Origin of the sequence: Streptomyces sioyaensis (assembly GCF_004122735.1) — a bacterium.
Taxonomy (GTDB): Bacteria; Actinomycetota; Actinomycetes; order Streptomycetales; family Streptomycetaceae; genus Streptomyces; species Streptomyces sioyaensis.
In genome coordinates this window covers 1-113,772 of record NZ_SDIF01000002.1, presented here as the reverse complement: position 1 = coordinate 113,772, position 113,772 = coordinate 1, and the positions used below count along the sequence as shown (strand labels likewise).

At 71.8% G+C, this 113,772-nt stretch carries 102 protein-coding genes and 2 pseudogenes (1 of these 104 only partly in view); 47 read left to right on the top strand and 57 right to left on the bottom strand.

What is annotated here, in order from left to right:
* From EST54_RS01315 to EST54_RS01300, 5 genes and pseudogenes are all read left to right on the top strand, one after another.
* Positions 1-311 carry the 3' portion of a RidA family protein gene (locus EST54_RS01315; RefSeq protein WP_129243967.1) on the top strand. 127 nt of this gene lie to the left of the window's left edge, so only the last 311 of its 438 coding nucleotides appear in the window; the start codon falls outside the window, past its left edge; its stop codon occupies positions 309-311.
* A 36-nt stretch (positions 312-347) separates the two neighbouring features.
* Positions 348-1,107 (top strand): annotated as a pseudogene (locus tag EST54_RS35175) (4-hydroxyphenylacetate 3-hydroxylase N-terminal domain-containing protein); the annotation flags it as partial.
* Positions 1,108-1,224: 117 nt separating this feature from the next.
* Positions 1,225-1,863 carry a 4-hydroxyphenylacetate 3-hydroxylase C-terminal domain-containing protein gene (locus EST54_RS34935; RefSeq protein WP_239013574.1) on the top strand — a complete coding sequence of 213 codons (639 nt, stop codon included), beginning with the start codon at positions 1,225-1,227 and terminating at the stop codon, positions 1,861-1,863.
* Positions 1,853-2,410 carry a flavin reductase family protein gene (locus EST54_RS01305; protein WP_203525491.1) on the top strand — a complete coding sequence of 186 codons (558 nt, stop codon included), beginning with the start codon at positions 1,853-1,855 and terminating at the stop codon, positions 2,408-2,410. Before EST54_RS34935 ends, EST54_RS01305 begins: the two co-directional genes overlap by 11 nt.
* A gap of 37 nt (positions 2,411-2,447) precedes the next feature.
* On the top strand, positions 2,448-5,612 hold the full coding sequence (locus EST54_RS01300; protein ID WP_161989237.1) for a BTAD domain-containing putative transcriptional regulator: 3,165 nt from the start codon (positions 2,448-2,450) through the stop codon (positions 5,610-5,612).
* Here the strand turns inward: EST54_RS01300 and EST54_RS01295 are convergent.
* Both EST54_RS01295 and EST54_RS01290 read right to left on the bottom strand, forming a co-directional pair.
* On the bottom strand, positions 5,593-6,384 hold the full coding sequence (locus tag EST54_RS01295; RefSeq protein WP_129243958.1) for a 2-keto-4-pentenoate hydratase: 792 nt from the start codon (positions 6,382-6,384) through the stop codon (positions 5,593-5,595). The two genes, EST54_RS01300 and EST54_RS01295, sit on opposite strands and share 20 nt — an antisense overlap.
* An 89-nt stretch (positions 6,385-6,473) precedes the next feature.
* On the bottom strand, positions 6,474-7,283 hold the full coding sequence (locus tag EST54_RS01290; RefSeq protein ID WP_129243955.1) for a 2-keto-4-pentenoate hydratase: 810 nt from the start codon (positions 7,281-7,283) through the stop codon (positions 6,474-6,476).
* A gap of 178 nt (positions 7,284-7,461) precedes the next feature.
* Here EST54_RS01290 and EST54_RS01285 point away from each other — a divergent pair, with 178 nt between their 5' ends.
* The 3 genes from EST54_RS01285 to EST54_RS01275 all read left to right on the top strand — a co-directional run bounded on the left by EST54_RS01285 (position 7,462) and on the right by EST54_RS01275 (position 10,957).
* Positions 7,462-8,541: a pseudouridine-5'-phosphate glycosidase gene (locus tag EST54_RS01285; protein ID WP_129243953.1), complete on the top strand. Its 1,080-nt coding sequence runs from the start codon at positions 7,462-7,464 to the stop codon at positions 8,539-8,541.
* A complete protein-coding gene (locus tag EST54_RS01280) occupies positions 8,541-10,157 on the top strand; it encodes an MFS transporter (RefSeq protein ID WP_129243950.1) in 1,617 nt (538 codons plus the stop codon). Before EST54_RS01285 ends, EST54_RS01280 begins: the two co-directional genes overlap by 1 nt.
* Before the next feature lie 167 nt (positions 10,158-10,324).
* Positions 10,325-10,957, top strand: coding sequence for a chloramphenicol phosphotransferase CPT family protein (locus tag EST54_RS01275; protein ID WP_129243947.1), 633 nt, complete (start codon positions 10,325-10,327; stop codon positions 10,955-10,957).
* Between the two features lie 127 nt (positions 10,958-11,084).
* On the opposite strand, the gene EST54_RS01270 is transcribed toward EST54_RS01275, so the two are convergent.
* Complete coding sequence (locus EST54_RS01270; RefSeq protein ID WP_239013575.1) at positions 11,085-11,459, bottom strand: hypothetical protein; 375 nt, start codon at positions 11,457-11,459, stop codon at positions 11,085-11,087.
* Between the two features lie 471 nt (positions 11,460-11,930).
* On the opposite strand from EST54_RS01270, the gene EST54_RS01265 reads away from it, so the two are divergent.
* Entirely contained in the window at positions 11,931-12,233 is a 303-nt protein-coding gene (locus EST54_RS01265) for a hypothetical protein (RefSeq protein WP_129243944.1), read from the top strand.
* A gap of 50 nt (positions 12,234-12,283) precedes the next feature.
* Here the strand turns inward: EST54_RS01265 and EST54_RS01260 are convergent, their stop codons facing one another.
* Together EST54_RS01260 and EST54_RS01255 are read right to left on the bottom strand one after the other, a co-directional pair.
* On the bottom strand, positions 12,284-12,907 hold the full coding sequence (locus EST54_RS01260; RefSeq protein WP_129243941.1) for a sigma-70 family RNA polymerase sigma factor: 624 nt from the start codon (positions 12,905-12,907) through the stop codon (positions 12,284-12,286).
* 365 nt (positions 12,908-13,272) lie between these two features.
* The gene (locus tag EST54_RS01255; RefSeq protein WP_129243938.1) at positions 13,273-14,100 is read right to left on the bottom strand and encodes a hypothetical protein; all 828 of its coding nucleotides are present in this window, start codon (positions 14,098-14,100) and stop codon (positions 13,273-13,275) included.
* A 358-nt stretch (positions 14,101-14,458) separates the two neighbouring features.
* Between EST54_RS01255 and EST54_RS01250 the strand changes: the two genes are divergently transcribed.
* Entirely contained in the window at positions 14,459-15,703 is a 1,245-nt protein-coding gene (locus EST54_RS01250; protein WP_244942420.1) for an MFS transporter, read from the top strand.
* Positions 15,703-16,830, top strand: a complete 1,128-nt coding sequence (locus EST54_RS01245) for a sugar ABC transporter permease (protein ID WP_129243932.1) — start codon at positions 15,703-15,705, stop codon at positions 16,828-16,830. The genes EST54_RS01250 and EST54_RS01245 overlap by 1 nt, the downstream gene beginning before the upstream one ends.
* On the opposite strand, the gene EST54_RS01240 is transcribed toward EST54_RS01245, so the two are convergent.
* Positions 16,820-18,076: an acyl-CoA dehydrogenase family protein gene (locus EST54_RS01240; protein ID WP_129244104.1), complete on the bottom strand. Its 1,257-nt coding sequence runs from the start codon at positions 18,074-18,076 to the stop codon at positions 16,820-16,822. The two genes, EST54_RS01245 and EST54_RS01240, sit on opposite strands and share 11 nt — an antisense overlap.
* A gap of 260 nt (positions 18,077-18,336) precedes the next feature.
* On the opposite strand from EST54_RS01240, the gene EST54_RS01235 reads away from it, so the two are divergent.
* Entirely contained in the window at positions 18,337-20,121 is a 1,785-nt protein-coding gene (locus EST54_RS01235) for a CoA transferase (RefSeq protein ID WP_167511459.1), read from the top strand.
* A complete protein-coding gene (locus tag EST54_RS01230; RefSeq protein ID WP_129243929.1) occupies positions 20,118-21,791 on the top strand; it encodes a class I adenylate-forming enzyme family protein in 1,674 nt (557 codons plus the stop codon). The genes EST54_RS01235 and EST54_RS01230 overlap by 4 nt, the downstream gene beginning before the upstream one ends.
* A gap of 295 nt (positions 21,792-22,086) precedes the next feature.
* On the opposite strand, the gene EST54_RS01225 is transcribed toward EST54_RS01230, so the two are convergent.
* From EST54_RS01225 to EST54_RS01205, 5 genes are all read right to left on the bottom strand, one after another.
* The gene (locus tag EST54_RS01225) at positions 22,087-22,644 is read right to left on the bottom strand and encodes a DUF3291 domain-containing protein (protein ID WP_129243927.1); all 558 of its coding nucleotides are present in this window, start codon (positions 22,642-22,644) and stop codon (positions 22,087-22,089) included.
* Positions 22,645-23,116: 472 nt separating this feature from the next.
* Positions 23,117-23,995 carry an alpha/beta fold hydrolase gene (locus tag EST54_RS01220; protein ID WP_129243922.1) on the bottom strand — a complete coding sequence of 293 codons (879 nt, stop codon included), beginning with the start codon at positions 23,993-23,995 and terminating at the stop codon, positions 23,117-23,119.
* Positions 23,996-24,143: 148 nt separating this feature from the next.
* Positions 24,144-24,944, bottom strand: a complete 801-nt coding sequence (locus EST54_RS01215) for a TroA family protein (RefSeq protein ID WP_129243918.1) — start codon at positions 24,942-24,944, stop codon at positions 24,144-24,146.
* Entirely contained in the window at positions 24,902-25,765 is an 864-nt protein-coding gene (locus tag EST54_RS01210; RefSeq protein WP_129243915.1) for a metal ABC transporter permease, read from the bottom strand. The genes EST54_RS01215 and EST54_RS01210 overlap by 43 nt, the downstream gene beginning before the upstream one ends.
* On the bottom strand, positions 25,762-26,382 hold the full coding sequence (locus tag EST54_RS01205) for an ATP-binding cassette domain-containing protein (RefSeq protein ID WP_244942419.1): 621 nt from the start codon (positions 26,380-26,382) through the stop codon (positions 25,762-25,764). The genes EST54_RS01210 and EST54_RS01205 overlap by 4 nt, the downstream gene beginning before the upstream one ends.
* 518 nt (positions 26,383-26,900) lie before the next feature.
* Between EST54_RS01205 and EST54_RS01200 the strand changes: the two genes are divergently transcribed.
* Positions 26,901-27,662, top strand: coding sequence for a GNAT family N-acetyltransferase (locus tag EST54_RS01200; RefSeq protein ID WP_129243913.1), 762 nt, complete (start codon positions 26,901-26,903; stop codon positions 27,660-27,662).
* Positions 27,663-27,825: 163 nt separating this feature from the next.
* On the top strand, positions 27,826-29,352 hold the full coding sequence (locus EST54_RS01195; RefSeq protein WP_129243911.1) for a GMC family oxidoreductase: 1,527 nt from the start codon (positions 27,826-27,828) through the stop codon (positions 29,350-29,352).
* Between the two features lie 125 nt (positions 29,353-29,477).
* Here EST54_RS01195 and EST54_RS01190 read toward each other — a convergent pair whose 3' ends face one another.
* The 4 genes from EST54_RS01190 to EST54_RS01175 form a co-directional block, all read right to left on the bottom strand.
* On the bottom strand, positions 29,478-29,753 hold the full coding sequence (locus EST54_RS01190) for a hypothetical protein (protein WP_129243908.1): 276 nt from the start codon (positions 29,751-29,753) through the stop codon (positions 29,478-29,480).
* Positions 29,754-29,892: 139 nt separating this feature from the next.
* On the bottom strand, positions 29,893-31,716 hold the full coding sequence (locus tag EST54_RS01185) for a beta strand repeat-containing protein (RefSeq protein ID WP_244942418.1): 1,824 nt from the start codon (positions 31,714-31,716) through the stop codon (positions 29,893-29,895).
* Between the two features lie 167 nt (positions 31,717-31,883).
* Complete coding sequence (locus tag EST54_RS01180; RefSeq protein ID WP_129243903.1) at positions 31,884-32,630, bottom strand: IPT/TIG domain-containing protein; 747 nt, start codon at positions 32,628-32,630, stop codon at positions 31,884-31,886.
* A 121-nt stretch (positions 32,631-32,751) separates the two neighbouring features.
* Positions 32,752-33,312, bottom strand: coding sequence for a hypothetical protein (locus tag EST54_RS01175; RefSeq protein WP_167511457.1), 561 nt, complete (start codon positions 33,310-33,312; stop codon positions 32,752-32,754).
* A gap of 794 nt (positions 33,313-34,106) precedes the next feature.
* On the opposite strand from EST54_RS01175, the gene EST54_RS01170 reads away from it, so the two are divergent.
* The 3 genes from EST54_RS01170 (at position 34,107) to EST54_RS01160 (ending at position 37,743) form a co-directional block, all read left to right on the top strand.
* A complete protein-coding gene (locus tag EST54_RS01170) occupies positions 34,107-35,183 on the top strand; it encodes an acyltransferase family protein (RefSeq protein ID WP_239013576.1) in 1,077 nt (358 codons plus the stop codon).
* 135 nt (positions 35,184-35,318) lie between these two features.
* On the top strand, positions 35,319-36,377 hold the full coding sequence (locus EST54_RS01165; RefSeq protein ID WP_129243900.1) for a class I SAM-dependent methyltransferase: 1,059 nt from the start codon (positions 35,319-35,321) through the stop codon (positions 36,375-36,377).
* Between the two features lie 103 nt (positions 36,378-36,480).
* Positions 36,481-37,743, top strand: a complete 1,263-nt coding sequence (locus EST54_RS01160) for a glycosyltransferase (RefSeq protein WP_129243897.1) — start codon at positions 36,481-36,483, stop codon at positions 37,741-37,743.
* Positions 37,744-37,769: 26 nt separating this feature from the next.
* On the opposite strand, the gene EST54_RS01155 is transcribed toward EST54_RS01160, so the two are convergent.
* Positions 37,770-38,351, bottom strand: coding sequence for a GNAT family N-acetyltransferase (locus tag EST54_RS01155; RefSeq protein ID WP_129243895.1), 582 nt, complete (start codon positions 38,349-38,351; stop codon positions 37,770-37,772).
* Positions 38,352-38,544: 193 nt separating this feature from the next.
* Here EST54_RS01155 and EST54_RS33980 point away from each other — a divergent pair, with 193 nt between their 5' ends.
* Positions 38,545-38,703, top strand: coding sequence for a hypothetical protein (locus tag EST54_RS33980; protein WP_154074004.1), 159 nt, complete (start codon positions 38,545-38,547; stop codon positions 38,701-38,703).
* A gap of 46 nt (positions 38,704-38,749) precedes the next feature.
* Here EST54_RS33980 and EST54_RS01150 read toward each other — a convergent pair whose 3' ends face one another.
* Entirely contained in the window at positions 38,750-39,808 is a 1,059-nt protein-coding gene (locus EST54_RS01150) for an AI-2E family transporter (protein WP_239013577.1), read from the bottom strand.
* Between the two features lie 494 nt (positions 39,809-40,302).
* Here EST54_RS01150 and EST54_RS01145 point away from each other — a divergent pair, with 494 nt between their 5' ends.
* Both EST54_RS01145 and EST54_RS01140 read left to right on the top strand, forming a co-directional pair.
* The gene (locus EST54_RS01145; protein WP_129243890.1) at positions 40,303-40,656 is read left to right on the top strand and encodes a YciI family protein; all 354 of its coding nucleotides are present in this window, start codon (positions 40,303-40,305) and stop codon (positions 40,654-40,656) included.
* Between the two features lie 8 nt (positions 40,657-40,664).
* Positions 40,665-41,897 carry an RNA polymerase sigma factor gene (locus tag EST54_RS01140; protein ID WP_129243887.1) on the top strand — a complete coding sequence of 411 codons (1,233 nt, stop codon included), beginning with the start codon at positions 40,665-40,667 and terminating at the stop codon, positions 41,895-41,897.
* A gap of 70 nt (positions 41,898-41,967) precedes the next feature.
* Here EST54_RS01140 and EST54_RS01135 read toward each other — a convergent pair whose 3' ends face one another.
* Positions 41,968-43,320, bottom strand: a complete 1,353-nt coding sequence (locus tag EST54_RS01135) for an MFS transporter (RefSeq protein ID WP_129243884.1) — start codon at positions 43,318-43,320, stop codon at positions 41,968-41,970.
* Positions 43,321-43,508: 188 nt separating this feature from the next.
* Between EST54_RS01135 and EST54_RS01130 the strand changes: the two genes are divergently transcribed.
* Together EST54_RS01130 and EST54_RS01125 are read left to right on the top strand one after the other, a co-directional pair.
* Positions 43,509-44,333, top strand: coding sequence for an alpha/beta fold hydrolase (locus tag EST54_RS01130; RefSeq protein WP_129243881.1), 825 nt, complete (start codon positions 43,509-43,511; stop codon positions 44,331-44,333).
* Positions 44,330-45,619 carry a cytochrome P450 gene (locus EST54_RS01125; RefSeq protein WP_129243877.1) on the top strand — a complete coding sequence of 430 codons (1,290 nt, stop codon included), beginning with the start codon at positions 44,330-44,332 and terminating at the stop codon, positions 45,617-45,619. The genes EST54_RS01130 and EST54_RS01125 overlap by 4 nt, the downstream gene beginning before the upstream one ends.
* A 24-nt stretch (positions 45,620-45,643) precedes the next feature.
* On the opposite strand, the gene EST54_RS01120 is transcribed toward EST54_RS01125, so the two are convergent.
* From EST54_RS01120 to EST54_RS01075, 10 genes are read right to left on the bottom strand one after another with little or no spacing between them, the layout of a single operon-like run.
* Positions 45,644-47,227, bottom strand: a complete 1,584-nt coding sequence (locus tag EST54_RS01120; protein ID WP_167511456.1) for an ABC transporter ATP-binding protein — start codon at positions 47,225-47,227, stop codon at positions 45,644-45,646.
* Complete coding sequence (locus EST54_RS01115; protein ID WP_129243871.1) at positions 47,206-48,099, bottom strand: ABC transporter permease; 894 nt, start codon at positions 48,097-48,099, stop codon at positions 47,206-47,208. Before EST54_RS01115 ends, EST54_RS01120 begins: the two co-directional genes overlap by 22 nt.
* Complete coding sequence (locus EST54_RS01110; RefSeq protein WP_129243869.1) at positions 48,096-49,049, bottom strand: ABC transporter permease; 954 nt, start codon at positions 49,047-49,049, stop codon at positions 48,096-48,098. The genes EST54_RS01115 and EST54_RS01110 overlap by 4 nt, the downstream gene beginning before the upstream one ends.
* Positions 49,046-50,629 (bottom strand): ABC transporter substrate-binding protein, encoded by a 1,584-nt coding sequence (locus tag EST54_RS01105; RefSeq protein WP_129243866.1) that lies wholly within the window; start codon positions 50,627-50,629, stop codon positions 49,046-49,048. Before EST54_RS01105 ends, EST54_RS01110 begins: the two co-directional genes overlap by 4 nt.
* A gap of 54 nt (positions 50,630-50,683) precedes the next feature.
* Positions 50,684-51,475, bottom strand: coding sequence for a class I SAM-dependent DNA methyltransferase (locus tag EST54_RS01100; protein WP_129243864.1), 792 nt, complete (start codon positions 51,473-51,475; stop codon positions 50,684-50,686).
* A 2-nt stretch (positions 51,476-51,477) separates the two neighbouring features.
* On the bottom strand, positions 51,478-52,848 hold the full coding sequence (locus tag EST54_RS01095) for an MFS transporter (protein WP_244942417.1): 1,371 nt from the start codon (positions 52,846-52,848) through the stop codon (positions 51,478-51,480).
* Positions 52,845-53,933 carry a dipeptide epimerase gene (locus EST54_RS01090; RefSeq protein ID WP_129243861.1) on the bottom strand — a complete coding sequence of 363 codons (1,089 nt, stop codon included), beginning with the start codon at positions 53,931-53,933 and terminating at the stop codon, positions 52,845-52,847. Before EST54_RS01090 ends, EST54_RS01095 begins: the two co-directional genes overlap by 4 nt.
* Positions 53,930-55,099: a PLP-dependent cysteine synthase family protein gene (locus tag EST54_RS01085; protein WP_129243859.1), complete on the bottom strand. Its 1,170-nt coding sequence runs from the start codon at positions 55,097-55,099 to the stop codon at positions 53,930-53,932. The genes EST54_RS01090 and EST54_RS01085 overlap by 4 nt, the downstream gene beginning before the upstream one ends.
* The gene (locus EST54_RS01080) at positions 55,096-55,962 is read right to left on the bottom strand and encodes a Rossmann-like domain-containing protein (RefSeq protein WP_129243856.1); all 867 of its coding nucleotides are present in this window, start codon (positions 55,960-55,962) and stop codon (positions 55,096-55,098) included. The genes EST54_RS01085 and EST54_RS01080 overlap by 4 nt, the downstream gene beginning before the upstream one ends.
* Entirely contained in the window at positions 55,959-57,215 is a 1,257-nt protein-coding gene (locus tag EST54_RS01075) for an ATP-grasp domain-containing protein (RefSeq protein ID WP_129243853.1), read from the bottom strand. Before EST54_RS01075 ends, EST54_RS01080 begins: the two co-directional genes overlap by 4 nt.
* Positions 57,216-57,403: 188 nt before the next feature.
* Between EST54_RS01075 and EST54_RS01070 the strand changes: the two genes are divergently transcribed.
* Positions 57,404-58,888, top strand: a complete 1,485-nt coding sequence (locus tag EST54_RS01070) for an alpha/beta hydrolase (protein WP_129243851.1) — start codon at positions 57,404-57,406, stop codon at positions 58,886-58,888.
* Between the two features lie 44 nt (positions 58,889-58,932).
* Here the strand turns inward: EST54_RS01070 and EST54_RS01065 are convergent, their stop codons facing one another.
* Genes EST54_RS01065 through EST54_RS01055 form a run of 3 tightly spaced genes read right to left on the bottom strand, consistent with a single transcriptional unit; the run spans position 58,933 to position 61,754 of the window.
* Positions 58,933-60,150: a cytochrome P450 gene (locus EST54_RS01065; RefSeq protein WP_129243848.1), complete on the bottom strand. Its 1,218-nt coding sequence runs from the start codon at positions 60,148-60,150 to the stop codon at positions 58,933-58,935.
* Positions 60,151-60,190: 40 nt separating this feature from the next.
* Positions 60,191-61,555, bottom strand: coding sequence for an NAD(P)/FAD-dependent oxidoreductase (locus tag EST54_RS01060; RefSeq protein ID WP_129243845.1), 1,365 nt, complete (start codon positions 61,553-61,555; stop codon positions 60,191-60,193).
* Positions 61,545-61,754 carry a ferredoxin gene (locus EST54_RS01055; protein ID WP_129243842.1) on the bottom strand — a complete coding sequence of 70 codons (210 nt, stop codon included), beginning with the start codon at positions 61,752-61,754 and terminating at the stop codon, positions 61,545-61,547. Before EST54_RS01055 ends, EST54_RS01060 begins: the two co-directional genes overlap by 11 nt.
* Before the next feature lie 600 nt (positions 61,755-62,354).
* Here EST54_RS01055 and EST54_RS34385 point away from each other — a divergent pair.
* Together EST54_RS34385 and gntA are read left to right on the top strand one after the other, a co-directional pair.
* Positions 62,355-63,008: a hypothetical protein gene (locus EST54_RS34385; protein WP_129243838.1), complete on the top strand. Its 654-nt coding sequence runs from the start codon at positions 62,355-62,357 to the stop codon at positions 63,006-63,008.
* A 354-nt stretch (positions 63,009-63,362) separates the two neighbouring features.
* Entirely contained in the window at positions 63,363-64,040 is a 678-nt protein-coding gene (gene gntA / locus EST54_RS01045; RefSeq protein ID WP_129243835.1) for a guanitoxin biosynthesis heme-dependent pre-guanitoxin N-hydroxylase GntA, read from the top strand.
* A gap of 124 nt (positions 64,041-64,164) precedes the next feature.
* Here gntA and EST54_RS01040 read toward each other — a convergent pair whose 3' ends face one another.
* Together EST54_RS01040 and EST54_RS01035 are read right to left on the bottom strand one after the other, a co-directional pair.
* On the bottom strand, positions 64,165-64,818 hold the full coding sequence (locus EST54_RS01040) for a DUF2238 domain-containing protein (protein WP_129243832.1): 654 nt from the start codon (positions 64,816-64,818) through the stop codon (positions 64,165-64,167).
* A gap of 359 nt (positions 64,819-65,177) precedes the next feature.
* On the bottom strand, positions 65,178-65,564 hold the full coding sequence (locus EST54_RS01035; RefSeq protein WP_129243829.1) for a DUF7144 family membrane protein: 387 nt from the start codon (positions 65,562-65,564) through the stop codon (positions 65,178-65,180).
* Between the two features lie 414 nt (positions 65,565-65,978).
* Here EST54_RS01035 and EST54_RS01030 point away from each other — a divergent pair, with 414 nt between their 5' ends.
* Together EST54_RS01030 and EST54_RS01025 are read left to right on the top strand one after the other, a co-directional pair.
* Positions 65,979-66,167, top strand: coding sequence for an SHOCT domain-containing protein (locus EST54_RS01030; protein WP_244942416.1), 189 nt, complete (start codon positions 65,979-65,981; stop codon positions 66,165-66,167).
* A gap of 178 nt (positions 66,168-66,345) precedes the next feature.
* Complete coding sequence (locus tag EST54_RS01025; RefSeq protein ID WP_239013580.1) at positions 66,346-66,987, top strand: HAD family hydrolase; 642 nt, start codon at positions 66,346-66,348, stop codon at positions 66,985-66,987.
* 48 nt (positions 66,988-67,035) lie between these two features.
* Here EST54_RS01025 and EST54_RS01020 read toward each other — a convergent pair whose 3' ends face one another.
* From EST54_RS01020 to EST54_RS01010, 3 genes are all read right to left on the bottom strand, one after another.
* Positions 67,036-67,764 carry an alpha/beta fold hydrolase gene (locus EST54_RS01020; protein WP_129243826.1) on the bottom strand — a complete coding sequence of 243 codons (729 nt, stop codon included), beginning with the start codon at positions 67,762-67,764 and terminating at the stop codon, positions 67,036-67,038.
* Positions 67,765-67,801: 37 nt separating this feature from the next.
* Entirely contained in the window at positions 67,802-68,005 is a 204-nt protein-coding gene (locus EST54_RS01015; protein WP_129243824.1) for a DUF2180 family protein, read from the bottom strand.
* A gap of 285 nt (positions 68,006-68,290) precedes the next feature.
* Entirely contained in the window at positions 68,291-68,533 is a 243-nt protein-coding gene (locus EST54_RS01010) for a hypothetical protein (protein ID WP_129243821.1), read from the bottom strand.
* Positions 68,534-68,818: 285 nt separating this feature from the next.
* Between EST54_RS01010 and EST54_RS01005 the strand changes: the two genes are divergently transcribed.
* Together EST54_RS01005 and EST54_RS01000 are read left to right on the top strand one after the other, a co-directional pair.
* Positions 68,819-70,432, top strand: coding sequence for a phospholipase D-like domain-containing protein (locus EST54_RS01005; protein ID WP_239013581.1), 1,614 nt, complete (start codon positions 68,819-68,821; stop codon positions 70,430-70,432).
* A gap of 570 nt (positions 70,433-71,002) precedes the next feature.
* A complete protein-coding gene (locus EST54_RS01000) occupies positions 71,003-71,653 on the top strand; it encodes a CAP domain-containing protein (RefSeq protein ID WP_129243818.1) in 651 nt (216 codons plus the stop codon).
* A 198-nt stretch (positions 71,654-71,851) separates the two neighbouring features.
* Here the strand turns inward: EST54_RS01000 and EST54_RS00995 are convergent, their stop codons facing one another.
* The 3 genes from EST54_RS00995 to EST54_RS00985 are packed head-to-tail and all read right to left on the bottom strand — an operon-like array spanning position 71,852 to position 75,461.
* Positions 71,852-74,191 carry an FtsX-like permease family protein gene (locus EST54_RS00995; protein WP_129243815.1) on the bottom strand — a complete coding sequence of 780 codons (2,340 nt, stop codon included), beginning with the start codon at positions 74,189-74,191 and terminating at the stop codon, positions 71,852-71,854.
* Positions 74,192-74,196: 5 nt separating this feature from the next.
* A complete protein-coding gene (locus EST54_RS00990; RefSeq protein WP_129243812.1) occupies positions 74,197-74,958 on the bottom strand; it encodes an ABC transporter ATP-binding protein in 762 nt (253 codons plus the stop codon).
* A complete protein-coding gene (locus EST54_RS00985) occupies positions 74,955-75,461 on the bottom strand; it encodes a PadR family transcriptional regulator (protein WP_129243809.1) in 507 nt (168 codons plus the stop codon). The genes EST54_RS00990 and EST54_RS00985 overlap by 4 nt, the downstream gene beginning before the upstream one ends.
* A gap of 170 nt (positions 75,462-75,631) precedes the next feature.
* Between EST54_RS00985 and EST54_RS00980 the strand changes: the two genes are divergently transcribed.
* The 6 genes from EST54_RS00980 (at position 75,632) to EST54_RS00955 (ending at position 83,251) form a co-directional block, all read left to right on the top strand.
* The gene (locus EST54_RS00980; RefSeq protein ID WP_129243806.1) at positions 75,632-76,903 is read left to right on the top strand and encodes an ABC transporter substrate-binding protein; all 1,272 of its coding nucleotides are present in this window, start codon (positions 75,632-75,634) and stop codon (positions 76,901-76,903) included.
* Positions 76,904-77,101: 198 nt separating this feature from the next.
* Entirely contained in the window at positions 77,102-78,871 is a 1,770-nt protein-coding gene (locus EST54_RS00975; protein WP_129243803.1) for a glycoside hydrolase family 13 protein, read from the top strand.
* Between the two features lie 47 nt (positions 78,872-78,918).
* On the top strand, positions 78,919-80,253 hold the full coding sequence (locus EST54_RS00970; RefSeq protein ID WP_129243800.1) for an ABC transporter substrate-binding protein: 1,335 nt from the start codon (positions 78,919-78,921) through the stop codon (positions 80,251-80,253).
* 17 nt (positions 80,254-80,270) lie between these two features.
* Entirely contained in the window at positions 80,271-81,677 is a 1,407-nt protein-coding gene (locus tag EST54_RS00965) for an ABC transporter permease (RefSeq protein WP_129243797.1), read from the top strand.
* A gap of 74 nt (positions 81,678-81,751) precedes the next feature.
* Positions 81,752-82,555 carry a carbohydrate ABC transporter permease gene (locus EST54_RS00960; protein WP_129244080.1) on the top strand — a complete coding sequence of 268 codons (804 nt, stop codon included), beginning with the start codon at positions 81,752-81,754 and terminating at the stop codon, positions 82,553-82,555.
* 123 nt (positions 82,556-82,678) lie between these two features.
* On the top strand, positions 82,679-83,251 hold the full coding sequence (locus tag EST54_RS00955; protein ID WP_129243794.1) for a GNAT family N-acetyltransferase: 573 nt from the start codon (positions 82,679-82,681) through the stop codon (positions 83,249-83,251).
* A gap of 46 nt (positions 83,252-83,297) precedes the next feature.
* On the opposite strand, the gene EST54_RS00950 is transcribed toward EST54_RS00955, so the two are convergent.
* From EST54_RS00950 to EST54_RS00940, 3 genes are all read right to left on the bottom strand, one after another.
* Positions 83,298-85,517 (bottom strand): HelD family protein, encoded by a 2,220-nt coding sequence (locus EST54_RS00950; RefSeq protein ID WP_239013606.1) that lies wholly within the window; start codon positions 85,515-85,517, stop codon positions 83,298-83,300.
* Between the two features lie 298 nt (positions 85,518-85,815).
* Positions 85,816-86,391: an AMIN-like domain-containing (lipo)protein gene (locus EST54_RS00945; protein WP_174857367.1), complete on the bottom strand. Its 576-nt coding sequence runs from the start codon at positions 86,389-86,391 to the stop codon at positions 85,816-85,818.
* A gap of 187 nt (positions 86,392-86,578) precedes the next feature.
* Complete coding sequence (locus EST54_RS00940; RefSeq protein WP_129243790.1) at positions 86,579-87,973, bottom strand: tetratricopeptide repeat protein; 1,395 nt, start codon at positions 87,971-87,973, stop codon at positions 86,579-86,581.
* Positions 87,974-88,291: 318 nt separating this feature from the next.
* On the opposite strand from EST54_RS00940, the gene EST54_RS00935 reads away from it, so the two are divergent.
* From EST54_RS00935 to EST54_RS00925, 3 genes are all read left to right on the top strand, one after another.
* Complete coding sequence (locus tag EST54_RS00935; RefSeq protein ID WP_239013582.1) at positions 88,292-89,962, top strand: purine-cytosine permease family protein; 1,671 nt, start codon at positions 88,292-88,294, stop codon at positions 89,960-89,962.
* A gap of 264 nt (positions 89,963-90,226) precedes the next feature.
* Positions 90,227-90,466: a chaplin gene (locus tag EST54_RS00930; RefSeq protein ID WP_129243788.1), complete on the top strand. Its 240-nt coding sequence runs from the start codon at positions 90,227-90,229 to the stop codon at positions 90,464-90,466.
* A 186-nt stretch (positions 90,467-90,652) separates the two neighbouring features.
* Positions 90,653-91,384 carry a class I SAM-dependent methyltransferase gene (locus tag EST54_RS00925; protein WP_129243785.1) on the top strand — a complete coding sequence of 244 codons (732 nt, stop codon included), beginning with the start codon at positions 90,653-90,655 and terminating at the stop codon, positions 91,382-91,384.
* Between the two features lie 49 nt (positions 91,385-91,433).
* On the opposite strand, the gene EST54_RS00920 is transcribed toward EST54_RS00925, so the two are convergent.
* From EST54_RS00920 to EST54_RS00910, 3 genes are all read right to left on the bottom strand, one after another.
* Positions 91,434-92,348: an MBL fold metallo-hydrolase gene (locus EST54_RS00920; RefSeq protein WP_129243782.1), complete on the bottom strand. Its 915-nt coding sequence runs from the start codon at positions 92,346-92,348 to the stop codon at positions 91,434-91,436.
* A gap of 280 nt (positions 92,349-92,628) precedes the next feature.
* Positions 92,629-93,099, bottom strand: a complete 471-nt coding sequence (locus EST54_RS00915) for an SRPBCC family protein (protein ID WP_129243780.1) — start codon at positions 93,097-93,099, stop codon at positions 92,629-92,631.
* A complete protein-coding gene (locus tag EST54_RS00910) occupies positions 93,096-93,851 on the bottom strand; it encodes an alpha/beta fold hydrolase (protein WP_239013583.1) in 756 nt (251 codons plus the stop codon). The genes EST54_RS00915 and EST54_RS00910 overlap by 4 nt, the downstream gene beginning before the upstream one ends.
* Before the next feature lie 63 nt (positions 93,852-93,914).
* Here EST54_RS00910 and EST54_RS00905 point away from each other — a divergent pair, with 63 nt between their 5' ends.
* Both EST54_RS00905 and EST54_RS00900 read left to right on the top strand, forming a co-directional pair.
* A complete protein-coding gene (locus EST54_RS00905) occupies positions 93,915-94,505 on the top strand; it encodes a TetR/AcrR family transcriptional regulator (protein WP_129243777.1) in 591 nt (196 codons plus the stop codon).
* 222 nt (positions 94,506-94,727) lie between these two features.
* Positions 94,728-95,390, top strand: a complete 663-nt coding sequence (locus tag EST54_RS00900; protein ID WP_244942415.1) for a hypothetical protein — start codon at positions 94,728-94,730, stop codon at positions 95,388-95,390.
* Positions 95,391-95,613: 223 nt separating this feature from the next.
* Here the strand turns inward: EST54_RS00900 and EST54_RS00895 are convergent, their stop codons facing one another.
* A complete protein-coding gene (locus EST54_RS00895) occupies positions 95,614-96,042 on the bottom strand; it encodes a MarR family winged helix-turn-helix transcriptional regulator (RefSeq protein ID WP_129243771.1) in 429 nt (142 codons plus the stop codon).
* A 144-nt stretch (positions 96,043-96,186) separates the two neighbouring features.
* Here EST54_RS00895 and EST54_RS00890 point away from each other — a divergent pair, with 144 nt between their 5' ends.
* Positions 96,187-97,656: a UbiD family decarboxylase gene (locus EST54_RS00890; RefSeq protein WP_129243768.1), complete on the top strand. Its 1,470-nt coding sequence runs from the start codon at positions 96,187-96,189 to the stop codon at positions 97,654-97,656.
* A 141-nt stretch (positions 97,657-97,797) separates the two neighbouring features.
* Positions 97,798-98,415: a UbiX family flavin prenyltransferase gene (locus tag EST54_RS00885; protein ID WP_129243765.1), complete on the top strand. Its 618-nt coding sequence runs from the start codon at positions 97,798-97,800 to the stop codon at positions 98,413-98,415.
* A 23-nt stretch (positions 98,416-98,438) separates the two neighbouring features.
* Here the strand turns inward: EST54_RS00885 and EST54_RS00880 are convergent, their stop codons facing one another.
* From EST54_RS00880 to EST54_RS33975, 9 genes are all read right to left on the bottom strand, one after another.
* Entirely contained in the window at positions 98,439-99,491 is a 1,053-nt protein-coding gene (locus tag EST54_RS00880) for a LacI family DNA-binding transcriptional regulator (protein ID WP_129243762.1), read from the bottom strand.
* 283 nt (positions 99,492-99,774) lie between these two features.
* Positions 99,775-100,485, bottom strand: coding sequence for a sulfite exporter TauE/SafE family protein (locus EST54_RS00875; RefSeq protein WP_129243759.1), 711 nt, complete (start codon positions 100,483-100,485; stop codon positions 99,775-99,777).
* On the bottom strand, positions 100,482-101,939 hold the full coding sequence (locus EST54_RS00870) for an amidohydrolase family protein (RefSeq protein WP_129243756.1): 1,458 nt from the start codon (positions 101,937-101,939) through the stop codon (positions 100,482-100,484). The genes EST54_RS00875 and EST54_RS00870 overlap by 4 nt, the downstream gene beginning before the upstream one ends.
* 117 nt (positions 101,940-102,056) lie before the next feature.
* On the bottom strand, positions 102,057-103,460 hold the full coding sequence (locus EST54_RS00865) for a uracil-xanthine permease family protein (protein ID WP_244942414.1): 1,404 nt from the start codon (positions 103,458-103,460) through the stop codon (positions 102,057-102,059).
* 377 nt (positions 103,461-103,837) lie between these two features.
* Positions 103,838-104,311, bottom strand: coding sequence for a nuclear transport factor 2 family protein (locus EST54_RS00860; RefSeq protein WP_129243753.1), 474 nt, complete (start codon positions 104,309-104,311; stop codon positions 103,838-103,840).
* A 316-nt stretch (positions 104,312-104,627) separates the two neighbouring features.
* Positions 104,628-105,680 (bottom strand): cytochrome d ubiquinol oxidase subunit II, encoded by a 1,053-nt coding sequence (locus EST54_RS00855; protein WP_129243750.1) that lies wholly within the window; start codon positions 105,678-105,680, stop codon positions 104,628-104,630.
* Positions 105,677-107,185, bottom strand: a complete 1,509-nt coding sequence (locus EST54_RS00850) for a cytochrome ubiquinol oxidase subunit I (protein ID WP_129243747.1) — start codon at positions 107,183-107,185, stop codon at positions 105,677-105,679. Before EST54_RS00850 ends, EST54_RS00855 begins: the two co-directional genes overlap by 4 nt.
* A 434-nt stretch (positions 107,186-107,619) precedes the next feature.
* Positions 107,620-107,967, bottom strand: coding sequence for a hypothetical protein (locus tag EST54_RS00845; protein WP_174857366.1), 348 nt, complete (start codon positions 107,965-107,967; stop codon positions 107,620-107,622).
* Positions 107,968-108,260: 293 nt separating this feature from the next.
* The gene (locus EST54_RS33975; RefSeq protein ID WP_154074003.1) at positions 108,261-108,425 is read right to left on the bottom strand and encodes a hypothetical protein; all 165 of its coding nucleotides are present in this window, start codon (positions 108,423-108,425) and stop codon (positions 108,261-108,263) included.
* A 331-nt stretch (positions 108,426-108,756) separates the two neighbouring features.
* On the opposite strand from EST54_RS33975, the gene EST54_RS00840 reads away from it, so the two are divergent.
* From EST54_RS00840 to EST54_RS00830, 3 genes are all read left to right on the top strand, one after another.
* Positions 108,757-109,641, top strand: coding sequence for an AraC family transcriptional regulator (locus EST54_RS00840; RefSeq protein ID WP_129243744.1), 885 nt, complete (start codon positions 108,757-108,759; stop codon positions 109,639-109,641).
* Positions 109,642-109,855: 214 nt separating this feature from the next.
* Positions 109,856-111,187, top strand: a complete 1,332-nt coding sequence (locus EST54_RS00835; RefSeq protein ID WP_129243741.1) for a M64 family metallopeptidase — start codon at positions 109,856-109,858, stop codon at positions 111,185-111,187.
* A gap of 317 nt (positions 111,188-111,504) precedes the next feature.
* Complete coding sequence (locus EST54_RS00830; RefSeq protein ID WP_244942413.1) at positions 111,505-111,948, top strand: hypothetical protein; 444 nt, start codon at positions 111,505-111,507, stop codon at positions 111,946-111,948.
* A gap of 22 nt (positions 111,949-111,970) precedes the next feature.
* Here EST54_RS00830 and EST54_RS00825 read toward each other — a convergent pair whose 3' ends face one another.
* Complete coding sequence (locus tag EST54_RS00825; protein WP_129243738.1) at positions 111,971-112,978, bottom strand: NADP-dependent oxidoreductase; 1,008 nt, start codon at positions 112,976-112,978, stop codon at positions 111,971-111,973.
* A 230-nt stretch (positions 112,979-113,208) separates the two neighbouring features.
* On the opposite strand from EST54_RS00825, the pseudogene EST54_RS00820 reads away from it, so the two are divergent.
* Positions 113,209-113,301 (top strand): annotated as a pseudogene (locus tag EST54_RS00820) (mycothiol transferase); the annotation flags it as partial.
* Positions 113,302-113,344: 43 nt separating this feature from the next.
* Here the strand turns inward: EST54_RS00820 and EST54_RS00815 are convergent.
* The coding region (locus tag EST54_RS00815; protein ID WP_135796886.1) for a CAP domain-containing protein at positions 113,345-113,772 on the bottom strand (428 nt) is incomplete at its 5' end.

Genomic DNA, 113,772 nt, shown 5'->3' with positions numbered 1-113,772 from the left:
ACACTCATATCGGCGCGGAGGCCGATGAGTTCGGCACGGTGCGGCTGGATATCCGCGCACAGACCCGCGCAGTGATCGAGAACATCGAACGGATACTGGCCACCACCGGCGCGGGTCTCACCGACATCGTCGATGTCACCAGTTTCCTGGTCAGCATGAATGACTTCGCCGGATACAACGAGACCTATGCGGAGTTCTTCACCTTCGACGGCCCCACGCGTACCACCGTGGCCGTCCATCAACTTCCGCACCCGCACCTCCTGATCGAGATGAAGGTCATCGCCTTCAGCCCGGCCGAGGGCTCGCGGTAGCACAACTGGCTCATCAACCGAAGGAGGATCGACCACATGGGTGCGCGCACTGCACAGGAGTACCTTGCGGGCCTCAACGACGGCAGAGAGGTCTGGATCGGCGGGGAATCCGTACAAGACGTCACTTCCCATCCTGCCCTGCGCCGCGGAGCGAGTTCGATCGGCGCCTGGCTCGACCGGCAGCACGAAGCGGAGCTGCGGGACGTTCTCACCTTTCCCTCACCCGAGTCCGGTGATCGCGTCGCAACGTCCTTTCTGCGCCCCGTGACCCAGGAAGACCTGGGCAAGCGTTCCGCCGCCTTTCTGGAAGCCGCACGCTGGAGCGGGGGAATGCTGGGGCGTACCCCCGACTATCTCAACTCCTCGTTCATGGCGCTGGCTTCCGCCTCGGAGTTCTTCACCGCGGTCAACCCCGAGTTCGGCCGGAATATCCAGGCGTACTTCCGCCACCTGCGGGAGAACGACGTCGTGCTCACCCACACCCTGGTCAATCCGTCGGTCAACCGACGGCTCACCGATCAGGGAATCCCCAGCGCACAGGTGGCCTTGCAGATCGTCCGGCACACCGACCGCGGCATCGTGGTGCGTGGGGCGCGGCTCCTTGCCACGCTCGGTCCGCTGGCCGACGAGCTGGTGGTGTTCCCCTCCACCTCGCTCAAGGACGACCCGTCGTCGACCCGTTACGCCTTCGCCTTCGCCGTGCCCTGTGCCACCAGCGGCCTGCGCTTTCTGTGCCGGGACAGCTACGACACGGGCCGGTCGGTCCTTCGACGCCCCGCTCTCCGCCCGGTTCGAGGAGATGGACGCCGTCGTCGTATTCGACGATGTCGAGGTTCCCTGGGAGCGGATTTTCCTGCTGGAGGACCCGTCCTCGTGCAACTCGGTGCATTCGGCGACGAATTCACTGATCCACATGATGCACCAGGTCGTCTGCAAGAACATCGCGAAAGCCGAGTTCATGGTCGGGCTGCTGTGCGCGATGACCGGCGCCAACCAGCGTGACCGCGCCCCGCAGACACAGGCGCAGATCGCCGAGGCGATGTGTGTGGTGGAAATGATGAAAGCCTGCCTGACCACGAGCGAGGTCAACGCCAGGGCCGACCAGTGGGGCACGATGACGCCCGACCGGATGCCGCTGGACGCCGCCCGCAACGTCTTCCCGCAGCAGTACCAGCGGTTGGTCGAACTGGTCCAGCTCCTCGGCTCCAGTTCGCTGATGGCCACCCCCGCCGAGGCCGACCTGACCTCGGCGATCGCCGGTGACATCGACACCTACTTCGCGTTGGAGAACCTCGAATCACCGCAGCGCATCGGGCTGTTCCGGCTTGCCCAGGATGCCGCCGTATCGGGCTTCGGCGCACGACAGGCTCTCTACGAGCGCTTCTTCTTCGGCGCACCGGAACGGGTGGCGGGCATGCTGTTCCAGGCGTACGACAAGGAACCCCTCACCAAGAGGATCTTCGACTTCCTCGGCCGTCCGGACGGCCTCGCCGGCCGCACCGACGGTTCGGGGCAGCGGGGCACGGCATCGGAGGCCGATGATGGACGCTGACTCCTTCCGCCGGGCGCTGGGCAGCTTCCCCAGCGGCGTGACGATCGTGACCACCTCCGATGCGGACGGCGAGGCGTGGGGCATCACGGTCAGCGCCTTCTGTTCCGTGTCCCTGTCGCCGCCGCTGGTGCTGTTCTGCCCGGCGGTGTCCGCACGCTCCCACGAGGTGTTGCGGCGGGCCGAGCGGTACGCGATCAACGTACTGCGGCCCGAGCACCGCACGCTCGCCCTGCGGTGTGCGAAGGCCGGCGCCGACAAGTTCGCCCGGGCCGGATTCCGTACCGAGGGCGGAGTTCCCGTCCTGCCCAGCGCGCTGGCCAGCCTGGTCTGCCGGGCATCCGCCCGGTACGACGCCGGTGACCACAGCATCCTCGTCGGCGAGGTCGAGAGCGTCCAGGTGAACGACGGGCCGCCCCTGGTGTACTTCGACCGCGAGTTCCGCGAGCTGTCACCCGCGCCGCTCCTCGCGCCACCCGGCCTGGTGGACCGCTACCGCGACCGGCCACTGTGCGAGGCGGACGGCGCCGACGGAAGCCATGCCGCGTGACAAAGTGGCCGCTGACCGGGGGTGTTACCCTTCTCACATGCGAGTTCAGCTGCTCGGACGGCTGGAAGTCCGCGAGGCGGAACAGCTGGTTCCTCTTGAGGGGCCCCGGCAGCGGACCTTGCTGGCCCTGCTCGCACTGCACAGCGGAATGGTGGTTTCCACCGACCGCATCCTCGCCGAGGTCTGGGGTGAGGACGTGCCCGCACACCCGGCGAACACGATCCAGGCTCAGATCTCGCGGCTCCGGGCGTTGCTGGGCAGCAAGCGGATCGCCACCGCAAGCGGCGGCTACACGCTGGACGTGGACCGCGAAGACGTCGACGTCTACCGGTTCGAGGCCCTGGTGGCGGCCGGACGCACGGCGCAGAGGGCCGGTGAGCCGGAGGCCGCTGCCGCCACCCTGTCCGAGGCGCTCGCCCTGTGGCGCGGGCCCGCCCTCGCCGATGTCCTGGACATGGACTTCGCCCGGACCGAAGCCGGTCGCCTCGACGAGTTGCGTCTCATCGCCCTGGAGAGCCGCATCGAGGCAGACCTCGCCGTGGGCCGCCATGCCGAGGTCGTCCCGGAGCTGTCCGCACTCACCGAGGCACACCCGCTCCGGGAGCACTTCTTCGCCCTGCTCATGACCAGCCTGTACCGCGCCGGCCGCCAGGCCGAAGCCCTGCGGGTGTTCCACAAGGCCCGCGCCCAGCTCGTCGACGAGCTGGGGGTCGAACCGAGTGAGGAGCTGCAGCGGCTGGAGCAGCGGATCCTGATCCACGACGCGGGCCTGCTCGGACCCGCTTCCGCACCGGTCCCCCAGGCAGCGCCCGCGGCCTCGCGCGCCACGGGCAATCTGCGCACCCCCTTGACCAGCTTCGTCGGACGTCATGACCTGCTCGGCCAGGTGCGGCAGTTCGTCCGTTCATGGCGGCTGGTCACGTTGACCGGGGCCGGCGGGACCGGGAAGACCCGCCTTGCCCTGGAGGCGGCCGGCGCCGCCGACCTGCCGCTGCCCGACGGCGTATGGGTGGTGGAACTGGCGCCGGTCTCCGAACCGGACCGGGTCGCCGGCGCGGTCCTGCAGGCTCTCGACGTCAGGTCGCCACCGTCTCCCTCCATGCAGGCGGCGCCCGCTCCGGGTACCGTACGGCCCGCCGTCGAGCGGCTGCGGCAGTACCTCCAGGAAAAGCAGCTGCTGCTGGTGCTGGACAACTGCGAACACCTAGTCGAGGCCGTCGCCGAGCTGGCGGAAGCGCTGCTGCGGGACTGCGGGCGGCTGCGCATCGTCACCACCAGCAGGGAGCCGCTGGGGGTGCCCGGAGAGATGCAGCTGCCCGTACCGCCCATGCGCTACCCGGGTGCCGCCGAACAGGACCCCGAGGCCATCGCCGGCCACGAAGCGGTACAGCTCTTCGTGGAGCGCGCCCGTGCCGTCAGTCCCGGCTTCTGTCTGTCCGAAGGGAACGCCGTACAGGCCGGGGAGATCTGCCGTCGGCTGGACGGTATTCCGCTGGCCATCGAACTCGCGGCAGCCCGCACCAAGTCGATGTCGCCCACGGAGATCACCCGCGGCCTGACCGACCGCTTCAGTCTGCTGACGGGAGGCTCCCGCACCGCGACAGCGCGCCACCGTACCCTGGCGGCGATGGTCGACTGGAGCTATGAGCTGCTGTCCGCGGCGGAGCGAGCGGTCTTCGACCGGCTGTCGGTGTTCTCCGGCGGTTTCTCCGTGGACGCGGCAGCGGCCGTCTGCGCCGACCTGCCGGAGATGGACGCGGCGGCCGTGCGGGACTGCCTCGACCGCCTGGTCAACAAGTCCCTGGTCACCGTCGAGGTGGGAACGGGCGACCGCGCGCGTTACGAGATGCTGGAGACGATCCGGGAGTACGGCACCGCACGGCTGCACGCCACCGACGACTACGGAAAGGTACGCGACCGGCACGCCGCGTACTTCCTCGCGGTCGGTGAAGAGGGCGGCAGACAGGTACGAGGGCCCGACCAGCCCGTATGGCTGGCCACCCTGCAACAGGAGACGGGCAATCTCGATACCGCCCTGGACTGGCTGCTCGGACGAGGGGAAGCCGAGCCGGCGCAGCGGATGGCAGGCGCGCTCGCCTGGTACTGGTGGATCCGCGCCGAGCACCAGAGCGGCACCCGGCGACTCCTCGCCGCGCTGGAACTGGACGGCCGCGAAACCTCGCCCACCGTCCATGCGCTCGCGCTCGCCTGGGCGTCCCACCTCGCGCAGAACGCACACGACCTCGACGCCGCCGTACGTCTCGGCCGCAAGGCGCTGGACGTCGGGACCGCCGCCGGCAGCTCCGACTCCGATCTCGCCCTCGCCTCGGCCTTTCTGGCGCACGCGCTGATGCGCCAAGGGGAGCACGCCGAAGCCGCCCCTCATATCGCCCGTGCCTTCGACGGGCTGGACGAGGCCACCGACCATTGGGTACTGGCGAGTTCCTACCTCGTTGCCGGACTCGGTGCTTTCTGGCAGGGCGATGTCGAACGCGCCACCGATCTGTTCACCCACGCCCTGACGCATTACCGCCGCAGCGGCGACCAGTGGGGAGTCCTGCGCGCTCTGTTCCGCCTCGGTGCGGTCAGCGAATGCCGCGGCCGCTACCGCGAGGCGACGGCGCTCGCCGACGAGGGGCTCGGCCTGGCCCGGCGGCTCGGGCTGGCCGAGATGGTCGCGGCACGGCTGGCCGACCTTGGGCGGCTGGCCATCCTCCGCGGCGATCGGGACACCGCCCGTGACCTGTTGCACGAGTCGTTGAACACCGCTGCCTGGATCGGCGCCGAAGAGCCCGCTGCCGGTGCCCGCAACAGTCTTGGCATCCTCGTGCGTGCCGACAAGGACCTGGAACGGGCCAGTGCCCTGCACACCAGCGCGCTGGAGTCCTATGAACGCATGGCCCTGTCCAGGGAAGCGGGGATGTCCCGTGTCTGCCTGGGCCTGGTGCTGGTCGACCTCGGCAAGACGGCGGAGGCACGGGAGTGCTTCGAGCGCGCCCTCGCCGCCGGCGAGTCGGTGCACGACCCCTGGATGCTGGCCATGGGCCTCGAAGCCCTGGCCCGGGCGGTCTGCCGGACCGACCGGCAGCGCGCCGCCGGACTGCTGGCCCGGGCACGGCAGATCCGCGACGAGACGGGAATGCCCACTCCGACCTGGCTGGCCGACGACGTGGACCGCACCGCTAAGGCCGTGCAGAGTTAGCCGCTACCGTCACCGACGCCGAACCGAGTGACTCGATCACCGCACGCACCTGCGCTCCCGGGCGCAGCGGAACCGCCGCGGTGGCACCGCCGGCGAGTACCACCCACCCCGCCCGCAGCGGCATCCCGGCCCGCCCGGTCAGCCGTGCCGCGGCCGCCAGCGAACGCCACGGGTCCCCGAGGATCGACGCGGTGGCCCCGACCTCGGCGGTCCGGCCGTCCACCTCCAGGAGCACGCCGAGGCAGTCCAGCGACGGCGGCACGGCCCGCCAGGCGCCGAGGACGAATCCGGCGGCGGACGCGTTGTCGGCCACCACATCCGCCAGGGTGAAGCGGAAGTCCGCATAGCGGGAGTCGATGATCTCCAAGGCGGGGGCGACCGCGGTCACCGCCGACGTGATCGTCTCCGGCGGTGCGCCAGGAGGTATGTCCCGTCCGATCAGGAACGCGAGCTCGGGTTCGATCCGCGGATGGATGTAGTGGTCCGGTGCGATCCGGTCGCCCTCCGGGACCAGCATGGCGCTGGTCAGGCGGCCCCAGATGACCTCGTCCACGCCCATCTGCGCCATCTTCTGGCGACTGGTGAAGCCCATCTTCACGCCCACCAGACGTTCGCCGCGGTCCAGCCGCCGGGCGATGGCCAGTTCCTGTACCGCGTAGGCGTCCGCGACGCTCAGCGGAGCTGCTTGTGAGGGCTGCGAGGTGACCTCACCCCGCCGGGCCGCCTCGTCGAGCCGCGCGGCCAGCCTTTCCTCGGGAGTCAATCCACTCATGGCGACCTCTCACGCGTCGAACTGCCGGAGCATCTTGAACATCAGGTCGGTGCCGATATTTCCGGGCCCGAGAACGGCGACCGGTACGGTCATGAGTGATTTCCCTTCGCGCACACCGCTCGTACCGAACCGAGCCCGGAGACACGCGCTTCGTAGACGGTTCCGGGCGCAACGCGGACCATGGGGCCGAGGGCACCGGAGAGGACCACATCGCCGGCGGCGAGCGGGTGGTCGGTCGTGGCCAGTCGGCGGGCGAGCCAGGTCACCGCGTTCACCGGGTGTCCCAGGCACGCCGCGCCGGCTCCGACAGACAGGGGTTCGCCGCCGGCCAGCAGGACCGCTCCGCTCTCCCGCAGATCCAGTCCGTCCAGGCGCCGTGGGGTCCCGCCGAGAAAAAACAGGCCACTGGAGGCGTTGTCGGCGACCGTGTCGACGATATCGATGTCCCAGGCGGCAATCCGTGAGTCGACCACTTCGATCGCCGTCACCACGTAGGCGGTCGCACGCATCACGTCGGCCGTCGTCGTCCATGCATCGGCGAGGCCGGTTTCCAGGACGAAGGCGACCTCCACCTCGATGCGCGGGTCGATCAGCCTCGTGAGATCGATTTCCTCGGCGTCGCCCACCGCCATATCGCCGAACAGCACCCCGAAATCCGGCTGATCGACACCGAGCTGCTGCTGCACTGCCGGTGAGGTCAGTCCGATCTTGCGCCCGACGAGTCGTCGTCCCTCGGACAGTGCGCGTCGCGTGTTCACTTCCTGAACCTCATACGCGGCCCCGACATCTCCAGCGTCCAGCAAGGTGCGGACCGGTGCACAGGGGAGATTGCTCCTGCGCGCATTCCAGAGCCGTTGCGCCGCTTCCGCGATGCCGTCGCTTTCCGTACTCGGAAGCATGCTGAGGGCTCCTTTCGGCATTTCCTTGGCTTGCCCGGATTCACGGTTCGGACGCCGGACAGCCACACCCTGCTCCCCGGTTCTGCTGCCGGCCTGACACGGCGCTGATGCAGCGGCCCGACCGCCCGCCCGGCGGCGTCAGCCCACCGTCAGGTGCACCTCAGCCAGGGGCCCGAGCATGGTCGCCACTCTCGACGCGCACAAAGGCCACGGACGGATTCCGACAACTGGTCGCGGGGCCTCGCGTCAAGAAGGAGGAAAGGTGCACCAGTTGCTACGCCTGAGTGATGAGGTCGAACAGGCCCTGCGGGAAGGGCGGCCGGTGGTGGCATGCGAGACCACCGTCATCAACCACGGGCCACCGTACCCGGGAAATCTTGAATTGGCGTGCGCCATCGACCAGGCGGTGCGCGACGGGGGCGCCGTACCCGCCACGATCGGAATTGCCGACGGGCACTTCGTCGTCGGGATGAGCGACGGCGAACTTGACCGGTTCGCCGGCACCAAGCACATTCCCAAGGCCAGTACACGGGACGTCGGAATGATCCTGGCCTCCGGCGGCCTCGGGGCCACCACCGTGGCCTCTTCCTTGTTCATCGCCGACCACGCCGGTATTCCGGTGCTCTCGACCGGAGGCATCGGAGGAGTGCACCGCAACACCTCGGTCACCTTTGACATCTCCGCCGATCTCATGGAATTGACACGTCGTCAGGTCGCCGTGGTGTGTTCGGGTGCCAAGAGCATTCTCGACGTGGGACTCACGCTGGAATATCTGGAGACGCTGGGGGTGCCGGTCATCGGCTATCGGTGTGCGGACTTCCCGGCGTATTACTGCACCTCCAGCGGGTTCCCCAATCCGCAGCGGACCGATGAGCTCGCGACGTTGGCCGCGGCCATCGACGTGCACTGGAAGGCCGGGGCGACCGGATCGGTGGTCGTCACCTCGCCCATCGAAGCCGAGGACGCGCTGGACAGCGACCGCGTCGAGCAGGCGGTCCAAGGCGCCGTGCAGGAAGCCGAACGCGACGGTGTGCACGGCGCAGCGATCACCCCGTACCTGCTGAAGGCCGTATCCGCGGCGACCGAGGGACGGAGTGCGGCGGCAAGCCGCGCGGTGCTGATCAGCACGGCGAAGCTGGCCGGACAGGTGGCCCGCGCCCTTGCGGACCGCCAGGAAGCCGAGCGCGGCCTGGGCCGTGCTCTTGGACCGGGACGGCAGGCCGGCCAGGCCGCCGACGTGTGGAAGCGAGTGACATGATGACCAGCTCCAGAACCAAGGCCGTTGGGGACCGGCGCGGGTACGCCCCCGCCTCCCGTACGGCAACGCTGCTCACGAGCTGCCTGGCGGTGTGTCTCGCCCAGATCGCGCTGGCCATGCCCGCGACCCTGAACGGGCTTTTCCAGGGGAGCCTGCATCCGGTCGGCTCCCAACTCACCTGGATCTCCGACGCGTTCTTGTTGCCCGTGACGGTACTGGAGCTGACCTTCGGCGTACTGGGCGACCTCTTCGGCCGCAAGCGGCTGCTGGTCGGCGGCGCGGGACTGCTGGCCGTCGGCGAGGTGGTGGCGGCTACGGCCGTGGGTGTCCCCCAGTTGTGGGCAGGCCAGCTCCTCGGCGGCCTCGGCGCCGCGGCGTTGTTCCCCACCACGCTCGCCATGGTGGCGGCCGGCACCCACACGCCGCGCGACCGGGCGCGGGGCATCGCGGTCTGGACCGCCTCGCTCTCCACCGGCGGGTTCATCGCCCCCGTTCTCGGCGGCATCTCCGGGACGTACGGTTCATGGAAGCTTTCCTTTGTGATCGTCGCCGCACTGGCCTTGGTCACCGCGCTGGTCTGCTGGCTGGTCGCCGAAGACTCCAGCTCGCCGGAGGGCCGCTCACTGGACTGGGGCGGCCAGATCACCATCCTCATCGGCCTGTTCGCCCTGCTCTACGCGGTGATCCAGGGGCCGACCGACGGCTGGGGTTCCCGTCCGGTGATCGGTGCCTTCGTCGTTGCCGCGGTGTTCCTCGTACTGTTCGTCTTCGCGGAGCACCGGGCCCGCACGCCTCTGTTGCGCCTTGACCTGTTCCGCAACCGCGCCTTCACCATCGTCTCGATCATCACCGTCGTCGGGATGTTCAGCTTCCTCGGCACCGCCTATGCGACCAGCATCCGCATCGGGGTGATCCAGCACCAGAGCCCGCTGCGGACCTCGGTGGCCTTTGTCCTGCTCGGCGGGTTCTCGCTGGTACTCACTCCGCTCATCTCACGGCTGCTGGAGCGGGCAAACCCCCGCTGGCTGCTCTCCGGCGGCCTGCTGCTGATGGCCGCGGGCGACTTCTGGATGGCGAGCCTGCACGTACGGGAGACCTCGCTCGGCGCATACCTCGCCCCCCTGGGCCTGGCGGGCATCGGCTATGCGTTCAGCATCGCGTCGCTCACCGCAGTCGCCGTGAACACGGTGCCGATCCGCTACGCCGGTATGGCCAGCGCATCGACCAGCCTGCTCCGGGACTTCGGTTTCACCCTCGGCCCGGCGCTCATCGGTGCGGTCGCCCTCGGCCATGCCGCCTCGGCGTTCCGGTCCCACCTGTCCGCCTCCTCGCTCGACCCGGCGGTGAAATCCACTGCCACAGAGGTGGCCCGGGCCGGCGGCCCCCTGGCGGTGAACTCGGTTCCGCCGGACTCTGCACCAGGTCAGGCGATAGCCCTTGCCCGGGACGCGCTCGGCCGGGGCTACTCGCTCGGGTACGTGGTCTGCGGGACGGCGGCGTTGGTGTCGTGCCTGCTGGCCGTGTCGGCCTTGCGGGGTGGCTGGAAAGACACCCCGCACACCGGGGAATCCCTGGCAGCGGGCACCCCAGCGGCTGCGGCCCCGGAACCGCGGTAGCAGGTCGACCGGGCGCACCGACAAGGTACGTCCGCTCCACCGCAACCTGCCCTACCCGGCAGGGAGTTGAGGACTTCGGCCCCGTACGCTGGTGCCGTCGAAGCTCAAGTGACCTCTCAAATGATCTCTCAAGTGATCTGGAGTCCGCGCATGATGCGAGAGCAGTCATGAGGGAAAGAACCGCGGCCGGTGTGGTGGAGGGCTCTGCCGGTCCGGAGGTGGTGCCCGGGCCGCCGGCCGGCGGCCTCATCATCTTCTTGAACGGCACGTCGAGTTCCGGCAAGTCCAGCATCGCAAAGGAACTTCTCGCGGTGCTCGGTGAGCCGTACTTTCACCTGCCCGTGGACGCCTTCCATGCCATGCGATCAGGACCGGAGCTTCCCCCGGACGACCTTGCCCTCGTACTCAAACGCACCTGGATGGGGTTCCATCGTGCGGTCGCCGGCATGGCTGCGGCGGGCAACAACGTCGTCGTGGACCACCTCTTCAGTGAGCCGTGGCGCCTTCACGACTGCCTCGGTCTGTTCTCCCCCCAGGACGTCGTCCTCGTCGGAGTCCGCTGCCCACTGCCGGAGCTGGAACGACGGGAGCTGGCCCGCGGCGACCGTCCGCCGGGGCTGGCCGCCCGCCAATTCGACCGGGTCCATGCCCATGGCGTCTACGACATCGAGTGCGACACCGGCAGTACGAGTGCGCGTGACTGCGCTCGGCAGATCAAGGAGTTCCTCGGCCGGCGGCCGACCCCCACCGCATTTGAACAGATGAGAGCGAGGCTTCCCGAGCTGCCTGCGGAGGGGTGAGACCAGCGTGGTGCAGGTCCGCTGACCCCCAACTTCAGGCAGGAAAACCGGGATCGACCGCAGGCAGCCGCAACCCGGACGGCTCTCCACTTCCCGGGGCGCACTCCCGGCTCCCCGCCCGCTTCCCCTACAACAGGCCGGCGATGCTGGGCGGTGCGAAGACGTGGCGCGCGCGGTGTTCCAGCACGAGGACGACCGGCATCTGCCGCGTCATGTCGGACTTGCACCTGTCGCAGCCCTGGTCCATGGCCGGGACTTCCGATGTGTGATGGGTGGCGATGTGCCGGGCGAGGTGGATCTGCGAGGACACGATGGTGTCGAAGGGGTCACAGTCCACCCCCGGTTCGCTCGCCGCCCGCGCGGCATCCACCACTTCGGGAGCCTGTTTCATCGCCTTGTAGAGATCGGTGCACTCTTGGCAGCTCCACATCCACGACGGAGGCAGTGGCCACTTCTCAGCGGGGTCAGTGGGGTCCGCGGGGTCCGAGTCCCTGGCATCCATGCGAAGCAGCGTAGCGACACCCGGGCGGTGCCGACAGGAGACCGGTCGAATCCCTCCCGGCATCAGCGTTCTTGTGACTGTCATTCCTGGGCGCGGGGCCGTCAGGTGGTGCCGAATCCGAGTCCGAGTCCCCTGAACCAGCTTTCCTTTCCACCGTCCTTTCACCACCTTCCACCGTTCCGGACGATGCGCTCTGGCTCGTCGTCCGCTCGTCGTCCGCATGTTCCGCGGGCCGTCATTCACTCCAGCGCCTGCGTCAGATCGGCCTCCGCCGGCAACCGGCCCGGGTGGGCGGGACGGTTGTCGCCGGCGGAGGCCGATGGCGTGTGGTGGAGCCCCCATGGTTCGTGGGTGCCCTGACCACCGGTTCGTCGCCCTCTACAATCCCTGAGGCGACCTGCCGCGGCTCCGGGAAAAGGCCCGGCTCACACCGGTCCGCCCCACCCCACCCGCGAAGGAACACACCCCACTGTGAAGAAGAGTGCGATAGCCGGCGGCTCCCTCCTCGGCCTCCTCGTCGTCGCCGGCGCCTATCAGGGGTTCGCCGTCAGCAGTGACCCGTTGACGCTCGCCGAATACCGGATGATCAAGGCCGGCAGCAGCGAGAAACTCCTCCGCAATTACGCCAATACCTGCCAGCAGGACAGCGAATCCGAACCGGGCGGTCGCTACCCCGTCACCTGGACGTGCTACGGCGCCGACGGGAGCAGCAATGCGGTGTTCTTCTACTCCGAGGGAGTGCTGTTCAGCAAGGCGGAGACCGGGCTCACCTAGGGTCGGTGGGGTGGGTGGCCGCCCTCGGTGTGCCTGCGTGGCCGGCGCATTCATCGCGCCATCGCCGGGCGCGGGACTCGTGCGCACGTCTCGGCGGACCTGAGCCATCCGGCGAGGTCGGCGCGGGCCCGGGACACCCGGGAGCGCACGGTGCCGATCGGGCAGCCGACGACGGCCGCGGCGTCCGCGTAGGGCAGGCCGACCAGCTGGGTGAGGACGAAGGCCTCGCGGCGCTCGCGGTCGAGGGTGTCGAGGAGTTCGCCCAGGGCCAGGCCGTCGTCGAATCCGGGTAGTCCGCTCGGCTGGCGGTGTTCGGCCACCGCCTGCCAGTCGTTGATGTCGGCGATCCGCGGACGGGCCGCGGCGGAGCGGTAGCGGTCGACCACCACCCGGCGGGCGATGGACAACAGCCAGGTACGTGCGCAGGAACGGCCGGCGAACTTCGGCAGACCGGTGAGGGCACGCAGAAAGGTCTCCTGAGCCAGATCGTCGGCCGCGTTCGTGTCCCCGCTCAAGTGGGCCACGAAGCGCCATATGTCCCGGTGGGTGGCGTGGACGAAGCGCTCGACGGCGTCGGGGTCTCCGTCCCTGGCAGCCAGGGCCAGGCCGGTCACCTGCTCATCGTGCGCGGCGGTCCGCTTGTAGGGGGACGGCCCGGTCGGAGCAGCAATCATGCGAGAACATCCTTCGGAGGCAGCGGGACCGCACCAGGGCATGGCAGAGCAGCGCCCGGGGTCCCGGTCGGGAGTGCGGAGCCCTCCGGTTTCGCGCGAGGTCTACGGCGACGAGCGAAGCGCTGAGGGCGAGGCGCGAGGCGCGAGGGTCGATGCGGTTGGGGTCGCGTCGTCCACGAGCACGCCCTTGGGCGGGCCGGAGGGCTTAAGGACAGCGGCCGGCATGTCGCGAGCGGGTGACAGGCCGGGAAAGCCTGCCGTGCGGGTATGCCGGCGCTTCGTACGTCACCTGGTCAACGCAGCCGATAGTCAGGAGAGTTGGGGGATTCGGGAGGGCGGCGGCGCTGGGGTTCGGTGGCGTACGGTCAGCAGCAGACCGGGAGCCCCGGTGGGCCTCTGCGGGAGACGACGTGGTGCAGGAGCGCGCCGCGCGGGCGCACGGCGGGCGTGTCGGCCCGTACCCGGCGCGCGGGCAGCCGCAGGCCGGTCGGGTCCAGCGTCCGCAGGACCAGCAGCAGGGGTGCGAACAGCGCCGCCGCGAAGCTGCGGGCGAGCTGGAACGCGGCTGCCTCGCCGCGCCAGAGCCACAGGCCGCAGAGGACCGCGGCCAGCGTATGGGCGAGCAGCATGCCGAGTGACCCATGGGCGGATGGCGTCAGGTCCAGGTGGCCCGGGTGGGCCATGGCGCCGGCGGTGGCACTGGGGTGCCCCGTGCCGGGCATCGTGGTCGTCTTTGCCATGTCGGCCATCCCGCGCATGGCATCCATCGGGGTGGGCAGCGGCGGGCGGGTGGCCGTGGGGCCGAGATCGGTGTGGGGCAGGAGGCGAAGTGCCGAGGCCGGTGCGGGGACGGGTGGGCCGGGTGCCGTGGCGTGGTGGAACAGCCCTGCCGCCCACTGCCGTTCGGGCATGTCACCGGCAGCCTTGACGGCGCCGGCGCAGGAAGGCGAGAGGTCGAACAGTGTGTGCAGCCCGAGCTGGGCGAGGACCGTGGCGCCGGTGATGGTCAGGCCGCCCCGTTCCCGTCCGGTCAGCCACCATCCGGCCGGGCCCGTCGCGGCGAATGCGGCGAGCACGGCCCACCACGGCAGCGGCTCCGCGGCCATCAGCGCATGCCCGAGGGCCGTTGTCGTCACGCAGACGGCCGCGAAAGCCGCGGCGCGTACGGCGCGTGAGACCGGCCCGGTTGTCATGGCGGCCATGCTGCCATTCCGGCCTGTTGTGCGGGCAGGGTTGCTCATGTGTGAACAAGATCTTTCGCCACCGGTCGACAGGTTGGCTATGGGTCCTGTTATCGGTCCTGACCTGCGCCGCGGTGCGCGGGGTGAGCAGCGCGTCCGATAACTGCCGGATTCGTTCGCCGCACCCTGGGGCTTGTTGGGGGGGAGGCTGCTGGGGTCGTGGGTGGGGCACCGGTGTGCGGGTGAGGCCTTCGTTCCGCAGGGTGGGGAGGGACGAGCGAGGGCAGTGGGCGTCGGGAACTGACCACCGGGCCCGTACGACTGACTGGATCGGGTCCCGCGGCGGGGCCGGAGGGTCAGGAGGCGTGTGGTGCGGGTGCGGCGGGACAGCGAAGCGGAGGACGCCGGGGCGGAGGGCGCCGGGCCGGAAGGGGGCATACCCCGGCGGCCCCGGCCGCGGGGCGCGGGCACGGGGGTGACGGTGTTGCTGACGTCCGCCATGGCGTTCTCGATGATGCAGCTCTTTCTGATCGGTGCGCTCGGGCCGCGCCTGGTCGGCGAGTTGGGGCTCTCCCGTACGGTGCTGGGCCTGACCACGACGGCGGGGTTCGGCGCGGCGGCGCTGCTGTCGCCGGTGGCGGGGCGTCTGGTGGACCGGGTCGGGCCTCGGCGGTGTCTGGTCGCGCTGTTGCTGCTCGCCGCGGGATCGCTGGCGCTGATCGGGGCCGCGCCAGGGGCAGTTGTGCTGCTGTCGGCCGTCGCGCTGGGCGGTCTGGCGCAGGCGCTGGCCAACCCGGCGACCAACAAGGTGATCCTTGCGGGGTTTCCGGCCGAACGGCGCGGGGCGGTCACCGGGCTCAAGCAGTCCGGCGTCCAGGTCGGTGCCTTCGTGGCGGGGCTGCCGCTGTCGGTGCTGGCCGCGGGGGTGGGCTGGCGTGGTGCGGTGTGGACGGCGGCCGGTGCGGCGGCGCTGGCCGCGGGGTGGGCGGCCCGCGTCCTGCCGCCCGACCCGCCGCGGGTCGCCGCCGGTCCGCGCTCCGCGTCGCTCACCCGGGGTGCGGTCGGGCGGTTGGCGGGGTTCTCGATGCTGCTCGGGTGCGGCATCGCCTCCGTCAACACCTATCTGGCGCTGTTCGGTGCACAGCGGCTGGGCCTCCCGCCGGTAGCGGCCGCCGCGTTGGTGGCCGTCCTCGGAGTGGCGGGCATCGGCGGGCGGGTGGGGTGGTCGCGGGCCGCCGGGCGGCCGGGGCGGGCGCGGGCGCTGCCCGGTCTGCTGGCCGCCGGGGCGGTGGGCGCGGCGCTGCTGCTGGCGCTCGCGCTGGTGCTGCCGTTGCTGGTGTGGCCGGCCGCGGTCGCGGTCGGGTCGTTCGCGGTGTCGGCGAATGCGGTGTCGATGGTGCTGGTGTTGCAGAGCGCCGCACCGGGACGCGCGGGAGCGGATTCTGCGCTGGTGTCGGCGGGCTTCTTCGCCGGCTTCGCGGTGGGTCCGCCGCTGTTCGGCGCGCTGGTGTCGGCGTGCGGGTACGGGCCGGGCTGGCTGCTGGTGGCGGTGGAGTTCGCGGCGGCCGCGGTGGTGGCCGTACCGCTGAGGTCGCGTGAGATCGGGGAGGCGTGATGGGGAAGGCGGACGACCAGGTGCAGGTGGCGGCAGGCACGGCGAGCGGAGCGGGCGACTGGGCCGGGCGGGCGCTGGCGGCCGTGCTGGAGCGGGTCGCGCGGACGGCGGACGAGGTCGGGGCTCGGTTCCCCCTGCATGCGGATCCGGAGACCGGTGCGTGGACGACCACCGGGCGGGGTTCGTGGACGGGAGGCTGCTGGGCCGGGCTGCTGTGGTTGCGTGCGCTGTCCTCGGGCGCCCCGGAGGACCGGGCGGCGGCGGCCCGCTGCACCGAGCGGCTCGGGTACTGGACCGCTCAGGACACCGCCACCCGGGGTCTGGTGCTCTGGTACGGCACCGCCCTTGCCGCCGGGCCGGGCGGTGACGAGGCGGCGGCCGCGCTGCGGGACCGGGCGGCCCGGGCCTGTCTGGCCGCGTACGAGCCGGAGTGGGGCGTGGTGCCGTGGGGTGGCGCGTTCGGCGGTCCGCGGCTGCTGGCGCGCGCGGACGGCGTTCCGGGGCTGGTGCCGCTGCTGGCCGGTGCACCGGGCGGCGGACGGGCCGCCGCCTACGGGCATCTGACCCGGCATCTGGCGTTGTGCCTGGCCGAGGATCCGCCGCGGCCGGCCTGGCAGGCCCGGCCGGACGGCACCTGGGCGGCGTACACCGAGCCGGCGCCCGGCTGGAGCCGTACGGCGGGATGGCTGTTGCTGGGGGTCGCGGACGGGCTCTGGCACCTCCGGGAGAGCGAGCTGTGGGAGGCGGCCGGACAACTGGTGGCGCTGCGTACGGCGCCCGGAGCGGCGCTCGTCCCGCCGGCTCAGGACGGTCCGGGGGGCGCGGGGCAGCCGCCGGGCCCGCCGGACACCTCCGCCGCCGCGATCGAGGCGGTGGCCGCGCTGAAGCTGGCCGCCCTCGCGCGGGCCGCGGGCCGCGGGTCCGAGGGCGACCGTCTGACGCGCTGGGGGCAGCGGATTCTGCACCGGCTGAGCGTGGCGCATCTGTCCCCCTCGGGCGCGCTGCGCGACGGCTGCTACGACGCCGCCCGCGGCCTCGCCTCCCGCCATGAACTGGTCTGGGGGGACTTCTTCTTCGCGTGGGGGCTGGCGCTCCGCACCGGGCTGGTGGAGCCGTTCACGATGTGACGCCGACGCCGGGTGCCCCGGGGTGATCGCGCAGCACCCGGCGGGCCACCGACGCGATGTGCAGCTCGTCGGGCCCGTCGAGCAGCCGCGCCGCACGGCCCGTGCGGAACAGGCCGGGCAGTGCGGTGTCCGGCCCGAGGCCGGCCGCGCCGTGCACCTGGATCGCGGCATCGGCGACCTGCTGCAGCATCCGGGCCGCGGCGACCTTGGCGAGCCCCGTCTCCAGCCGGGCGGAGCGGCCCGCGGCCAGTTCGGCCACCGCCTCGTGGACCAGTGGCCGGGTGGTACGGATGGCCAGCAGGGAGTCGAACACCAGCTGTTGGACGAGCTGACGGTCGGCCAGCGGGCCGGAGCGCTGGGTGCGCGTGCGGGCCCGGGCACACATCAGGTCGAAGGCCCGCTCGGCCTGTCCGAGCCAGCGCAGACAGCGCAGGGTGCGGCCCAGCCCCAGTCGTTCCCCGGCGATCCGCAGCGCCTGGCCGCGCGCGCCGAGCAGATGGTCCGGGGGCACGGTGACGCCGTCGAGGGCGATCTCCCACTGGCCGCCCGCGCCGAGGACCGGCAGTTCGCGCAGCACCCGGAACCCGGGGGCGGTGGTGGGCACCAGCAGCAGGGACAGCTCCTCGTCGCCGTCCGTACCGCCGGTGCGGGCCAGCACGGTGACCAGGTCGGCCTCGCCCGCGCCCGAGATGAACCACTTCCGGCCGTGCAGGGTCCAGGTTCCGTCGGGACCGGCCACGGCGCGGGTCGCGCTCTGTGCCGGGTCGGTGCCGGGGGTTTCGGGTTCGGTCATGGCGTAGCAGGTGCGCAGCTCGCCGGCCACGATGCGCGGCACAAGTCGCTCCCGGACCGGGGCACTTGCGTGCCGGCCGAGCATCAACACGTCCAGCAGGGGCGCCGAGCCGAGGGCCGCGGGGCCGTGGCCGCTGGCTCCCTCGGCCTCGGCCAGGTGCGCGTAGTGGGCCAACGGCAGTCCCTGGCCCCCGAATTCGACGGGCAGCGGCAGTGCCCAGAGTCCGGCGGCCTTCGCCTCGTCCTGGAGGGTGCGCAGCGCGGCGGCGGCGTCCGGGCCGCCGGCGTCGAGGACCTGCTCGCGGGGCATCACCCGTTCCCGTACGAACCGGTCGACCCGGTCGCGGAGTTCGAGCACCCCGGGCGGGCAGTCCGGCCGCCCGGACGCGGGGCTCCCGGGACGGTCCGCTCGCGCGGGGGCCGGTGCGCACGACGTGCCCTGCTCGGAATTCATGGGGTTCACGGCTTTCCTCCGCATTCACCGGGAACTCGGTGAACCGACAGTCCGACTTACTGGCCGTGGAGTTGGTCGGCCCCAGGAGTCGTCCGGTTCCCGCCAGTCCATACCGCCCACATCCGTCCGTCCACATCCATCCGTCCACATCCGTCAGCCCACATCCGTCCATCCACGTCCGTTCAGGTCCGTACGAGACGTGCGGCGCGCTGCCGCCGCCGGAGAGGAATGCCGTGGGACACCCCACTGTCATCGGTGCGATGCGACCACTGGAGGAGGTGGACATTCAGGTCTCGGGACCGGCCGCGCTCACCGCACCGTCGCTGGGCACGCTGCGGGCACTCGGTGCGCGCATCGACGCGACACCGGCCGGTGCCTCCCCGGCCGCGCCGTCGGGCCCCGCACGATTCGCGGCCACCGGACGCCTGCTGGGCGAGGTCACCGCGTACACCGCCTGGGCCGACGTGCTGCCGGACGCGGACGCCGCCGACGAGGCGACCGTCCAGGCCGCCACCGGAATGATGCATGTGCACGGCAGACGCGACGGGGCCCCGCGGGGGCTCGCCGTCGACTACGCCGCCACCTGTGCGTCGGTGCTCTCGGTACAGGGCCTGCTCGCCGGACTGCTGGGCCGGGCCCGCGGCGTCAGCGACGCCGTGCAGCTGGGTACCGGGGCCGACCGGGCCGCGCTGCTGACGCTGTCCCAGTACCTCGCCGCGGCGAACGCGCCGGAGGCGGAGGCCGTGCCGTCCGCCCCCGGCGGCCCGCCGTTCACCGCCTCCTGCGGCACGGCCTTCGAACTGGAGGCACTGGAGCCCGGCCCCTGGGCTCGGTTCTGGCGCGCACTCGGTGCACCCGAGGACGCGATACGCGCCGGATGGCGTCCGTTCCAGTTCCGGTACGCCACCGCCTGCGCGCCGCTGCCCGAGCCACTGCACGAGACGGCGCGCGCCGTGTCCTGGGCGCGGGTCCGGCAGGCCGCCGCGTCCTCGGGGGCCGAGGTGTGTGCCGTGTATCCGCTGACGGGGCACCCGGAGGCGGGTTCCGGCGGGCCGTGGACCGTGACCCCGCGGGACGAGCCGGTGAGCGCGCCGGCCGACCGCGGCACTCCCCCGGCGGCGCTCCCCCTCGCCGGTCTGACCGTGCTGGAAGCGGGCCGCCGGGTCCAGGCGCCGCTCGCCGCCCATCTGCTCGGCCTGCTCGGCGCGGACGTACTGCGGATCGAACCGCCGGGCGGGGACCCGCTGCGCGGCATGCCGCCCTGCTGTACGGATGTCTCCGCCCGCTGGCTCGCCCTCAACCGGGGCAAGCGTGCCGTCGAGATCGACATCAAGTCCCGTGCCGGGCAGGGCGAGTTGCGGGAGCTGGCCGCCGGCGCGTCGGTCTTCCTGCACAACTGGGCGCCGGGCAAGGCGGAACGGTTCGGGCTGGACGCCGATCGCCTCGCGTCGGTCAACCCGGGCCTGGTGTACGCGTACACCAGCGGCTGGGCGGACCGCCCGCTCCCCGATGCCCCGATGGGCACCGACTTCATGGTGCAGGCCCGTACCGGCGTCGGCGAAGCGGCCCGCCCCGTCGACGAGCCGCCCGCCCCTTCCCTGATGACCCTGCTCGATGTGCTCGGCGGACTGCTCGGCGCCGGAGCGGTACTGGCCGGTCTGCTGCTGCGCGAGCGCGCCGGCCGCGGGGTGCGGGTGGAGTCCTCGCTGCTGGGCGCCGCGGAGCTGCTCACCGCGCCCGCCGTGCACCGGGCCGCGGGCGGCCGGGCGCGGCGCCGCCCGGCCGGGTTCCGCCATCCGCTGCCGACCGCCGACGGCTGGCTGGCCCCGTCCGATGCCGCTTCCCGTACGGCGGCCGCCGCCTTCCCGCCGCTGCGGGACCTGCCCACGGATCAGGCGGTTGCCGCCCTGCGGGCGCGGGGCCACTGCGCCACCGCCGTCACCACCGACCTTGCCGCGCTGCCGGCCGACCCGCGGGTGGGCGCGGCCCTGACCCGCGACACCCACGGCTCCCTGGTCGTCCCCTCGCCCTGGAGGTTCCTGTGACACCCCGCTTCCACGACCTCGTCCCGGCCACCCTGCGCCGCACCTGGGCCGCCGAAGGACACTGCCCCGACCTGGATCTGTACAGCCTGTTCCGCGCCCAGCGGGTCGCCCGCCCCCACGACACCGCCGTGATCGACGCACAGGGCGCGATCAGTTACGCGGACCTGGACCGCCGGGCCCGATGTCTGGCCGCGGGACTTGCCCGGACGGGCATCGGCTCGGGCGATACGGTGGGCGTCCAACTCCCCAACAACAGAGAGGCGGTGGCGGCCGACCTGGCCCTTGCCGCGCTGGGGGCCGTCGCCCTGCCGTTTCCCGTCGGGCGCGGCGGGCGGGAGGCGCTGTCCCTGCTCGGCCGCTCCGGTGCGCGGGCCGTGCTCACGGCCACCGCGTACCGTGGCCTCGCGCCCGCACGGGAGCCGGCCGAACCGATCCGCCCCGCCGGAGCCGGCGGCGAACTCCCCGCGCTGCACACGGTGATCGCGGCCGGCCCCGGCCCGACCCCCGAGGGCTGTCTGTCGCTGGACGCGCTGCTGGAGACCGAGGCGGCCGACTTCCGGCCCGCGCGTCCCGACCCCGATGCGGCCGCCCGCATCCTGGTGTCCTCCGGCTCGGAGGCCGAGCCCAAGATGGTGGCGTACTCCCACAACGCGCTCGCCGGCGGCCGCGGCAACTCGCTCGCGTCACTGCTGCGGGACGGCACACCACCACGCTGTCTGTTCCTGGTGCCGCTGGCCTCGGCCTTCGGCAGCAGCGGCACGGCGGTGACCCTCGCCCGGCACGGCGGCTGCCTCGTCCTGCTCGACCGGTTCACGCCGGACGCCGCCCTGGAGGCGATCCGCGCCCACCGGCCCACCCATGTCATGGCCGTGCCCACCATGGTGCGCATGATGCTCGACCGGCCCGCGACGGAGCACGAACGGCCCGCCGCCCCCACCGCGTTGGTGCTCGGCGGTTCCGCGCTGGACGCGGCCACCCGCGAAGAGGCCCACCGGGTCTTCGGCTGCGCCGTCGTCAACCTCTACGGTTCCGCCGACGGCGTCCACTGCCACGGCGGTCTGACCGGGCCGGCCGGACCGGAGACCGGGCCGGGGATCGTGGTGGGCCGGCCCGACCCCGGTGTCTGCGAGATCCGCATCGCCCCCCTCCAGGGCGGCGCTTCCGGTGACGCGGGAGAGATCCTCGCCCGCGGTCCGATGACCCCGTTGTGCTACGTCGGCGCGCCCGAGCTGAACATGCGCTACCGCACGGCGGACGGCTGGGTCCGTACCGGTGATCTCGGCCGGTTCACCGACGACGGGGCCCTGCGCGTGGTCGGCCGCCTCAAGGACATCGTGATCCGCGGCGGCGCCAACGTCAGCCCCGCCGAGGTCGAAGGAGAGCTCTCGTCCCATCCGGACATACGGGACGTGCTGTGCGTCGGCGTCCCCGATCCGCTGATGGGGGAACGCCTCGCGGCCTGCGTCGTCCCCAGGCCCGGCCGGCAACCGACGCTGGAGAGCCTGTGCGCCCACCTGGACCGGCTCGGACTGGAACGCCGTAAGCACCCCGAGCACCTGCTGCTGATCACCGACGACCTGCCACTCACCCCGGCCGGCAAGCCCGACCGCGCGGCCCTGCGGGCCCGGGCCGCCGACGCGTTTCCCGCGGACCGGACACGGGCCGGCTGACAGTCGAAGAGCAAGGGCGGGGGAAGGGCCGGACCTGCCGGCTCTTCCCCCTCCGTGGTGCGGGGTCAGATGCTGGGGCCGGTGAGGTAGCGGCCGCAGGCGCAGTCGAGGGCATCTTCGTGGGTGCCGGCGAAGCCGCTGGTGGGCAGGATGGCGTCTTGGTACTTCATCGGTGCTCGCGAGGTAGAGGGCTAAGCCCCAGGTACTGGCGGATCCGCCGTAGCGCAGACGCATCCGTTCGCCGTCATTCAATCGAGGCGTTCTGACAGCGAACCCAGTCGTTCAGGCTTCCCTGTCAGCGAACCTGGTCGCTCTTCGGCCCGATGCCTTTGATCCTGGTCGGAGTTCCGTCCGGGGCGAACGAGTGGTGGAAGGTGAAGGCGTGCGGCGCGGAGCCGTGGTCGTGGAGGTGTGTCAGCCTCGAAACCCCGTCCTCCCAGGTGGGTATCACGTCGTCGGAGACCCACCAGAACACGTAACTCGGGTGTTCTGCCCTCTCGAACCAGTCGTAACGCCTGTTCAGCGCCTCACGGTGCAGGCCGGTGTAGATGGCGTCGAAGGCGGGGCGCAGGCCGGTCCAGAGCGAGAGGGTCGCGGCCAGGGCGGTGGTTTCCACCGTACGGCCCTTGCCGTACCAGGTCGGTACGGCGAACTCTCCCCATGCACCCCAGTCCGCCTCGAAGTGTGAGCCCCGGTCACCGTCTGCCGCTTCAGCATGAGCGAGGTATCCGGGGTGCTGGCCGATCTTCCGGTAGATGGCCTCACCAATGTCGTAGAACTCGTTCGTGAGAGGTGCGGGATCGGCGAGAGGTGACTTCAGAACGCCGAATGTGTACAGAGCAAGATGAGGCATGTGTCTCTCCCTGGTTGGGGTACCTGGTGTGGACCCTTTTCGGTGGCTGACGCATGGGGGCGAGGATCCGTAGGGCGTGACCAACTCATCCCGTCGCGGGTGGCTCAGCCTGAAGGAACTCCTGTGCGACCGTGGGCGATCGCCGAAGACCAGGTGAAGGTAGCTGCCTCTGCGGGCCTTGTCGAAGTTGCGTTTTCCCTGTCCAAGTGGCCTCTTGCACCGGTCATTGCGGGGCTGGGACGGGGACGGGCGGGGCAGGCTGCGGGGTACCAGTGATCCACGTCGGCCGATCGGTTCGCCCGCCGTGCCCGACCGCACCCCCTGTCCGATGGCCCCGAGTGCCGCCGAACGCGTGCGGTTGAAGAAGATGGCCTACGGCCACAAGACCGAGCACCGGTCGAAGACCGCTACAACGCCACGGCACAGCCGTTCCAGTGGAGGTTCACCACCTCCGACCTGGACGATCTGCTGTTCAGGCTCGACCCGTCCCTATCAGAGCTGCCACCATCGTGACGATCGTCTCCGGGTGTTCCTCGACCACGAGGTGCCCCGCATCGGGGACGGTGTCGACCACGACGCCGAGGTGGCGGGAAGCGGGCGAAGTCAGCCGGGACGGTGGCAGGAAGACATCGTGCTCGCCGGTCGCCACCACGTTCGTCACCCGCCGGGACCGGGCGAGTATCACGTCAGGGAGGGGTGCGGGCGCCAGACTGGAGCGGCAGGATCGGGCGAGGAGGTTCATCCAGGTAACGAGTTCGGCGGACGGTTGCCGGTCGGGCCCGTGCATCTGGCGCAGCAGTGTCGCGCTGCGGGCCTCGGTTGGGCGGGCGAGCCAGGGGAGTGTGGCCGCCAGGACCCGGCCAGTGACCTTGAGTCGGGTCAATCCGGCGGGAGAGGCAAGTACGCGCCCGATGAGCTGCGGGACGTCGCAGGCCAGCGCTATGCCGCCACCAAGTGAATGGCCCACTACGACGGTTGGCCCCGGGCTGATCTCGTCCAGTACTTCTTGAAGCCACTGCCCGTACCGGACCAGCCGGTGTTGCCCGGGACGCTCGGCGGAGCTGAGTCCTGGCTGTCCGGGCACATCTACGGCATAGGTGGGCCAGCGTGCCGCCAGCGCAGTGACCAGCGGAAGGCTGGCGGCAGCGTTGAAGTTGGTGCCGGGAACCACCACCACACGGGGTGTGAGCTGCTGCGGACCGGCTTCCTCTCCCGCGGCGACGACATGGGTTCGGCCGGCGCATGTGGTCAGTGCCATGGTCCGGTGGGACACCGGCCATCGTGCGAGCCGATCGGTGCACCACCTTTCGACATCCCGATGAGCAGCAGCACTCCTGTAGATGGCGGTCATGCCGGCACTGTCCCACGCGACATGCCGTCCCCAGCAGCGTCCCTTGACTTCCGGACCCCACGAGTGGCGGCATTGCGCGGACTTCGCGTGGCCCCACGAACGACTATGAAGCCGTGTCCGATGACGATTCGCGATCGAGAGCAGGTACTCAACCGCGCGAGAACGCCCTCTCCATCTGTGTGGCGGCCTTGGCGTACACGGCCAGCAAGTCGAGGTCCTTGCCCGGGTAGTTGACGATGTTCAGCTGCTCGGCGCCCGAGCCGGGCAGTACGGTTCCGGTCGACATGTTCTCGTTCTCCAGGACGAACGCGGGCTTCTTCGCCGTCAGCGCCGACAGCCGGCCGGGGGTGACCGCCTCCGGTCCGTACGTGCCGACCACCCGCGCGCCCGCCAGATCGGCCGCCCAGGTCGTGAACTTCTGCGCCGCGACCGTGGGAGCCTTGCCGCCGGGCCAACTGGCCTTCACCTGGCGGCCGAGGGATTGCCAGCGGGCGGTGAAGGTGGAGTTCCACCTGGCGGCGGCCGGTTCGGTGCCGAACTTCTTGCCCAGCTTGGTGACCTGGGCCTTCGTCGTCGCGGGCGCGTTGTCCAGGGTGACCTCGACCAACTTCGCGTGGGAGCCCGCCGCCTCCTTGATCCGTCCCGCGAAGGGCTCGAAGGAGGCGTACAGGACGTAGTCGGCTCCGGAGACCGTGGCCAGGTCGGACGGCTTGAGGTCGTAGTCGGGCGCATGCCGGACCGACGCGGGGACGAGGGACTTGACGTTCTTGGCCCCGGCCGCCTTGGCCAGCGCCGCCTCCCAACTGGAGGTCGCGACGACGACCGGGCCGGACGACCCCTTTGCGGCGTCCTTGTCGGTCCCGGCTCCACAGCCGGTCAGGCCGGTCAGCAGGAGCAGCCCCGCACTCAGTGCGGTGACGGGGCGGAAGATGCGGCGGGCAGGCGCCATGAGCGAGTTCTCCGTTCGGGGATGAGATGCGCGACGAGGGCGACGGCCCCCGCGGCGAGGACGAGTACCGGGCCGGGCGGCAGGTCCCAGGCCAGCGACAGCAGAAATCCGGCGACGTTCACGACGACGCCGATGCCGACCGCCCACGCCGTGATCGACACCAGGGAGCGGCCGAGGCGACGGGCGGCGAGGGCCGGGAGCAGGGTCAGGGCGTCCACCAGCAGCGCGCCCGTCAGCCGGATGGCGCCTGCCACCGCGACCGCCACCAGGACCAGCAGCAGCACGGTCAGCCGCTGCACCGCCACCCCGGAGCACTGCGCCAGCTCCCGGTCGTGCAGCAGCAGCGCCAGGTCGCGGCGGCGCCAGACGAAGAGCGCGGGGACCGCCAGCGCCAGTGCCCCGAGCACGGCCAGGTCGGCCGGGCGCACCGCCAGGATCGAGCCCCACAGCAGCGCGAAGGCGCCGTTGGCGTTGACCCCGGAGAGCGCCAGCAGCAACAGCGCGGCGGCGATGGCCAGGCTCATCAGCAGCCCCATCGCCCCCGACAGGCCGTCCGCGGTCCGCGCCAGCGGCGCCACCCCCGCGCCGGCCAGCGCACACGCCACCAGCGCACACAGCACCGGGTCGAGACCCACCAGTTGCCCCACGGCGATCCCCAGCAGCGCGACGTGCATCATGGCGAAGCGCACCGGCATGATGTCGAGACCGACGATCACCACCCCGACGATCGGCAGTCCGAAGGCGGCGAGCAGCAGCCCGCCACCGGCCCGCTGCACCGGCACCAGTTGCCACAGCTCACCGATCTGCCCGAGCGCGCTCATGACACCTCCCGCAGACGCCCGGCGGCCATCTCCCACGTCCGGTCGCAGCGCGCGGCCATCGCCCGGTCGTGGGTGACCACGAGCAGCGTCACCGACAGGGTGGTGAGGAGTTCGGCGGCCTCCTCCTGCCCCGCGAAGTCCAGCGCCGCGGTCGGCTCGTCCGCGAGCAGCACCCCGGCGCCGGCCGCGACACAGCCCACCGCGCGCGCCAGGTGCATCCGCTGCAACTGGCCGCCCGACAGACTGCTCAGCGGCCGGTCCGCCATCATGCCGACGCCCAGCCGCCCGGCCGCCTCCGCCGCCTCGGCCGGGGATCCGCTGCTCGCCAGCAGCTCACCGGCGAGCAGCGGGAACCGCCCGGCGGCCGGACGCTGCGGAATCCATGCGCAGGCCCGCCGCCGCCATGCCCACTCGGCGGCGGTGCGCGTGCCCCGCCCGCCGACCAGGATCTCCCCGTCGACCCGCCGGTGCAGGCCGAGCACCGCGCGCAACAGGGTCGTCTTCCCCGAACCGTTGGTCCCGGTCAGCGCGATCCGCTCACCGGGCGCCACATCGAGATCGACCCCCTGCACGGCCTCCAGCCGGCCGTGCCGGCACACCACGTCCCGAAGCCGCACCGCCAGGCCGGCCCCACCACTTCCGTGCCGCGCCTCAGCGGGCCGCGGCCTCTTCGTGCTCCATTCCACAGCCCACCAGTCGGCCCACGGGGCTGCCTGGTTCCCGCCGTCGGAAGGTGTTTCCGGAGACGTGAGGCGCCTCCGCACCACGGGGCCGCCCCGCGAGCCGGTGCCCGGGCCGCGCACCGCGGCCGGGCCCGGTGCGCCGCCTCGGCGCTCGGAAAGCCCGTGACGTGCCCTGCGGCCCGGCGGTCCGGCCCCTGGCCGGCCTGGGGATGTGCGCCCTGGCCCGGCCCCGCGGGCCGTCTCCGTCCCGGACCGCCACCCCGTGTTCACTTCCGGGTCGCGCCGGGATTTGCCCCGGGCCAGGGGCAGTGTGCGACAGTGGGCCGTCCCGGTCGGCCGGGCGCGCGCGTGCGCAGCCGCTGGCGGGATCCCCACACTCAGACAGATGGTTCCGGCCGCGTCCTGCGCGCGTCCGGGCCGAGCCCCTCCCCTACGGCCTTCCCCAGAGAGCGATGCAGGCAACGACTCTTGTTCCCCGGACCGCGGACCTGTTCAACCAGGGCCTGGAGCTCAAGACAGGTGCTGCCCTGCTGCGCTTCGGCGCCGCGCGGCAGCACCCGTCCGACCGGATCAGCTGGACCGGCCACGGCGCCGTCGCCTGGCTCGACGGTTCCCGTGGACACATGTGGAGCGTCGGCGAACCGGATGCCGCCGCCGGACTCGTCCTGCGCGCCGCGCTGGGCCGTCCCGACCAGGTGCGGGAGTTCACCGGTCCGCGCGGCACCGAGGCCCTGACCGGCCGCCTGCTGCCGGTGACCGATGTCGTCGAGTGGGTCTTCCGCTGGACGCTGGAGGAGCCGCCGGTCCAGCGGGCGGAGGAGCGGGTCGTGGTACTCGACGAGTCCCACCACGAGGAGCTGCTCGCCTTCCTCAACATCCACAGCCCGGCCCACTCGACCGGGCCCGGTTCCGCCGACGTCAGCCTGTGGGCCGGCATCCGCGACCCCGACGGGCGGCTGGTGGCCTGCGGTGCCCTGAGCAGTCTGCGGGACAGCGGCGCTCCGCTGATGGCGTCCGTCGCGACCGACGCCTCCCAGCGCGGCCAGGGCCTCGGCGCGGCGCTGACCTCGTGGCTGACCCGGTATGCCGTACGCCGGTACGGGTTCTGCACGCTGTGGCAGCTCGCCGACAACGCCCCCGCCGAGCGGCTCTACACCCGCCTCGGTTTCCGCAACGAGGACCCCTGCGTGTCCGCCCGGTTCGTCGCACCCTGACCGGCGGGCCGGAGGAGCCCGCAACCCACTCCTCCGCCGCCACATCCTCCGCCATTTCCCCTGCGTACGGCGGGAATTGACGGCCGCCTCCGGCATCGCCGGCGGTACGATCCGACCCTCAGGAGGGCCGTCAGCGCGGCCTGCCGACGAAGGGGAGGACACAGTGGTGTCGGAGGAGTTCGACTACATCGTTGTCGGGGCGGGGTCGGCGGGCTGTGTGCTGGCCGCGCGGCTGTCCGAGGACGCGGACAGAACGGTGCTGCTGCTGGAGGCCGGGCCTGCGGACACCCGGGCGGAGATCGCCGTACCGCCGGCGTGGCCCACGTTATTCGGCACCGAGGTCGACCACGCCTACACCACGGTGCCGCAGGAGGGCACCGGCGGACTGGCCCATCCGTACCCGAGGGGCAGAACGCTGGGCGGGTGCAGCGCGATCAACGCGATGGTCTTCCTCCGCGGACACCGCAACGACTTCGACCGCTGGGCCGCCGCCGGGTGCGCGGGATGGGATTTCGAGGCGCTCCTCCCCTACTTCCGGCGGATGGAGACGGTCACCGGGAAGGATCCGAAGTTCCGGGGCGACAGCGGCCCGATGCGCCCCGCGCCGGCCCGCCCGGAGGACGCCAACCCGGTCTCCCAGGCCTTCGTCGACGCCGCGGTCGCGGCGGGCCACCCGGCCACCGACGACTTCAACGGCGCCGGCCAGGAGGGCGCCGGCTGGCACGACCTGAGCATTGCCGACGGCAGACGCCAGAGCACCGCGGAGGCCTATCTGCACCCGGTCCGCACCCGACGGCCGAACCTGACCGTCTCGACCGGGTCCCGCGCACACCGCCTGCTCCTCGACGGCGACCGGTGCACGGGGGTGGAGTTCCGCCGGGGCGCGGAGACGGTCACCGCGTATGCGCACGCCGAGGTGATCGTCAGCTCCGGCGCCATCGATTCCCCGCGCCTGCTGCTGCTCTCGGGCATCGGCCCCGCCGAGGAACTGCGGCGGACCGGGGTCGAGGTGCACCACGATCTGCCCGGTGTGGGACGCAACCTGCACGACCACCCGCTGTGCCCGCTCGTCCACGAGGCGAGGCGTCCGATCCCCGCGGGGCGCACCAACCTGGCGGAGACGTCGTTGCTGTGGCGCAGCGATCCGTCGCTGCCGGGCCCTGACATGCAGCTGATGTTCGCTCATATCCCTTACCACCCGCCGACGATGCAGGCACCGGCGAACAGCTTCGCCCTCAGGGTGATGACCGTGCCGCAGAGCCGGGGCTCGGTGCGCCTGGCCACCGCCGACCCGGACACCCCGCCGCTGATCGACCCGAACTTCCTCGGTACGGAGTCGGACGTGCGGCGCATGCTGTACGGCATCGAGGTGGCGCGGGAGGTCACGGCGGCGGGTCCGCTCCGCCGGTGGCGCGCACGAGAGGTGCTTCCCGGCGACCACGTCACCGGAGAGGCGGAGCTGCGCGCCTTCCTGGCGCGGGCCACCGGCACGTACTTCCACCCCGTGGGCAGCTGCGCGATGGGGACGGGCGCGGACGCGGTGGTCGCGCCGGATCTGACCGTGCACGGGCTGACGGGCCTGCGGGTGGCGGACGCGTCGGTGATGCCCACGATCGTCTCGGTCAACACGAACCCCGCGACGATCATGATCGCGGAGAAGGCCGCCGATCTCATCCGCCGCACGGCATAGACCGGCTGTACGGCCGTCCGTCCTCCCCGCGACCGGTCGAGGGACAGGGGCGGGGAGGACGGAGGGAGGACGACGGGAGGGCAGAGAGCCGGGCTCAGTGGGGCCGTTCGGGCCTCGCGCGCAGGTCAGCCGTCCGAAATCTCGGAGAGCCGGAAGGGTCCCGCGGCACCGGGGCCGAACATGACGGGCAGGTTGCGCCCCAGCGGCACCACGACGACCGGCTCCTCACGGTACTCCCGGAGAAACTTCTCCAAGGGCTCCCAGATGAGGCTCCGGTATCCGGACTCGCTCCTTTGGCGTTCGAAGGAGAGGGTCAGCGCAGACTCCATGACGGAGACGCTCACGGCATCCACTTCCAGCCACTCTCCGCCGATCCAGGCTTCGAGTCTCACGTGCGACATGACGCAAGGGTGCCTTGTCCGACACGTCGCTGGCAATCAGCGACGGCGCACCCCGGCGTCCGCGCGGACTCGCCTCCCGCACTCCGCACCGTGCGAGGGTGTCCGGTCCCCGCAAGCCGGACCGCCGCCGGCCGCCGCGTCAGATGCCGGGTGCGGACACCCGGGTGTAGCTCTGCGGGGCACTGGTGCCGCCGGGGCCGACCACGGTGACGTTCACCGGCCCGGCGGCTCCCGCCGGGGCGTCGGCGACGATGTGGCTGTCGGAGACGATGAGGAAGGCCACGGGGACGGTGCCGACGAGCACCGTGGTCGCTCGGGAGAAGTGGGTGCCGGTGAGGGTGAGGGTGTTTCCGCCGGAGGTGGGCCCCTGGGTCGGGGCCAGCGTCGTGACGACGGGAGCCGCGACGTAGGTGTAGGTCACCGGGTTGCTGGTGCCGCCGGCGGTGGTGACGGTGAGGTCCACGGCGCCGGCGACCCCCGGGGGAACCACGGCGGTGATCTGGGAATCCGAGACCACGGTGAACGAGGTGGCGGCGGCGTTCGCGAAGCGGACCGCCGTGGCCTCGACGAGGTGGGCGCCGAGCAGGGTGACGGTGTTGCCGCCCGCGAGCGGGCCCGAGAGCGGTGCGACGGCGGTGAGAACCGGGGCGTTGACGAAGAAGTAGGAACTCTGGAGGGTGCCGGTCCCGCCCGGAGTCCTCACCGTGATGTCGACGGCCCCCGCAACCGCCGCCGGCGCGACGGCGGTGATCTGGGTCGGCGAGAGGACCGTGAAGGACGTCGCCGGGGTGGCACCGAAGTCGACCTCGGTGGTTCCGGTGAGGTTGGTGCCGGTCAGGGTGACGGTGTTCCCGCCCGAGGTGGGCCCCTGATTCGGGCTCACGGCGGTCAGGGTGGGGGTCACGGAGTAGGTGTAGGAGACCCCGTTGCTGGTGCCGCCCGGGGTGGTGACGGTGACCTGCACGGTGCCGTTCCCGGGAGGGGCGACGGCGGTGAGGACGGTGTTGGAGACGACGGTGAAGGAGGTCGCCGGCGTGGCGCCGAAACGTACCCCGCTGGTGGCGGCCAGGCCTGTGCCGGTGAGGGTGACCGTCGTCCCGCCGGCCGCGGAGCCCGCGTTCGGACTCACCGACGACAGCACGGGAACGGAAGCCGAGGTGTACGTGAACGCCACCCCGTTGCTCGTCCCTCCAGGGGCCGTCACCGTCACCTGGACGGTGCCGGAGCCCGCCGGCGCCGTGGCGGTGATCTGCGTCGCGGAAACCACCGTGAACGACGCCGAGGCAGTACCGAACTGCACCGCGGTGGCACCGGTGAATCCCGACCCCGACAACGTCACCGACGTCCCACCGGCCGCCGGGCCCGCACTCGGACTCAGCGACGACAGCACCGGAACCGACGCCGAAGTGTACGTATACGCCAGCCCGTTGCTCGTCCCCCCTGCGGTCGTCACCGTCACCTGGACGGTGCCGGAGCCCGCCGGCGCCGTCGCTGCGATCTGGGTGGAGGACACCACCGTGAACGACGCCTGGACCGCACCGAACCGCACCGCTGTCGCGCCCGTGAACCCCGCCCCCGACAGCGTCACCACCGTCCCGCCGGCCGCCGGACCCGCGCTCGGACTCAGCGCGGAGAGCACGGGTGCGGAGGTGGTGGCGTAGCCGTAGGTAACGAACTGGTTGCTGGTGCCGGCCGAGGTCGTGACGGTGACCTGCACCGTTCCGGTGCCCGGCGGGGTGACGGCGGTGATCTGGGTGTCGGAGTCGGCGGTGAACGAGGTTGCCTGTGTGGCGCCGAAGCGCACGGCGGTGGCGCCGGTGAATCCGGTGCCGGTCACCGTCACACTGGTTCCGCCCGCGGTGGAGCCCGAGGTGGGTGAGACGGACGTGACCGTGGGCGGGGCGGCGGCCAGCGGCCGCGGGGCGGAAGCGGACGGCGGATTTTCAGAGGGATGCACGGCCATGGTCCTTCGCGGGCGGGCGCCCGGGCCGGCACCGGCGAAGAGGTACCAGGCCAAGGCTCGTCAAGGGAGAAGAGCGGGGCCCGGGCAGGGCAGGACGCACCCTGTCCGGGCAGGCTGTCCGGGCGCCTGGGAGCGAACCCGAGGCGGTCGGCGGACCGGGCGGGAGGTCAGATACCGGGTCCGGCCACGTAGGTGAATGCGCCGGTCGCGCTGCCACCGTTGGTGGTCACGGTGACGGTGGCGGGTCCGGGCTGGCCGTCCGGGGTCGGCGGGCTGACGACTGACAGGCTGGTGTCGTTGAGGACGGTGAACGCTGCGGACACCGCACCGAAGGTGACGGACTGGGTGGTGCTGAGGTTGGTGCCGGTGACGGTCACCACCGTTCCGCCGGTCGGCGGACCGGAGTTGGGGTTGAGCGTGTCGACGGTGGGCGCGTCGACGTAGGTGTAGGTCAGGCCGTTGTTGGTGCCGCCGGCGGTGGTGACGCTGACACTCACCGGCCCGGCCGCCGCGCCCTGCGGCACGGTGACGGTCAGCTGGCCGTCATTGACCACGGTCGGGACCGCGGTGGCGCTCCCGAAGTGCACCGCGGTGGCGGTGGACAGCCCGGTGCCGTTGATGGTGACGGTGTTGCCGCCCGCCGTGACGCCGGTGAGGGGGCTGAGGCTGGATTTGAAGGGCGGCCCGATGTAGAAGAACGACAGCGGGTTGCTGGTGCCGCCGGGGGTGGTCACGGTCACCGGTACCGTCCCGGTGCCGGACGGGGACGTGACGGTGACCGAGGTGGCGGTGTTGGCGGTGATGGTGGCTGTCTTGGAGCCGAAGTGCACGGCGGTGGCGCCGGCGAGGTTGGTCCCGGTGATGGTGACCGTGGTTCCGCCTCCGGTCGAGCCCTGGTTGGGGGAGATGGGCATGGCATGGCCTCCTTGATCGAGGTGTGTGAAGGGGGTGGAAACGCGGCCGGCAGGCTGCGTTCGCCGCCGGCTGTGGTGTGAACTGCCTGGTGGAGCATTCGGCCGAGGGCTCGGCCGGCCGTCATGAGCAGCCGGGGACGCTGCCTGACGGAGCACAGTTGTCCGGGGTGTTGCCGCTTACCTGGGTGCCCGACAGCAACACGCCGCCGGAGTTGACGTAGATCCCCCCGCCTCCGAAGGCGGCGGTGTTACCGGTGACGGAACTGGAGTTCAGCGTGATGACACCGTTGTCGTTGTAGAGGCCGCCCCCGGCGACGGCGTTGTTGCCGGTGACGGAACTGAGGCTCAGGGAGACCGTGCCACCCAGGTTCGAGATGCCGCCTCCCGGATAGGGGAACACGGCGCTGCCGCCACGGACGGTGATCCCGACCGCGTCCAACTGCCCATGAGTTCCGGGCACGTTGGCGGATCCCTCGACCTGGAGGATGCGGAACGGCGGTGCGCCCGGACCCCGTTCGATGATGTTGCCCAGTCCCGTCATCCGGATCGGAGTAGTGAGGGGCGGCAGCCCCACGGGTCCCATGGGACTGGTGCCGTGCGCACCGGTGATCCGGTACGTGCAGAACGGAAACAGCGCCAAGGTGTCGCCGCCGGCTGCGTTCGCCGCCGTGATCGCGTTCACCAGGGCGGATTCGCTGCACAGCACAGCGGTCTGGGCGTTCGCCGGGGCCGGTACCACCGCAAGCCCTACGGCAAGGACACCGACACCGAGAAGCGATCGCAGAGTGCGGACGGTTGGCATGACGCCCCCGGAGAGAGATGGCGTGAGCCGCCGGGCCCCGATGCCACGCACCGCACGGGTTGGTGCGTGCAAGCCGTCCCCGCGGGAGCGCGCAGCACCACGGCGCCAGGGCTGCACCGATTCCCTGCACGCTCAAGTGCTCAGTGACGGCAGGCCAGTTGCCGCTCCACGAGAGGGACGGGCGGGCCCACCGGACTGGAACGAAGCCAGTAATCCATCTGTGTGGGCGTACCAGCAAGAACCTTGACGCCACGTCACCCGATCGGCAGAGCGTGCATCGGCTCGATTACCGCACATCAGCGGTGCCTCCGGGACCTTCCCGGGGGCACCGGAAGAAGCTGGGCCGTACGAGTGAAATCGGCCCTCTCCCCTATTGCCGGGGCGTCCGGTAATGGGTCAATCGTGCCAGCCGCGCGACGGGCCGCCCACTCCTTTGCACGGGCCAGGATCAGCCATGCCATCCGATCCCAGGCGGGCCCCGCCCCATGCACCTCCCTCCCTGTACGTGGTGGTCATGGGCTTGGGCGTGCTCTCGCAGGAGGCCTCTTATGCGCCATCTCTCCAGGCTGTCATTCCGCCCCGCGGCCAAGGCGGGCAGCGCCCCGGCCGGCCGTACGGATGCGGAGCCGCCAACGGGAGACGGCGGGAGTTCCAGCCGTGGACGGTTGCCCTCGTTGACCGGTCTGCGTTTTGCCGCCGCGGGCGGTGTCGTCTACACGCACTGCGCCTTGCTGCTCAACCCTCACCTCGCCAGGACGCTCGGGCCCGAGGTGTGGGTGGGCGCGAGTTCGGTATCGCTCTTCTTCATCCTCAGCGGATATGTCCTCACCCATTCCGCCCGTCCGACGGACACCGCGCGCTCCTTCTGGCGGCGGCGGGCCGCCAAAATTCTGCCCAATCACGTGCTGACCTGGGGCGTGGTCGTGACCGCCCTCGCCTTCGCGGATACGGCGGCCACCACGAGCGGTTCGGGAATAGTGGCCCACCTCAGCAGTCTCTTCCTGGTGAACACCTGGGTACCCAGCCAGCGCTTTCTCTCCGCGGGTAACCCCGTTTCCTGGTCCCTGGCCGCCGAGATGTTCTTCTATCTTGTCTTCCCGGTGCTGCTGCCATGGATCAAGCGGCTGTCACGGCGCGGACTGCTGATCGGCGCGGTGTCGGCCATTGCCCTCGTCTGGGTCTGGCCGCTGTTCTGCGCGCTGGTCCTCAACCCCGAGGGGCACTTCTTTCCCGGGTACTGGTTCTTGTACATGCTCCCGGTCACCCGGCTGCCCGAGTTCGTGCTCGGCATGATCGTGGCTCGTATCTCCGCCGCGGGAATCCGGCTTCCCCGCATCGGCGTGCTGCCGGCCGCGTTCGGGGTCATCAGCGCCATCATCGTGAACGCGTCCCTTCTGCCGCACACCTTCCTGTACGCGGCCTCGACCGTGGGCTCGCTCGCCGTGCTGGTCCATGCCACCGCGGAACTGGATCTGCGCGGCAGAGCGTCGCTGCTGCGCACCGCGCCCCTGGTGTTCCTCGGTGAGATCTCCTACGCCATGTATCTGGTGCACCTGCCGGTGCTGGGGCTGATGTACCTGGGTCTGACGCACCGGGGCTGGAGCGCGCTCGCCGCGATCCTGGCCGCACTCCCCGTGATCCTTCTGCTCTCGTGGCTGGTGTACGCGGGAGTGGAGCGCCCGTGCATGCGGCGCTTCTCCTCGCCCCGCGCCCGTCGTCGTGGGCGTCCTCGGCTGGCGGCGGCGCCGTGAGGCTCCTGTCGGCCGGCGGAACCGATCCGGCCCGATGACGAGACAGCCACGGAACAGCCGACCTCGCGTGTCGCCCGCGCCTCCCCCACCCGCAGCACCGCTCCCCCGCAGGACGACAGCTGAAAGAGGCTCCTGATGAAGACGCGAAGCGAGCAAGTCGCCGCCCACCGGCCCCACTACCAGGACGAACTGGCACACGGGCTGGCGAGGTTCTTCGAGCCGCCGCGCAGTACGTGCCCCTGGTGCACCTCCCCCCGACTGCGCGAGCGCCTGCGCACCACCAATCACCCCCAGCGCAAACCGGGCAGCTTCGTGCTCGACACGTGCCACAACTGCGGCCACGTCTTCCAGAACCCCCGACTGAGCTCGGAGGGCCTGGACTTCTACTACCGCGACTGTTACGACGGCCTCGGTGAAGCCACGATGGCGCGGATGGCCTCCTCGCCCCTCGCCGTCAAGCTCTACCGCAACCGCGCCCGCGCGATGCTCCCCTTCGGCCGCCCGGCCCGTTGGCTGGATGTGGGCACCGGCCACGGCCACTTCTGCGCCGAGGCCCGGCGCCTTCACCCGAGCACCGAATTCCACGGGCTGGACTGGGGCGAAGGCGTCGAGATCGCCGCCCGTACGGGCCGCATCTCCCGGGCCTACCGCGGTTCCTTCACGGGCCTGGCGGGGCAGCTCGCCGGCCACTACGACGTGGTGAGCATGTATCACTACCTGGAGCACACCCTGGCGCCACGGCATGAACTGACCGCCGCCCGGACGGTGCTCCGGCCCGGTGGCCACCTCCTGGTCGAAGTCCCCGACCCGCAGTCCACCGCCGCCCGGTTGCTCGGCCGGTGGTGGAGCCCGTGGCTCCAGCCCCAGCACCTGCACCTCATTCCGCTGGACAACCTCCGCGGCGCACTGACCGAGCAGGGCTTCACCATCGTGGCCACCGACCGGAAGGAGCCGCACATCCCCACCGATCTGACGTCCGCGGCGGTGAATGTGCTCAACTCCGTCCTGCCGGGCGAAGACCTGCCGTGGCTGCCGAAGAAGCCGAGCCCGCTCGGCCGGGGCATCCGTGCGCTGTCCCTGCTCGCCGCCGCGCCCGCGCTGCTCGTGCTGATCGGGCTCGACCTGCTGCTGGCGCCCCTCACCCGGCGCACCCGGCTGTCCAACGCGTACCGGGTGGTCGCCCGACGAGACTGACCACGGGGCGCGAAGGAGCGCGGGGTTGCGCGGATTAGTCCGCCCGGGTGACGCGGTGCGCACTCGCCCTCTTCGTCCCCCGGGAGACGGGACACTGCCGACCATGCACATCCTGATCGCCACCGCAGGTTCACACGGAGACGTGGCTCCCTACACCGGCCTCGGGAGCCGGCTCCAAGCAGCCGGCCACACGGTGGTGATGGCCACCCACACCCGCTCGGCCGCACACGTCCGCCGCAGCGGGCTGGGCTTCCACCCGCTTCCGCTCGACCCGTACGCCACCTCGGGAGCCGGGCACGAGAAGCCCGGCTGGCCCGGCGGCAAGGGCCCCGGTTACCGGCTTTCCAAGGTCCAACAGGTCCGGCTGGCAAGGGACTTGGCCCCCAAGATGGCCGACGCGCTGATCGAGGCCGGTACGTCCGGCGTCGATGTCCTGCTGTTCTCCAGCAGCGTGGCCCCCTTGGGGGTGGTGGCCGCGGCGGGTCTGCAACTGCCCAGCGCCGGCGTGTTCTTGCAGCCCCTCGCCCCCACCCGGGAGTTCCCGCCCGTCATCGCCGACCTGCCGTCGCTGGGACCGCTCGGCAACCGGGCCGCGGGACGCTGCGCCCAGTCTCTGCTGGACCTGGCGTTCGCTTCCGGGGTCAAGCACCTCAAGCGGCAGTTGAGTGTGACGGCCGGCGCACTCGCCCGACACCGGGAGACCTGGCCGGTGCAGCACGGTTTCAGCCCCGTGGTGGTGCCGCGGCCCACGGACTGGCGGCCGGGAATGGAGGTGGCGGGCTACTGGTGGCCGTGGGAGGCGGCTGACTGGACACCGGATCCCCGGCTGGCGGACTTCCTGCAAGCCGGCCCGCCGCCGGTCTATGTGGGCTTCGGCAGCATGCCCCTCGACGAACCCGAGCGCTTCGGGCGCCTCGTGGGCCGGGCCCTGCGGCTCGCCGGGGTGCGCGGAGTGGTGCAGACGGCGTGGGCCGGTCTGTCGGTCGACGGCGATGACGTACTGACCGTCGGCGAGGTCCCGCACGCCCGGCTGTTTCCGCGGATGGCGGCCGTCGTTCATCACGCCGGCGCGGGCACCACGGCGGCCGGCATGCGCGCGGGGGTGCCGGCGGTCCCGGTGCCGATGATGCTCGACCAGTCGTTCTGGGCGTCGCGCCTCACCGCGCTCGGGGTCAGTCCGGGACGGGTGCCGTTCCGGCAGCTCTCCGCGGAGCGTCTCGCGGCGGCCATCCGTAAGGCCGTGGAGGAACCCCGCTACCGTCACCGCGCCCGGCAGCTCGCGGCGTTGCTCGACGCCGAGGACGGTGCCGGCCGGGTGCTGACCGCGGTGGAACGGCTGGCGGAGCGGGGCCGGCCGGGAGGCTGAGCGGCACGCGGGTGGCCGCGGGCCGGCTACTGCTGAGCCCGGGGCGGCCGGCCGGATGCGCGCAGTTCGCGCCACTGCGGGGCCAGGACCGACCAGATCTCCATGTCGTGGCGGACGCCTCGGTACGGATTGCTTTCGCGCAGCACGCCGTCCCGGACCATGCCGAGCCGCTTGGCGACGTTGATGCTCGCGGTGTTGGAGGCGGCCGCGATCCACTCCACGCGGTGGATGCCGCGCTCGTCCACCGCCCAGTCGATGAGCAACCGGATCGCGCGGGTGATCAGCCCACGGCCGGCCGCCGCCCCCTCCAGCCAGCAGCCGACCTCGCAGGTACCCGACGCGGCGTCGAAGGTCCGGAACAGCACGCCCCCGACGAGCACACCGTCCTGCCAGATGCCGTAGAGACGACCGCTGTCGGCTGCCGCCTTGTCCGCGTAGGACTGCAGGAACGCCGTGGCGGAGGCGAGATCGGTGGCGCGCTCGGCCAGCGCGATGTACTGGCCGATGTACTCACGGCCCCGGTCGATGTGCGCGAGGTACTCCTCGGCGTGCCAGGGCTCCAGCGGCCGCAGCTCGGCACCGTCCGCACCCAGCGATATCGCAAACACCTGATTCCCCCCGCAGTACACCCGTAGGTCGACGTTCCTGCCGCACGGTGCGGATGCCGCCCCTGCGCGGCACCCGGAATCGTCCCACAGGGGTGGTCCCGGGCGTCCCGCGGCTGCCCGTTCGCGACGTTGCGCCGGGGATTCAAGTGCGGCTGTGGTCGTGCCGATGGTGTCGACGACGAAAGGGACTGCCATGAAGAGATCGATGCGCACGGCGATGGTGTGCTGCGTTCTGCTGCCGCTCTCCGCCGCGCTGGCCGGTACCGCGGTGGCCGACCCGGGAATCCGGGGCGGCGTGGGCGCGCTGGGCAAGGGAAGCCTGCTGTCGCTGCTGACCACGGTGGGCCTCTGAAACGGCGGCGGAGGGGGACGGCCGGACGCGCTCAGCTGCCCTGGTGCTACGGCCTGTTCGATGGGTCGGGGTCGGAAAGGCCCTGGGCGGGGCTGGGTGGGCGCAGGACGCCGTAGACCGACCAGACCACCGAGACCAGCGGGACGGCGACAACCGCTCCGGCCACTCCCGCGGCGACACTGCCGCAGATGACGGAGAGCGCCACCACCATCGGATGCAGCCGGACGGCCCGGCTCATCACGAGCGGGTGCAGCACATGGCCTTCGAGCTGCCCGATGAGCACGATCAGCAGCACCACGACCGCGGCGACCAGCGGTCCTCTGGTGGCCAGCGCCACCACGGCGGCCACGGCCAGCGCGATGGGCGAACCCACCAGCGGGACGAAGGCGGCGAAGAACTCCAGGACGGCCAGCGGGACGGCGAGGGGCACCCGCAGCACGAACAGCGCCACTCCGACGAGCACCGCGTTGGTGGCGGCAACCACCACGATGCCGCGGGTGTATCCGGTGAAGGTGGCCCACGCCGCGCGCCCCGCGAGACGCACGGGATGGCGGCCGCGCACCGGCAGCTGGCCGCCGAACCAGGCCCACATCCGGTCGCCCGAGTACAGGAAGAAGACCGAGCAGAACAGCGCCAGCACCCCCACCGTCAGCACCGCCACCAGCCGGCCCACCCCGCTGAGTGCCGTGTTGATCAGCGCGGCCCGATGGCGCGCCACGAACTGCGACACCTGCGCCTGCACATCGGAGAGGGTCCCCGGCCGCAGGTGGAAGGGCGGCCCTTCGAGCCACCGCCCGATCCTGGCCACACCGCCGTCGAACTCCCGGCGCAGCCCCTCCCACTCGCCGGCGACATTCGCCCCGATCAGGCTCAGGACGGCGAAGAGGACCAGGATGGCCAGCAGCAGACCGACCACGACGGCCGCCGACCGCGGCATCCAGCGGTGGAGCACACTGACCAGCGGCTCCAGCAGCGCCGTCATCACCAGGGCCAGGAACACCGCCAGCGTCACCAGGTGGAACCGTCCCAGCGCCGCGAAGATCAGGTAGACGGCCACCCCCACGACGATCAGTCGCCAGGCGTACGCGGCCGCCAGCCGGAGCATCGGAGAGATCTCCGTGGCCTCCCAGGAGCTCCGGTCCGGGGCACCGCCGAGCGGCCGGCGCGCGCCTGCCTCCCACGCGCCGCGGGCGGTACGCGCACCGGCCCTCCCCGCCCTGCCCCCACGGGCGGCGGAGGAGCGCGCACGCTGCCTGCCGGATGGGTTGTGCACCTGGCCGCCACCGCCTCCCACCCCCCTGCCCAGGGCCGGACGGGGGACGACTGCCCGCGAGAGACAGGCTTCCGCCTCCGCGCGTACCCAGACGGGTATCACCCCGGGGTGGTCTTCGAACGTGGGCGGTCGTGCATTCCCCCGAAGGCATGCGGCAGCGGGAGGACCGCGGGCGGCCGGTCGGGACGGCCGCGCCGGGCCGCGCTCGGGCGGCGGAAAATTTTCCGGCCGGTCGCGTCACCGTGTCGATCCGGGACGGGGCCGTTCGTATAGAGGGTGAGAGGCCGGCGAGACGCCGGCGCAGCGATCGGCCGAGGAGGCACACCATGACGCATTACCTGCTCAGCATCTACCAGCCGGACGGGCCCCCGCCGTCGGCGGAGTTCCTGGAGCCGATCATGCGGGACGTGGAGGCCGTGAACGCCGAGCTCAGGGCCGCCGGCGCCTGGGTCTTCTCCGGGGGGCTGCACCCGCCGAGCACGGCCACCGTGGTGCGGCAGAAGGACGACGAGATGCTGATGACGGACGGGCCGTACGTCGAGGGCAAGGAGCACATCGGCGGATTCACCGTCATCCAGGCACCCGACCTCGACGCCGCCCTCGAATGGGGCCGCAAGCTCGCCCGCGCCACCACCCTCCCCATCGAGGTCAGGCCGTTGCAGCACGGATCCTGCGGGTGACATCCGGCATGGCGAAGGCGACCGCGTGGGACGTGGAGCGGGTGTTCCGCGAGGAGTACGGCCGTGCGGTCGCGGTCCTGGTCCGCGTCTTCGGTGACATCGACGTCGCCGAGGAGGCGGTCCAGGACGCCTTCACCACGGCGATCGAACGGTGGCCGTCCGCGGGGCTGCCCCCGAGCCCGGCGGGATGGATCATCACCACGGCCCGCCGTCGGGCCCTCGACCGCCTGCGCCGGGAGCGGTCCCGCGAGGACCGGCAGGCGCAGGCCGCGCTGCTGCACGCCGCCGGGGAACCGGCCGAGGAGGGGCCCGTGCGCGACGACCGGCTACGCCTGATGTTCACCTGCTGCCATCCTTCGCTCGCGCCCGCCGCCCGGGTCGCCCTGACGCTTCGGCTGCTGGGCGGGCTGACCACCGCGGAGATCGCCCGGGCCTTCCTGGTGGCCGAGCCGACCATGGCGCAGCGGCTGGTCCGGGCCAAGGGCAAGATCCGCGATGCGCGGATTCCGTATCGGGTGCCGACCGATGCCGACCTGCCGGACCGTCTGCGGGCCGTCCTGGCCGTGGTCTACCTCATCTTCAACGAGGGCTATGCGGCCGGTTCGGGTGCGGCGCTGGTCCGCGCGGACCTCTGCCGGGAGGCGATCCGCCTCGGTCGACTGCTGGCCGAGCTCATGCCCGACGAGCCCGAGGTGCTGGGCCTGCTGGCGCTCATGCTGCTGACCGAGTCGCGGCGGACCACCCGCACCGGACCGCAGGGCGACCTGGTGCTGCTGGCCGACCAGGACCGCAGCCGCTGGGACCGCGCCCTCATCGACGAGGGCCAGGCCCTGGTCCGGCGGTGCCTGCGCCGCAACCGGCCCGGCCCGTATCAGATCCAGGCGGCGATCAACGCCGTCCACAGTGACGCGCCGACCGCGGCGGCCACCGACTGGGCGCAGATCCTGCAGCTCTACGACCAGTTGCTCGCGCTCGCCCCCAGCCCGGTCGTGGCCCTCCACCGTGCGGTCGCGGTGGCGGAGGTCGAGGGACCACAGGCGGCGCTCGCGCTCGTCGACGGCCTCGCCCTCGACCGCTATCACCTCTTCCACGCCGTCCGCGCCGATCTGCTCCGGCGGCTGGGCCGCACCGCCGAGGCGGCCGCGGCGTACGAGCGGGCGATCGACCGCACCGACAATGCGGCCGAACGCCGCTTCCTGCAGCGCCGCCGTCAGGCGCTGCCTCCGGTGCACGAGGAATGACCTGCGCGGGCACGGAGGCAGCGGGCCGGATCCGCGACTGCCTTGGTCGGCTGTCCCGGCGGCGAGCCGCTCAGGTCAGCTCTCGTGCGCGGGTCTCCGGCAGCGCCAGGACGCACAGCAGCGAGAGGACCGCCATCGCGCTGAGGTACCAGCCGACCGACGCGGAACCGAACGCCGACTGGAGCCGGGTGGCGACCAGCGGAGCGACCGCGCCGCCCAGGACACCGCCCAGGTTGTAGGCGAGCGAGGCGCCCGAGTAGCGCACCCGCGTGCTGAACAGCTCCGGCAGGTATGCCCCCATCGGGCCGTACACCACGCCCATGCAGAACAGCGCGCCCCCGACGCCGAGGGCGATCAGCACCGGCTGTGCGGTGTCCAGCAGGGGGAAGAGCACCAGTCCCCAGCCGGCCGCGAGGACACTGCCGGCGAGGATCAGCCTACGGCGGCCCGCCGCGTCGGAGCGGGTGGCGGCGAGCCAGGTCCCGGCTGCCAGGAAGAGGCAGGCGACGAGGGAGAGGCCGAGCATGGTGCTGCGGGCGATGCCGAGGGTGCCGGTGGCGTAGGCGAGACAGTAGGTCGTCGCGGTGTAGAAGAGGCCGTAAGCAACGATCATGCCGCCAGCGGCCAGCAGCAGTTCGCGCGGGTGGGTGCGCAGCACGTCGACGACGGGCACCCTGGCGGCTTCCTGGGCGTCCCGGACCTTGGTGAACACCGGTGTCTCACTGATCTTCAGACGGACGAACAGGCCGACGCCGACCAGCAGGAACGACACCAGGAACGGCACCCGCCAGCCCCACGAGCGGAACGCCGCGTCGTCGAGTACCGACGACAGCAGCCAGAACACCCCGGTGGCCGCGAAGAACCCCACGGACGGGCCGAGTTGCGGGAAGGCGGCGTACAGCCCGCGCCGGGAGCGCGGCGCATGCTCGACCGCGAGCAGCGCGGCGCCGCCCCATTCGCCGCCGAGCCCGATGCCCTGGAGGAAGCGCAGCAGGGTCAGCACCACCGGTGCCCAGATCCCCCAGGTGCCGTAGCCCGGGAGCAGTCCGACGCAGGCGGTCGACAGACCCATCAGCAGGAGGGAGACCACCAGGACGGATTTACGGCCCACCCGGTCGCCGAAGTGGCCGAAGAGCACCGAGCCGAGTGGCCGTGCGGCGAAGGCCACGGCGTAGGTCGAGAACGACGCGAGGGTGGCGTTGACCGGGTCGAGCGTCGGGAAGAACGCCTGGTTGAGCACGAGCGCGGCGGCCGTGCCGTAGCAGTAGAAGTCGTAGAACTCGATCGCCGTCCCGATGAACGAGGCCACGGCCACCCGCCGCAGGCTCTCCCCACCATCCCCACCCGTCTTCGCAGATCTCTCTGCTGGTCCCTCTGCTGACGTCTCTGCCGACGTCTCTGCTGATGTTGCCTCACTGGTCATCAGCGCACTGTCACGCTGGGTGCAGGGGCCGGTCAAGAGGAACCGGGGCCTGTCCCGGCTGCTGAGACGGCGTCAGGCCCACGGCAGGGGACGGGCCGTGGCGCTCTTGCAGGGCGGGGAGGTGATGGTCACTGTGGACGGACGTGGCCCTCGGCCGTCGGCACGTACGCACCAAGTCTGGAGTGAGCGTGGCTTCTTTCGTTCTGCCTCATGCCCTGCACGGCACCGGGCCGCACAAGGTCATCGCCGTGCACGGGTGGTTCAGCGACAGGTCGGCCTTCGACCCGGTCCTGCCGGATCTCGACCGGGACGCGTTCCAGTACGCGGTGGTCGACCTGCGGGGCTACGGCGAGGCACAGGGCGCGGCCGGCGCGTACACCACCGGCGAGGGGGCGGGCGATGTGCTGGCGCTCGCCGACCGGCTGGGCTGGGACCGGTTCTCGGTGGTCGGACACTCGATGGGCGCCGGCGTCGCCCAACGGGTGCTGGCCGCGGCACCGCGGCGGGTGCGACGGCTGGTCGGCATCTCCCCGGTCCCGGCGTCCGGGCTGCCCCTGCCGCCGGAACAGTGGGAGCTGTTCTCCTCCGCCGCCCATGCCCCGGAGAACCGCAGGGCCATCATCGACCTCACCTCCGGCGGGTGCCGCCCGGATGCCTGGCTGGACCGGATGGTGCGGCATTCGGTGGAGCGCAGCGATCCCACGGCGGTCCGGGCCTGGCTGGATTCCTGGTCCGGGGAGGGGTTCGAGGCCGAGGTCGACGGCTCGGCGGTGCCGGCGCTGGCGGTGACCGGAACCCTGGATCCGGCGCTGACCGCCGAACTGACGCGCCGGACCTGGATGCGCTGGTACGCCAACAGTGAGCTGATCGAGCTGGTATCGGCAGGTCACTATGCGATGGACGAAACACCTCTGGAGCTGATCCGGGTCGTGGAGGACTTCCTGCGTGCCGACGGAGACGACGACGGCGGCGGTGAGGGCGACGGCGAGGGCGACGGGCCGGGCGCGGGATGACGGGGCCCGCGGCCGGCGCCGGGGAGCCGCGGCTGCCGGACGTATTCGACCCGCGCGGTTATGTGGACGGTCTGCCGCACACGGCGTACCGGCTGCTGCGCGACCGGCATCCGGTGGCCTGGCAGGAGGAGCACGAGGTGCTCGGCTGGCCCGCCGGTCCCGGCTTCTGGGCGGTCACCCGCCATGCGGACGTCGTACGGGTCCTGAAGGATGCCCGCACCTTCTCCTCCTGCCTGGGCGCCACCCAGATCCGGGACCCCGACCCGGCCGATCTGCCGTTCATCCGCCGCATGATGCTCAACCAGGACCCACCGGACCACGGCCGGCTGCGGCGTGCGGTCAGCCGTGCGTTCACCCGCGGCCGGATCGACCGTTTCGGCGCGGTGGTGCGGCAACGGGCGCGCGGGCTGCTGGCCGCGGCGGTCGATACGGCACTCCGGGAGAACGGGGTGTGCGACCTCGTCGGCGCCGTCACCGACGAATTCGCCCTGCTCAACCTCACCGATCTGCTGGGCGTGCCGCCCGGTGAACGCGGGCTGCTGCTGGACTGGACCCGGCGCGTCATCGGCTACCAGGACCCGGACGAGGCGGCCCCGGTCCAAGCGGGCCCGGACGGGCGGCCCGCCGACCCCCGCTCCCCCGCGATGCTCCAGGACATGTTCGCCTTCGCGCGGGAGCTGGCCGCCCACAAGCGGCGGCATCCGGGCGATGACGTCATGACCACGCTCGCCTCGGATGCGGAACTGGCCGTGCCCGAGCTGGAGATGTTCTTCTTCCTGCTGACCATCGCCGGCAACGACACCGTCCGCAGCGCGGCCCCCGGCGGGCTGCTGGCCCTGGCCCGGCACCCGGAGGCGTACCGCGGGCTGCGCACCGGAGCCCTGGGGATGCCGGCAGCGGTGGAGGAGTTGCTGCGCTGGCATCCGCCGGTGCTCAGCTTCCGGCGGACCGCGGCGTACGACACCGAGTTGGCCGGGCGTTCGGTGCGCGCCGGGGACAAGGTGGTCGTCTTTCACGGTGCGGCGAATTACGACGAGCGGGTCTTCGCCGCCCCGCACCGGCTGGACCTGACCCGCGCTCCCAATCCGCATGTCTCGTTCGGCGACGGCCCGCATGTCTGCCTGGGCGCACACCTCGCCCGGCTGCAATTGCGGGTGCTGTACGAGGAGACCTGCCGTCTGCTGCCCGCTCTGGAGGTTGCCGCACCACCACGGCGGCTGGTGTCGAACTTCATCCATGGGCTGAAGTCACTGCCGCTGCGGCTGGTGGACGTGGCGTCTTCGTAGCCCCCGGCGCCCGGAATCCGTGCGCTACCGGTGCGGTACGGGGCCGTCCGGGAGTGACCGCGGGTCGGGTGCCGTCTGCAACAGGGCGGCGGTGAGGGCGTGTCGGGGAGCGGTGCGCAGCCGGTCGGCCGGGCCCTGCTCGACGAGCCGGCCCGCGTCGAGCACGGCGAGGTCGGTGGCGAGGGCCGCGGTGTCGCGGCCATGGGTGATGAGGACCAGGGACAGGTCCGGATCGGCTCGCAGCAGGCCATCCAGGTGGGTGAGCAGGCTCCGCCGCGTGACGGTGTCCAGGCCGGAGGTGATTTCGTCGCAGATCAGGACCCGGGGGCGGGCCAGCAGGGCGCGGGCGAGCGCGGCGCGTTGCAGTTCGCCGCCGGAGAGCTCGGCCGGGGTGCGGCGTACGAGGTCACCGGCGAGGCCGAGGGAGCGCAGGGTCCGCTCGGCGTCGGCCGTGGCCTGGGGCCGGGGGCGGTGGCGCAGCCGGATGGCGCTGCGGGCCACCTGGTCGAGGACCGGGCGGTGGGCGTCGAAGGCGGCCCGGGCGTCCTGGAAGACGTACTGGACCGCGGCCAGTTGCTCGCGGGTCCGGTCGCGGAGGCTGCGGGGCAGGACGGCGCCGTCGAGCAGGACCTGTCCGTCGTAGGTCCGGTGGAGTCCGGCCAGGCATCGGGCCAGGGTGGTCTTGCCGCTGCCGGAGCGGCCCATGACGGCGGAGCAGCCGGGCGGGAGCCGGAGTTCGGGGACGTGCAGGACGGGGGACGTGCCGTGGCGGGCGGTGAGACCGCGCACCTGGAGAACGGTGTCCCGGGGCGGGGCGGCGATCCCGGCAGGCTCGGCGGGCTCGGCGGGCTCGGTCCGGGTGAGGAGTGCGCGGGTCCAGGAGTGCCGCGGGGAGCGCCAGAGCTGTTCCGGCGGGCCGGATTCCACGATGCGGCCGGCGCACAGGACATGGACCTCGTCGGCCAGTGACCGTACGACCTCCAGGTCGTGGCTCAGCAGCAGGACCGCGATGCCCTGCCGGGCCACGGCGGCCAGTTGGCGGGCGATCTGCTGCTTCGTCAGGGCGTCCTGGCCGGTGGTCGGTTCGTCCGCGACAAGGGTCCCGGCGCCGGTCAGCAGGGCCTGGGCGAGGACCATCCGCTGCTGCTGGCCGCCGGAGAGCTGGTGGGGGTAGCGGTGCAGCAGGGTGTCGCCGTCGGGTATCCGGGCCCGGGCGAGCGCGCGCAGCACCCGCTCCCGGACGGCGGGGCGGCGGGCGCGGCGCGGCAGGTGACGTACCTGGGTGCGGGCGATGTCCTGGAGGAGGGCGGCGACCGGCCGGGCGGGGTTGAGGACGGTGGCGGGGTCCTGGGGGACATAGCCGACGAGGGCGTCGGGGACCCGCACCTCGCCGGTCACCGTGGCGCCGGGCGGGTACTCGTGGAGCAGGGCGCGTCCGGTGGTGGTCTTGCCGCTGCCGGAGGCGCCGATGAGCGCGGTGATCCGGCCGGGTGCCAGCCGCAGGCTCACCCCGTCGACGAGGGCGCGGCCGCCGACTTCGACCCGCAGGTCCTGGATCCGGGCGGTCTCGTTCTCGGTGTTCGCTGTCACGGCGTGGGCTTCTCCCATCGGCTCGGCCCGGGGTACGGATCGTCGGCAGGGGGGTGGTCGGGCCGCGGTTCCCGTGCCGCTCGCGCACCGCGGGCACGTCCGGTGAGGGCGGCGTCGAAGAGCAGGTTGGTGCCCATGGTCAGCGCCACGATCAGCAGGGCGGGCAGCGCGACGGCCCAGGGCTGGACGAACATGCCCGTGCGGTTGCGGTCGACCATCACCGCCCAGTCGGCGGCGTCCGGTGCGGCGCCGACGCCGAGGAAGGCGGCCGTGGCCACCAGGTACAGCACGCCGGTCAGCCGCACCCCGGCGTCGGCCGCCAGGGTGCGCAGCGCCGAACGGGCCACATGGCCCAGGGCCGTCCGCGCCCAGGACTCGCCCTGCATGCGCAGCGCCTCGACCACGGGACGCGAGGCCGCCTCGGCGGCGGCGGCCCGGACGGCCCGGGCGGCGTCCGGGATGTTGACCAGGGCCACCAGCAGCGCGATCCCCGCGGCGCCGGGCCGTATGACCGCCGCCACCAGCAGGATGAGCAGCAGCGACGGCACCGCGAGCAGGACGTCCAGCGGCCGCATCAACAGCTCGTCCAGCCACCGGCGGTGGGTCAGCGCGCTGAACAGGCCCAGCGGCAGTGCCACCGCGTAGGCCAGCGCCGTCGCGGCGAGCGCGGCCACGACCACCGGGCGGCCGCCGAGCAGCACCTGCCGCCAGACGTCCCGGCCGACGAAGTCGGTGCCGGCCAGGTGCCCGCCGCCGGCGGTGAAGGAGGCGGCGTGCGGTCCGGGCTCGCCCGCGAACAGCGGGCCGAACAGGGCGAGAAGCAGCGGTACGGCGAGGATGGCCAGGGCGCAGGCCCAGCGTCCGGCGCGGCCGGGCCCCCGGCGCGTCACGCCACCACCCCGGCTCGGGGCGTACAGCGGAACACGACCGTGTCCGCGGCGAGGTTGAGGACGACGGCGGTGCCGGCGAAGACGACGGCCAGGCCCTGGAGGACGGGGACATCGCGTTCCGCCACGGCGTTCATCAGGACCGTGCCGAGTCCGGGAATCACGAAGAGGGCCTCCACGACGATGACTCCGCACAGCAGCCAGTCGACCGTGCGGGCGAGCTGCTGGGCGGCGGGTGCCAGGGCATTGGGCAGGGCATGGGCGTAGCGGATGCGGACACCGGGGATGCCGTAGCGGCGGGCGTGCGCGATGTAGGGCGCGGCCAGGGCGTCGATCATGCCGGCCCGGACCAGCCGCGCCAGCGAGCACACCGGCCGGGACAGCAGCACCAGCACGGGCAGCACCAGCACCGCGGGGTGGGCGAGCAGCTCGCCGCCGTAGCCGACGGCGGTCGGCGGCAGCCACCCCAGGTGCAGCGCGACGACGGTGACCAGCAGCACCCCGAAGGCGAACTCCGGTACCGCGTACACGGCGAGGGTCACGGCGCTGATGAGCCGGTCCACGAGCCGTCCTTCGTACCGGGCGGCCAGGACACCGAGGCCGCCGGCGAGCGGGACGAGCAGCAGCAGGGTGAGCGCGGCGAGCAGCAGGGTCGGGCCGAAGCCGTCGGCGAGGTAGGAGCTGACCGGCCGGCCGGAGACCAGTGAGCTGCCGAGGTCGCCGTGCAGCAGCCCGGCCGCCCACGCGCCGAAGCGTTCGGCGGCGGGCCGGTCCAGGTGCATGGCCTCGCGGAGGGCCGCGATCCGTGCGGGGTCGGGCTGATCGCCGGCGAGGGCCACCGCGGCGTCGCCGGGCAGCGCCTCGGTGAGGGCGAAGACGAGCAGCACGACGGCGGCGGTCTGCCCGGCGCCGAGCAGCAGCCGGCGGAGCAGCCAGGACCGCAGACCGGTCACGCGAGCCACACCTTGTCGAAGCGGGCCCAGTCGAGCGTGTTGGCGGGGGCCCGGCGGTCCACCCCGTGGACGGTGCGGGCGGTGCCCAGGATCCAGTCGGCGAAGCCCCAGACCAGGAAGCCGCCCTCGGCGTACAGCCGGCGCTGCATGCGGGCGTACACGGCGGCCCGGTCCTTGGTGTTCCGGGTGGACTGGGCCTGCTGGTAGAGCGCGTCGAAGTCCTTGTGCCGCCATTGGGTGGCATTGGTGGTGGAGGCGGTGAGCAGCCGCTGGGAGACGTGCGATTCGAGGGGCATCGCGCCGGAGCGGTAGCAGCACAGGGTCCCGGAGTCGAGGGTGTCCTGCCAGTAGCTGTCCTTGCTGCCCATCGCCACCTTCACCCGCACTCCGGCCTTGGCGGCCTGGTCGCGGAAGATGGCGGCGGACTCGGTGAATCCGGCGGCGACGGCCGAGGTGTCCAGGGTGACCCGGAGCCCGTCGGCGCCGGCCTGCTTCAGCAGATGGCGGGCCCGGTCGAGGTCGGGTGTGCGTTGCGGCAGGTCGTCCGCGTAGAACTGGTATCCCTTCCCGAACAGGTCGTTGCCGATCTCGCCGGCTCCGGAGAGCGCGCCCTGGACGAGTTCCTTGCGGTCGGCGAGGAGGAAGAACGCCTCGCGCACCCGCCGGTCGTCGAACGGCGGCCGGTCGGTCTTCATCGCGAACGCCTGCATGGCGCTGTTGCGCAGCCTGATGATCTCGATCTGCCCCTTGCCCTCGTGTGTGCGGGCGGTGGTCGGGGTGAGCTCATGGGCGTATTCGACCTGGCCGCCCAGGAGGGCGTTGAGCCGCGCGGACTCCTCGTTGGCGACCAGGAATTCCAGGTGCTCCAGGTGGGGCGGGCCGTCCCAGTAGTCGTCGTGGCGCCGGAAGACGGCGGACCGTCCGGGTGCGAAGGACACGAAGCGGAAGGGGCCGCTGCCGACCGGTGCGGTGAAGTCCTTGGTGCCGTCGGGGACGATGTAGGCGCCGAACGCGGCGAGCAGATTCGGGAATTCGGCGGTGGGCCGCTTCAGGACGAATGCGACGGTGCGCTCGTCGACGGCCCGGCTGGCGGTGAGGTCGAGGGGCTCCAGCGAGGCCTTGGCGCGGAAGGCCTTTTCGGGGTCGGCGATGCGCCGGTAGCTGTAGAGGACGTCCCGGGCGGTGACCGGCTTGCCGTTATGGAAGGACGCCTTGCGCAGGCGCACCGTCCAGCGGTCGAGGCCGGCGTTCGGCTCCCAGGACGCGGCGAGCCGGGGCCGGGCGGAGAGGTCGGCGCCGAAGTCGGCGAGCTTGTCGAACAGCGCCTTGGCGCGGGCGACATCGGCGAAGAGGTTGGCCTGGTGCGGGTCGAGGGTCTCATTGGCGCCGCCGCCGGCGAACGCGGCGCGCAGCCTGCCACCGCGCCGGGGCCGGCCGCCGGCCGCGGCGTCACCGGAGGCGGCGGGGCCGGTGCATCCGGTGAGGGCGAGTGCGCCGAGGCCGGCGGCGCCACCGGCGGCGAGGAAGCCGCGGCGGCGCAGGCCGGGGAAGCGGGAGTGGGGAACGGGACCGTCGTACATGGCGGTTTCCTTGGTGTGGGCGGGCGGAGGAGAGGTCACGGCGGAGGCGGGGCGTCAGATGCTTTCGGTCAGCCGGGCGACGAGGTGGAGCCGGTCCCCGTCGGCGGACGTTCCCGGCGCGGCGCCCTCCTGCCAGGCGGGCACCGTCCGCGGCCCCGGCCCGTCGTGCAGTTCGAGGACGTGGAAGCCGTGCGCGGCGAGCACCCGGTGCAGTTCCTGCGGGAAGAGCAACCGCCATGCGGAGCGCTGCTCGTGCGGCGGGGAGCCGTCGTCGGCGGTCCAGACGCGGGTGCGGCGCAGGAGTTGGGCCGTGCGGTCGACGGACAGTGTGGTGGTGGAGGTGTAGGCGGTGCCCTGCCAGGTGAAGTCGTGTACGCCCGGGGCGTCGAGCAGCTCCGTCCGGCCGAGGAAGAAGGCGCCGTTGCGCATTTCGGCGACGAGCAGTCCGCCGGGCACCAGACCGCGCCGGCAGGAGGCGAGGAAGCCGTCGAGGTCGGCGTTGGTGTGGCAGTAGAGCAGGGCGCTGTCCAGGCAGACGACCGCGTCGAAGGGGCCGGCCGGGAGGTCGAACCCACGCAGGTCGGCCCGTATGTACGTGGGCCCCGGGTGGTGGGTGCGGGCGTACGCCAGCATCGCGGCGGAGAGGTCGGCGCCGACCACGCGGCGGCCGGCCCGGTGCAGCTGCGCGGCGTCGCGGCCGGTGCCGCAGCCGAGGTCCAGGACGCGTCGGCCCGCACGGTGCCGTCGCAGACAGTCCTCGGCCCAGCGGCCGGCCAGCCGATCGGCGTCGGGGAAGCGTGCCTCGTACAGCTCCGGGTTGTCGGTGAGCAGGTTGGCGCTGGTCATGGTCACCCTCTCTCCGTCGCCCGGGCCGGCCCGGCCGTCGTCGCCTCGGCCGTCGTCGCTTCGGCCGTCGTCGTCCCGTCCGGCGCGGTCGCGGCGGGCACTTCCGCCGGCGCGGGCCGGTCCGTCTCCTCCCCCGTCGTCCGCCCCGGCAGCCCCCGCAGCCGGTGCAGCCAGGTGACTCCGGCCGCGGAGAGCAGTCCGAAGGCCAGGCAGCACGCCCACGGCAGCCAGGGCGTCCGCATCCGCGACCCGGTGTCCATCGCCCAGCCGACAACGGTGTTGCCGACCGCGGCGGCGACGCCGGAGACGACGTAGAACAATCCGAAGTAGGTGCCGGTGAGTTCGGCGCGGCCGAAGGCGGGGATCAGCTCCATCACGAACGGCTGGGCGATCATGACGCCCAGATAGAGCAACAGCGCCCCGGCCAGTACCGGAAGGGCCCGCAGCACGGCTTCGCCGGGGCCGCCGGGCGGCGCGTCCAGGCCCGCGACGACCATCGGCGGGACGAAGGCCAGGCCCATCAGGACCAGCCCGGCGCCGATCCACCGTGCCCGCTCCCCGCGTTCCTTGAGCGCCCGCGTGAGGCGCATCTGGAGCGCGAGGTTGGCGAGGGTGCCGACGAGGAAGACCAGGCCGGCCGCGCCGTCCCAGCCGGTGGCCCGCCGCGCGCCGTCGGGCAGCAGCAGGTACAGCTGGTTCTGCAGGGTGAACATGCCGACCATGGCCAGTGCGAAGGCCAGGAAGACGCGGTTGCCGAGCACCTCGCGCCAGTCGGCGAGGACCCCGCCCGCCGCCGGGGCGACCTCGCAGGCGGGCAGCACCAGGGCCTGGGCAACGGTGAGCACGGCGAAGAGCGCGGCGGCGGTGAGTGCGGCGACCCGGAAGTCGACGAGCAGCAGGGCGCTGCCGAGCAGCGGCCCGACCAGGGCACCCGTGGTGGCGAAGACGTTGAAGAGGGCGAACGCCTCGGCCTGCCGGCTGCCCGCCTGCTGCGCGAGGAAGGCGCGCACGGCGGGGTTGAACAGCGCACCGGCCAGCCCGCTGAGGACGGACGCGGCGAGCAGGACGGCCAGGCCGTCGCCGAGCGCGAACAGCCCGAAGCCGAGGGTCCGCAGCGCGCAGCCGGCGATGATGACGCCGCGGGCGCCCAGCCGGTCGGACGCCGAGCCGCCGATGAGGAACAGCCCCTGCTGGCTCAGATTGCGCACGCCGAGCACGATGCCGACGACCGCCGCGGACATCCCCAGGTCTTCCCCCAGGTGCACCGCGAGGTAGGGAATGAGCAGATAGAAGCCGGTGTTGACGCCGAACTGGTTGACCAGCAGCAGGCGGATGGCGAGCGGGAAGCCGCGCAGCTCGTGCCAGGTCTTCACTGGGGGGTCTCCTGTCCGTGGGCCGGTGTGCCCGTCGTCCGGTGCCGGCGGGCCGGGCGGACGCCGAGGCCCGGGCCCCGGCCGGCGCGTACGGTGCCGTCCGTGCCGCCGATGCCGGTCCAGGGGTCGTGGGCGAGCAGCAGATGGCCGTCGAGGTCGGTCCAGCGGGCGCGGTCGGCGAGGTGGACGGCCGGCGCGAGGCCGAGCGTGCTGGCGGTCAGGCAGCCGAGCATCAGCTCGGTGCCGGTGCCGGCGAGCAGGTCGGCGATGCGCAGCGCGGCGGTGACCCCGCCGCATTTGGCGAGCTTGACGTTGATGCCGTGCACCCGGCCGGCCAGCCGCCGGGCGTCCTCCTCGCCGACCGCGTCCTCGTCGGCGATGACCGGCAGCGGTGACCGTTCGGCGAGCCCGGCCAGCGCCTCGGGGTCTCCGGGGGCGAGCGGCTGCTCGACGGCCTCGACCCCGAGTGCGGCGTAACGGGGCAGCAGGACATCGGCCAGGGCCGGGGTCCAGGCGCCGTTGGGGTCGAGCAGCAGCCGGGCGTGCGGGGCGGCGTTGCGGACCGCCAGGACGCGGTCGAGGTCGTCGTCGGGGTCCGGGACACCGGCCTTGATCTTGAGGACGGAGAAGCCCTGCCGGGCCAGCCGGGCAGCCTGCTCGGCGGCCGCGCGGGGCGAGGTGATGCCAAGGGTGCGGGCGGTGGCGGCACTTGGCGCCTCGGGGGTGCCGAGCAGCCGGTGCACCGGGCGGCCGGCGCGCTTGCCGACGAGGTCGAGCAGCGCGGACTCCACCGCCGCGGTCACCGCCGGCGGCGTACCGGGCGCGGGCAGTTCGCCCGCCCGCAGCGCGTCGAGCGCGGTCTCGGGGGTGGCGCATCGGGCGAGGTCCGACGCGACGTCCCGCAGCCACCGTTCGATGGTGGCGGCGTCCAAGCCGTAGTACGTACTGGTGACGGCCTCTCCGTAGCCGCGGTGCCCCTGGTGCTCGACGGCGAGCCAGACGGCGTCGCGGGCGGCCATCGTGGAGCGGGAGATCCGCAGTGGTTCGGCCAGTTGAAGTCGTACGGTGCGGTGGCGGATCTTCACGGTGTCTCTTCCCGGGTGGTGCGGCGGTCGGGGCGCGGCGCCGCGGTGGCGGAGGGCGCGCGGGGCGGGCGCCGGCCGGTGGGGTCGGGCGAGCCGTCGTCAGCGGGGGTGAGCGGGTCGGCGACGGTCCGGCACCGGGTCCACCCCGTCGCCTCGGCGGCCCGTGGGTGCGGGATCTCGACGGGGCGGGTGGCGGCACGGGTCAGGTCCAGGCCGTGGGCGGCGGCGAAGTCGTCGTCGTAGACGCTGTGGAGGTAGCGCTGCGGCCCGTCGGGGAAGACCGTGGCGACCACGGCTCCGGGGTGGACGCGCGCGGCCCATGCGGCGACGAGGGCGGCCGCGCCGGTGCTCCAGCCGCCGCTGACGAAGTTGCCGGTGGCCAGCCGGCGGCAGGCGTCCGCGGATTCGGCGGGGCCCACCCAGTGCACCTCGTCGAAGGCGTCGTAGGCGACGTTGCGCGGGTGGATGCTGCTGCCCAGGCCCCGCATGAGCCGGGTCCTGGCGGGCTGGCCGAAGATGGTCGAGCCGGTGGCGTCCACGCCGATCAGCCGCAGGTGCGGCCAGTGCCGGCGCAGCGGGCCGATGACGCCCGCGCTGTGGCCCCCGGTGCCGACGCTGCACACCAGGATGTCGAGGTGGTCCAGTGCGGCGGCCAGCTCGGCGGCGAGCGAGGCGTAACCGGCCACGTTGTCGGGGTTGTTGTACTGGTCGGGCCAGTACGCGCCGGGCAGCTCGGCGCGCAGCCGGCGCAGCCGGGCCAGTCGGGCCGCCTGCCAGCCGCCCTCGGCCGCCGGCCGGTCGACCAGTTCGAGGCGGACGCCGTAGGTCCGCAGCAGGCGGCGCATCGACGGCTCCAGCTCGGTGTCGCCGACCAGCACGACCGGATGGCCCAGCGCCTGACCGGCGAAGGCCAGTCCGATGCCGAGGGTGCCGGAGGTGGACTCCACCACGGGGGCGCCGGGCGGCAGTTCGCCGCGTTCCCGGGCGCCGAGCAGCATGGACACCGCTGCGCGTGCCTTCATGCCGCCCGCGCCGAGCCCTTCGAGCTTGGCCCAGAAACCGGGGTGCGGGCAGGGCAGGTCGGTGGTGACCCGGGCGAGCGGGGTGCGGCCGAGCAGGCCGAGCAGCTCCCGGTTGCCGGTGGGGCGAAGGAGGGCCGTGGTCACCGGGCGGCTCCGGGTGCCCGGTCGCGGTAGCGGTGGATGGTGCCGGGCCCGCCGTCGAGCCAGAAGAACGGGTAGGGCTCGGCACATACCGCGCTCACCCCGGAGCCGAGGAAGCGCGGCAGCACCGCACTCCCGGTCTGCGCAAACATCACCAGGGGCGTGCCGTGCCGCAGTGCGTGGTCCCGTAGGGGCTCGAAGCTGCCGTTGCCCAGGGTCATCCCGGAGGCGAGCACCGCGTCGCAGCGCTCCAGTTCGGCGAGCGCGTCGGTGCGTACGGTCTCGCCCCACTCGGTCGTGCCGCCCTTGAGGTCGCAGGGCACGTACGACATGCCGCGGGCACGCAGCGCCGCCAGCAGCGAGTTGACCACTCCGACCACCAGCACCCGCGCGCCGGGCGGGGCATCGAGCAGCCCGGTGACGGCCCGGGCCCTGGCCCGCGACTTCCGCAGGGACGATCCGGCCGGCAGGGACCAGGGCCGCGCCCCGTGCGCCGGGGTGTGCGGCAGCACCTGCATCAGGTACGCGTCCAGCGCGGCCACCCGCACCGGGCGCAGCGGGTGTGCCAAGAGGCGGGCGACGTCGGCGCCCACACAGTCCTCGACCGCGGCGTCCGGCAGCGCGCCGGGCTCCACGGCGCAGGAGCCGACCGCCGCGTCCAGCCGCAGGCTCAGCACTTCGTTGCGGTAGCCACCGCTGCGGCCCTCGTGGCGTACGGCCTGCCGGGTGCTGAAGGCCACGGTGATCCGCCGGGTACGCGGGTCGGGCCCGAACTCGCCGTCGAGGACCCGGGTCACCAGGTCGTCGTACGAGGCGGCCGGCGCCGGGGTGGTCACGACGGGGGTGCGGGTGAGTGCCGTGTTCATCGGTTCACCACCCGCGGGCGCAGCCCGGACAGCAACGTCTCGACCCGGCGGCGGGCGGCCGGGCCGTCGGCATCGCCGGCCATGACGTGTCCCAGGTATGCGTTGTTGCTGCCGGTCTCGTTGACGGCCCGGCCGGGCTCGGCGAGGTGGAGTTCGAGCACGTCCGGCGCCTGGCGCACGAGGTCGCCGCCGTCGATCTCCGCCAGCACACCCGCGTTCTGCGGCACGAGGAAGCCGATCGCTGCGCTGCGCAGCCCGGTGTCCCGGGTCCGCAGATCGGGCCGCTGTCCCAGCGCCACGTCGACCGCGGCGGCGGCGAGGTCGATGCCGGTGACGTGGCGGACGAGTTCGGTGATGCGGTTGCCGGCCGGCCGCGGGTTGACCTCGACCAGCCGTGGCCCGTCGGGCGTCAGCTTGATCTCGGTGTGGGCCACGACGCCGTCGAGGCCGAGCGCCGCGATCGCCCGGCGGGCGGTCTCCCCGGCCGCTGCCGCGTCGTCCGCCGGGATCTCGGCGGGGAACATGTGGCCGGTCTCGATGAAGGCCGGTGCCCCGCCTACGCTCTTGTCGGTCACCCCGACCACCTGGGTCTCGCCGTCGAACGTCACGGTCTCGACGCTGACTTCGGGCCCCTGCAGCAGCTCTTCGAGGAGGAGCACGGGCGCCCGGCGCTGACCGCGCGCATTGACGGGGAAGTCGTCGAGCGCGCGGCAGGCGGCGACCAGCTCCGCTTCGTCGTCGATGCGCCGGACGAACATGCCCGCACACAGGTCGACGGGCTTGAGCACCAGCGGATATCCGATCTCCGCCGCCGCGACGGCGGCCGCGGACCGGTCCACGCAGACCGCGAAGCGGGGGCCGGGCAGCCCGGCGGCGGCGAGCAGCCGCCGGGTCACGTCCTTGCGGCAGGCGGCCTCGACCGCGGCGGGCGCCGGGCCGGGAAGGTCGAGGCGGCCGGCGATCCGCGCGGCCGTCGGGAGGTAGTAGTCGCAGGACGTGAGCACCCCGTCGAAGCCGAGCGCGGGGTGCAGCCGCTCGACGTACGGCAGCAGGGTGTCGAGGTCGTTGGTGTCGGCGGTCAGCACGTGGCGGGCGCCGAGCAGCGGGTGGGCGGTGCCCTCGGGCGCGGTGCGCAGGTAGTGGTGCAGATCGCGGGTGAGGAAGGTGAACTCGTGTCCGGCTTCCCGGATTGCGCGCGGGAGCAGCCTGCTCATCGCGCCGACCCAGCTTTCGACCATCAGCAGATGAGCCACGGTTTCCCTTCGTCGCGGGCGGTGTGGGGCGTGGTGGTGGCACGTCCCCGGGAGTGGCGGAGCCCCGGTGAGAACCGCCGGGCTTGACCGAGCCACACTGTAAACGATAATCATTTTCAACACCAACGCCAGCCTCCACACCCTCCGCCCCCGCTCTGCTTCCTCGCCCTCCGATTGCGAGATCCGTGATGTCTGCCGCACGCCGCACGGGACTGCTCTGCGCCCTCGCGGTCACCGTCGCCGCCCTCCCGGCCGCCCCGGTGCACGCCGCTCCCCCGGCCCCCGCCCTCCACTTCGGTGCCTGCCCGGACTCCGTACCGGCCCCGCCCGCCCCCGACCGCGTCGAATGCGCCCGTCTGCACGTCCCGTTGGACCGCAGCCACCCGGACGGCAAGCAGCTGCGCCTCACCGTGTCCCGCGTCCGCGCTTCCGGACCGGCGTCCGAACGGCGCGGCGTCCTGCTGGTCAACCCGGGCGGGCCCGGCGGCCCCGGCCTGGCCTACGCCGTGACCAAGCGCGCCAAACTGCCCGAGCGGGTGCGCCGTTCGTACGACGTGATCGGCTTCGATCCGCGCGGCACCGGCCTCAGCGCACCCGCGGACTGCGGGCCGATGGGCGGTCTCTTCGACAGCCCGGGGCCGGATCCGGTGCCGACGGGGCGGACGGCCGAGAAGGCCTACCTCGACGGGCTGCGGCGGACCGCGGACGACTGCGCCCGGGGCATCAAGGACGCCCTGCCGTATCTGTCGACCACGGAGACCGCCCGCGACATGGATGCCATACGGGCCGCGCTCGGCGAGCGCCGCATCGGCTTCCTCGGCGTCTCGTACGGCAGCTACCTCGGCGCCGCGTACGCCGCCCAATACCCGCACCGGGTCGGCCGGATGGTGCTGGACAGCGTCGTCGGGCCCTGGGAGTGGTACGACTTCGATCTCCGCCAGAGCCGGGCGCTGGTGCGCCAGCGGGCGGTGTTCTTCGCGTGGGCGGCCCGCTCCGCGCGGCGGTTCGGGCTCGGTGCCGACGCGGCGGCGGTGCGCGCCGCGTACCAGCGGGTGCGTGACGGGCTTGCGCGGCGCCCCGTGCACGGCTTCGGCGCGGCGGAGTTCGACCGCACCGTGTACCGGGCACTGGGCCGCACCGAACGCTGGGCGGGCCTCGCCGAGGGCCTGCGCGGCTACCTGCGTGACGGCACCGTCGGGCCGCTTCGCCCGACAGAGCCCTTCGACGGCGCCGCGTCACGTACGTATGAAGCCGCCAACCGCACCGTGAAGTGCGCCGACGGGCCGGCGCCCACGCCGTCCCGCGTCCTGGCCGACATCCGGCGGATGCGGCGGCTCGCCCCGCGGCCGGTGCTCACCGGCATGGAGGCCTCGGTGTGCGCGTACTGGCACCACCGGCCCGCACACCCCACCCCGCTCGGCAGCCCCCAGGCCCCGCCCGTTCTGCTGATCGCTTCCGCGCACGACCCCGTCACCCCCATCGAAGGGGCCCGGGCACTACAGCGGCGGCTCCCCGGTGCACGCCTGGTCACGCTGCACGACGACTACTCCCACGGCGTGTTCGCCAGCCGGGGCAACCACTGTGTGGACGATGCGGCCGCGGCTTATCTGGTCGACGGCAGCGTGCCGCGCACCGATGTCCACTGCACGGGGCCCGGACTGCCCACCCCCTGACCGGCCCCGTACCGGAGCCCCGCAGTGCTCCGGTTGCCGCACGCTCACACCCCGCCGCGCTCGATGAACAGATGCCGCGGACCGCGCAGTACCGGGCTGCGCCGGTACTCAGGCGGGTCCTCGACCAGGCGCGGGGTGTCGAGGTGCTGGAGGAGCTCGTGCAGCGCGATCTGCGTCTCCAGACGGGCCAGCGGCGCGCCGAAGCAGCTGTGCACCCCACTGCCGAAGCCGAGGTGCTGGTTGTCCTCGCGCGCCGGGTCGAAGCGGTCGGGGTCGGAGAACCGCCGGGGGTCACGATTGCCGGAGGCGAGCATCAGGATGAGGGGGGAACCCCGCGGAACCGTGATGCCCGCGACCTCGACGTCGGCCAGCGGGGTGCGCTGCGGCAGCATGTGGACGGGTGGCTCGAAGCGCAGCAGCTCCTCCACCGCCCTGGGCATCAAGGCGGGTTCGCCGCGCAGGCGCTCCAGCGCCTCGGGGTGGCGCAGCAGGGTGAGCATGCCGTTGGTGATCAGGTTGACGGTCGTCTCGTGCCCGGCGATGAGCAGCAGGACGGCGGTGGTCATGGTCTCCAGCGGGGTCAGCTGCCCGCCGGGGCCCGCGTCGTTGACGAAGGCGGAGAGCATGTCGTCGGACGGGTGGCCGCGGCGCCGCTCGGCGAGCTCGCCCAGATACAGCCCCATCGCCTTCCGTGCCTCCGTGCCGGCCCGCTGCCGCTCCACGGGGTCCTCCCCGGGCGTGGGGTCGAAGCCTGCCACGATCGCGTCCGACCACAGACGGAACCGCGGCTCGTCCTCGGTCGGTACGCCCAGCAGCCGGCAGATCACGGTGACCGGAAGCGGATAGGCGAAATCGTCGACGACATCGATCCGTTCCCTGCCCTGGAAGCCGGCGATGAGGTCCCGCACGATGCGGGTGATCTCCTCGTGCATGCCGTCGATCCGGTCCGGTGTGTGGGGCGGGCCGAAAGAGCGCATCGCCAGGCCGCGCAGCCGGTGGTGCTCGGGGTCGTCGAGTCCGATGAAGGACGGCGGCAGCGCCTCCGCCGCGCCCGCCGTCTCGTCCGGTGCGGTGCGGTGGCGCCGGTCCGAACTGATCCGAGGGTCGTGGAGCAGGGCTGCGATCTCGTGGTACGTCCCGACCAGATAGCTGCCGTCGTCCTGTCGCGCCACCCCGTTCTCGCGGAGTTCGGCGTAGAGCGGATAGGGGTCGGCACGGTGCGTGTAGTCGGTGATCCGCTGGAACAGGGTGTCCGCAGCCATGGGCGGGGGCTCCTCATCGCTAGGGCGTGGCGGTGTGGTCTCAGCGGGCCGGCCGCAGCACGGTCAGGCGCCGGTCCGGCAGGTGGCCGGTCAGGGCGACGGTCGGACCGTGCGAGAGCACCTTGGGGTCCGGTACGTCGGAGGGCATGGGCACCGGGGACTCCCGCTGGTCGGCGGCGCCCGGCGGGGGCGGGAACGGCGCTGCCGTCTCGATCAGGCGCTCGTAATACTCCAGCGACCGGGCCTGGTTCACGCTCACGGCCGCGGTGACCCGCCCCCGGTAGCCGTAGACGGCGACCAGCCGGGCGTCCTTGAGCGAGCCCTGGGCGATGACCACCTGGTCGGAGAAGGTGGGCACCCCGACAGACTTGATGTTGAGGCCGAACTGGCTGGACCAGAACGCCGGTACCGTCAGGTGCGGGCGTCGGCGCGGCCCGGGGTTGACCATGTTGTGGGCCGCCACCTCCGCTTGGGCCACGGCGTTGCCCCAGTGCTCCAGGGAGAGCAGCTGATACTCGAAGAGCGGGTGCGGGAACCGGGCCACATCACCGGCGGCGAAGATGTCGTCGGTGACGATTCCGTACATGTCGAAGGCGCGGCACCCCGCGTCGCAGGTCACGCCCCGGGGGCCCGCGGCGAGCCCCGATTCGGCAAGCCACTCGGTGTTGCGGACCGCGCCGAGCGCGATGACGGCGATGTCGGCGTCGATCCTCGTCCCGTCGGAGAACTGAGCGCCGGTGAGCCGGTCGTCGCCCTCCAGGGCGGTGACCGTCACCCCGCAGCGCAGGTCGACGCCGTGCGCACGCTGGAGCTTCGCCGCAAGCTCGCCCAATGTCCCGCCGAGCGCGCCGACCAGAGGCGCCGGCCCCCGCTCCGCAACCGTCACATCGAGTCCGCGCTCCCGACAGGCGGACGCGATCTCCGAGCCGGTGAACCCGGCACCGACGACCAGCACCCGGCGCGGTCGGGCGTCCAGACACTTCGCGAGTCCGACCGCGTCCTCCCTGGTGCGCAGGGTGAACACCCCGTCCATGGCGGCCTCGTCCAGGTTCGGCCAGGGCCGGGCACGGGTGCCGGTGGCGATCAGCAGCCGGTCGAAGGGTACGTCCGCACCATCGGCGAGGAGCACCCGCTTCCCGACCGGGTCGAGCCCGGCGGCACGCACACCGAGCTTCCAGTGTGCGTCGAGCCGACGGCGCTGCGGCAGCCCGGTCCTGTCCGCGGGTACCTTCCCGAGCAAGACCTGTTTGGACAACGGCGGCCTGTCGTACGGGGGATGTTCCTCGTCCCCGATCAGGGTCAGCGAGCCGGCGAAACCCTCCGCACGCAGCGTCTCGGCCGCCCGCAGACCGGCGAGCGACGCTCCGACGACGACGATCCGGCCGCCGCGTGATTCACCGAGCACCGGCGCCTGCCTCCTCGCCCACGAGGATCGCCTGCACCGGACATGCGGCCACGGCCCGCCGCACCCGTTCCCGCTGGTCTTCCGGGACGACCGGGGTGTACAGCAGGCTCTCCTCGCCGTGCATCGTGAAGACGCGGGGGGCCAGGAACGCGCACTGCGCATAGCCCTGACAGCGATTGAGGTCGACGACGACATGCATCCCGAGCCACTCCTCCCGCTGCCGGTGCCCGTCATACCCGTCGCCTCTGTCTACTGCCGATCCCGGTGCGGCGCAGGCTATGCGGGGCCATTCGGGGGGGTTGCGCAGAGTGCTCGGCAAAGGCGGCCCGAGGGCCGTGAACCCGGTCATTTCCAGGAACGGACGCGAACGGACGGGAACGGACGGCGGCAGGGCACCGACACCCAACGCGAACGCCGCCCCCCACACCCACTCCCACTCCCACACCCAACAAGACATGACACCGAACAAGTCCATGACACCGAACAAGGCCATGACGAGCCTTCGATCAAAAGCCTCAAAGGAGTGAAAAACGGGTGGAGTTCGGTTCTACGGCGCGACGGCCCGCGGGGCCCCTGCCATCTCCCGGATGGCTCATTACAGACTCTTTTCTTCCCTGCTCAGAGAGTCTGGAGAAGACCCCAACTCCCCGCAGCGGAAGGCGGGTTCGGCGGCAACATTACTCTCATCGACCAAGCACCCCCAGGACAAGGACAAAAGACCTTGGGTTAATTGCGGAGAGAGATGAGTAACATCCAGCCAACCGCAGATCGATCAGGCGAGAGAGAGCAGGCTGTTGTCATGTCAGACTCGGAGTTCGCTGCACAGGTTGCTGCCAAGCTGGAGCGCATCACACACGACATCGACGAGCTGCAGAAGCTCAGGGCGAAGCTGGAGGACATCCAGCTGCACCTCGGAACTCCGGCACCGGAGGAACCCGTCGCGCCGCAGCCCGCGGAGGCCGACCCCGAGGTGGCGCCGCCGGTGACGGTACCCGCGGCACGACGACCGGACGCCCCCGCGCCGAAGGCGAAGCCGGCGAAGAAGCCGGCGAAGAAGGCCCCGGCCAAGGCGGCGCGGAGCGCGACGAAGCCCCCGGCCAAGGTTGCGGGCGGCACGAAGAAGACACGGAAGGCCACGACGTCCCGGGTCAAGGCCCGCCAGAAGAACTCCACTCGCGCCGACCGCGTGCTCGCGCTGCTCGACGAGCAGCCGCGCACCGTGGCGGAAGTGACCAAGCTGCTGGGACAGGAGCACCCGGACCACGGCGCGCCGGAGACCGCCGTGCGCAACACCCTGGAGACCTCGCTCGTCGCCAAGGGACTGGCGCACCGCAGCAAGCAGGGACGCAGCGTCTTCTACTCCCGCCCCGCCCCCGCTCCCCAGGCCGGTACCGGGACCAAGGCGAAGGATGCCGTGGAGGCCGCCGAGGAAGCCGCGCCCGCCTCGGCCTGACCCGCGTTCCCCGATCCCGTCTGCCACCCAGCCACCCCGCGGCCGCCCCGGCTGCCGCAGCCGGCGGACGGGACGGATCAGCCGACCGTCCGAGCCGCCGGCGCAGGGCTCGGACCGGCCGACCGGTGTCCGGGGCGTGCGGGCCCCGGCAGCCGCGTGGCGGGCCGGAGCGTGCCGAAAACGGCCGCGATCGGACCGCCGCAGCCGCGGTCCTGACGCTGTCGGCGGGGGTGCGCCGAGGGGGCTCTCCGGATGTATCTTGACGAACCGGCCTCGACCGATCTTGACTGCCAGGGTCCTACTCCCAACCGGGCCCCACCTCGGGTAATGCCCCCCTCACCGAAGGTCACGAACATGACGGTTGAAGCCATCGCCACCTCGGCCGCCACCGCCGCCACCGAAGTCGGGCAGTTCCTGCTCGGCGATTCCTTTGCCTGTCTCGCGGGCCGGTCGGCCTGGCGACAGGGGGGCATCACGCACCGCCATTACACCTGGTTCGGGGATGATGCGGCGGCCGAGCAGATGGCGGCCGATCTGCAGGCGTATGTGGAGGCGGTGGACTGGGCCGCCAAGCCCTTCACCAGCTTCGTGGCCACCTTCTCGGGTCCGCTGCAACTGGAGGAGACCGAGTTCGAGCAGCTGCTGTGGCAGCACCTGCAGGCGGTGCACGACCATGACAGCCGCTCGCACCCCTGGGCCGAGGGGTACGACCCCGACCCGTCGTCAGGTGCGTTCGCGTACAGCGTCGCCGGGCACCCGTTCTTCGTGATCGGGCTGCACGAAACCCACCGGCGCATCGGCCGCCGCCCGCCCTTCCCGATGCTGGCCTTCAACTCGCACGACCAGTTCAACCGGATCAAGGCCGCCGGCCTGTGGGACCGGCTGCAGGAGAAGATACGCAAGCAGGACATCCTTCTGCAGGGCGACATCAACCCCAATCTGCTGGAGTACGAGAAGCTCTCCGAGGCCCGTCGCTACTCGGGCCGGCCCAAGCCGGCCGACTGGGCCTGCCCGTTCTCCGCGCGGGTCTGAGGCCCGACGACTCCCTCCGACAAGCGGCCGGGCCGGGCGGCCCGGCCGACGCAGGCCCGCCACCGCACGTGGTGCGCTGCCACCGCACCACGTGGGCCGCCGGCAACGGCCGGCGGCCGAGCCGTCAGGCGGTCGACTGCGCCGGCTCCGCCGACTGCGCCCGCACGGTGCCGTAGCGGGCGAGCTGACGGTCGTGGAGGCGACTGAGGAGCAGGAGCGAGACGACCGCTCCGAGGAGAGCGCAGGCCATGTCCCATTGGGTGTCCCAGCGGTCCCCTTGCGTGGCTAGGAAGGCATCGGCCGCGGCCCCGCGCGCCAGCGCCGTCCACCACTCGATCAGCTCGAAGAACGCGCTGAACGCCAGGCATGCGCAGACGGTCAGCGGAGCCAGCCAGGCGCTGCCGCGCAAGGGGGAGGTACGGATCAGCAGCTCCCGTACCAGGATGGCGGGCACGAAGCCCTGGGCCAGGTGCCCGAGGCGGTCGTACGGATTGCGGGAGAGGTCCAGCGCGTCCTGCACCCAGTGACCCAGCGGAACCTCGGCGTAGGTGTAGTGGCCGCCGACGATCAGGATCAGCGCGTGCAGGGCGAGCAGACAGCACAGCAGCGGGCTGAGCGGGAAGCGCCTCCAGACCACGACCAGCAGCGGCAGGCCGACGATCACCCAGCAGGTCTCCATCAGCCAGGTGGGGCGGTCGTGCGGGCTGAGGCCCGACAGGGCCAGGGCGAGGAGCACGGCCGCGGCCAGCGCGGGCGGGAGCATGCGGGGAACGGTCATGGCCTTCACGGATCAGCCTCAAAGCGTGGGGTACGGGTCGGCGCGGTCCACCCAGGGGAGCGGGCAGACCGCGGTCCCCACGTACGGCGCGTACGGCGGCCCTCAGCCGTCGCAGCACCCCGTACGGGACCGGGTCGGTCCGACCCGCCACGCGCACTCATCCGCTTCAGCGTCCCGGCGCGCCGCGGGCGCTGTCATGAGTACCGCTACTCAGATCCGCGCCCGGCGCTGGCGGGCCATGGCCGCGGCGGGACGGCCCGCCCTACCTGCTCGGAAACATCTTCGAAGCGCTGGTCAGGCAGGGTCGGGGGCCTTGTGAGGTCGCGCCGCGGCACGCCTCCGGTCCGGCCTGCGCGGCGTCAGGTGTGAGCGCGCCGGTCGCCCACGCACAGCGCCCAGATGATGACGACGTCGATGGCCAGAAGGGTGAGGGCCCAGAGCGGGTAGTGCGGGATCCAGAGGAAATTCGCGACCGCGCCGAGGCCCGCCAGGACCACCGCGACGATGCGCGCCCAGGTCGCTCCCTTGAAGAGCGAGAGGCCGGCCAGCACGATGACGATTCCCAGGATCAGATGGGCCCATCCCCAGCCGATGACGTCGAAGCTGAAGAGATAGTGCCGGGTGGTGACGAAAATCCTGTCGTCGAAGATGGCGGAAATGCCCGCCAGAATCGTCATGGCACCGCCGAATACCAGCAGCACCGCGGCAAACCTCGTCCACCCGGTGACGGATCTACTTTTGGTCATGGCTCGCCTCGTTGCGGAAGAGTAGCTGCTGACCGGCCACCTGCCGGGGTGCGCTGGGAACCCTTCCAAGGTTCCACGGGTATGTTCCCGGCGCATCTCACCTCCGGGTCTGACGATTTGACCGCACTGGAGCAGCGAGGCCGCGCGGCACAGAAGGCTGCACTGCGCACCCGCCCCGGCCGGCTCCGGGAAATCGGCATGCGGCCATCCGGCCGTCCGGGGGATCCGGCACTGTCGCCGAGTGTCCCGGTTCTCCGCACCCACGGCCCTTTTCCCCAGGTCCGCCGCTCCACCAAAATGCGGGCGGCTGCGCGGGGCGGTGCAATGGAGACCGTGGGCCGCGGATCTGGCCCGATGCGCCCGGAGCCGCACGCCAGGGCAGGGTGCGAGCCGGAGAGTGAGCGAGGTGTCCCCGTGAGTGATCAGGACTACGAGCAGGAGAGGCAAGGCGGCGAAGCCGATGCCGGACCGCCTGCCACGGATCCGCCCGACGACATGAGCATCAAGATCGCCCAGCTGAAGAAGCTGACCGAGCTGAAGGATCAAGGAGTGCTCACCGACGCCGAATTCCAGGCGGAGAAGCGCAAGCTCCTGGAATCCTGACACCCCGCGGAGGCCACGGGGCTCCGCGGGCTTCGTAGCCTTCACGCTCACCTCACACCGCCCCCGCCGGCCGGCCGTCACACCGCCGGAAACTCTGGCTGGACTGCGCCAGTCTCCCGAGTGACGTGCACATGGCGCATATACGATCGGATGTCCCCCTACGGGAAGGCCATCCCCCATGAAGAAGACATCCGGTCGCAGAACCAGCTGGCTCCTGCTGCTCGCCCTGGGCGGCCTGGCCGCGTTAAGCGTGCCGACCGCGAGTGCGGCCACCCGCATACCGCGCACCACCGAGGACGCAGGACGCGCACGAGGATGCGTCATGGTGTACTTCGACCTCGGCGAGACGCTGGTGCACACGGCCGAGGACGAGAGCGTGCGGTACATGCCGGGAGCCGCCGAGCATCTGCGTGCGCTGCGTGCCCGCCACATTCCGGTCGGCCTGATCACCAACGTGCCGCCCTCGTGGGGCGCCACGGACGCGGCGCGTGCGGCGAAGCTGAAGGAAGTGATCGACAAGGACTGGGCCGACACCCGCCCGTTCGCCTGGTCCGACTTCGGGGACCGGATCTTCACCCCGCGGACCGAGGCCGAGCGGAAGCCCGCGCCCGCGCTGTGGGAACGCGCCAAAAAAGCCGCGGGCCACTGCCGGGTGGTCTACCAGGCGGAGACGCCGGACGAGGTCCAGGTGGGCAGGTCCGTCGGGTACGTCTCCTACCAGGCGGCCCGGCCGCACTGGCCGGCGTACCTGCCGGTGCGGTTGATCGCCGCACTGGCTCATCTGCCCTACCCGAACGCGGGCTCCGCCAGGGTGAGTTGAGCCTCGCGGCCCCGCTCGGTCGGTCAGGCAGCCGAGCGGGGCCGCCGGTCATCTCGTGACTGTGCGGCGGTAGCGTTCCAGCCGGTCGGCGAGTTCGGCGGGACGGGACAGCATCGGGAAGTGCCCGCCCTCCATCTCGTCGGGCACCGTGCCGAGGCGGTCGGCCACCACGGTACGCAGGAACGGAGCCGGAAAGAGACGGTCCTGACGGCACAACAGGAACCGGGTCGTCACGGGCGGCCAGGACGTCATCGGCCAGGGCCGCGTGGCCGGGGTGTCCGACTGCCGCCGCCAGCGGACCGCTGCCTGTGCCGCCAGGGCCGGCGGCAGATCCTGGAAGAACGGATCCGCCGCGGAGCCCGGCACCGCCGATTCCGGCATCTCGCCCTGCGCCGCCCCGGCCCCCGCCCGCTGCGCGGCCCGCCCGGCCCGTCTGACCGCGGAGTCCGGGTGCCGCGTCGCCGCCCACCACTCCCCCGGTGTCTCCCCGGGCACGGGCACCATCGCCGCCAGCAAGACCAACGCGTCCACCGGTACCCGGGCACAGACCAAGGGCGCGGTGAAGCCGGCAAAGGAGTGCGCCACGAGCGTCAGCCGTCGCCGCCCCGCAACGGCGTCCACGACCGCGTCCGCGTACTCCTCCAGCCCGGCCGTATCGTCCTCGCACGGCAGCTCCACGCTCACCACGTCATGGCCGCGGGCCCGCAACTCCGCGTCCAGCAGATGCCAGTGCCATGGGCCACAGGCGGCGCCCGGGATCAATACGAAGGTCGTCACCGCACGCATCCTGCCACCCGCCGGACCGGCGCCGGACTCATTCCTCCTGGGTCGCCCCCCGGCAGACCGTGCACACGATGCGGCGGGCCATCGCCGGCGCGGTGGTCTTACCGACACCGTGCACCCGCACCACGGTCTGTGGTGCGGACAAGGCGTGCTGCTCGCACAGGGCGGCGCCGCAGTTCCGGCAGATGGCCACCGCGGGGGCGTCGCCGTCCGGCACACAGTCATAGCAGTTCATGGCACATTCCGATCTCGTGGGAGGGGCCGGCGCGGGCCCCAGCCGCAATGTACGTCGCGGTACAGGACGGGAGCGGGAAGAGCGGTTCCGGGTCGGGGCGGACTCACCTGGCCGCCCCAAGAGGACGTCCCACGAGACGCTCGGAAGACGAGTCGGAAGACGGCCGAGGAGAAGAACCCGGTCGGCCGGGCCGGTGACGGGGTGCCGGACGCCGCGCTGCCCTGAGCGAGACGCTCAGGGCAGCCGGAGACGGGACGGGAAGCGGGACAGGCAGGGCGTGTGCCGTCAGTCGACCGGTTCATGCGGGATCGGCTGGTCGGGGTGGACGCCCGCGCCCTGGGGACCGCCGGCCCGCCCGGTGCCGGCCTGGTCGGTGTCGGGGATCGTTTCGTCGGGGCCGTCGGTCTCGTGCTCCGACAGTTCGGGGTCCCACGGGTCGGGCACCGAGCTGTCGGCATCGGCCTGCTGGCTCGGCAGATCGTGGGGCAGCGGGGAGTTGCCTTCGCCGGTCGTGTCGTTACGGGGCATCGGTGACGTGCCTCCTCGATGGGTGGATCCGGTGTCCTGGCCCGGTACCCGTCTTCCGCTTCGTCATGCTCGGCTGCCGACACGGTTCGGGAGGCCGCCCGTCACCCGCCGCACGGCCCTTCCCGCCATGAGGCCCCGCAGCTGACGGTGCGTCCACAGAAGTTGTAGCGGAGATCGTCTTCTGTACGGGGGAGATAAGGAAGGAGACGCTACCGTCTGGTAACAACCGGAGCCGGGCGGCTGGTCAGCGCCCGGCTCTCCCCGTCACCGTAAGAAGGAAAGCTCTTGGCTCCTCACCGGCTCCGACGCCTGATACCGGCGTCCGTCGCCCTGACGACCGTGTGCGCGGCGCTACCGACCTCGTCGGCGTACGCGGCGGACACCCCGCCCACCCCGCACCTGGACTCCATCGAGCGGTCGCTGCGCGAAACCTCGCCCGGCCTCGAAGGTTCGGTGTGGCAGCGCACCAACGGCAACCGGCTGGACGCCCCGGGGGACGACCCCTCCGGCTGGCTGCTGCAGACCCCTGGCTGCTGGGGCGACCCCGCCTGCACGAACCGCACGGGATCCCGGCGGCTGCTCGACAAGATGACCCGCAACATCGCCGACGCGCAGCGCACCGTGGACATCTCCTCGCTGGCGCCGTTTCCCAACGGCGGGTTCGAGGACGCCATCGTCGCCGGCCTCAAGGCGTCCGTCGCGGCGGGGCACTCTCCCCGGGTACGCATCCTGGTCGGTGCCGCACCGCTCTATCACCTCAATGTGGTCCCCTCCCGCTACCGGGACGAACTGATCGGCAAGCTCGGCGGGGCGGCCAAGAACGTCACGCTGAACGTCGCGTCGATGACCACGTCGAAGACGTCCTTCTCCTGGAACCACTCCAAGCTCCTGGTGGTCGACGGGACGACGGCCGTCACGGGCGGGATCAACGGCTGGAAGGACGACTACCTCGACACCACCCACCCGGTGTCGGATGTGGACATGGCGCTCACCGGGCCGGCCGCCCGGTCCGCGGGGAAGTACCTCGACACGCTGTGGGGGTGGACCTGCCAGAATTCGTCCAACCCGGCCAAGGTCTGGCTCGCCACGTCGAACGGGGCGTCCTGCATGCCGTCGCTGGAGAAGGACGAGGACTCCGCCCCCGCCGCGCCCGCCGGCGACGTCCCGGTCCTCGCGGTCGGCGGTCTCGGCGTCGGCATCAAGGAATCCGACCCCTCCTCGGGATACCACCCGGACCTGCCCACGGCCCCGGACACCAAGTGCACCGTGGGGCTGCACGACAACACCAACGCCGACCGCGACTACGACACGGTCAACCCCGAGGAGAACGCGCTGCGTTCGCTCATCGCGAGCGCGCGCAGCCACGTCGAGATCTCGCAGCAGGACCTGAACGCCACCTGCCCGCCGTTGCCGCGCTATGACATCCGGACCTATGACACGCTCGCGGCCAAGCTGGCCGCCGGCGTGAAGGTCCGCATCGTCGTCAGCGATCCCGCCAACCGAGGCGCCGTCGGCAGCGGGGGCTACTCGCAGATCAAGTCTCTGGACGAGATCAGCGACACCCTCCGCAAGCGTCTCCTGGCCCGCACCGGCGACAACGAGAAGGCGTCGCGGGCGATGTGCAGCAATCTGCAACTCGCCTCTTTCCGCAGCTCGGACAGTCGCACCTGGGGCGACGGCAAGCCGTACGCGCTGCACCACAAGCTGGTGTCGGTGGACGACTCGGCGTTCTACATCGGCTCCAAGAACCTCTACCCGGCCTGGCTGCAGGACTTCGGCTACATCGTCGAGAGCCCGGCCGCGGCGCGGCAGCTCAAGACCGAGCTGCTCGACCCGGAGTGGAAGTACTCCAAGGGTGCGGCGGTGACCCCGGCCGGGTGCTCCGGCCAGGCGGGCTGACCGGACGGATCCCGGGCAGGAGCGGCCGCACCCGCTCCTGCCCGAGCGACACCGGAATCGACACCATCAAATTGCCACGGAAGCGGTACCAGCGGTGAATTGCGGGCAGTTCCGACATTGCGCCACCCTCGCATACTTCACCGACGCCGACCCGAATTCCACGGTTCCGTGACATCCGTCATAGCGCGTTCACACCCTTACTAAGCGGAGTAGTAGGAAGCCCACTGGCGACATAAGAGATTTGTCCGTCTTGGCGCGGGCATATCTCGCACCGGGTGCGGCGGCATTCGACCCGCGCGGGAAATGCGCCCGTGTATCGCATGCATAACGACTTCTGACGGGACAACAGGAATTCCCGGTGCCGCCGGGAGCGGGACCAGCACGCCCGCATACCCGTGGCAAGGGTCGTGCGGCACTACGAAGCGCGGTAGTACGTGCCCTTTGTTGCCTTGCGTACACGGCTTCCCAAGAATGACGAACCGCACGGCGTCTCCGCAGTTCAGACGCGGGATTGCGCCGAGCTCGCCCGCGTCAGGAGGGCGCTTAGGCAATTACCGAGTGAGGTCACGCATGACGAAACATCGCAGAACGCGGCGCTACCGGAAGATAACCGTCGCCGCATTCGCCATCGGCGCCGTGGCCGTGCCCTCCGCGGCCATGGCCTGTCTGAACGAGCCCGGGCAAGCGGGCGGCCGGTACCACGGTCACTGGCAGAGTGCGGGATACCACCATCACTGGTCGGGAAAGCACGACTGGAGCGGCAAGTGGAGCGGTAAGCCGACGGCAGGCGCCTCGAAGGCGGCCACCCCCTCCCCGAGCGCGTCGAAATCCAGCGCCCCGGCATCCGGAGACACGGCCCAGGTCGTGAAACTCGTCAATGCCGAGCGCAGCAAGGCCGGATGCGCACCGCTGACCGTGAACGCAAAGCTGACGAAGGCCGCACAGGACCACAGCCAGGACATGGCCGCCCACAAGAACATGTCCCACACGGGTTCCGACGGCTCGTCTCCGGGCGACCGGATCGCCAAGGCCGGCTACAGCTGGAGCGCCTACGGCGAGAACGTCGCCTACGGCTACAGCTCCCCCGAGAGCGTGATGCAGGGCTGGATGACCAGCCCCGGCCACAAGCGCAACATCCTCGACTGCTCCTTCAAGGAGATCGGCGTCGGCCACGCCCAGCCCGGCGACTACTGGACGCAGGACTTCGGCGCGGCCCAGTAGCGAGCTCGGGTACTCGGCGCGGCCCGTAACGAGCTCGGGTGATCCGGCCGGCACTCCCCCGGCCTCGCCCCCCGGCCTCGTCTCCCCGCGGTCCGTCCGCCGCACCCGCACGGCGCATGAGACCCCCGACCGGATTTCCGGCCGGGGGTCTCTGCCGTGCCCTGGTAGGGGTAGGGCCCGGGACCCTACCGGCAGGCCCTACAGCAGATCGGCCGCCGAGTCCGCCAGGCGGCGGCGCGCGGCGCGGGCCGCGGGCAGGGCCGCGGCCGCTCCGGCGACGATCACCGCGACGGCGATGACCAGCAGCAGCACGGCGAGGGCGGGGCGCTGGGCGATACCGGTCCCCCAGCCACTGGTGCTGCCCTGGAGATTGATGAGCCACTGAGAGACGAGGACGCCCAGTCCGGTACCGGCCAGTGCGGCTGCCAAGGTGACGAAGGCGGTGGCGGAGACGATGACGGCGGTGATCTGACGGGGAGTCAGGCCGACGGCCCGGAGGGCGAGCAGATCTCGGCTGCGGTCACGGACGCCCACACCGACCGTGGTCGCCAGTTCCGCCAGTCCGATCAGGATCAAGACGGCGATCAGGCCGACGGCGACGGCACGGACCACCGACAGCTGATCGGCGGGGTTGGGCGTCTCCCGCACTTCGATCCGGCCGGCGGACGCCTTGGTCAGGGAGTCCCGCACGGCGCCCGGGTCGGCGCCGTGGTGCAGGACCAGGTTGTAGAAGTCCGGGTGGGACGGGCCCGTCGGGGGCGCGCCGTCGCCGGTCGCGCCGTCGCGCAGGGTGTCCAGGCTGGTGGAGACGACCCGGCCGCCGTCGGCCGTTTCGATGTTGCGGCCGACGATGTGCAGGACGTACGGACGGCCGGCGACGGTCATCCGGACCCAGTCGCCGACATGGGCGTCCAGGAGATCCAGCAGCCCCTGCCCCGCGACCGCTTCGTCGGGGCCGCGGGCGGCGCGCCCTTCCACGACGGCGAAGGGGTAGGGCTGGGTGTCCGTACCCAGCCCCCGCAGGGTGATGGTCCCGGTCTGCCCCGGTACGAGGGCCTGGACCTCGGCACCGGGGTAGGCGGTCAGCTGCTGTGGTCGGGAGGAGAGGAGTTGGTGCAGCTCCCGGTCGCCGAGGCTGTCGGAGCGCGCGGTGAGGGCCGCGGGCAGACCGACGTTCTCGGGGTGCGAGGAGAAGCGGTCCAGGGTGGTCCAGGCGCCCAGCGCCACGGTGATGAGCAGCAGCGGGACGGCCAGCCGTGCCACGGCCGCCGACGAGCGCAGCGGGTGGTGGAAGGCGCTCCGCCAGCCGAGCACCAGTGCCGGGGGGACGCGCAGGCCGAGCGCCCGCCGGGTCAGGCCGTGGCCCCGGCCGCCGGCGACCGCGGCGGCGCGGGCGACCGGCACCGGCGGCACCCGCCCGGCCCGCCATGCGGCCAGACAGGTCGCCGAGCCGATGAAGACCACGACACCGCCGGAGATCACGAAGGACAGCCAGGTGTGCCCGGGAAGCTGCTGCCACACGGCCCTCGCCTCCCCGATCCGGCCGGGCATCAGGCTGCCGAGCACCTGGGTGCCCAGTGCCCCGAGGGCGACGCCCAGCAGGGCGAAGAGGAGGTGCAGGGCGAGGAACATCCGGACCACCTGGCCGGGTGTGAACCCGATGGCCTTCAGGATCGAGATGTCCCGGAGGTGCCCGCGGATCCGGGTGCTGATGGCGCCGCCCACCGCCAGCGCGGCGGCGAGCAACGCGCCGAGTCCGAATCCGCCGAGCAGCCGGCCGAGGAGCTGGTTGTCCCCTTCGGCTTCGGCCCTGGCCTGCCGCCAGGTGGAGACATCGGTGATCTGGTCGGCGCCGAGCTGGGTGACGGCCCGCTGGACCACGTAATCGGTGTCCGCGGGGTCGGCCAGCCGGAGCCCGATGGTGCGGCCGCGCATGTCCTGGCCGGCCGTCGAGGCCGCGAGGGTCCCGGGGAGCACCCAGGCCACCCCCGGGGACTCACCGGCCCGGAAGCTGACCTCGGCGGTGTCCGCGACGCCCACCACGCGCAGGTGTGCCCGGAAGCCGCTCAGCACGAGGGAGTCCCCGGGCTTGGCCCACATCGCGCGGGCCACCGAGCTGTCCAGGACGATGCCCTTGGTGGCGCCCGCGTCGGCTGCCGGGTCGAGCCAGCGGCCGGCGACGACCCGGGGCGCCGCGGTGGCGGGGCGCCGGTCGGTGCCGCGCAGCTCCAGCGTCGCCTTGGCGCCGCCGGGCTGAAGGCTCGCGGTGGTGCGGACCGTACGGAAGGGGCCGGAGGTGGCGCGTACCTCGTCCAGGCCGGCGAGCGAGCCGGCGGGGGCGCCGGCCTGGGTGTGGATCCAGACGTGGGCGCCGGAGGACTGGGTGAAGACCCGCTGCCAGGGGTCGGTCGCGTACGCGAAGAGGGTGGTGGCCAGCAGCAGCGACATGGTGATGCCGGCGGTGGCCAGCACGATGAGCACCGCCGCGGGGCGGTGTGCGCGCAGATGCGCCTGGGTCCAGCGGGCCGCTGCTCGCACGCCGGTCAGCCCTTGAGCTTGAGGACGTCGGCGACCCCGGCCTCGGGGCGGTGCCGGCCGCCGCCGAGGTGCGCGTCGTCGACCACCTGGCCGTCGAAGAAGCTGATCACCCGGTCCGCGGCGCTGGCCATCCTGGCGTCATGGGTGACCAGCAGGATGGTCTGTCCGCGCTGGTGGAAGCGGGCGAGCAGCCGCAGCACCTCCCTGGTGCCCTTGCTGTCGAGGCTGCCGGCGGGCTCGTCGGCCAGCAGCAGGGTGGGGGTGTTGACCAGGGCGCGGGCCAGAGCGACGCGCTGCTGTTCGCCACCGGACAGCTCGCCCGGTGTGCTGTTCTCCTTGCCGGTCAGGCCCAGCTCGTCGAGCAGCTCGCCCCGGGCGGCCCGGGCCTGCCGGGGGGACCGGCCGGCCAGCAGCGCGGGGAGTTCGACGTTGTCGGCCACGGAGAGGTTGGAGACCAGGTTGAAGAACTGGAAGACGATGCCGATGTGGTTGCGGCGCAGCTCGGCCCAGCGCGCCTCGCGGTAGCCGTCGACCTGGCGGCCGTCGAGCCAGAGCGCGCCGCTGTCGGGGCGGTCCAGGCCGCCGAGGAGATGGAGGAGGGTGGATTTGCCGGCGCCCGAGGGGCCGGTGACGGCGACGAATTCCCCGCGTGCGACGGTCAGGTCGACGCCCCGTACGGCATGGACGGGGGCGGCGCCCTCCGGCCGGTAGGTCTTGACCAGGCCGGCTGCCCGGACTATCGGGCCGGACGGCTCGTCCTGGTTCATTCCAACTCCTCTTGACAGCGCTCCAGCCAGTCGAGATCCGCCTGTAGGTGCAGCATCGCGCCCTCTATCAGCAACTGCGCGACCCGGTTCTCCCGGTCCTCGCCCGCGGCGAGTTTCGACAGGTCACGCATGGTGTTGAGGTAGTGGCGGCGCTGCTTGTTGATCAAGGCGATCTGGTTGGCGGTCCCGGTGTGGGGGGCCAGGGCGAGCTTCATGAAGAACTCGTCCCGAACCCGGGGCTCGGCAGTGGACTCCTCGAACCAGGCGTCCACCGTCTCGCGGCCCGCCGCGGTGATCCGGTAGATGCGCTTGTTCGGACGGTCCGACTGCTCGACGTCCTCTCCCTCGATCAGGCCCGCCTTCTCCAGCCTGCCCAGGGTGACGTAAATCTGGCCGACATTTGGCTGAGGGTATGCCGCGCCCAGGAGGTTCTCAAGGGCTTGTTTGAGTTCATAGCCGTGTGCGGGTCCGCCGACCAGCAGAGCCAGGAGTGGCAGCCGCACGCTCTCCCTCTCCCTCTCCGCCCTACTTGCCTGTCATCTGGGCTCGTCCGACTGTGAGCCGGGTCGCTTTCGCATCTTCCTGCAGCATCTAGTATCCCGCATGGCTAACAGGTATACATGGGGCGGGCTGTCGGTCCGTGTCCGTCGACGCCTGGTGTGAGGAGGAGCCCATGCGGTGGAAGCATGCCGCGGGACGGGCCCTGCTCATCTGCTGCCTGTTGTTGGCGGGCAGCACCGGAGCCCGGGCCGGGGAGCGGGCCGACGACTCGGACGGGCGCGGTCCCCTCACCCTGGTGACGGGCGGCGACCTCACGGGCTATCTCCGCGGGGTCCTCGACGGCTGGAACGACCGGCACCCGCGCGAAAAGGTGACCCTGGTCGAACTGCCGGACGCGGCCGACGAGGTGCGCGCCCAGATGGTCACCGAGCTGCGCTCGCACAGCTCCCGCTTCGACGTGCTCAACATCGATGTGGCCTGGACGTCGGAGTTCGCGGCCGCGGGCTGGATCAAGCCGATGGACGGCGCGCAGTTCCCGCTCCGGCACTTCCTTCCTCCCGTGGTGGACACCGCCACCTTCCGCGGCCGGCTCTACGCGGTCCCGTACGTGACCAATGCGGGACTGCTCTACTACCGCAAGGACGTGCTCGACCGGGAGGGTGCGCGGCCGCCGCGCACCTGGGCCGAGTTGAGGCAGCTGGCGAAGACGGTCGCGCCCAAGTACGGGCTGGACGGCTATGCGGGTCAGTTCCTGCCGTACGAGGGGCTGACCGCCAATGTCGTGGAGGCCGTCCAGTCGGCGGGCGGCACGGTGCTCGGGGGTGAGGGCGCGCGGGTGACGGTGAACTCCCCCGCGGCCCGCCGGGGGCTGTCGTTCCTGCTGGACGGGGTGCGCGAGGGCTGGATCCCGCAGCGGGCGCTGTCCTACAAGGAGGAGGAGTCCCGCAAGGCCTTCCAGGACGGCCGGCTGTTGTTCCTGCGCAACTGGCCGTACGCGTACGCGCTGGGCAACGCCCCCTCCTCCAAGGTGGCGGGGAAGTTCGGCGCGGTGCCGCTGCCGGGTCCCGACGGGCCGGGCTCCAGCGCGCTGGGCGGCTCCAATCTGGCGGTCAACGCCAACTCCCGGCATCAGAAGACGGCCGCCGAGCTGATCTCCTATCTGACGTCCGAGCCGGTCCAGCGCCAGGTGCTGACCAAGGGAGCGCTGCCTCCGGTGTGGGCCGATCTGTATACGGATCCGGCGCTGGTGCGGCGCTTCCCGTATCTCCCGACGCTCCAGCGCGCCGTGCTGGCGGCCAAACCGCGTCTGAAGAGCCCGCAGTACGACCAGGTGAGCCTGGCGGTGCAGGCGGTCATGCACGATGCGCTGCTCCACCGGCGGAGCACCTCGGCCACCGTCGCGCGGCTGACGCGCGAGCTGGGCGCCCTCGTCGACCGCGGCTGACCTCTCCGAGTCACCGCCACCCCGCTCGTACTTACTTGTTAGGTACAGCCTGGCATCCCAATCCCCCACAAATTCGGGCATCTCGCACCGAGTTTCGTCCATTTCGTTGACATCGAAAAGTCATGCCTACTTAACATGCATGCATAACAGCGAAATGCAGCCGCACGGCATGCCCAGGCAAGAACGGGATCACGGCAGATGCTCATAGCCACGGCAGGGAACGGCTCCTCGGCCGACTCCACGCCCTCCCCCTCGCTCCCCGGTCCGGCTTCCGCCGCGCCCTCGGCCGACTCCGGGGACACCGCCCGGCACTGGTGGCGCGATGCGGTCATCTACCAGGTCTACGTCCGCAGCTTCCTCGACACCACCGGCGACGGGATCGGCGATCTGGCCGGTGTCCGCACCGGACTGCCGTACCTCAAGAAGCTCGGCGTGGACGGCATCTGGCTCAGCCCCTGCTACCCCTCGCCGCAGCACGACCACGGCTATGACGTCGCCGACTACCGCGATGTCGACCCGGTCTACGGCGACCTCGCCGAATTCGACCGCCTGGTGGCCGACGCCCACCGGCTGGGTCTGAAGGTGCTCCTGGACATCGTCCCCAACCACTGCTCCAGCGAGCACCCGTGGTTCCGCGCCGCCCTGGCGGACGGCCCCGGCAGCCCGGCACGGTCGCTGTTCCACTTCGCCGACGGGCGCGGTGTGGACGGTGAGCTGCCGCCCAACAACTGGCGGGCGATGTTCGGCGGCCCCGCCTGGTCCCGCGTCAAGGAGGCCGGTTCCGCTTCCGAGGCTCCGACGGGCCAGTGGTACCTCCACATGTTCACGCCCGAGCAGCCCGATCTGAACTGGCGCAACCCGGCCGTGGCCGCCGACTTCGAGGACGTGCTGCGCTTCTGGCTGGACCGCGGGGTCGACGGCTTCCGGATCGATGTGGCCGCGGGGCTGTTCAAGCACCCCGAGCTGCCCGACTCCCCCGACCCGGCGGCCGATGAGCGCACCCGCGACTCGGTCAACCCGCTGGCGTGGAACCAGCCCGAGGTGCACCAGGTGTGGCGCGACTGGCGCGCACTGTGCGAGGAGTACACGGCCCGCGACGGCCGCGACCGGCTGCTGGTCGGCGAGGTCTCCGTACGGACGCCGAGCGAGCAGGCCGCGTACGTCCGGCCCGACGAACTCCACCAGGCGTTCTTCTTCCACCTGCTGACCGCGCGCTGGGACGTCGACACCTTCCGCCGGGTGATCACCGAGGCGCTGACCGACATCGCGGGCACCGGCTCCACGGTCACCTGGGTGCTCAACAACCACGACCAGGTCCGGACCGTCACCCGCTATGCAACCGAGCCCGGCGGCGGCGTGGAGGGGATCGCCGCCGGGCCCGGGGGCGGGTTGGGCCCGGCGCGCGCCCGGGCCGCCGCGCTGCTGATGCTGGCGCTGCCCGGCGCGGCGTACGTCTATCAGGGCGAGGAGCTGGGCCTGCCGGAGGTCGTCGACCTGCCGGACGAGGTCCTCACCGACCCGATCTACCACCGTACGGGCAGCCGGCAGCACATCCGCGACGGCTGCCGGGTGCCGCTGCCCTGGTCGGGCCACGCCTCGCCGTTCGGCTTCACGAGCGGGACCGACGCGGCCCGGCCCTGGCTGCCGCAGCCCGCCTGGTTCGCCGAGCACGCCACGGACCGGGCGCTGGCCGACACCCGCTCGTTCTGGCACCTGTACCGCGAGGGGCTGCAGCTGCGCCGCAGCCTCCCCCAACTCGGCGAAGGCACGCTGCGCTGGCTGGACTCCCCGTCCCAGGTGCTGGCGTTCGTCCGCGGTGACGGCCTGGTCTGTGCCGTCAACTTCGGCACCGAGCCGGTATCCGCCCCCGCACCGGGGCTCCCCCTTCTCGCGAGCGGCGACTGCCCGGCGGGCACGCTCCCCGGTTCCACCGCCGCCTGGTGGATGCACGCTCCCGAGGCCCAATAGCTCCACCCCCCGTCCCCCCCCCGCAGTCCTCCCGAAGGGAACCCACCATGAGACGACCCGCAGTACGACACACCCGCATCGCCGTCTCCGGCGCGGCCGTGCTCGGCCTGGCGCTCTCCGCGACCGCATGCGGCGGCGGAGTGTCCGCCGGAGGCGGCAAGCAGGAGCTCAACGGCCAGAACGTGACCGTGGCCGGCGTCTGGACCGGTGTGGAACAGCAGAACTTCAAGAAGGTCCTGGACGCGTTCTCCCAGAAGACCGGCGCGAAGGTCAGCTTCACCTCCACCGGCGACAACGTCTCCACGGTCATCGGCAGCCAGGTCGAGGGCGGCAACGCCCCCGACGTGGTGATGGTCCCCCAGGTCGGCGTGCTCCAGCAGTTCGCCAAGAAGGGCTGGCTGGCGCCCCTGTCGCCGGCGGTCTCCGCCGCGGCCAGCCAGAACTACGCCAAGGTGTGGAAGGACTACGGCACGGTCGGCAAGACCTACTACGGCCTGTACTTCAAGGCCTCGCACAAGTCGACCGTCTGGTACAGCCCGGAGGCCTACTCCCAGGCCGGGGTCAAGCCCGCGAAGACGTACGACGAGATGCTGAAGTCGGGCCGGACACTCTCCGACTCGGGCCTGCCGGCGTTCGCCGTCGCGGGCGAGGCCGGCTGGCCGCTCACCGACTGGTTCGAGAACATCTATCTGTCCCAGGCCGGCCAGGACAAGTACGACAAGCTCGCCGCCCACAAGATCCCGTGGACGGACCCCAGCGTGGTCAAGGCGCTCACCGCGCTCGGCAAGCTGTTCGGCGACAAGAACCTGGTGGCCGGCGGCGGATCGGGCGCGCTGCGCACCGACTTCCCCGAGTCCGTCCAGCAGGTCTTCGGCCCGAACCCGAAGGCGGCCTCGGTGTACGAGGGTGACTTCGTCAGCGCCCTGGTCACCGACGAGCTCCACAAGCAGGTCGGCAAGGACGCCAAGTTCTACCCGTTCCCGGCCGTCGACGGCGGCAAGGCGCCGGTGGTCAGCGGCGGTGACGCCGCCGTGGTGCTCAAGGCCGGCAAGAACAAGAAGGCCGCGATGGAGCTGGTGAAGTACCTGGCGAGCCCGGAGGCGGCCAGCGTCTGGGCCAAGGCCGGCGGCTACATCTCGCCCAACAAGAAGGTCCCGGCGGACGCGTACCACGACGAGGTCACCCGCAACGCCGCCCAGTCGCTGACCGACGCCGGGAACTCCGTCCGCTTCGACATGTCGGACCAGGCGCCCGCGGCCTTCGGCGGCACCCAGGGAGCCGGCGAATGGAAGCTGCTGCAGGACTTCCTGCGCGACCCCTCGGACCCCACGGCGACCGCCCGCAAGCTTGAGGCCGCCGCGGCCAAGGCGTACGGAAAGTAAGGACCAAGGCCAGATCCATGCCTGTCACCTCCCGCGCGGTGCCGCCCGCCCAGGCGCGCGGCACCGCGCCCCACCCGCCTCACGGCGCACCCGGCAGTTCCGGTGCCGCCGCCGTGCGGCGCTCCGTCCGGCGCCGCCGGCGGATCGCCGCGATATTCCTGTTGCCCGCACTGTTGTTGCTGGGCGCCCTCGTGGCGTACCCCATCGTGTTCTCGGTCGTCCGCAGCATGTACGACGCCTCCGGGAACACCTTCGTCGGGGCCGACAACTACACCGCGATGTTCCAGGACCCGGCCACGCTCCGGGCCATCCGCAACAGCGCGATCTGGGTGGTCTTCGCCCCCGCGCTGCTGACCGGACTCGGCCTGGTGCTCGCCGTACTGACCGAGAAGATCCGCTGGAAGACGGCGTTCAAGCTGCTGATGTTCATGCCGATGGCGATCTCGTTCCTCGCCGCGGGCATCATCTTCCGGCTCACCTACGAGCAGGATCCGCAGCGCGGCGTGCTCAACGCGGTCGCCGTCGGCATCCACGACCAGTTCCAGGGGCAGTCCGCCTCCTTCCCGACCGCCAAGGCACGCCTCGGCGACAAGCAGCTGACCAAGGGGCACGACGGCTCCTACCGCACGACGCACCGCACCGGCCCGGGCCACATCGCCAACCTCGGCCTCGTCGGTGTCGCGCCCAAGGACATGCCGTCGACGGCACGCCCCGCCGCACCGGCCGCCAAGTCCCCGGCGGGCAGCGACGAACTGCGCGGTGTGGTCTACCTCGACTTCACGCCCGGCGGAGGCGGCACCCCCGGCACCGTGGACCGCGCTGAACGCGGGCTGCCGAAGCTCACCGTCGAGGCGGTCGACTCCCACGGCAAGGTGGCGGCCACGGCCACCACCGGCCCGGACGGCTCCTACCGTCTGCCGCATCTGGCTCCGGGGTCCTACGCCGTGCAGCTCCCCGCCAAGGATTTCGCCGCCCCGTACGGGGGCGTCCCCTGGCTCGGCCCGGCCCTCATCACACCCGCCATCATCGGCGCGTACATGTGGATCTGGACCGGCTTCGCGCTCGTCCTCATCGGCGCGGGGCTCTCCTCGATGCCACGGGACGTGCTGGAGGCCGCCCGGATGGACGGCGCCAACGAGTGGCAGGTCTTCCGCAGGATCACCGTTCCGCTGCTCGGCCCGGTCCTGGGCGTGGTGTTCGTGACGATGGTGATCAACGTGATGAAGGTCTTCGACCTCGTCTACATCATCGCCCCCGGTCCCGTACAGCAGGACGCCAACGTCCTGGCCCTGCAGATGTGGCTGGTCTCCTTCGGCGGCGGCAACAACCAGGGGCTCGGCAGCGCCCTCGGCGTGCTGCTGCTCCTGCTGGTGGTCCCGGCCATGGCCCTCAACATCCGACGTTTCCGCAGGAGCCAGTCATGACCACCGCTCAGGGAACCGCCGTGCCCCGCAAGCGGGCGACCGCACGGCCGGTGAAGTGGCTCAGCCGCGGCGTGATGCAGCTGTTCCTGCTCGTCATCGGTCTGGTCTGGCTCACCCCCGCCGCCGGGCTCTTCCTCTCCTCCCTCCGCTCGGAGGAGGCGAACGCCGGCAGCGGCTGGTGGACCGCGCTCACCGCACCCAGCCAGCTCTCGCTGGACAACTACACGACGCTGCTGAAGGACTCCGGCATCGTCCAGGCGTTCTGGAACACCGTGCTGATCTCGGTGCCCACCACCCTCGCCGTCGTGGTGATCGCCGCGCTGGCCGGATACGCCTTCGCCTGGATGGACTTCCCCGGCCGCGACTGGATCTTCCTGGTGGTGGTCGCCATGCTGGTGGTGCCGGTGCAGATCGGTCTGCTGCCGGTGGCCAAGCTGTTCGGCGCACTCGGGCTGTTCGGCTCCATCCCCGGCGTCGTGCTGTTCCACACCGCCTACGGGCTGCCGTTCGCCATCTTCCTGCTGCGCAACTACTTCGCGGAGATCCCCAAGGAGATGCTGGAGGCCGCCCGGATGGACGGCGGCGGGGAGTGGCGGATCTTCTCCCAGCTGGTCCTGCCGCTGGGCCGCCCCGCCATCGCCAGCCTGGCCATCTTCCAGTTCCTGTGGGTCTGGAACGACATGCTGGTGGCCCTGCTCTTCGCCGACAACGAATCGCAGCCGCTGACGGTGGCCCTGCAGTCGCAGATGAGGCAGTTCGGCAGCAACATCGGGGTGCTGGCGCCCGGCGCCTTCCTGTCCCTGATCGTGCCGCTGATCGTGTTCTTCGCCTTCCAACGGCACTTCGTGCAGGGCATCATGGCCGGTTCGGTCAAATAGCGGGCCCGGCCGCCGTTCCGTACGGGGCAGCCTCGACGCCGTGATCGGACGGCGTCGAGGAGCGCCCGTGCGGGGGCCGGATATCCGCTCGCCCCGCGGCCGGGAGCCGGTTACGTTGGCGCGATGTCTGAACTGCGCACCGAGCGGCTGATACTCCGGGAGTGGCGGGCGTCCGACCTCGCCCCCTGGGCGGCGATGAACGCCGATCCCGAGGTCCGGGCACACTTCCCCGAGGTGCTCTCGCGCGAGCAGAGCGAGGTAAGAGCCGCCGCCTTCCAGGCCGATCTCGAACGGCGCGGCTGGGGGTGGTGGGCGGTCGAGGTGCGCGCGACCGGAGAGTTCATCGGCTTCACCGGACTGGATCCGGTGGACGACGACCTGCCGTTCACGGGCGTGGAGGCCGGCTGGCGGCTGACCCGCTCGGCCTGGGGACACGGTTACGCCACCGAGGCCGGCCGCGCCGCGCTGGCCGTCGGTTTCGAGACCCTCCGACTGCCGGAGATCCTCGCCGTCACCACCGCCACCAACCTCCGCTCCCAGGCGGTGATGCGCCGCCTGGGGATGACCCGTGATCCGGCCGATGACTTCGACGATCCCGACCTGGCCGACGGCCCGCTGCGCCCGTGCGTGGTGTACCGGATCTCCGCCGCGGTCCACCGGAGCCTCGCACGGGAGCGAGCGGGAGAAAACGAGTGACCTGAGGGGCGCGGCATGTCGTCATGCGGCGCCCCTCTTCCGGTGGTCACCGTACGGTCGCCGCGGCCGCCTCCGTCGGCAGCTCCGCCAGCGCCGCCGGCAACGGCTCGGTGTGGAGCACGCCCAGCCGTTGTGTCGCCCGGGTGAGCGCGACGTACAGGTCGCTGGCCCCGAACTCCGCCGGTTCCACCACGATCACGGTGTCGAACTCCAGGCCCTTGGCCTGCCGGGGGCCGAGCACCACCACCGGGCGGGTCAGATCCGGGGCGGGCCCGGCGGCCGCGTCCGGGAGGGCGGCGGACAGGGCCGCGCACCGGGAATCGGGTGCGATCACCGCGAGCCGCCCCTCCCCGGGCGTCTCCCGTGCCACCGTCTCGGCCACCGCGCGGACCAGGTCGTCGGTGCACCGTGCCCACGGACGCACGCCGGTGGACCGGATCGACCGCGGCGCCGCGAAGGAGGGGTCGGCGGACCGGGGCACCCGCGCCGCGACGTCCATGATCTCGGTCGGCGTACGGTAGTTGACGCCGAGCCTGACATGGTGCCAGCGGTCACCGACGTACGGTGCGAGGATCGACTCCCACGAGCCGCAGCCACCCGGTTCGGCGGTCTGCGCCGGGTCGCCGACCAGGGTCATCGAGCGGATCGGGCAGCGCCGCATCAACAGCCGCCAGGCCATCGCGGACAGCTCCTGCGCCTCGTCGACGATGACGTGGCCGAAGGCCCAGGTGCGGTCGGCCGCGGCGCGTTCGGCGGCGCTGCGGTGGTCGGCCTCCTCCTGCCGGTCGGCGAGCGCTTCGGCGTCCACCAGGTCGTGCGCGGCCAGGACCTCCGAATCGTCGTCGTCGCGGTCCTCGAACTCCTGGGTGCGGGAACCGTAGGTGAGGTCGAGCACGCCCTGGGCGTAGGCGATCTCCTCCTGGCGTTGTGCCTCGGCGGCCGCGCGGGCGGCCGAGTCGTCCTCGCCGAGGAGCTCGGCGGCCTCGTCCAGCAGAGGGATGTCCGCGGGGGTCCAGCCGCCGGACGTGCGCCGGATGGTGTCCGCGTCGGTGTCGGGGAGATGGCCGGGCTCGGCGAGGAAGTCGGCGACCAGCTGCTGCGGGGTGAGTGCCGGCCACAACTCCTCGATGGCGCGGTGCACTTCGGGGCTGACGGCGATGGCCTTGCCGAGCTGGGCGATGTCGTCGGGGCCGAGGAGGTTCGGCCCGCCGTAGGGGTCCGCGCCGATCCGTTCGGTGAGCTGCGCGGTGAGCGCGTCGATGACGTGGAACGCGAAGTGCGGGCGGGCGAGGTTGTGCGGCAGGCCGGCGGCGCGGGCATGACGGCGTGCCGCGCGCACGAGGTCCGCGTCCAGCCGGAGTTCGCCGTCCTCGTGATCGATCACGATCACCGGGTCGGGCAGGGTCTGGCGGTCCCGTATGAAGTCCGCCAGCGCATCCGCCATCGCCGCACGGCCCTTGATCTCGGCGGCCTCGGCGGTGTCGGTGCCCGTGGCGGTCACGCCCGGGAAGAGCTCGTCGGGCGTGGCGAGCAGCACGCCCGTCTCGCCGAGCGCGGGCAGCACCTCCCCGATGTAGCTGAGGAAGGCCGGGTTCGGGCCGACGATCAGCACGGCACGGCGGGCCAGTTGTTCACGGTGCGCATAGAGCAGATACGCGGCTCGGTGCAGCGCGACGACGGTCTTGCCGGTGCCGGGCCCGCCCTCCACGACGAGGACGCCGTCGTGCGGGGCACGGATGATGGCGTCCTGCTCGGCCTGGATGGTCTGCACGATGTCGTGCATCCGCCCGCTGCGCGCGGCGTCGAGCGCGGCCAGCAACACGGCGTCCGCGTCGCTGCCTTCATGGCCGGTGCGTACGGCGTCGGCGAGGTCCAGGATCTCGTCGTGCAGGGCGGTGACATGCCTGCCGTCCGTGGTGAGGTGACGCCTGCGGCGCAGCCCCATGGGGGTGTGCCCGGTGGCGAGGTAGAACGGCCGGGCGACCTCGGCCCGCCAGTCGATGACCAGCGGGGTGCGCTCCGGGTCGTCGCGCCGGATGCCGATGCGGCCGATGTGGTGGTCCCGGCCGTCACGGAAGAGGAGCCGGCCGAAACACAGGCCGTGTTCGCCGGCGTCGAAGGCGGCGAGCAGCCCGGACTGTTCGGCGACCAGCACATCGCGCTCCAGCCGTGCCTGGGCGTTGTTGCCGTCCCGCGGCAGGGCTTCGGACACCGTCGTCGCCGCGCCGGTCCGCATTTCCGCGAGGCGTTCATAGAGCAGATCCATGAATTCCTGCTCGCGCCGCAATTCCTCGTTTGACAATTCAGCTCCGCTCGGATAGAGTTCGGTTGAGAAGTTAGGCTTCAGTCGTGAATTCACGCAGACACAGAAGCCCCCAATATACGCAGAGAAATACCCCGGCTGTCAATTCAGTCCGGGGTATTTTTCTGCGTAGCCGAGTTCCGTATCCGAGCAGGACGCGCCGCCGGTGCCGGGGCGGTCTGCCCAGGGCGCCGGCACCCCGAGGAGCTCGGGATGCCGGCAAGGGCGGCGCAAGGCCAGGTGGCCCTGGTGCCCCGTCGGGTCAGCGGGCGTGCGCGACGTCCACGATCAGCTGGTGGCCGGACCGGAGCACCCGGAACGGAAGCTTGGCGCGGACGCCCAGGCCGACCTGGGTCTGCCCTTCGAAGCTCGCCCCGAACTTGGTGTCCCGGAACGTCTTGTAGCCACTGATGTTCACTCCCGGCAGCGACTTGCCGGCCGACCCGCGGTAGGTCTGCTTGCCGGTCGCCGGGTCATAGCTGGGTGCGGACACATAGATCTGCAGAATGGCGCCGCCCTTGACCGGTATCTTCTCGCCCGAGCCGTCCTGGTGGAACGCGTCGACGTAGCCGACGTGGTAGCCGAGCTTGGCGGTGGCACCGCCGATGTCGAAGACCATGCGGTCGTAGCACGCGTTGCGTCCGGTCCTGATGTTCGTGAGCGGTGCGGCGTTCGCGTCCGTGGCGGACTTGTTGCCGCTGCCCCAGACGGTCGAACAGGCCGCGGACGGCGCGGCCTTGCCCGCCGGCCCGGTCGCGGCGCCGGCCACACCGGCCGTGCCCGCCACCCCGGCGCCCGCCAACACGAGCGCCGCCGCCACTGTCCCCCACCGTCGCATGTTTTACCTCCAGAGAAGTTCTGAGCACGATTGCGTGCGGTAGGACGCGCGGAGCGGTGACGGCGTTGTGCGCCGGTCTGTTTTTGGCCGAAGAAGAGCCACGGCGTCGCGAAAGCGGAGGTGTGGGCGGCAGGGCCGACGCCGGCGCGGGCGCTGCCCGCCCGGGCCGGGGTGGTCCTGTGGGGGCTCAGGCCGATGCCTGCGCCACGGCGCGCCGGCGGGCGTCCGCGGCCCGCGCCGGGTCGCCGAGCTGCTCCGCCAGCCGGGCCTTGGCGGACCAGTTGTACGGGCAGACCGGGCGCAGCCGGCTCCGTTCGCTGAGCAGGGTTCCGGCCAGCTCGGTGCGGCCCGCGCGCAGGGAGGCCTCGACCAGGGTCCGCTGGATCGCGTCCCGCTGGGCGTGGCTGCCGCCGAAGCCGTTCAGCCGGTGTCGGACGGGCAGCAGCAGATCGGCGGCCCGGCCGTACTCCTGCCGTCCGTAGGCGATCAGTGCGCGGCACACGGGCAGGCCGATCCCGGCCGTCATCGCACCATTGGCGCCGCCGGGCTCCCCCGCCAGCCAGTCCTCCCGTTCCTCGACCAGGCGCTGTGCCCGCGCGATCCGGCCCGCCCCCACATACGCCATCACCGCGTGGGCGTCGTTGAAGGCGTAGTGCGGGCCGTCGCAACGGCTCTCCCAGGCGTCCGCGAGCCGGGCCCATCGTGCGCTCTGTTCTTCCTCGGCCAGATACAGGCGCCACAACAGGGCCGCGGCGTCCAGCAGTTCCATCGCCACCCCCGCCGACCGGTCGTGATGGAGGGCGGCGTCGTAGATCTCCAGCACCCGGGCGGTGTCGCCGGACTCCAGGGTGAAGAGGGCGTAGTGCCACCAGTTGTGGACGGTGAGCAGGCTGCCGTCCGCCCAGTCCTTCGTACGGGCGTCGAGGAAGCGGATCCCGTCCGTGAAGCGCCCCCGCATCTCATAGGTGTGCACCACACTGTGGATCCCCCACACGTCGCCCGGATGCTGCGCGAGAGCCGCCAGGCCGACCTCCTCGGCGCGTTCGTAGTGGCCGGACTCCTCCAGTCCGAACGCGTACATACCGAGCAGCGGCCCGTGCTGCGGATCGTCGTCCGGCCAGGCGTCGAGCGCTCCACCGATGCGGTCGCGGAGGCGCTGGGCGTCCCCGGTGAGGAAGTCGTGCTGGTGGCCCGCGAAGAGCGCCAGCGCATCGCGCGGGAAGGCGATGCTGAGCTCACCGAGGGTGCGGCCGGCGCCGTACAGATCGCCGTCCAGCCATGCCGTCGCGGCGGCGAGATGCATCCGCTCCCGGGTCGTGAGCCGCTCGGTGTCCAGGCCGGAACGGAAGCGGAGGAAGCCGTCCCGTGCCGCGGCCGCGTCCTTCTCCTCGGTTCCCAGCACGCCCAGATACGCGGCCAGCACCTGCCCCATCGTCGACCGCGGGGAGGCGGCCAGTACCGACCGTGCCGTCTCCGCGACCCGGGGCCGGAAGAACATCAGGTCGTCCAGGGCCTGTTCGTACTGGAGCACGGCCTCGGTGCCGGTGTCGCTCATCGGGTGTCCGTGTCGGTCCGCTGTCACGGTGACTCCTGCGGGGTGAGTACGGGAATCCGGGCTGCCGGCCGGTGCACCCGGTTGCCGGGTGCCGCTGGGTCCCTATGGTTACCCACTCCGCGGCGGGAGAGACGGAGCCGTGGCCCGCATGACGCCTTTCGTCTGCGTACGGAGGCGAGGGCCGCCCGGAGCCACCGCGGCGGGAATTCCGCCTCTCCGGCGCCTGCCGGCAGACGCCGGGCACGGCATCCACCTCGGGTGCGGCCGCGCTCCGCGCCCCGCCGGAAACACCCACTTCACCTGCGATGACCACGCGGGAAACACGCCCTGCCTACTGTCCCGGCCATGAACTCAAGGCCCGATGCGTTGACAGTCCCCGACAGCGACCGACGCCCCCCGCAGACCGAGGCATCCGCCGACGGAGCGGTCAACGAAACGCTGGAGGATTACACCCTCCGGTTCGCGCCGCGCAGTTACCGCCGTTGGACACCGATGGTGGTGGCGACAACCGCGCTGGGCGGCATCGCGTACATGGCCGACTTCTCGATCGGTGCGGGCATCGGGCTCGCCCATGGCACCGCGAACGCGCTGACCGCGATCCTCGTCGCCGCCGTGGTCATCTTCGTCACCGGCTTCCCCCTCGCCTACTACGCGGCGCGCTACAACATCGACCTGGACCTGATCACCCGGGGCTCGGGCTTCGGTTACTACGGTTCGGTCCTGACCAGCGTCATCTTCGCCAGCTTCACCTTCATCTTCTTCGCCCTCGAAGGCTCGATCATGGCGCAGGGACTGAAGCTGGGCCTCGGCCTGCCGTTGTGGCTGGGGTATGTGGTCTCGACCTGCATGGTGATCCCGCTGGTCATCTACGGGATGAAGGCCCTGAGCAAGCTTCAGGTCTGGACGACGCCCCTGTGGTTGCTGCTCATGGTGGGGCCGCTGCTGTATCTGGTCAGCACCGATCCCGGCACGGTGCACACCTTCCTGTCGTATACGGGCTCCCACGGCGGCCGCGGCATCGACGCCGCCTCGGTGCTGCTGGGCGCGGGCGTGTGCCTGTCCCTGATCGCGCAGATCGGCGAACAGGTCGACTACCTGCGCTTCATGCCGCCCAAGACGGAGCAGAACCGGCGCACATGGTGGACGGCCGTGGTACTGGCCGGCCCCGGATGGGTGGTGCTCGGTGCGCTCAAGCAGGCCATCGGCGTCTTCCTCGCCGTCTACATCCTCGCCGCGGCGGGCCCGGCCTCGGCCACCGAGCCGATCCACCAGTTCACCGGCGCCTTCGCGGCCATGATGCCGACCTGGCTGGTCATCCCGCTGGCGGTGGTCCTGGTCGTGATCAGCCAGATCAAAATCAACGTGACCAACGCCTACTCCGGTTCGCTGGCCTGGACGAACTCGTTCACCCGGGTCACCAAGCACTATCCGGGCCGGATGGTGTTCGTCCTCGCCAACCTGGCCTGTGCGCTCCTGCTGATGGAAGCGGACATGTTCAGCTTCCTCAACAACATCCTCGGGTTCTATTCCAACTGCGCCATCGCCTGGATCGTCACCGTCGCCACCGACATCATGGTCAACAAGTACCTGCTGAAACTCTCCCCGCAGGCCCCCGAATTCCGCCGCGGCATGCTCTATGCGGTCAACCCCGTCGGCGTGGTGTCCTTCACCGCCGCGTCCGGCCTGTCGATCGCGCTGTACTTCCACGCGCTCGGGGACGCCCTCCAGCCGTACTCACCGGTCGCGGCCGCGCTGATCGCCTTCGTCCTCACCCCACTACTGGCCGTCCTGACCAAGGGCCGGTTCTACCTGCGGCGCACCACGGACGGGATCGACGCCCCGCTGCTGGACGCGGACGGCAACCCCAGCTCGGCCACCTACGCGTGCCATGTGTGCCGGCAGGAATTCGAGCGACCGGACCTCGCCGCCTGCCCCAGCCATGACGGGGTGGTCTGCTCGCTGTGCCTGAGCACCGACCGTACGGGCGCCCATGTGCTGCCCGCGGCCCCGGCCTGACGCGGGGACCGCCCGCTCACACCGGGATGCTGACTCCGGCGGGACGGCGCGGCCAACTCGTTCCGCCACCCGCCCGGTTGTCCGCCCGGCCGTCAACACCCGCGGCCATATCACCTAAAAGTCTGCTCTTCGGGCGTGGCGTCTCTGGAGGACGAGCCGGCGGGGAACGACAGCCCTGTACGGGCGGCTCCCAGCCGTGGCGCCGGTGCCTTCAGGGGACGACGCCAGGAGCCGCCGCTCCTCCACCAGTAAGGAGACGGATCGATGGCTCACCGGATCAAGAGCGTCCTCGTCACTGCCGGCACCTGCGCCCTCATCCTCGGCGGCGCCGGTCTGGCCACCGCCGACAGCGGTGCCTCGGGGCAAGCACTCGACTCACCCGGCATCGTGTCCGGCAATTCCATCCAGATCCCCGTCCATGTTCCGGTCAACCTCTGCAACAACACCATCAGCGTCATCGGGGCGCTCAACCCCGCTTTCGGTACGCCCTGCTTCGGCGGCTGACGCCCGGCGGACAGGTGTCGGCCGAGGCGCAAGCCGACCTCGGCACCGTGCCGACCGAAGTGACCGTGGCCCCCGGTGATCTCACCGGGGGCCACGTCATGCGGGGCCGCGGCCGCCGCCCGGCAATACGGAGCGCGGCAGGCGCACCCCGCGCGGCCGACGCGGCCCGGCTCTATGCTGAGGACGATGTTTGCACCTCAGGGCCCCACCCTCCGTGAGCTCGCCGTCCAGGCGCTGTCCTCCGTCGAGCGCGGATACGACCTGCTCGCCCCGAAGTTCGACCGCACTCCGTTCCGGACCCCCGATGCGGTGCTGACCCCCGTTTCCCGCGCGCTGCACGAGCTCGGGCCGTTCGACAGCGGTCTCGACCTGTGCTGCGGGACCGGCGCGGGCATGGGGGTCCTGCGGCAGGTCTGCCGGGAGCGGGTCACCGGTGTCGACATCAGCGCGGGGATGCTCGCTGCGGGGCGGGCCCGTGAAGGGGAGCCCGCGGCCGCACCGCGGGTCGAGTGGGTGCGCGCGGATGCCCGGGCCCTTCCCTTCGGGCCGGTCTTCGACCTCGCGGTGAGCTTCGGCGCGTTCGGGCATTTCCTGCCCCGCGAGCGACCGGAGCTGTTTGCCCAGGTTCACTCCGTGTTGCGCCCCGGCGGCCGGTTCGTCTTCCCGATCGCGGCTCCCGCCCGGCCGGGGTCGTGGGGCTACTGGACGCTGCTGGCGTTCGACGCGGCGATGCGGGTCCGCAATGCGCTGTGGCATCCGAGCTTCGTCATGTACTACCGGACGTTCCGGCTCGCCGACGTGCGTGCGGAGCTGACCCGGGCCGGATTCGACGTGGAGCTGCATGCTCTGCCGGAGCTCGGGCGGCGCCCGGACGGCAGCCCGCGGTGCCGGCTGGTGGTGGCCACCCGGACCCGGTGACCGTACCGCGGCACCGCCCGCCCGCGGGCCGCGGCGAGGGCCCGTACCGTCACCAGCGCACCGCGGTGAAGTCGACGGGCTGCGGCTGCAGCTGCGCAGTACGGGTCGCCAACCGGGCCAGGCGGTGGGCCATTTCCGCCGCGGGGAGCCGCTTGCGGTCGCCGTGACCGGGCAGCACCCACTCGAAGCGCAGCCGAGGGGCGGTCCGCGCCAGGGAGGCGGCCAGTTCCACGATCGAGTACCAGGTGACCGAGGCGGCCACCTCCAGGTCGGCGGTGGTGCGCGACCAGTAGAAGCTGTCCCCGCTGAAGCAGTACCGCTCATCGGCGAGGTAGAGCACGCTGCCGCGCGTATGGCCGGGAAGCGGGTACGCCAGGACCCCGGCGCCGATCTCGACCGGCTCGGTGCCCCGGATGACGCGGTCCGCGTCCGGTGCGGCATCGAGATCGCCCTCGTGGATCCACAGCCGGGCCCCGAACCGGTCGGCGTAGCGGCGGCCGTGTGCGGCGTGGTCCTGGTGGGTGAGCAGGACGTCGGTGACGGTGCCCAACTCCTCGTAGCGGGTGGCCAGTTGCTCGCTCCAGCGAGGGGTGTCGATCATCATCGTGGTTCCGTCGCCGCGGCGCAGCAGATAGGCGTTGGCGCCTGCCGTATGGCGGGAATTGTGGCCGCAGAGATGGACGGCGTCGTCCAGGGCGAGGGGAAAGGGGTCGAGATCGGGGGTGAGGCGCCGCGCGGAATGCCGGATCGACCGGGTGTGGCAGGCGAAGGCGGCCGCATGCAGCTGCCGGGCCTCCGCGTCGCTCCGCGGCTGCCGGGTCACTTCCGCGCGCCCGTTCTTCTCGCTGATCACATCGGGGGCGAGTTGCCGGGCGACATCGCAGTTGGTGCAGCGTTCGTCGACGTACCAGCCCCCGTCCGGCCCCTCGTCCGGTGCCGTTTCCGCTAACAGGTCGTTCGTCATGACGGTCCGTCCTTCTGGTCGGGGTGGGCAGGTGAGTGAGCGGCCTAGGCCGGCTGTCCTCAGGACTACCCCTCGGGGAGCCGAAAGCGGAAGAGCGGGCGGACCTTGTGCTTTGAGTGCGCAACGGCTCTTCCGGCCCGGCGATCGACCCCGGGCAGCGGGGCGCTTTATGGAGATATAGCAGGCCGGGAGGCCGGAGATTCGACGTGGCCGGCCTCCCTGCGCCCGTGTCGGACCGGATGCCCTTACGCCAACGGCACATGGCGGGCGCCCGTACGGTTCAGGCTGCCGCCCGGAGCGCGGCAGCGAGCCGGTGGAGGGTCACGCGCATGGCGGCGCGATTGCGTGCGGCACGCCGGGCGGGCGGGGTTCCGGTGAAGACCAGTCCCAGCGCCTCGGCGACCCAGCGGCGCCATCCGCGGCGACGCTGATCGACCCAGTATTCGGTGACCCGGGTCCCCTCCCCCTCCGGGGTCAGGCGGTAGCCCCAGCGCGCCACGGGCAGGCGGAAGGTGGTGACGTCGAAGGCGAACTCCCGGCCGGGGTCGGCGACGACGATCCGGCACGTGGTGAACCAGATCCAGCCTGCCTTGCGGTTGACCCCCACGAAGCGCTCCCCGCGGCGCCACACCCCGATGACCTCCGTGCTCCACTCCGTCATCCGCCGGACATCCGCGAGGGCCGCGTAGACGGTCCGCGGCGGGAAGGGAACCTCCAGGGACTCCTCCACACTCCACACCCGGGCGGTCACCGGCGGACCTCCGGCGTCGGCGAGCCGTGCGTCCGGACCGTGACGACCGCCGCGGCATCGCGGACGAGACCGGCGACGGCCCCCGTATCGGCGAGGCTGGTGAGGTGTCCGCACCTGGGCAGCAGGAGCAGCCGACCGTCGCGGCAGGCCTTCAGGAAGTCCCGTTCGTCGCGGCGGAAGTGGTCGCGCTCGCCGTTGACCAGCCAGACCGGGCCCGGATACGCGGCGAGCGACGCGAGGGTGTCCGTCTCGCAGACGGCCTTGACGACGCTCGACGCGGTCCGGGAGCTCAGGCCCCCGGCGACCATGGCCTCTCCCGTGGGACCGGGGAGGGCACGGCGGAAGGCGAATGCGCTGAGCCGATCGGCGCGTCGGGGATATCTGGCTGCCAGCCGGCCCGCTGCCTTGTAGGTGGCGGCGAACAGACCGCTCGGCCGCGTGGAACAGCCCATCGCGACCAGGCCGAGGACCCGGTCCGGGTGGGCTCCGGCGGTGGCCGTGGCGACGAAGCCGCCCAGGGACAGCCCCACGAGCAGCGCCCGGCCGCCGAGTTCGTCGATGGCGTCGGCAACCGCCGCCACGGCGCCGGCGATATCGAAGGGTTCACCGCGCCGGCTGCCATGGCCGGGCAGGTCGGGTGCCGCGGTGGGGTGGTCTTTTCCGATGGCTTGGATCACGGGTTGCCACATCGCGCCGCTCACACGCAGACCGTGCACGAACACGAGGGGCACCCCGGCTTCTTGGGGCTCCATGTGCGGCACGCTACCTGAAACACAACGCAACGTTGCGTTGTTTTTCGATGCTAATCTCTCCTCATGAGCGAGGAACGGCACGGAACACGGCGGAGCGGCGGCCCACGGAAGGCGCAGGAGATCTTCGACGCCGCCCTGGATCTGCTCGCGGAGAAGGGCTACGAGGGCTTGACCATCGAGGGGGTCGCCCAGCGCTCCGGCGTCAACAAGACCACGATCTACCGCTGGTGGCCGTCCAAGGGCGCGCTCCTGGGCGCCGCACTCATCGGCGCCCGCCAACTCGACCTCGCACCGCCCGACACCGGAAGCCTCCGAGGAGACCTGGAGGCCCTGCTGCACACCATCGCGACCCCGCTCACCACTCCGCCGGCCTCCGACATCGCCGTCGCCGTACTGGGTGCCGCCACGCACAGCACCGAACTCGCCGTCCACGTAAAGGACTTCTTCGCCGACCGGATCGCCCGCGAGGAGCCCGTCTTCACCCGGGCCGTGGCGCGCGGCGAACTCCCGGCGGACACGGACCCGATGCTCCTGGTGGACCTGCTGGCCGGGGCCGCCTGGATCCGTGTCGTACTCCGCCAACTCCCGCTGGAGAAGGACTTCGTGTCGCGCACCGTGCGCACCGTCCTGGAGGGCGCACGCGCCGCCGACTGAGGCCGGATGCGCCACCCGCCCACGGCGCCAGCGTACCCGACGTTACCTCCGGTACGCCCTTATACGGCATCAGTTCGATCATCAACTACAACTTTACCAATCATTGGTGTATTTGACGCAGATTTCACTCCAGGCTCACACTCAACAGCGGCGAACTCCACACAGGACTCGTCGCTTCCACAAGGTTGGGCGAGAGGCAACAGCAAGATGACGAACAACAGAGTGACCCGTCGCGGAGGCCGGCTGATGGCGCTGACCACGGCGTCACTGGGGCTGGTTGCGACGATGGCCGTGCCGGCCGCCGCCGCGGACGACGGGCCCGCCCGGGAGCAGCTCATAGCCGACTGCGCTTCCGGTGACGGCAAGTGCAGCTTCAACGAGCCGAAGCTCGGCAAGGCGTACCTCGGGGACTTCCGTCAGGTCTCCAACTCGCTCTACAACTGCAGCACTTCGAATGCCACGCAGTCGATGGGCTGGTCGGACACCGTGGGCTCCACGGACTCCGCCGGGGTGTCCGTCACGGCCGGCGGAAAGATCGCCGGTCTGATCGATCTCAGCGTCACCGCGACCTACAACCACACCTGGTCGAGCTCGCACACCGAGGACAGTTCGCTGAACATGACGGTCAAGCCCGGTGAAGTGGGCTGGATCTCCCGCGCACAGGTCATGCAGACCGTCTCCGGCACCTGGCAGACGCACTACGACAGCCCGAAGTGGGGCCACTACTTCTGGTTCGTGCCGGACAAGGTCACCGGTCCCGCCGCCAACGGGACGGACGGTCAGAGCAATGCCGTGACCGTCAAGACCCGCAAGATGACCACTGCGGAGAAGAAGTCCTGCTCGGCGGGCGTGAAGAAGGGCCGGGCGTTCGTGGTGAAGCGCTGACCACGGTCCAGGAGTGCGGCTGAACGGACGCGCGGCTTCGCGCATCCGGCAGGGGCGACGCGATCGCGCCTACGGCCGCGGTGCCTCCCGGCGCCCCATGGGCCGGGAGGCACATTCGTGGCGCAGCCAAGCCTCAAGCCCCCACAGGCGCCGCGCACTTCTTCATGCGGACCCCGGTGCCACGTCGCCCACGGTGGGTGGGACGGCTACCCAGAAGCGAGTCTCAGTCCTGCGACTCGACGCCGGCCAGAGCGCGTAGCAGAGGAAGCAGAGTGCGGACCTTCTCGTCGCCGAGTTGATCGACGGTCCACTGGTCCACGCGCGCCACCGCCGGTGCCACCTCGCGCAGCAACGCACGCCCCTCCGGGGTGATGCGGACCACGTGGCGCCTGCGGTTGCCCGGGTCGACCTCACGGACGACCCAGCCACGCGCGGAGAGCCGGTCCAGCAAGGCGGTCATGGTCGAGCGGTCGATCGCGGTGGTCTGAGCGAGGGAGGACTGATCGACCCCGGAACGCTCCGCCAGCGCGGAGAGCATCGCGTACTGGGGGGCGGTGAGTTCGGGCACCTCCGCGTGCCAGACCGCGGTGGCCCTCTGTAGCGCACGACGCAGCAGGTGCATCGGCGTGTCGCTGAGCGGCTGGCTGGGCATGGCTCGCGGACTCCGTTCCAGCGGTGGGAGGGAGATCCTGGCATACCCCGAGACCCCTCCCTAAATCGAGCACACGGACCGCGTGTACGCTGATATTCAGTACACGGACAATCCGTGTACTGAATGTTGGGAGGAGGGGATCGTATGCAGCGCCCCGCGGACCTGCGCGACCACATCGAGGCACTGGACGCCCTGGGCGACCTGGACCGGATCGAGACGGAAGTCGATTGGGATCTGGAGGCCGCCGCGCACACGCGCTACAGCACGGAGCACCATCTGCCGGCGCCGCTGTTCGAGAAGGTCACCGGCGTCGCCGACGGCTTCCGCCTACTGGGTGCACCGGCCGCTCTCAGTTCCGCCCCCGGCAAGCCCTTCGCCCGCGTCGCACTGAGCGTCGGGCTGCCGCCCGAGGCCACCGGCCGGCAGATCATCGACCACTTGGTCGCCACCCGGCACCATTCCGGCATCCCGCCGAAGACGGTCAGCCGCAGCGAGGCCGAGGTCAAACAGCACGTCCTGCGCGGTGCCGACGCGGACCTCACGCGTTTCCCGGTGCCGTTCGTGCACGAGAAGGACGGCAATCGCTACGCCAACACCTATGGCGTGATCATCGCCCGGACCCCGGACGGGTCCTGGACCAACTGGTCCATCGCCCGGATCATGATGATCGACGGCACGCACATGACCGGCCTGGTCATGCACCCGCAACACCTCGCCCAGATCTGGCAGCAGTGGGCCGACCTCGGCAAGCCCATGCCGTACGCCCTGGTCCAGGGCGGCGACCCGGCCATCCCCTACGTCGGCGGCATCCCGATCGGCGACGGCCTCAACGAGGCCGACTACATCGGCGCGTTGACCGGTCAGCCGCTCAAGGTCGTCAAAGCGGAGCTGTCGGACCTGCTGGTCCCCGCGAGCGCCGAGATCGTCATCGAGGGGCACCTCTCCGTCGAACGCAGCGGCGTCGAGGGACCCTTCGGTGAGTACGCGGGCTACATTCCCTCCGAGACGAGCCGCCAGCCCGTCTACAGCGTGGAGGCCATCACCTACCGCGACGACCCCATATGGCCGCTCGTCGCGGAAGGCAAGCCGACCGACGACTTCCACACCGTCACCGGCGTCGGCATGGCCGCAGGTGCCCTGGCGGTGATCCGCGCGGCGGGCCTGCCCGCCACCACCGCCTGGTCCCCGCTGAGCAGCGCCAGTCACTGGCTGGTCGTGACCGTTCCCGGCGACTGGCGCGACCGCCTGCCGGGCGTCGGCCCCGAGGAGTTCGCCCGGCGGATCGGCGACGCGGTCTACTCGACCAAGTACGGGAACTGCCTGCCGAAGGTGTTCGTGCTGGACGACGACGTCGAGCCCGAGAACGAGGCCGACCTGATCTGGGCACTGGCCACCCGGGTCCACCCCGTCGACCGCACGGTGCATTTCGAGGACGGCCCCATCCTGCCGCTGCTCACCTGCTACAGCCCGGAGGAACGGCACGCCACCCGGGCGACCAAGGTCGTACGCGAAGCGCTGCTGCCCGCACCGGACCGACGCGACCCGCTGAGCGACTTCACCCACGCCTACCCCGCCGCCGTGCGCGCCAAGGTCCTCGCCCGGCACCACCCCTGAGGCACCACCCGGGAACGGGGGCGGCGGAGGCGACCGGGAAAGCGTCCCGCCCGCTCCAGGCGGCTGTCCCCGCGGCGGGCGGCCGCACCGTTCTCGGGACACATGTACCGGTACGAAATCGACCCCGCGAAGGGAGCCTCCATGCGGCTGATCATCGGGATGACGGGTGCCACCGGGGCCATCTGGGGCGTCCGGTTGCTCCAGGAACTGGGACGGCACGCGGACGTGGAGACACACCTGGTGATGAGCCGCTGGGCGCGGGCGACCCTGACGCTGGAGACCAGCTGGTCGGTGCGGCAGGTCGCGGACCTGGCGGATGTCGTCCATGGACCGGACGACCAGGCGGCCTCGATCTCCAGCGGCTCGTTCCGCACCGACGGCATGGTGATCCTGCCGTGCAGCGTCAAGACGCTCGCCGCGATCCGGGCCGGCTACGGCAGCGACCTCGTCTCGCGGGCCGCGGACGTCGTCCTCAAGGAAAGACGGCCCTTGGTGCTCGGTGTGCGGGAGACCCCGCTGTCGACCATCCACCTGGAGAACATGCTGGCGCTGTCCCGGATGGGGGCGACGATCCTGCCGCCCATGCCGGCCTTCTACAACAAGCCCACCTCCGTGGACGACATCGTGAGCCACCTGGTGGCCCGGGTGATGGACCAGTTCGGCCTCGACAGCACCGACGCCGTGCGGTGGCAGGGCCCCGCCACCGCCCGGGGCGGTCACCGGCACATGCCTCCCGGCCCGGACACCGGCGTCGCCTGATCCGGGCGCCCCGGCTCGGGCCACTACCGCCCGGGCGGGACGCGCAGCGACGAGGCGCGGGGGATGACGCGAGGCTCGTACGGCGCCTTCGTCCCGGGGGCGGCCACGGCATCCCCGGCGCTCAGCCTGCTGAGCAGCAGCTCGACCGCCTCCGCCGCCGCCCGGTCCAGCTGGAGGTCGACCGCGGTCAGCGGCGGCTCGCTGGTACGGGCGCGGAGGCCGTCGTACCGGGTGACGAGCATGACGTCCTCGGGGACGCGGCGACCGCTGTCGTGCACGGCACGGATGGCGCCGGCAGCGAAGACGTCGACGAGGGCGCAGACCGCATCGACGTCCGGATGGGCCTCCAGGAGCGCCGCGCACGCGTCGTACCCGGCCTGCTCGCCGCCCGTCTCCGGCGCGGACGCGACGACCGGGGCCCAGCCGTGCTCCTCGGCGGCCCGGAGATACGTGGCCAGGGGGTCGACCGCGGAGTGCCGGGCACCCGCTCCGACGATCAGCGCGGGGTGCCGTGCGCCCTGCTCGCGCAGGTGGTCCAGGAGCACCTCGGCGACCCGACCGCCCCGCAGGTCGACGTATGGCGCGTCGTCGCCGGGCGCCGGCCGACCGAGCGTCACATACGGCAGACCGCGGCCCCGCAACTGCGCCACCGCCGCGTCGTCCTGGTCCGGTTCGACGACGATCGCGCCGTCGATGTCCACGGAGTACAGGGCTCCGCCGGACTGCACGGGCGGTATCAGCACGAGCGCGTAGTCGTGGACCAGGGCCCGCTCGGCCGCCGCCGCGGCGACCTCCATGTAGAAGCCGAGCCGGGAGGGGCCCCCGGCCACGGCGAACGGCATGGACGAGGCGAGCGCGATCGCCTTCGCCTGGCCCCGGCGCAGCCGCTGGGCGCGGAGGTTCGGCCGGTACCCCAGTTCGGCGGCGACCTTCTTGATGCGTTCACGGGTTCGCGGGTCGACCTTGCCGATGTTGTTGAGGGCGTGCGAGACGGTCGTGGGCGACACAGCGGCGGCCTTGGCGACATCGGCGATCGTCGGCGGCCGGCCGCCGGCACCGGGACGGGTACTGGGCATGTCTGTATCTTCGCCGACCGCCCGCCTGGCTTCCAGCATGGTCACCCGGGCCGTGCGACGGACCGCGACCATGGACGGCACCTCTGACTCCACCTCTGACGGCACCTCCTTCCGCCCGCCGCCCGCTCCCCCGTGGCGCCGGGGCCGCACCGGCCGGCGGCCCGCCCGAGCCGCCGCTCCGCGTCGTACTCCCCCGAGCACGGGCACCCCCATGGGCGGTGTGGGTGTCCGTCCACAGCCCCCGTGGGCGCCACGGCCCCGCCCCGTCCTCCAGGGACCGGCGTCACATGCCCACCATCAGCGCGACCCCGGAGACCAGCGCGAACGCCAGCACAAACACCCGTAGTTTCGAGGCGTCGACCCGGTGGTGCACCATTCGGCTGAGCCAGGCGCCGATGGCCGTCGCAGGCAACAGCAGGGCCGCCCAGCCCAATTGCGCCGGACGCCCCTCCCCCGTGGCGAACAGCAGGGCCAGCGACGCCGCTTCGCCGACCAGGAAGCAGACGGCCACCGTGGACCGCAGTTCCCCAGGCGGTCGGTGCTGGTAGACCAGGGCGAGGGGTGGACCGCCGACACCGGTGGCCGTTTCGGTGAGGCCGGTGACGACTCCGGCGCCGACATAGGCGGCCCGCCCCGGCGTAAACGCGGGCGCGGCGAGGCTCGCGACCGCCGCCAGCACCGTTGCCGCGCCCACGACCAGGCCGAGGCTGTGGTCGGGGATCAGCCAGAGCAGGAGCAGACCGCCGGGGGTGGCCGCCAGGCGTGCCGCGGTGATCCAGCCCGCACCGCGCACGTCGAGGCTGTGACGTTCGCGCCAGGCCACGTACAGATTCAACGGAATCATGGAGGCAAGGACGAACACCGGGAGCAGCCCGGGGTCCAGGAGCCCCGCAACGGGGGCCACTATCAACGCGAACCCCAGCCCGCTCGCGCCCTGCACGAACGCCGCCGCGGCCACCACCACCGACAGGACGGCGAGCGTCTCGCCGCTCATCGTGCGGCGCTCCGACAGCGCGCGGTATCGGCCGCCGGCGCCGGCGCGGCCCCGTCCCCTCGTGGTGCGGCCCGCGTCCGCGCAGCCGTAGAGGTCGGGTGGGCCCGGGCCACCGACGCGCGCCGCACCACCTCGGGGCCCAGCTCGGCGGCGCGCCGGACCAGCGCGGGGCCGTCCCAGTCGGGCGGCCAGCCGCGCCACAGTCGCAGTCGGCCGGCCACGAACACCGCGGTGATCTGGTCGCGGTTGCCGCGTCGGACCAACTCCCACGGGAGGTCCCAGGAGGGGTGCATCTCGGGGCCGGTCACGTCGACCAACAGGAAGTCGGCGGCGGCGCCTTCGGCGATCCGGCCCGTACGGGTGCCCAGCCCGAGCGCGTCCGCGCCGCCCGCCGCACCGTGCTCCAGCCAGGTCCATCCGGCACCGCATGAGGAGTCCCCGGTGGCCAGCCCATGCACCAGGCGCTGCGCGAACTCCGCGGCCTCGACCAGGCGGAACGCGTCGCCGCGGGTGCCGTCCGTGCCCAGGCCGAACCGTATGCCGCGCGCGGCCAGGGTGGTGGCCGGGGCGACCGCGTTCCCCTTCCAGGCGCTCGCGACGGGGTTGTAGCTCACCGCCGCCCCGGTGTCGGCGAGCAGCCCGACTTCGGCCGGCGTGAGGAGAGTCGCGTGGGCAGCGACGAGTTGGGGCCCGACGGCACCCACGTGGTGCAGATATTCCAGGGGCCGCAGGCCGAACCGGACCAGGGACCGCTCCACTCCCACGAGGTGTTCGTTCACATGGATCTGGACGACGGCCCGCGCGGCACCGGCCAGCCGGGCGGTGTCCCGCAGGGTGCCGGGCGTCGCGGCCTCCGGGACGGAGACGGCGAGCGACGGGTGGATCAGGTCGTCGCCGTCGTAGCGGGCGAGGTGCTCCTCCGCCTTGGCAAGCACGGTTCGTCCTGCGTCGCCCTCGTCGGCGGCGGCGTCGTTGCAGATCAGCCCGAGGACGCAGCGGATTCCGGCGTCCCGGGCCGCCGACGCCACCACGTCCACGTCCACCGACGCGCGGGTGCCGGCGTCGGCGACCGTGGTGAAGCCGCCGCGCAACGACTCCAGCGCGGCGAGCTTGGCCGCCACGAAGGCGGATTCCTCGTCGAGCGCGGCCTCCAGGGGAACCCACACCCGGCGGAAGATCTCCGACGGTTCACCGAAGGCGAGTGCCGCGCCGAAGCTCTGCGTGAGGTGGTGGTGGGCGTCGACGAATCCGGGCATCAGCACATGTCCCGGCAGCCTTACGGGCGTCAGCCGCGGGTGGGTCCGCTCCAGGCGTTCCGCGGGGCCGACGCCCACGAACGTCCCGTCGGCCACCACCACCCCGTACCGGTCCTGGGGGCCGTCCGGGGTCAGCGTCACATCGGGGACCAGGAGCAGCGGGTCGGCGCTGACGTGGTCCGGGGTCAGGTCGTTCATCACTCTCTTTTCGGGAAGCGGCCGACCGGCACCGGGCCGGTGGGCGACGGATGTGTTCCACGCTGCTGCGGGGCCGTGGCAGTCCCGGTGCCGGGCCGCCCACGGACACCAGGGCACTTACGGCGAGGGCGCGCGCTGCGGGCGGATGCCGGGCGCGTCGGCGCGGCGTGGACGGAGGTGGTGGAAGAGGACGTTGAGGACGGCCGCCACGAACGCGCCGACCGCGACGCCGCTCTCCAACAGGATCCGTACGGGCGACGGAAAGCCGCTGTAGACGTCGGGTACGAGGATGGGCAGCAGGCCGAGGCCCAGCGCGACCGCGCAGATGAACGTGTCGGCGTGCCGGTTGAGTTCGGCCCGTCCGAGCATCTGGACGCCGAGCACCGTGACGACGGCGAACACCACGATGGCGGTGCCCCCGATGACGGCGGGGGGGATCACGCTGATCGCACGGGCGACGGGCGCCAGGAAGCCGAGGGCGATGAGGACCACTCCGGCGGCGGCCGTCACGAAACGACTGCGCACTCCCGTGACGCGGACGATGCCGACGTTCTCGCCGCTGGTCACCATCAACGGCAGGCCGAACAGGCCGCCGAGGAGTGAGGTCGCCGCGTCACCGCGGACGGTCCGGGGGACCGCCGTCCGCCGGTCGATGTCCTTGCCCACCGCCTCCGCGTTGATGACGGTCTGCCCCGTGGCCTCGGCCATGGAGGCGACGCTGTACAGCATGAGGGGCAGGGCGGCGAGCAGGTCGAACTGCGGGGTGCCGAAGGGGAGGAAGTGCGGGACGCCGACCAGACCGCCCTCGGTGACACGGCCCAGGTCCAGGCCGTACAGCACAAGGGCCAGCACGGTGCCGGCGATCAGGCCCAGCATCACCGCCAGTTGGCGCAGCACTCCGGTGAACAGCCGGTAGAACGCCACCGTGCAGCCGATCGTCGCGAAGGCGAGCGCGAGGTGCGACGGGGCGGCGAAACCGGGCTCGCCGGGGCGGCCGGTGACCAGCAGGGCACCGACCTTCACCAAGTTGACACCGACGATCACGATCATCGTGCCGATGACCAAGGGCGGGAAGAACCGCAGCAAGCGGGCGAAGAGCGGGAGGACGACGAAGGTGAACACGGCGGTGAGCAGGACCGCGCCGGTCGCCGTCCGCAGGCCGTGCTGCGCCGCTATCGCCAGGAAGAGGACGAGCGGGGCACCGCCGGGCAGCATCACGAACGGCAGCCTCGGGCCGAACTTCCACGGGCCCAGCGACTGGATCAGCGATCCGATCCCGGAGGCCAGGAACGCCGCGGACAGCAGGTCGACGGTGAGGCCAGGGCTCAGGTGCAGCGTCGCGCTCATCAGGAAGACCGCCGAGATGGGGGTCGCGGCCATGACCAGGACGTGCTGCAGGCCGAAGAGAATGATCTTGCCCAGGGGGCGGGATTCGTCCACCGGGTGCGGAGTCTTGTCCGGGAGAGGTGCTCCTCCGGAGGTCGGGGTGGTAGGGGCGGGCGTGGTGGGGTGTCTGGACACGTTCGAGCTCCGTTCAGCTCGCTCCGGTTCCGGCCACGATCCGGCCCTGGACGGGGAGCCAAATCGATTTGGCCAAATCGATTTGGCCCGAGTATGGGACCGGCCCGTGGACGCGTCAAGGGGCCGTGCAGGGAAACTCCGAGAGAGCAGCCCTCGCCGAGCGCGGCCCGCGCCTACGAGGGGCTCGTAGAACTTCTTCGGGTCGCTCCCCTTCAGGTAGCAAAGGAAGTTGAAGACCCGTTGCTGGGTGACGGGGTGATCGCTCCTGCCGGTCCTCCGGCTTGATGGTGTTTGCCTCGTAGACGACCGTGAACCTTGCCGTTCGCGTCAGCCTTGTTGTCGTCCCCGGCAAAGGACGAGAGCTTCTCGGGCGAGGTCTACTCGAACGCCGACGCCGTGTCCTCGCCGTGCGTCCACAAGACGCCGAGTCGTTGACGGGACAGGAGCCAGCCCTTGGGGCCCTTGCTGAACTCCCAGTCGTAGGGGCCTCCCATGGAGTAGGGGAAGGATGTCTTCCCAGGTCCGGTGACAGCGACGAACCACATGTAGCCGATGCCGGTGGCCCGGTCGCCATCCACCTCGAACTCCATGTTCAGAATGTGGTGCTGCATGCTCAGGTAGTCCGATTCCGCCGCGGCGACCCGCGCGAGGATCGCCTCTCTGCCGCGGGTCTTTCCCCAGGGTCCGAATTCCAGCACGGCGTCCTCGGTCCAGCACTCGATCCAGGTCTGCCAGGCCTTGCGGTCCAGCGCCCGCCACCCGTGGATCATGAGCGCGCGCAGGTCCTCCTTGGCCTCCAGGTCCCGCAGGCGTCGCAACACGCTGTCGTACTCGTCGGCGGTGAGGGTCATTTCGGCTCCTTCGAGGTGGCTACTGGGCGCCGGCGTGGCGGTGGCGTGAGCCCCTCTCGCTCACCGGTGCCCACCGGGAAGTCTGGGCGGCGGCAGAGGGCACAGCCAGGGCCGGTGGTGCCTGGGCATGGCACACCCGGGCGCCGCCAGTCGCCTTGACCTGAGCAGGTGTCAGGAGACGACCTCGGGGATTCCTGCGCGCCGATCGCGCACGCGACTACTACGCCCGACACGGCGACGCGCCGCCGTCGATGACGGCCAGACCGCCGCGAAGGATGCTCTCGCCAGAGGTCCGCTGCCGCGCCGTGCCGCGTGGTCAGTGGCCTCCGGTCGGGTCCTCCTGGTCCGGATCGGGGCGCAGGTCGGTGTCGGAGAGCGGTTCCAGTTCGCCGTGGGTATCCAGCCAGTACAGCAGAGCCACGGCCGGGCCCACGACCACCGCCGCCACCAGGGTGACCAGGCCGAGCCAGCGCAGGCTGCTGGCGGCCGCGGCGCCGTCGGCCACGGTGAGGGAGGTGGGGATGAGGTAGGGGCGCTGGGCGGCGCCCCAGGCGAGGACCGCCGCCGCGACGACGCCGACGGCGGTGATCCGGGACCAGACGCCGGACCGTCGCAGCAGGAGCCATCCGGTCGCGACGAAGCAGACTCCGGCAAAGATGACGAGGCCGAGGCCGACGCCGTGGGTGAGTCCGTGCCATACGTGCGGGGCGTCGCTCCGGGTGACGGTCAGCATGATCGCCGCCAGGACGGCGAGCGCGACAAGACTGCCCAGCGCCCGCCACCGGAAGTAGCCGACCAGATCGGGGGCCCCGAAGCGGACGGCGTCTCCCGCCAGGAACACGGCGCCGAGGAAGGCGGTCGACACGATGGCGATCAGCCCGAAGAGGATGGAGGTCGGGTTGGACCAGGCGTGGGCCGAGGCCTCCGTGCCGGGTACCGCCCGGCCCGAGGCGATGCCGCCGACGGCCGCGCCGAGGAAGAACGGGGTGAGGAGCGAGGAGAGGGCGAAGACGGCGCCGTAGAGACGTCGCCCGGCGATCCGGCGGAGGGGCTTGCGCAGCGCGAAGCCGGCGCCGCGCAGCACCAGGCCGATGGCGGCCAGGGCCAGCGGCAGCCACATCGCGGAGAACACCGTCTGGAAGAAGACCGGAAAGCCGGTCCACATGAGGACGAAGATGAAGACGAGCCAGACGTTGTTGACCTCCCATACGGGGGCCATGGCGTGGTCGATCAGCCACCGGGGGCGCTTGCCGCGTTCGGCGCCGCCGGCCGTCAGATCCCAGAACCCGGCTCCGTAATCGGTGCCGCCGGCGCAGGCATAGGCGGCCACGGCGAGCAGCAGCACCACGGCGATGACGGCGGGCATCATCGCCCGCCGTCCCCGGAGGGGCCTGACCCGGTGTCACCGGACGGCGGTGGGCCGTCGGGAGGCGAGAAGTCATCCGTGGGCGGAGGGCCGGCCGGTACGCCGGCGCGGGGGCCGTAGGGGGTGTCGGTCTCCGGTGCTTCGGGCCGCTCCCCCACCGCCCGCTGCCCGTCGGCGAGCCGCCAGCCCGCGCGCATTTTCAGCAGCACGACGAGCAGCGAGCCGAAGATGAAGAGATACACCACGACCACCAGGCCCAGCATGATCCACAGACTGCTGGCGCGGGTCGACGTCACCGCCTCGCCGATCCGCATGTGCTGGTAGACGATCCAGGGCTGGCGCCCCACTTCGGCGGTGATCCATCCGCATTCGACGGCGACGACGGAGGCGACGCCCGCGCAGGCCGCGCCGCGGAAGAACCACGGTGAGGCGGGCAGCCGGCGCCGCCGCAGCCGGCACCAGCCGTACCAGAGCGCGAGCAGGATCAGCAGCGAGCCGAGGACGACCATGAGGTCGAAGGCCCAGTGCACGATGGTCGCCTGGGTGGCCGTCGGCCGGTCGCTCGCCGGGACGGAGGTCAGTCCGGTCACCTTGGTATCGGGGGTGAACCCGGCCAGGATGGAGTCGAATTGGGGGATCTTGATGCCGCCGGAGATGCTGCCGTCCGGGTGCAGCCGGCCGAAGATGTATTCCGGTACCCGGGTGTCGGTCCGCCAGACGATCTCGGTCGCGGCGAACTTCACCGGCTGCTTGTGGAAGACCGACCGGGCCAGCGAGTCCCCCAGGAGGAACTGCACGGGGGTGAGCACCGCGGCGAGGGTGAAGGGGACGGTGAAGCCGAGTCGGTGGTAGCGGTCGCGGCGGCCGCGCAGCCAGCCGACCGCGTAGATCCCGGCGACGGTGTATCCGGCCGTGATCAGCATCGCCACGACGAAGTGCCAGTACTGCGGCCCGAAGATCGGGGTGAAGATCGCCGACCAGACCTGGACGTGCACCGGCTTACCGGCGGCATCGAGGGTGAAGCCCTGGGGGGTGTTCATCCACGAGTTGGCCGCCAGGATGCCGAACGCGCCGAGCAGGGCGACCACCGGCAAGGGCAGGCCCAGCAGAAAGTGGGTGCGGGGTTTCAGCCGCCGCCAGCCGTAGAGATAGATGGCGATCAGCACCGCTTCGAGGAAGAAGGCCCATGCCTCGACCCCGAATCCGATGCCGAAGACGCCGCCCCACTTACCCATCAGGCCCGGCCAGAGCAGCCCGAACTCGAAGGACAGCACGGTGCCGGTGACCACACCGACGGCGAACTGCACGGCCATGACCGCCGACCAGCGTCGGGCGAGGAGCAGGGCGACGGGGTCGGCACGGCGCAGACCGCGGTGGTGCATCACCAGGGTGATCAGCGGCAGCGCCACTCCGAACGGCACCAGAATGATGTGGCAGGCCAGGGTGAAGGCCATCAGCTCCCTGGCGGGGAGCAGTTGAGCCGGAGCGTCCACCAGCAGTGGGACCATGGGGTGTGCATGCCTCCCTGCCTGTGCTGCCCGGGACGCCGGGGAAGGGCCGCCCCCGGCCTGGCCGTCCGTGCCGCCGGCCGGTCGTCCCGGAAGAGGCAGGCCTCGCAGGCCGGCGCACCTCCCGGGGGCCGGCGCCCTTCGACGGCGCCTCGGCCGGTCGCGTCCGGCTGGTCACAGCATCACCGGCGGGCGCCGGAGCGCACGTACCGAGGGCTCACGTTGCGCCGTTGAGCCGATGATCTTCCCTCGGCCGGCGGAGCCGGTTCCCGGACGGCCGGCCCCATGCCACTGCCACCGGTTCCCGTCCGGCGGACGCGCGGGCCCCCCGCGGGCGTACCGCACGGCAAACCGGCGGGGGCGGCAGTCCCCGACTGCCGCCCCCGGCCCAGGAGAACCGCGTTCCCCTGGTGTTCCCTCACCCCTTCCCGGCGCTATGCCGTCTCGTGCGCGGTGGTCCCGTTGATCTTCTCGATCGCCTGCCGGGCCTGCTCCTGTGGGGAACGGGTGGGCAGGGGCGACACCGTCGTGGACGCCACGGCGGGCTGCGCCCGCTCCTGCGCGACCGTCTTGGCATGAGTGGGCTGAGCGGCCGGCGGACGGAGGCGCAGCCGCTGACCGGCGGCCTCGTCCAGAGTCACCGGGCGCTTCCACCGGGCAGCGAGCCGGGCGGCGTCCTGACCGAGCGCGGCGACGTCCTCCCACTGCAGGCGAACCACCAAGGAGAGCTCGGCGTCTCCGTCCGGCAGAGCCTGGATCGGCGGGATACCGGGGTGAGTCATGGTGTCCTCCTCGCGTCGTGGACCAGTGCCGCTGAGGCACGGATATCGAAAGATACGGAGGCACACCCGATGCCGTTCAATACCTGTCACGAGAAGGCAAAAACCGGGACCGGATTGCCGCTCCATTCAAGGAGGACACCGGCACCCTCACCGGCAGCGGAACTGGCGCCGACACCGGCACCGGCACCTGCTTGGTGAGCCGGTGCCGTCGTGTGCCCGGTCGATTCCCCGCTTCACGTCCCCACGCTCCGGAACCGTTCAGCGGCTCGACCGGGCGCTGTGGAGCCGGCTGCTCACCGCCCCCTCGGCACCGACGTCGCCGACGGCACATAGTGGTGGATCAGATCGCCGCCGCGGTGGGGCTGCGGTCGGTGGGACTCGGGGTGATCGAGCCGCGACCGTCCACCCCACAACGACCGCTTCAACAGGTATGCCATGCGTGCCACTTGCTGCTTCATCAGAGCCTCCTTCTGGATCTTCTCGACCCCCAGCATGCAACAGCCCGCGGAGCTGCGCCACGAGCCGAGAGGGGGCGTGGTGCGCAGCGGCGGGCGCGGGCCGGCCGAACCGGCCGAGGAGGCCGGACGGCAGGGCAAGCGGTCGAGGAAGCCGGACGGCAGGGCGCGACCGGGCGGGGTTCCGTTCCGTGGACGTTTCGGTCATCCGCCCCCTCACCGCATCGTCACAACGGGTTCGTGTGACGTCCGCCCGTACGTGGTCCGACCGGTTCCGTCAGCTCTCACGCTAGGCGTGTGACACCCCTTCGGAGCGGCACATTGAGGACAGATCATGGACACAAACGGACAGGCTGAGGTCACCGAGGTCCCCTTCCGGGCTTCGGTGGGAGCTCCGCCGGGCGCGGAGGTCCTCGACTTCACCGAGTTGCTCGCCCGCGCCCGCGGACACGGCATCGTCCCGTACGCCCCCAAGCGCCTGGCTTTCCACGAGCTGATCTCGGTGCGCGCCGGCACGCTGCGCTGTTCCGTGGACTTCACCGAGCACGAGCTGACCCCGGGCAGCTGGCTGTGGGTGCGCCCCGGCCAGATCAGCCAGTACCGCTCCGACCTCACCGAGGCCGAGGGCACCGTCGTCCTCTTCCTGCCGGGCTTCCTGACTCCCGCCACCGTGGATGCCGCCCGTGTCGACCAGCGCAATTGGCAGCTGCCGCTCACCGCCTCGGGCGCGGAAGGCGATGCCGTGCGCCACGTCCTGGAGCTGCTGGGGAGCGAGCAGCGGCGGCCGGCCACGCTGCCGCTGGAGGTGCACCTCGACGTGGTCCGCCATCTGCTGGCCGTGCTCGTGCTGCGGCTGGCCCATCTGCACGGGGCGCAGGCCGGCGACGAGGCGGGCAGCGAGCCGTTCCGGCGCTTCCAGCAGGCGGTGGAGCGCGATTTCGCCCGTACACACCGGGTCGAGGACTACGCCCGGCAGCTGGGTTACAGCGTCCGTACCCTCACCCGCGCGACCCGCGCGGCCGCCGGGTGCGGCGCCAAGCGTTTCATAGACGACCGGGTCCTCCTGGAAGCCAAGCGACTGCTGGTGCACACCGACCGCACCGCCACCGCCATCGGCGACCGGCTCGGCTTCCCCGATGCCACGGTCTTCACCAAGTTCTTCCGGCAGCGGGCCGGTGAGACCCCGACCGCCTTCCGCACCCGTACGCGGGGCGGCTGAGCGGGAAACCGACGCCCGGCTCCGGGGCTTCGGCTGTGCATTGATGCGGTCCCGCGCGGCCGACCGCCGGTCGCGCGACGTTCCGGAACTCCTCCCTTCAGAACGCAACTTGGGCACCATCCGTTGCCCCACGCCACCGGAGCCTCTACGTTGAGCGCGCCTGAATTCGGCTTCAACCCGCCGCCGGTGCGGCGGGATCCAGGAGGAACCCCCCATGCGCAGATCCGCCTCCAGACGCAGTCCCATACGCACCACGGTGTCCGTCGGTGTCGTCGTGGTGGCAATGGCCGCCGCCACGGCCACCGCGGCCACCGCCCAGGGCGCCACCCCGGCACCGCCCCCGCACACACAACGGACGCAGCAGGTCGAGTACTTCACCGGCGACTCCGGACACCCCCGCCACACCCGCGTCCCGGTCTCCAAGCCCCTCTCCCCGTCCGAACGGGCCGCGATCGCCGCCGGAGACGGCGACGTCACCCCGATCGTCCGCAGCGGCCCCGTCGGCAGCAAGCTCGATGTCGTCTTCATCGGCGACGGCTACACCGCCGCCCAGCAGGAGGACTTCCACGCGGACGTCCGCGCCAAGTGGGCCAAGATGACGGCCGTCGAGCCGTACGCCTCGTACACCGGCCAATTCAACGTCTGGGCCGTCGACGCCGTCTCGCACGACTCCGGTGTCTCCGGGGACCCGACAAAGGACGTGGTGCGGGACACCGCCCTGAACTCCGCCTTCTTCTGCGAAGGCACCGAGCGGCTGCTGTGCGTGGACACCGACAAGGTCGAGTCGTACGCCGCCAAGGCCCCGGCCGCCGACCTCGTCGTGGTGCTCTCCAACTCCACCAAGTACGGCGGTGCGGGCTACAACGACATCTCCTCGCAGGTCGGTTACGACGGGATCGCCACCGCGTCCTCCGACAACGACCGGTCCGACCAGATCGCGGTGCACGAGACCGGTCATTCGCTCGGCAAGCTCGCCGACGAGTACGCATACGGCGAGTCCGGAACCTACTCCGGCCCCGAGCCCGCCCAGGCCAACCTCAGCACGCTCTCCGCGGACCAGATGACCGCCCAGCGGCAGAAGTGGTACCGCTGGATGGGCCAGGAGTCGCCGGACGGCGGCGCGGTCGGGGCATTCGAGGGCGGCGGCTACTACGAGCACGGGCTCAACCGCCCCACCGACAACTCGATCATGAGGTCGCTCGGCCGGCAGTTCAACCTCCCCGGGCGCGAGGCGATGATCGCCGGCTTCTACCGCTACGCGAGCGTGCTGAGCAGTCCGGTGGCCACCGATCGGGCGGTGCCCCGCGGGGCCCGCATCCGCGTCACCGTGCCCGCTTCCGCGCGGCTGCGGTGGTACGTCGACGGCCGCGAGCACAAGTCCGCGCGCGGCAGGCACACGGTGGTCCCGCGGGCCCTCGGCGTCCCGGCCGACGGCCGCCCCCACACGGTCACCGCCAAGGCCGTCGACCGTACGGGCGCGGTCCGCGACCCGGCGGTGCGCAAGCTGCTGTCCGGCTCGCTGACCTGGCGGGTCGCCACGTATTAGGGCCGGTGCGGGGTGGTGGGGGACGGGACGTGCGGGACCTGTCGGTCCCGATCCATCCATTACGGGGCCGTCCCCCACCTGTCCCTGAAGCCGAGCGGTCCATGTCTCGTCCGGGCGGGCGAGGAAAGGGCGGCGGACGGGACGGATCCTGGCAGGGCCGGTCCGCGAGGGCGCAGCCGCTGCCGCGGCACCCGTGCGGCCGGCGCTGCCCCGCCGCCCCGTACCCACCGGGGCGGACCACGCCGCACCGGTCGGCTCGTCGCCCCCCACGACACCTGGGCACGACGGGAGTCGGTGCACGAACGGAAAGGACCGCCGTGACGACCCGGCCCACCCACCCCGTCTCGATGTCCGAGGAAAAGCTGCACCACCCGCGCAGCCTGGCGGCGTTCCGCAGCACCAAGCTGCTCGTCGGCTGTTACCTCGCCCTCAGTGTGCTCACCCTCGTGGCCATCTACTTACTCCGCGGCGACACCGCGCTGGTGAACGACGCCGTCTGGATACGTGGCGGCATCGTCGTCGCCAGCGCCTCGTTGATGTTCGTGTGCGCGCTCCAATCGGCCCGCGGCTCGCGCGGGGCGTACCGCAGGCTGCGGATCATCTCGACCGTCATGGTGGCAGCCATTGCAGCCATCATCGCGCTCCCCGACGCCTTCCCGCTGTGGATGAAGATCGAGCAGGGCGTCTGCGGACTCCTCCTGAGCGCCGTCCTGGTGATCGTCAACAGCAGGCATCTGCGAGGGGTGTTCGCCGCCGGGTGAGCCGGCAGGTGAGCCGCCACGGTCAGAGGCGCACCACCATCTTTCCGGTGTTCCGGCCTTCCATCAGCCCGAGGAAGGCCGTCACCGCGCTGTCGATGCCGTCTTCGACCGTCTCACGGAAGCTGATCTGCCCATCGGCCAGCCAGCCGCCCATCTCGTCGGCGAACCGCGGCTGCAGGTCCGCGTGGTCGATCACCTCGAAACCACGCAGGGTGAGCCGCTTCTTCACCAGCTCGACCATGTTGCGCGGCCCCGACGGGGGCTCGGTGCCGTGGTATCCGGAGATCGCTCCGCACAGCGCGACCCGGCCGTTCCTGTTCAGGGCGTCGATGGCGGCTTCCAGATGGTCCCCTCCGACGTTGTCGAAGTACACGTCGATGCCGTCCGGGGCCGCATTCGCGAGCTGCGTGTGTACCGGTCCGGCCTTGTAGTTGAAGGCGCTGGTGAAGCCGAGCGCACCGGTCAGATAGGCCACTTTGGCATCGGATCCGGCGCTGCCGATCACCGCCTTCGCTCCGCGCAGCCGCGCAATCTGTCCGGCCAGACTGCCCACCGCACCGGCCGCGCCGGAGACGAAGACCGTCTCCCCCGCACGCAGCCCCGCGATCTCGGTCAGTCCGACGTAGGCGCTCAGGCCGGGCATGCCGAGCACGCCGAGGAACGCCGAGTCCGCAACGCCGTTGACGCGCCGCAAGAGGGTGAAGTGCTCGGCCGGAGCAACCGCACCGGTACGCCACCCGAGAGCGCTGAGTACCAGGTCGCCCGGAGACAGCCCGGCCGCCCGCGACTCGACGACCTCACCGACGGCCCCGCCCGTCATCGGCCGGTCCAGCCGGTAGGCCAGGTCGCCGGTCTGCGTGGTGCTCATCAACGCCCGCATATACGGGTCGACCGACAGGAAGGTGTTGCGGACCCTCACCTCGCCCTCCGCCGGTGCGGGTAACTCCCGTGCCACGAGCCGGAAATCCTCCGGCTTCGGGCGTCCCACGGGGCGTGCGGTCAGGTGCCACTCCTGCACGGTGCTGGTCATGCGCCGCTCTCCTGAGGTCGTTGGACAACGCTTCGGTAGCGACAGCGCGGCGGGGCCCGGGATCATTCCGACGTCGGCGGGGGGGGCCGATGGCCGGCGTGGTCGGTACCCGCCGGCCGTAGTCAACTCCGACGGCCGGCGGGGTCGGTACGACGGTAGGCGTCAGTACCGAATGCCCTCGCGGCCTGCTTCGACGGCCGTTGTCAGTGGTGCCTGGCAGACTCGGTTCCCGCATCCTGATCGACATGATCGCCGAGTACGCCCGGCACAACGGTCATGCGGATCTGCTGCGTGAGCGGCTCGACGGGGCGACGGGGGTGTGACCCTGCCGGTTCACGAGCGGTCCGGGAGCGGGCGGGCCGGCGGTCAGCGCGGTGCGGCGAGGTCCTGGGTCCACCACGGCCCGCCCGGGCCCTCGACGACACCGACCCCGACCGCGGTGTAGGTGCAGTTGAGCAGGTTGTCGCGGTGCATGCTGTCGCCCATCCAGTCGTTCACCGCCGCGGCCGCGGTGCGCGGGCCGCGGTCGAGGTTCTCGCCCCAGCTGCTCCAGCTGTATCCGGCGGCGGTGATCCGGTCGTCCGGGCCCTTCCCCTCCGGGGTGTCGTGCTCGTAGTACTGGCGTGCCGCCATGTCGGCGGAGTGCCGCTGCGCGGCGGTGTGCAGCCTGCGGTCGATGCGCAGCGGCCCGCAGCCGGCCCGGGCCCGCCGGGCGTTGACGAGTGCGGTGGCCTGTTCCTCCAGGTCGGGGGGTGTGGCCGACGGGGTGGGGGTGCGCGGGGCGGACGGCGTGG

Bases quoted from the DNA above. Each gene is read 5' to 3' on its own strand.
- EST54_RS34935 (WP_239013574.1), top strand. From the start codon at position 1,225: ATGATGCACCAGGTCGTCTGCAAGAACATCGCGAAAGCCGAGTTCATG.
- EST54_RS01305 (WP_203525491.1), top strand. From the start codon at position 1,853: ATGGACGCTGACTCCTTCCGCCGGGCGCTGGGCAGCTTCCCCAGCGGC.
- EST54_RS01300 (WP_161989237.1), top strand. From the start codon at position 2,448: ATGCGAGTTCAGCTGCTCGGACGGCTGGAAGTCCGCGAGGCGGAACAG.
- EST54_RS01295 (WP_129243958.1), bottom strand. From the start codon at position 6,384: ATGAGTGGATTGACTCCCGAGGAAAGGCTGGCCGCGCGGCTCGACGAG.
- EST54_RS01290 (WP_129243955.1), bottom strand. From the start codon at position 7,283: ATGCTTCCGAGTACGGAAAGCGACGGCATCGCGGAAGCGGCGCAACGG.
- EST54_RS01285 (WP_129243953.1), top strand. From the start codon at position 7,462: ATGGTCGCCACTCTCGACGCGCACAAAGGCCACGGACGGATTCCGACA.
- EST54_RS01280 (WP_129243950.1), top strand. From the start codon at position 8,541: ATGACCAGCTCCAGAACCAAGGCCGTTGGGGACCGGCGCGGGTACGCC.
- EST54_RS01275 (WP_129243947.1), top strand. From the start codon at position 10,325: ATGAGGGAAAGAACCGCGGCCGGTGTGGTGGAGGGCTCTGCCGGTCCG.
- EST54_RS01270 (WP_239013575.1), bottom strand. From the start codon at position 11,459: ATGGATGCCAGGGACTCGGACCCCGCGGACCCCACTGACCCCGCTGAG.
- EST54_RS01260 (WP_129243941.1), bottom strand. From the start codon at position 12,907: ATGATTGCTGCTCCGACCGGGCCGTCCCCCTACAAGCGGACCGCCGCG.
- EST54_RS01255 (WP_129243938.1), bottom strand. From the start codon at position 14,100: ATGACAACCGGGCCGGTCTCACGCGCCGTACGCGCCGCGGCTTTCGCG.
- EST54_RS01245 (WP_129243932.1), top strand. From the start codon at position 15,703: ATGGGGAAGGCGGACGACCAGGTGCAGGTGGCGGCAGGCACGGCGAGC.
- EST54_RS01240 (WP_129244104.1), bottom strand. From the start codon at position 18,076: ATGAATTCCGAGCAGGGCACGTCGTGCGCACCGGCCCCCGCGCGAGCG.
- EST54_RS01235 (WP_167511459.1), top strand. From the start codon at position 18,337: ATGCGACCACTGGAGGAGGTGGACATTCAGGTCTCGGGACCGGCCGCG.
- EST54_RS01225 (WP_129243927.1), bottom strand. From the start codon at position 22,644: ATGCCTCATCTTGCTCTGTACACATTCGGCGTTCTGAAGTCACCTCTC.
- EST54_RS01220 (WP_129243922.1), bottom strand. From the start codon at position 23,995: ATGACCGCCATCTACAGGAGTGCTGCTGCTCATCGGGATGTCGAAAGG.
- EST54_RS01215 (WP_129243918.1), bottom strand. From the start codon at position 24,944: ATGGCGCCTGCCCGCCGCATCTTCCGCCCCGTCACCGCACTGAGTGCG.
- EST54_RS01210 (WP_129243915.1), bottom strand. From the start codon at position 25,765: ATGAGCGCGCTCGGGCAGATCGGTGAGCTGTGGCAACTGGTGCCGGTG.
- EST54_RS01200 (WP_129243913.1), top strand. From the start codon at position 26,901: ATGCAGGCAACGACTCTTGTTCCCCGGACCGCGGACCTGTTCAACCAG.
- EST54_RS01190 (WP_129243908.1), bottom strand. From the start codon at position 29,753: ATGTCGCACGTGAGACTCGAAGCCTGGATCGGCGGAGAGTGGCTGGAA.
- EST54_RS01185 (WP_244942418.1), bottom strand. From the start codon at position 31,716: ATGGCCGTGCATCCCTCTGAAAATCCGCCGTCCGCTTCCGCCCCGCGG.
- EST54_RS01180 (WP_129243903.1), bottom strand. From the start codon at position 32,630: ATGCCCATCTCCCCCAACCAGGGCTCGACCGGAGGCGGAACCACGGTC.
- EST54_RS01165 (WP_129243900.1), top strand. From the start codon at position 35,319: ATGAAGACGCGAAGCGAGCAAGTCGCCGCCCACCGGCCCCACTACCAG.
- EST54_RS01160 (WP_129243897.1), top strand. From the start codon at position 36,481: ATGCACATCCTGATCGCCACCGCAGGTTCACACGGAGACGTGGCTCCC.
- EST54_RS33980 (WP_154074004.1), top strand. From the start codon at position 38,545: ATGAAGAGATCGATGCGCACGGCGATGGTGTGCTGCGTTCTGCTGCCG.
- EST54_RS01150 (WP_239013577.1), bottom strand. From the start codon at position 39,808: ATGCTCCGGCTGGCGGCCGCGTACGCCTGGCGACTGATCGTCGTGGGG.
- EST54_RS01145 (WP_129243890.1), top strand. From the start codon at position 40,303: ATGACGCATTACCTGCTCAGCATCTACCAGCCGGACGGGCCCCCGCCG.
- EST54_RS01140 (WP_129243887.1), top strand. From the start codon at position 40,665: ATGGCGAAGGCGACCGCGTGGGACGTGGAGCGGGTGTTCCGCGAGGAG.
- EST54_RS01135 (WP_129243884.1), bottom strand. From the start codon at position 43,320: ATGACCAGTGAGGCAACATCAGCAGAGACGTCGGCAGAGACGTCAGCA.
- EST54_RS01125 (WP_129243877.1), top strand. From the start codon at position 44,330: ATGACGGGGCCCGCGGCCGGCGCCGGGGAGCCGCGGCTGCCGGACGTA.
- EST54_RS01120 (WP_167511456.1), bottom strand. From the start codon at position 47,227: ATGGGAGAAGCCCACGCCGTGACAGCGAACACCGAGAACGAGACCGCC.
- EST54_RS01105 (WP_129243866.1), bottom strand. From the start codon at position 50,629: ATGTACGACGGTCCCGTTCCCCACTCCCGCTTCCCCGGCCTGCGCCGC.
- EST54_RS01100 (WP_129243864.1), bottom strand. From the start codon at position 51,475: ATGACCAGCGCCAACCTGCTCACCGACAACCCGGAGCTGTACGAGGCA.
- EST54_RS01080 (WP_129243856.1), bottom strand. From the start codon at position 55,962: ATGAACACGGCACTCACCCGCACCCCCGTCGTGACCACCCCGGCGCCG.
- EST54_RS01070 (WP_129243851.1), top strand. From the start codon at position 57,404: ATGTCTGCCGCACGCCGCACGGGACTGCTCTGCGCCCTCGCGGTCACC.
- EST54_RS01065 (WP_129243848.1), bottom strand. From the start codon at position 60,150: ATGGCTGCGGACACCCTGTTCCAGCGGATCACCGACTACACGCACCGT.
- EST54_RS01055 (WP_129243842.1), bottom strand. From the start codon at position 61,754: ATGCATGTCGTCGTCGACCTCAATCGCTGTCAGGGCTATGCGCAGTGC.
- EST54_RS34385 (WP_129243838.1), top strand. From the start codon at position 62,355: ATGTCAGACTCGGAGTTCGCTGCACAGGTTGCTGCCAAGCTGGAGCGC.
- gntA (WP_129243835.1), top strand. From the start codon at position 63,363: ATGACGGTTGAAGCCATCGCCACCTCGGCCGCCACCGCCGCCACCGAA.
- EST54_RS01040 (WP_129243832.1), bottom strand. From the start codon at position 64,818: ATGACCGTTCCCCGCATGCTCCCGCCCGCGCTGGCCGCGGCCGTGCTC.
- EST54_RS01035 (WP_129243829.1), bottom strand. From the start codon at position 65,564: ATGACCAAAAGTAGATCCGTCACCGGGTGGACGAGGTTTGCCGCGGTG.
- EST54_RS01025 (WP_239013580.1), top strand. From the start codon at position 66,346: ATGAAGAAGACATCCGGTCGCAGAACCAGCTGGCTCCTGCTGCTCGCC.
- EST54_RS01015 (WP_129243824.1), bottom strand. From the start codon at position 68,005: ATGAACTGCTATGACTGTGTGCCGGACGGCGACGCCCCCGCGGTGGCC.
- EST54_RS01010 (WP_129243821.1), bottom strand. From the start codon at position 68,533: ATGCCCCGTAACGACACGACCGGCGAAGGCAACTCCCCGCTGCCCCAC.
- EST54_RS01000 (WP_129243818.1), top strand. From the start codon at position 71,003: ATGACGAAACATCGCAGAACGCGGCGCTACCGGAAGATAACCGTCGCC.
- EST54_RS00990 (WP_129243812.1), bottom strand. From the start codon at position 74,958: ATGAACCAGGACGAGCCGTCCGGCCCGATAGTCCGGGCAGCCGGCCTG.
- EST54_RS00980 (WP_129243806.1), top strand. From the start codon at position 75,632: ATGCGGTGGAAGCATGCCGCGGGACGGGCCCTGCTCATCTGCTGCCTG.
- EST54_RS00975 (WP_129243803.1), top strand. From the start codon at position 77,102: ATGCTCATAGCCACGGCAGGGAACGGCTCCTCGGCCGACTCCACGCCC.
- EST54_RS00970 (WP_129243800.1), top strand. From the start codon at position 78,919: ATGAGACGACCCGCAGTACGACACACCCGCATCGCCGTCTCCGGCGCG.
- EST54_RS00965 (WP_129243797.1), top strand. From the start codon at position 80,271: ATGCCTGTCACCTCCCGCGCGGTGCCGCCCGCCCAGGCGCGCGGCACC.
- EST54_RS00960 (WP_129244080.1), top strand. From the start codon at position 81,752: ATGCAGCTGTTCCTGCTCGTCATCGGTCTGGTCTGGCTCACCCCCGCC.
- EST54_RS00955 (WP_129243794.1), top strand. From the start codon at position 82,679: ATGTCTGAACTGCGCACCGAGCGGCTGATACTCCGGGAGTGGCGGGCG.
- EST54_RS00950 (WP_239013606.1), bottom strand. From the start codon at position 85,517: ATGGATCTGCTCTATGAACGCCTCGCGGAAATGCGGACCGGCGCGGCG.
- EST54_RS00945 (WP_174857367.1), bottom strand. From the start codon at position 86,391: ATGCGACGGTGGGGGACAGTGGCGGCGGCGCTCGTGTTGGCGGGCGCC.
- EST54_RS00935 (WP_239013582.1), top strand. From the start codon at position 88,292: ATGAACTCAAGGCCCGATGCGTTGACAGTCCCCGACAGCGACCGACGC.
- EST54_RS00930 (WP_129243788.1), top strand. From the start codon at position 90,227: ATGGCTCACCGGATCAAGAGCGTCCTCGTCACTGCCGGCACCTGCGCC.
- EST54_RS00925 (WP_129243785.1), top strand. From the start codon at position 90,653: ATGTTTGCACCTCAGGGCCCCACCCTCCGTGAGCTCGCCGTCCAGGCG.
- EST54_RS00920 (WP_129243782.1), bottom strand. From the start codon at position 92,348: ATGACGAACGACCTGTTAGCGGAAACGGCACCGGACGAGGGGCCGGAC.
- EST54_RS00910 (WP_239013583.1), bottom strand. From the start codon at position 93,851: ATGGAGCCCCAAGAAGCCGGGGTGCCCCTCGTGTTCGTGCACGGTCTG.
- EST54_RS00905 (WP_129243777.1), top strand. From the start codon at position 93,915: ATGAGCGAGGAACGGCACGGAACACGGCGGAGCGGCGGCCCACGGAAG.
- EST54_RS00895 (WP_129243771.1), bottom strand. From the start codon at position 96,042: ATGCCCAGCCAGCCGCTCAGCGACACGCCGATGCACCTGCTGCGTCGT.
- EST54_RS00890 (WP_129243768.1), top strand. From the start codon at position 96,187: ATGCAGCGCCCCGCGGACCTGCGCGACCACATCGAGGCACTGGACGCC.
- EST54_RS00885 (WP_129243765.1), top strand. From the start codon at position 97,798: ATGCGGCTGATCATCGGGATGACGGGTGCCACCGGGGCCATCTGGGGC.
- EST54_RS00880 (WP_129243762.1), bottom strand. From the start codon at position 99,491: ATGCCCAGTACCCGTCCCGGTGCCGGCGGCCGGCCGCCGACGATCGCC.
- EST54_RS00875 (WP_129243759.1), bottom strand. From the start codon at position 100,485: ATGAGCGGCGAGACGCTCGCCGTCCTGTCGGTGGTGGTGGCCGCGGCG.
- EST54_RS00870 (WP_129243756.1), bottom strand. From the start codon at position 101,939: ATGAACGACCTGACCCCGGACCACGTCAGCGCCGACCCGCTGCTCCTG.
- EST54_RS00860 (WP_129243753.1), bottom strand. From the start codon at position 104,311: ATGACCCTCACCGCCGACGAGTACGACAGCGTGTTGCGACGCCTGCGG.
- EST54_RS00855 (WP_129243750.1), bottom strand. From the start codon at position 105,680: ATGATGCCCGCCGTCATCGCCGTGGTGCTGCTGCTCGCCGTGGCCGCC.
- EST54_RS00850 (WP_129243747.1), bottom strand. From the start codon at position 107,185: ATGGTCCCACTGCTGGTGGACGCTCCGGCTCAACTGCTCCCCGCCAGG.
- EST54_RS00845 (WP_174857366.1), bottom strand. From the start codon at position 107,967: ATGACTCACCCCGGTATCCCGCCGATCCAGGCTCTGCCGGACGGAGAC.
- EST54_RS33975 (WP_154074003.1), bottom strand. From the start codon at position 108,425: ATGAAGCAGCAAGTGGCACGCATGGCATACCTGTTGAAGCGGTCGTTG.
- EST54_RS00840 (WP_129243744.1), top strand. From the start codon at position 108,757: ATGGACACAAACGGACAGGCTGAGGTCACCGAGGTCCCCTTCCGGGCT.
- EST54_RS00835 (WP_129243741.1), top strand. From the start codon at position 109,856: ATGCGCAGATCCGCCTCCAGACGCAGTCCCATACGCACCACGGTGTCC.
- EST54_RS00825 (WP_129243738.1), bottom strand. From the start codon at position 112,978: ATGACCAGCACCGTGCAGGAGTGGCACCTGACCGCACGCCCCGTGGGA.